Origin of the sequence: Pedobacter yonginensis (assembly GCF_003173595.1) — a bacterium.
Taxonomy (GTDB): Bacteria; Bacteroidota; Bacteroidia; order Sphingobacteriales; family Sphingobacteriaceae; genus Pedobacter; species Pedobacter yonginense.
Genome location: NZ_QGNZ01000003.1, coordinates 173,015 through 288,357, shown reverse-complemented (window position 1 = coordinate 288,357; position 115,343 = coordinate 173,015). Strand labels below are relative to the sequence as shown.

The following is a 115,343-nucleotide window of genomic DNA, read 5'->3' as shown; positions in this document are numbered from 1 at the left end:
CACAAAATTGTGTATGCACCAAATGGTGATATCCTATTTCTTTCCAAAGAAAATTTCAGTAATGGCTCTATCAATACCGTTGATGTAACCTATCCATCGGCTCCACAATATTTGGTGTACAACCCAGAACTGCTAAAAGGTATGCTGAATGGAATTTTCTACTACTCAGAAAGTGGGAAATGGAAAAAACCTTTTGCTGCGCATGACTTGGGAACCTATCCTTTGGCAAATGGTCAAACTTATGGAGAAGATATGCCGGTAGAAGAAGCTGGGAACATGATTATTTTAACTGCGGCCATAACCAAGGCAGAAGGCAACGCAAAATATGCAGAAAAGCACTGGGAGGTGATGTCGGTTTGGGCCGATTACCTGTTAAGAGAAGGTTTCGATCCAGCCAATCAATTGTGTACGGATGATTTTGCTGGTCATTTAGCACGTAACTCAAATTTATCAGTAAAAGCAATCGTGGCTTTGGGTGGCTATGCCCAAATGGCCGAAAAATTAGGCAAAACCGAAATTGCAAAGAAATACAGAGCCGCAGCGCTAGAAATGGCCAAAAACTGGATGAAACTTGCCGATGATGGCGACCACTATGCGCTAACCTTCAATGATAAAAACACCTGGAGCCAGAAATATAATTTGGTTTGGGATAAACTTTTAAAACTTGATCTTTTCCCGGCTGAAGTGTATAAAAAGGAAATTAACTTCTATTTAACGAAACAGAAAGATTTCGGTTTGCCATTGGATAGCCGTAGAACCTATACAAAATCTGATTGGATTATGTGGACAGCCACCTTGGCCGATAACGAAGCAGACTTTCAGAAATTCATTAAGCCCATTTACAAGTTTGCAAATGAAACGACCAGTCGAGTTCCGCTAAGCGATTGGCATGAAACTACTGATGGAAAAATGACGGGCTTCCAAGCGAGGAGTGTTGTAGGCGGTTATTTTATCAAACTCTTAGCAGATCAATGGAATATTAAATAAAAATAAAACCTTTTTTGGCGCTGCTTCTTGGTTAAATCCTGTAAGCATCGCCAAAAATTACAAGTACCCAACCAAACAAAAACGTTTTCCTGCTCTAATATCTCAGCACACGATCCTATGAGAAACCAAGCATTTTACGCATTAATATTAACTGCAATTGTGGTTTGTTTTACGCAAGGCAATGTTTTGGCACAGGTAAAATCTAAAGAAAAAACTTCATTCCAGGTAGCTGCACCTTGGAGTGCAGATTATGATGTTCGCTCAGACATTGCCATGGTTTACGGCATAAACGATGCCAACGGCAACTTTGAAGAACGCGTAAAAGGCTATCGAGACAAAGGGTATGAAGTGCAGTTTATGACAGGTATTGCCTGGGGACAGTACAAAGATTATTTTTTGGGCGAGTGGGACGGAAAAAATCATTTGGATGAAGGCCAGATGACGCAAAACGGAGAAACCATTTGGCATGGTAAAAACGTGCCCTATACATTACCCACCCCAAGCTACATTGCTTACATGAAAACCCATGTTAAGCGAGCGATTGATGCAGGCGTAACGGCTATTTATTTGGAAGAACCAGAGTTTTGGGCAAGAGCCGGATACGGAGATGCTTTTAAAAAGGCCTGGCAAAATTATTATGGTTTCCCCTGGATGGCGCAGCACGAATCGCCGGAGGCTACCTATTTATCCTCAAAACTTAAATACCAATTATACTTTAACGCTTTGAAAGAGGTTTTTAGCTATGTTAAAAATTATAGCCAAAGCCTAGGCAAAAGGGTAAAGTGTTTTGTGCCTACACATTCTTTACTCAATTATTCATCGTGGCATATTGTTAGTCCAGAAGCCAGTTTGGCCAATTTAGATGGTATGGACGGCTACATTGCTCAGGTATGGACAGGCACCGCTCGAGAACCTGTTTTTTACAATGGGAAAAGCAAAGAGCGTGTTTTCGAAAATGCTTTTTTGGAGTATGGTTCAATGGTATCCATGACCGCCCCAACGGGAAGAAAAATATTCTTTCTAACCGATCCAATAGAGGATAGACCCAGATCATGGGAAGATTATAAAGTTAATTATCAAGCCACTTTCACAGCAGAATTATTATACCCGATGGTAGATAATTATGAGGTGATGCCTTGGCCCAATCGCATTTATCAGGGTAAGTTTAGTGTAGAAGGGATGAAAGAGAAACAATCCATTTCTCCCGCTTATGCCACACAAATGCAGGTAATGGTGAACTCCTTAAACCAAATGCCCTTATCAAAAAATAAATTAAACGGCACCCAGGGGATTGGTGTTTTGTTGTCTAACTCCTTAATGTTTCAAAATTACCCAAGCCATGCCGGTTACAGCGATCCGTATTTATCTAATTTTTATGGAATGGCCATTCCGCTTTTAAAACATGGCATCCCTGTAGAAACAGTGCATATGGAAAATTTAGCCAACAAAAATACGCTGAAAGATTTGAAAGTGCTGATTATGACCTATTCTAACATGAAACCTTCTAGTGCAGAAAATCATCAAGAGTTGGTAAAATGGGTAAAGAGTGGTGGGGTTTTGGTTTATTATGGTAGAGATACAGATCCATTTCAGAATGTTAAAGAATGGTGGAACACTGGTGGCAATAGTTTTAATGCACCATCAGAACATTTGTTCGGCTTAATGGGAATTGGCGAAAATGCCAATAAGTCCACCTACCCAGTAGGAAAGGGTAAAGTATATATTGTTAGGCAAGATCCGAAAGAGTTGGTTATGAAAGCCAATGGCGATGCTGATTTTATCACCACCATTCAAGAGGCTTACGAAACATCAGCAAAAGCCGGATTATTTGTTACCAAAAATAACTTCTTATTAAAGCGAGGTCCTTTTGTAATTGCAGCGGTTTTAGAGGAGAGTAAAAACAAAGATCCCCTGGTGTTAGAAGGAATATTTATCGATTTGTTCGATCCAGAATTACCTGTCATTCAGCAAAAAAGCATTCAGCCTGGTAACCAAGCCTATTTGTTTGATATGGCTAAAGTAGAAGATCAAAACAAGCCACAAACTTTGGCCGCTGCGGCTCGGGTAACTGACGAGGTTTTAACCAAAAACAGTTACCAATTTATGGCCAAAAGTCCATCCAATACCAAAAACATCATGCGGATTTTACTGCCCGCAAAACCAAAAAATTGTACGGCAAGCAGAGGCGGCACAGCTATAGCGCTCACCAAAAACGAATGGGACGAGCAGTCGAAAACACTATTGTTAGGCTTTGAAAATTTTAGCGAAGGGGTAGAGGTTAACCTCCGCTGGTAAAATACACACACACAAACACACAAATGAAACTGAAATTAATTGCATCCATTTTATTCTGCCTATCCATAAAAGGATTATGGGCACAACAAAAAGATTGGGTTCACTACGTAAATACTTTACAGGGAACCAATTCTAAACACGAACTCACCAGAGGCAATACCTACCCAACCACCGCTTTGCCCTTTGGTATGCATACATGGACACCCCAAACAGGAAGAAATGGCGATGGCTGGAAATATCAATACTTTAAAGATAAAATCAGAGGTTTTCAACAAGCCCATCAATGCAGTTCATGGACCAGAGATTACGCGGTTTTCTCATTTATGCCCATGGTTGATGAATTGGTTGTAGATGAAAACAAACGCGAGGCCAAGTTTAGCCATGCAGATGAAATTGCCAAGCCAAACTATTACAAAGTACAGTTCAGTAATCAAATCACCACAGAGATTGCACCATCAGAGCGAGGCGCACATCTCCGCTTTACTTATCCAAAAGGCAAAAAAAGCTTTTTAATTTTAGATGGCTACACCCGCTTAAGCGGTGTGAAAATCTATCCGAAAGCAAATAAAATAACAGGATATGTAAATAATGGAGAGGGCTTTAAAAGAGGTTGGAAAAGCTACTTTGTGGTCGAATTTGATCAACCCATTAAAGCCTATGGAACTTGGGAAAATAAAGGGAACACCATTGCTCCAGATTCCATTTCGGCAGAAGGTTTGGGTAAAGGCGCATATATCCAATTTGAAGCAGGCGCCAAAGTTCAGGTAAAAACAGCATCATCATACATCAGTTTAGCACAAGCAGAGCTGAATTTAAAGCGAGAGCTGGGAGCCGATAAAACTTTAGAAAATACCAAAGAACATGCAGCAGCCGTTTGGAATAAATCGCTAGGAAAAGTAGAAATAGAAGGCGGATCACAGGCCGATATAGAAACCTTTTATTCGTGCTACTTTAGAGCAAGTTTATTTTCTCGTAAGTTTTACGAATTAGATCCAAACGGAAAACCTTATTATTTTAGCCCATACGATGGAAAAGTACACGAAGGTTATATGTTTACCGACACAGGCTTTTGGGACACATTCAGGGCACAGTTCCCGCTAAATGCATTGGTACAGCCAGAAATGCACGGAAGATACATGCAGGCCATGTTGGAGGCATACAATCAATGCGGATGGTTGCCATCATGGTCATTCCCGAGCGAAGCAGGCAGCATGATTGGCAACCACGCCATTTCCCTACTGGCCGATGCATGGGCCAAAGGAATCAGAACCTTCGATCCGAAAAAAGCACTTGATGCCTATTACCATGAAGCCATGAACAAGGGCCCTTGGGGGCCAGCAAATGGGCGAGATGGAGTTACAGAATACAATAAAATAGGCTATGTACCTTATCCAAAATACAGAGAAGCCACAGCTAAAACATTAGAATACGCTTATGATGATTATTGTGCCTACGAATTGGCAAAAATGATCGGCGATAAACATTATATGGAAGTTTTTGAAAAACCCATGTACAATTATAGAAACGTGTACGATCCCTCAACCCGATTTATGAGAGGCAAAAACGAAAACGGCCAATGGTCGCAAAATTTCGACCCAACTGAATGGGGTGGCCCCTTCACCGAAGGCAATGCATGGCACTGGCAATGGTCGGTTTTTCAAGATACAAAAGGCTTAATCAACCTAATGGGAGGCAATGAAAATTTCACTGCAAAACTCGATTCTGTTTTTAGTCAGCCCAACAAAGTGAACGTAGGTACCTATGGGGGGATGATACACGAGATGACCGAAATGGTGGTGGCAAACATGGGGCAATATGCACATGGAAACCAACCCATTCAGCACATGGTTTACCTATACAACTATGCAAACCAACCTTGGAAAGCACAATTTCATGCCCGTGAGGTGATGCACAAATTATACGATGCAACAGAAAACGGTTACCCTGGCGATGAAGATCAAGGTCAAACCTCATCGTGGTATGTGTTAAGTGCCCTAGGTTTTTACAGTGTAACCCCTGGCACCGGCGAATACGTGTTGGGTAGCCCCGCATTTAAGAAAATTACCATCAATTTAGAAAACGGCAAAAAATTTATAATAGATGCACCAGCAAACAGCCCAACAAACGTTTATATAAAAAGTGCCAAGCTAAACGGTAAAGTTTACACCAAAAATTTTATTACGCACAGCGATATCATGAAGGGCGGTACATTAAAGTTAGAAATGGATAGCCAACCCGCCTTAAAAAGAGGTTTAAATGAAAATGATAAACCATTTTCGTTAAGTAAATAGGATGAAGGCATTCATTACAAATGCCAATAGAAAAAGAATAAGTTAATACAAGATAGATATAGAATGGAAAAGTCCGTGGCATTAGGTGTAGATATAGGCGGTTCGCATATTACTGCTGCTTTGGTAGATTTAGAAACAAGAACATTAATCCATAATTCGATCAGGAGGAGTGCAATTAATGCTCAAGAAAGTAAGGAAGTTATTTTTGCCGCTTGGTGCAAAATTATAAATGATGCATTTGATGGAATCCCCAATTTAGCAAGGCATTTGGGTATTGCCATGCCAGGGCCATTCGATTACGAAAAAGGAATTTCTTTAATAAAAGATCAAGATAAATTTAAAGCCCTATACCAAGTAAATGTAAAGGCAGAGTTATCAGAAAGACTCAAAATACCAGCAGAAAACATTCATTTTATAAATGATGCCGCGGGTTTTTTGCAGGGCGAAGTTTTTGCGGGCGCCGCCAAAGGTAATGCGCACGTTTTGGGTTTAACTTTAGGCACAGGCCTAGGTTCATCCATTTGTATGGATGATAAGGCTGTTGATGCCGATTTGTGGAACTCGCCATTTATCGATGGCATTGCCGAAGATTACCTATCCACCCGATGGTTTGTGAAACGATATCATCAATTAAGCGGTCAAACTTTAGATGGCGTAAAAGAGTTGGTGAGCATTGTTCATGCTGATCATTTAGCCACCAGAGTTTTCATGGAGTTTGGCTATAACCTCGCACAGTTTTTAATCCCAATTATCAAAAAATCAAAAATTGATATGGTGATTATTGGGGGTAACATTGCGCAAGCCTTTGATGCCTTTGCACCAGAATTAATTGCCACCTTGAAAGGGAATGGCATAGATACGGCCATAAAAATTTCAGAATTGAAAGAACATGCCGCTTTAATTGGCGCAGCAAGCTGCAGCGAGGTTGTAATTAAGTCTATCGCTTCCTAAAAGTTGCCAATTTCCCTGTTTTGTATATTATTATAAAAATTTTAATAATATGTCGGTAAAAGCTTAACTATTTGAATAAAAGCCAATAAAATATTCAAATAGTTAAGCTTTTATTAATCTAAATCTCTGTTTTCTTGGAATATACCTGCTAGAATTTGCCATAAATCGAATGAATTTCATCTGTAACAGATATGTTGCATTTGCATTTCCAGAAAAATCTCTATAATTGGAAACTAAAACGTTTTAGTCTGACCGAATACTTCTAATCCATAAATTCTGCTCCTAACCCAGCAGTTTTTTTTTAGATTTTAATACTAAAACGTTTTAGCTGTGCAAATAACAAACTATCTTCCGTTTACCAAATTTTGAAAAACCAAATACGCTAACAAGAGCGCAACAACGAACTAACTGAAAGAAACCTAAACCAAACTGTATGAAGAAACTCAACTAAAACTACACCAAGCCAGCTCATTGAGCAGAAGTGAAGATTAACTCCTTCACACCAAAAAAATGAATACAATGTTGTCAATCTCCAGCCTTTTACAAAACCAAAACACCAAGGTGTAAAAGCGCTGATTTGATTTTGTGAACTGAACACGATGAACAAGTGGCTCAGATGGGAAAACGGAAAACTTGCAAGTTACTTTAAGAAACGCTGATTCTGAATTAATAGGAATGGAGTCGCGCGATCAATCAAGCAAGTTTGCAACCCATTAAATACAAATTATTTCAACCGATTGCATTGGGGTATCATCTATTGGTCTGCCATTATCCAAAACACAATTCACAACTATCAAACTTTATTTAACTAATTATGAATTTTTTAAAAATGACCAAGAACACGATCGGGCTCTGTGCAGTCTTGATTTTATTGCTTGGATGTGGTAAAGAAGAATACCCAGCAGTAGATCTTTTTACCTGGAAAGCAAAAGTAGATGTAACGGCGAAGGCCGCGCTATCGGTAAACATTGAAAGCTCTGGAGGCGCTACAAGTTCTGAAGGATCAGCGAAGGTGGTTGACAACGATTTCAACTCGAAATTCCTAATCAACCCATTTCAATCTAACTTTTACATGCAATTGGCTTTTCCGGCTCCACAGCAAGTAGCATCATACACCTTAACCTCTGGAAATGATGCACCAGGTAGAGATCCAAAGGATTGGAAATTTAGCGGATCGTTAGATGGCACCACTTGGGTAGATTTAGATACCAGAACAGGTGAAACATTCTCTGGACGCAACCTAACAAAAACCTACAGTTTCAAAAATAAGGTGCTATACAAGTTTTACAGAATCAGCATTTCAGCCATTGGTAGTGGATCTTTATTTCAGTTATCAGAATGGCGTTTAATTGAAGTGCCAGAAGAGCAACAATAACATTCGATACATATTTCTCTTCAGTAAAAACGATTGTGCTCAGATTTAACCCTGAACCAAACACACAATCAAGCTGACGAATACACCTAATAATAAATCTGTTAAGAACAAAACATTATGATGAAAAGAATTACAAAAATAACTACCGGCCGGCTCAAGCTTAAAGATCGTGCGGTTAAGGCTATCGCTTTAACATTAGCTTTAAGCAGCGGTATTTTTGCAACGGCCAGTGCTTCTGCTGTTAACATTAGCAGTACGGTAGAGGTTACAAAAACCAAAGCCGATATTGTTGTGCGTGGTATTATTAAAGATGAAAAAGGATTGCCTTTGCCGGGTGCTGGTGTAAAGGTAAAAGGAAGCTCTATCAGCGCTGCGGCAGACGTTAATGGGGCTTTTACCATTACCGTTCCAGATCAAAATTCCGTATTAATTGTAACTTATGTAGGTTATGATACACAAGAAATAACCGTTGGTACGCAAACAGCCATCAACGTTAGCTTAAAAGAAACTGTTGGTGCAAACTTGCAAGAAGTTGCAATTGTAGGTTTCGGTACACAGAAAAAAGAGAGTTTGGTTGGAGCGCAATCATCTGTTAAAGCCGAAGAATTGAAACAACCCGTTTCAAGTATGAGTCAGTTATTGGCTGGCCGTATTCCGGGCGTTGTAAACGTAAGCAGAAATGGTGAACCAGGCGCAACTGGCTCTGATATCTTTATCCGTGGAATTTCATCACTTACCGCTGGCGATAGAGGGCCATTGGTGATTATTGATGGTGTGCCTAACCGTAACCTAAATGATATTAGTGTATATGATGTAGAAAACTTTACTGTACTTAAAGATGCTGCCGCTACAGCGGTTTACGGTATTCGTGGTGCAAATGGAGTAATCTTAATCAACACCAAACAGGGTAAAACAGGTTCGCCAAAAATTAATGTAGAATATTTTGAAGGCATAAGCCGTTTCACTAAAAAACCACAGCTTATTGATGGGGTAGATTATATGAACTTAGCTAATGAAGCTAAATATTCTGATTATTTGAGAGGTGGAGCAGCAGGTGCATTTACGCCAGCATACTCGATAGATGCCGTTCAAAGGACAGCTGCTGGTACTGATCCAATACTTTATCCAAATGTAAACTGGTTTGATGCCATTTATAACGATTTTGGTAGAAACAGATCAGCAACAGCCAACCTTTCTGGTGGGGTGAGTAATGCAAAATACTATGTTTCATTGGGTTATTATGGCGAAGATGGTTTATTTAAAACTGATGAAGCCGTAAACTCATCAACAAAACAGAGTTACAGCCGCTATAACGTAAGTGCCAATTTAAATTGGGACATTACCGGAACCACGAAAATGGATTTGGGCATTAAAGGTATTTTAGGGCAAAGTAAATTTCCAAGTAACCTAAATGCACAAGATATTTTCAGTCAGGCATTTTTAATTAACCCTACATCTTTCCCTGTTTTATATCCAAACGGAAGCTTGCCGGGCATCAGTCCGCAGGCAGATCAGCGTAACCCTTATGGTGATGTAACCAGAAACGGATACAGCTCAGGATATACCAACCAACTCTATTCAAATCTTCGCTTAACTCAAGATTTAAAAGAAGTTACGCCGGGTTTGTCGGTTACCACCATGTTTTCTTTCGATATTAACAACAGCAATACCATTGCGAGAACGAAAAGAGAAACATTATACAGAATCAATCCTAACGATCCTTACATCGTACCGGGTAATCCAAGTTCAGGTTATAAATATGGCCTTATCCTTCAGGGACAGGATTTCTTAAACTATGGCGTAGGTAACGGTGGAGATAAAAAGTTATATTTTGAAGCTGCCGTAAACTACAACCGTACTTTTGGTAAGCATGCGGTAAGTGGTTTATTGTTGTACAATCAAAATGATAATACCACCCCATTTGCAGGTAACCTAACGCTTTCATTACCATACCGTTTACAAGGTGTAGCCAGTCGTGCAACTTATGCCTTTGATAACCGCTATTTCTTCGAATTTAACGTAGGTTATAACGGATCAGAAAACTTTGCTCCAGATAAACGCTATGGTTTCTTCCCAGCATTAGGTGTGGGATGGTTGCTATCAAATGAGAAATTCTTTGAACCATTAAAAAATGCCATTCAAATGGTTAAGTTCCGTTATTCTGACGGTATAGTAGGTAGTGGTGGTAGCGGTTCTGGTTATGCAGGTAGCGAAGGCGATCGTTTCTATTACTTAACTAAAGTAGGTAGTGCAAGTGGTTATACATTTGGCCAGAACGGTAACATTTCGCCAGGTGGCTTAGGTGTAACCGCTTATGGTGTAGATGTAACTTGGGCTGAAACGCGTAAACAAGATTTAGGTTTCGAATTGAAAACCTTGAATAACAACCTATCCTTAATTGTCGATTTCTTTAAAGAAAGAAGAGAGAATCAATTCATTAGCAGAGGTACGGTACCAAACTACATCGGCTTAGCCAACACCCCAATTGGTAACTTGGGGATTGTAGAAAACAAAGGTATTGATGGAACCCTACAATACGATGCGAAATTAGGCCAAGATTGGTCGCTAAACTTAAGAGCAAATTTAACCTTCAATAAAGATAAGGTAATCGAGAACGATCAGGCACCAAAAGCTTATCCTTGGTTAGAGCAAAGAGGACTTAATATTTTGGCTTCGACCCGTTTCGGTTACATCGCAGAAAAATTGTTTGATTCGCAGGCCGAAATTAATGCTAGCCCAACACAATTCGGAACCTTAATGCCGGGCGATATTAAGTACAAAGATTTAAATGGCGATGGCAAAATCGATTCATTTGACCAAACCGCAATTGGTAGGGGCGATGTACCGAGTACAACCTATGGTTTCGGTTTCTCTTTAACCTTCAAGAACTTCGATTTTGGATTGTTTTTCCAAGGACAGGATAATGCAGACATCATCTTAAACATTCCATCTTTTGCAAATTCAGGCGGTTTGGGTAATATGTTAGCTGTAGCGGCCGATCGTTGGACACCAACAAACCCTCGTCAAGATGCAGTTTATCCACGCCTATCATACGGTGGTACAAACAACAACAATTATCAGGCAAGTACTTGGTGGCTTCGCGACATCAGTTTCTTGAGGTTAAAAAATGCAGATTTAGGTTATACACTTAAAGAAGGCATAAAATCGATCGGTATTAAACGCCTCAGAATTTATGCAACGGGTTATAACGTATTCACCATCAGTAAATTTAAACTTTGGGATCCAGAATTGTTAACCAATAACGGAACAAGATATCCGCTAACATCTAATTATTCTTTAGGTCTTACTGCTAACTTCTAAAATAAAAAGAATGAAAAAAATATTAATATATACAGTTGGCGCATTGTTGTTGGTAAGCAACTCTGGCTGTAAGAAATTTTTAAATCAAGTACCTGATGATCGACTTACCTTTGATCAGTTGTATCAAAGAAAATCTACTGTAGATCAGGCATTGGCAAACGTGTATTCTACCTTGCCAGATCAAAATCAAGATCGTTCGGCAAGCGCTTCAGGAAACATTGGCCCATGGACAGCCGCTTCTGACGAAGCTGATTATACCTTACCTAATTTTACCGAAAGTGTAAACTCAGGTGCTTGGGATGCTACCAGCGCTAACGTAAACTATCACTGGCAAACTTACTATCGTGGTATTCAAGCCGCCAGTTCTTTCATGGCAAATGTAACCAGATGTACAGATTGTAACATTGGGGGTATAGATTTGGTTAATCGTTACTACAATGAAGCCAGAGCTTTACGTGCCATTTATTACTATTACTTAATCAGACAATATGGTCCGGTAATTTTATTAGGAAACGATCCAATTGCATCTGATGCACCACTTGAGGTAATCAGTAAGCCACGTAACTCGATGGATGAGTGTGTAGATTACATCGTGAGCGAATTAGATGCAACCATCTCTCGTTTACCAGCTGTGCCACAAGCAAATGAAGATTATGGGCACATCACAGCATCTGTTGCCGAGGCCTATAAAATTAAAACATTGCTAACAGCTGCTCGTCCATTATTCAATGGAAATACAGATTATGCTAACTTGAGAAACCAAGACGGTAAACAATTAATTTCTCAAACCTACAATGTTGCAAAATGGACCAGATTAGCTACTGCTGCAAAGGCGTTCTTAAACAACCCGAATTATTCTAGCTATGCACTTTACACTGTTGCATCTACGCCATCGGGCTTGCCAAATACAGCTTTTAACCGGGCATTTATTGCAACCAGAGATGTATTTTTAACCGGATGGAATTCTGAAATTATTTTCGGAAGAGGCGGCGATGTTACCTTCTATCAGTATTCTTTAGCGCCAAATCATAACGGTGCTTCCGGTGGCGATAAAGGAGGTTCATTCTTATCACCATCGCAACAACTGGTAGATGCATTTTTTACTGCAAATGGCTTACCAATTGAAAACGACCCAACTTATACGGCTAATGGAACATCTAATTTTCAAGCGCCAGATCCAAACGATCAAAGTGCGCCAAGGATGGTAAGCAACATGTATGTAAACCGCGAACCACGTTTTTATGCAGATATTACCTATACCGGCCGTAAGTGGATTAACCCGCAATCAAACATCATTACCGATTTTACCAATAGCGGTAACGCAGGTAAAGGTGCAATTGCGAATAACGATTACACCAAAACAGGTTACACTTCAAGAAAACATTTAACTGTTGCCGGTTGGACAAGCGGTAGAGCATTGTTTACCTCTATCAGATTGGCAGAAATTTATTTAGATTATATCGAAGCCTTGCAAGAGTCGAATCCGTCAGACCCAGATATTCTAATCTATTTAAACAGAATTCGTACCAGAGCAGGCATTCCAGTGTATGGAAGCGGTGGTCTCCCAATCCCAACGGATATGAGAGATGCCATCCGTAGAGAAAGACGCGTTGAACTTGCCTTTGAGTTAGATCGTTATTTCTACACCAGAGAATGGAAGATTGCGGAAACCACTGATACGCAAATTAGAGGTTTAAACATTTCACAAAATGCACCTGCATTTTATACTCCGGTGGTAACTGAAAATAGAGTTTTCCAAAAGAAACACTATTTATGGCCAATACCAAACGGTGAAATTCAAAAAGTACCTGTTATTGTACAAAATACAGGCTGGTAAAAATAATGAAGCATCGGGTAAGCGCCCGGTGCTTTTTTTAACTCATAATACGCTTACTATGAAAAACATTTTCCCTTTATATACCATGGTGATTTTTGCTTTACTTGCATGCAATGGCAAAAAGGAAATCGAAACCATAAAGCCTGCACCGCCAATTGTAGAAGCAGTTGATCCGCCCGATGCACCGCCCAGAACATGGAAAGAACATTGGTTTGAACACATTCAGCTGCTCAATCGAGTGTATTACGATACAAGCGTAGTGGTGTATTACGATGGTGATGTTAAGCCAACCATTGCCTGGCCAAAAACCTATATGGCAGAAGCTTGGAACTACACTAAAAAAACCTATGGCAAATTTGGTGATGACAGCCGTTTATTTGTAATTTATCATTCGGGTAAATACAGTGGTGGACATCCGGGCACCTATTTAGATGCCGGCCACGATTATAGAAACGTAACAGATTGCGGTGCCAATAGCTTAGATGCCTGGACAACTGGCGTTGATAATGACATCGATTTATCTACCCACGAAATTGGGCACATTGTAGAAGGAGCATCAAAGGGGGTTAAAGAATCGCCCGCCTTCGACATTTGGCACGACAGTAAGTGGATGGAAATTTATCAATATGATGTGTATTTGGGTTTGGGAAGAACTGCCGATGCACAACGCTGGTATAATAAAATGATGACCACAACCGATAGCTATCCGAAGGCAGGTACGCAATGGTTTAAAAATTGGTTTCTACCCATTTACGAAAACTATGGAAAAGCAAAAGCTTTAAACGGCTTCTTCACCTTGCTATCTCAAAATTTCCCTAAACAACAATTAACCGTTCAGAGTAAAAGCTATCAACAATACACCAGAAAGATGAACCTGGGTGAGTTTATTCACTTTTGGAGTGGTGCAGCTAAAGCCGATTTAGCCCCATTAGCGTTAACCGCTTTTGGAGCGAAAGACGAAAAAGGTGCAGATTGGGCACCCATGCTTGCTCAAGCAAAAAGAGATTTTCCAAACATTATTTATTAATTAATGCTCAATTTAGAGATTCCGTTATTTGGAATCTCTTTTTTCCGTTTATAAACACACAAAGAACAAAACCATGATTAAGAAATTTTTAGTATTCATTTTGTTGGCCTGCTCTTTTACCGCATTTGCGCAAAGAAACAGAGATTTTCAAATTGCGATTAACGACCCGGCGAATGTATTGGATGCCGAAACCAAAAGCAATTTAACCGCCGCATTTAACCTGCAATACCCAATATTTGCGAATGCAGATGGCTACAGAACAAAAAGAAGTGTAGTGTTGGAAGTGGCCAATCCAGAAACCGAAACCATCAAAGCAAAAGCAGGCGAAATTAAAGTAAACAGCGATTGGGTTAAAGGAAAATCTTTAAAAAAAATAAATAAGGAACTTTGGGCTGCGCTTGCAAAAAATTGGTCGTCATACAGTACCAATCAGCATAAAGGTTACAAACTTACCTTCATTAGCAAAGATCCAAATTTAGACCCCACGGTGAGACAAAACCTAATTGATACCTATTTCGAGATTTATCCAACTTTGGTGAAAACCTTCAACGAAAAATCTACACACGACGTGCTATTTGTGGTTGATACTGCCTATAAAGCGGTTGCAGAAGCCAGTGGAAACCGAATACTTTTTAGCGCAGGTTACATGAAAGCACATCCAACTGATATTGATGTAGTAACCCACGAAACCATGCACATTGTACAAGGTTACGGATATTCTGCCGGCCCCGTTTGGTTAACAGAGGGTATTGCCGATTATGTACGCTATAAATATGGTGTAGATAACGTAGGCTCTAAATGGAGCTTGCCAGCCTATAACGAGAAACAGAGTTACAAAAATAGCTACCGCATTACTGCTCGTTTTTTTGCTTGGTTGGAACAAAATGTAAAACCAGGCCTAATTGCGAAGCTCGATGAGCAATTGAGAGCACATCAATACACAGAGCAATCGTGGGTAACATTTACAGGCAAAACGGTCGATCAGCTTTGGGATGATTATGGGAAAAACCCATCCGTAGAATTAAAATACAGCGATAAGAAATCAAAATAACAATCATGAAAAAATATAAATTAATGCTCTCCCTATTTTGCCTCCTATTATTTTGTAAGGTACAAGCACAAAAAGAGCAGGTTATTACAAGAGGCGATTACACTTTGGTTTTTTTAGATAATTCCAATCTCATTGCTGAAGAATTGGGGCAAAAACTCATCAATACATTTTTTGAGGTTTACCCGAAAATGGTTGCTGATTATAATCCTTCTGCAAAAAAAAGGGTTACCCTTTCTATTGATATTAATTATCCAAGGGTGGCAATATCTGGCAATGGAAAGATTTTAATTGGTGCTGTTTGGATGCAGAAACATCCTGAGGATACAGATTTGGTAACGCATGAATTGGTGCACATTGTGCAGGATTTTAAAGCGCTCGGGCCAGAGTGGTTAATTGAAGGCCTAGCAGATTGTGGACGGTTTGAGTATGGACTTAACAATGCAGCGGCGGCATGGAGTTTGCCCTCGGTTCATCCTTTGCAAAGTTATAAAATAGGGTATAGGGTTGCAGCTAGATTTTTACTGTGGTTGAATAAGTATCAAGAATCAACAACTATTTTTCAGCTCAACACCGCTTTAAAGTACGATACATATTCTGAACAGACTTGGAAAGAAATTACAGGCAAAAGCCTCGACGAACTTTGGGCGCTTTACCTAAAAAATAACGATATAGATTAGCAATCATGTTACCTGAAATAAGGGGGTAAAGCATTATTTTTGGCATTTTAAAACAACAGCTACGCATGTTGCACCCCCAACAGCGCTAGTAAAAAAACGTTTATGAACGAAAAAGCATAAACATTGAGCGGGAAAGAGATAAATTTGATAACTGAGTAGATTGAGCAGATACCGTATTTTAATGAAAGAAGATAGTTTGATAAAAGAAGAAAATGAGCCAGTAGCACTCGGCGTAGATATTGGAGGCTCACACATCACAACAGGAATTGTAAACCTAAACGAAGGAACTTTAATATCAGAATCGATAAAAAGGAGTTTTATTGATTCTAACGGATCAGCAGAAAGCATTTTAACAGGTTGGGCAACCATCATTCAAGAATCTTTTAACAGCTATGATGGCACAGAGAAACGAATCGGGATTGCAATGCCCGGGCCTTTCGATTATGAGAAAGGCATTTCGTTAATAAAAGATCAAGATAAGTTTAAGGCGTTATATCAGGTTAATATAAAACAAGAATTGGCCATCCGATTAAATATCCAGACAGAGTGCATTCGTTTTATAAACGATGCGGCAGGTTTTTTACAGGGTGAGGTTTTTGCAGGTGCAGCAAAAGGAAATGCCAATGTAATGGGCTTAACTTTGGGTACAGGATTGGGATCGGCCTTTTGTATAGATTATGAAGCCACCGACGCAGGGCTCTGGGATTCGAGTTTTCTAAATGGCATTGCCGAAGATTATCTTTCTACCCAATGGTTTGTTAAACGCTATAAGCAACTTACCAATACAACCTTGCCTGGCGTAAAAGAACTGGTTGCTTTAGGGCCATCAAATCAAAATGCCATTCGGGTTTTTATGGAGTTTGGTAACCATTTGGCAAAATTTCTAATCCCGATAATTAAACAACATAAAATTGACATCGTAATTATAGGTGGAAATATTGCACAAGCGTTTGATGAGTTCTCACCAGAGTTGGTTGCAACCCTAAGAGGGAACAAAATCGAGGCCGCAATAAAAATTTCAGAACTCAAAGAAAATGCCGCTTTAATTGGTGCTGCGGGCTGTTGGGATGATACATACCAATCAATTAACGCCTAAAACAAAAATGTTATAAAAAAAAATTTCGATGTTTAGTAAAACGTTTTACATATTATATTTATTTTGCGGAACAATAAACTAACCAAAATCGAAAAATCACAGATTTAAATGAAAAAAATAATTTTCTCATGCGTTTTGGCAACGTTTGCTTGGTTGCCCTTCAAATCAGTAAAAGCTCAGGAAACCATTAAGAAAAATGGCTATACCCTTTCTTTTGAGAGCAACTTTGCAGGATTAGATCCTCAATTGAAAAAGCGATTGATCAAAACCTTTTTCGAAGTGTATCCTAAATTGGCTAAAGAATATAACCCATCTACCATGAAACAGGTTAAATTTTTTGTGGATACAAACTATAAAGGCGTAGCCGCAACCAGCGATGGTAAAGTAACCTTTAGCTCCATTTGGATGATTAATCACCCAGAAGATATTGACGTGGTAACCCATGAGGTAATGCACATTGTACAAGATTATGGCAGAAGTGTAGGTCCAGGTTGGTTAACCGAAGGCATTGCCGATTATGCTCGCTATAAATTCGGTGTAGATAATGCAGGTGCCGATTGGACTTTACCCGAATTAAAACCAGAGCATTCCTACAAAAACAGCTACAGAATTACAGCCAGATTTTTTGCTTGGATAGAGAAATACATTAAACCCGGCACCATTAAAGCCGTTGATGATTCCTTAAGAGACCATACCTATACCGCGGCCATTTGGACAAAACTAACAGGCAAAAACCTAGATGAACTTTGGAGCGATTACGTAAGCAACCCTTCACTAGAAAAATCAAAATAGAAACACATAAACTGAAATATACAAAATGAAAAAACTGTTCATCGCCTTATTAAGTTTTGCAGCTTCAACCAGCTTTGCACAAACTGTGGGCAAAATTACCGATCCGGTAGATTGGATAAACCCACTTATGGGTACGCAATCCAAACCAGATTTATCAAATGGCAATACATATCCGGCAATAGGCCTACCTTGGGGTATGAATATGTGGAGCCCGCAAACCGGAAAAAACGGCGATGGCTGGGCCTACGTTTACAACGCCGATAAAATTCGTGGGTTTAAACAAACCCATCAACCCTCACCATGGATGAACGATTACGGCGCTTTTTCAATTATGCCAGTAACAGGCAAATTAAAATTTACCGATGATGACCGAGCCAGCTGGTTTAGCCACAAGGCAGAAGTATCAAAACCATATTACTACAGCGTTTATTTGGCTGATGCCGATGTAACAACAGAAATTACCCCAACAGAAAGAGCCGCCCAATTTAGGTTTACCTTCCCAAAAACAGATAGCGCATTTGTGGTTGTAGATGCTCAAGATAGAGGCTCATACATTAAAATTATCCCAACAGAACGCAAAATTATCGGTTATACAACCAAATATGCACGCGGCCCATTGCCTAAAAACTTTAAAAACTACTTTGTAATCTATTTCAATAAAGATTTCAAACTGGCAAAAACTTGGGAAGACAAAAAACTTAACGATAAGGATTTAGAATTAACCGTAAACCACGCTGGTGCCGTAATTGGTTTTCAAACCGCAAAAGGCGAACAAGTAACCGCCAAGGTAGCATCTTCATTTATCAGTTTCGAGCAAGCAGAAATCAACCTCAAAAGAGAATTGGAAAATGATGGTTTCGATGCTACAAAAGCAAAAGGAAGAGCCGTTTGGAACAAAACTTTAAGTAAAATTGCTGTAGAAGGCGGCACAATCGATCAAACCCGTACCTTCTATTCTTGCATGTACCGTACCTTATTTTTCCCAAATAAATTGTACGAGGTAGATGCTCAAAACCAAATCGTGCACTGGAGCCCGTACACAGGCGAAGTAAAGCCTGGTTACATGTTTGCAGGAACCGGTTTTTGGGATACATTTAGAGCGTTATATCCTTTCTTAAACTTGGTTTATCCATCCATCAATAAGGAGATGCAGCAAGGCTTAATTAACGACTATAAAGAAGGCGGTTGGTTACCAGAGTGGAGCAGTCCGGGTTACGCCAACATTATGGTGGGTAACAACTCCGCTTCTGTAGTGGCCGATGCTTACATCAAAGGAATGCGTGGTTACGACATTAACACGCTATGGGATGCTGTTAAACATGGCGCCAATAATGAAGGACCAATGGACGCTGTAGGTCGCGATGGTGTTAAATATTATAATGAGTTGGGTTACGTTCCATTTGATGTTAAAAAGAATGAAAACGCGGCCAAAACCCTGGAATATGCTTACGATGACTTTACCATTTATCAATTGGGAAGAGCATTGGGTAAACCCGCATCAGAAATCGATATTTACAAAAAAAGAGCTATGAATTACAAAAACCTTTTTGATCCTGCATCTGGCTTAATGCGTGGCAAAAATCAAAATGGTACATTCCAAACGCCTTTTAGTCCTTTTAAATGGGGAGGCGCCTTTACCGAAGGAAACAGCTGGCACTACACCTGGTCTGTTTTTCAAGATGTGGATGGTTTAGCCAAACTAATGGGTGGACACGAAAAGTTCGTAACCAAACTGGATTCAGTGTTTTCAATGCCTCCTGTATTTGATGAAAGTGCTTATGGCGGTGTAATTCACGAAATTCGCGAAATGCAAATTGCAAATATGGGTCAGTATGCACACGGAAATCAACCCATCCAACACATGATTTATCTGTACAACTATGGTGGCGCACCCTATAAAACTCAATATTGGGTTAGAGAAACCATGAACAGAATGTATAAATCAACCCCAGATGGTTACTGTGGCGATGAAGATAACGGTCAAACCTCTGCATGGTATGTATTCTCAGCCATGGGCTTTTATCCAGTTACCCCTGCGACAGATCAGTATGTATTGGGTGCACCATTGTTTAAAAAGATAACCCTTACTTTAGAAAACGGTAAAACAGTAGTGATTAACGCAGGCGCAAATAGCGATAGCAATCGTTATGTACAATCGTTGCAGTTAAATGGAAAGCCGTATTCTAAAAACTGGATTAGCCATAGCGGTTTGCAAAATGGAGCGGTGTTAAACTTTAACATGACGGCAGCGCCAAACAAAACCCGAGGTTCAAATCCTGTTGATTTCCCATATTCGTTATCAACTGAAAAATAAAATCTATTTTCGGGTGGAGGAATGCTTCACCCGAAAATTTTAAGCTAAATATAATTAGTCATAACAGGCTAATAACAAACAAACCAAATATGAAATTGAACGTCTTAAAGGCGGGTTGCGTAACCATACTCTGGCTCAGCGGAACCTTACTGGCCTACAGCCAGCGCGTAGATCTTAAAGATCTTTCTGCATTTAAAAATCCCGCAAAATCATGGTCATTAGCAGGAAATGTTTTTGCCGAATTAAACAAAGAAAACACATTAAAAACCACAAAAGGCACAGGTATTCTGATCAATGAGTCGTCTGCAAAAAGCGCAGGGTCTGATTTATATACCAACACCGAATTTGGCGATGCTTTAATCGAACTTGATTATTTAACCGCAAAGGGAACCAATTCCGGAATTTATCTGCAAGGCAATTATGAAATTCAAATTGATGATGCTTGGGGTTTAAGAAATTCCACATCAGCAAATAATGGGGGCATTTACGAACGTTGGAACGACTCAAAACCTGATGGAGAAAAAGGATTTGGTGGTATTGCACCACGTCAAAATGCTAGCAAAGCACCAGGTTTATGGCAACACATTAAAATTGTATTTCAAGCACCAAAATTTAACGGAGCCGAAAAAGTTCAGAATGCAAAAATAATCAGTGTAGAGTTAAATGGAATTACCATACACGAAAATGTAGAATTGTTTGGCGCAACGAGAGGAGCAGCAGGCGCAGAAAAAGCCACCGGCCCATTGCGCCTCCAAGGCGATCATGGATCGGTAGCCTTTAAAAATATCGAGATTACACCGCTTACTCAAATGCCAAGAAACAATCAAGGTAATGATGATGATCCCATTTATGTAGATGCAACGAGCAACAACATGATCCGCAGCTTTATTGATGTTGTGCCAGGCGTGCGTTCGGTGCATGCAATTTCTGTAGGTGGCCCAGAAAAAGTAGCTTACAGTTACGATTTAGATAACGGCACCCTTTTACAAGGATGGCACGGCGGTTTTATCGATGCAACACCAATGTGGCACGATCGCGGTAACGGAACATCTCGTCCGCTAGGCAGCATTACCCGCCTAACCAAAAAACCAGTTTTAGCCATTGCACGCTTAGCCAGCGATAAAGATAAATGGATTCCGGATACAGCAGGAACAGGTTTTCGCACAAAAGGTTATGTGCTGGATAATCAAGAACGACCAGAATTTAAGTACATCATCTACGGCACAAATGTTACCGATGCCGTTAAGGTTATGGATAATGGCCAAGGTTTAAGCCGAGAAATTTCTGTAGATAAACCATCAAAAGATTTATATTTTCTTTTGGCTACGGCATCAAATGTAGAAGAAGTATCAAAAGGTTTATACCTAATTGACGATAAATCTTACTATCTACAATTCCCTGAAGGCGCCTCAAAACCGATAATTAGAGATGTGGATGGAAAGAAAGAAATTATTGTAGCCATTGGCACTAAGTTAACTTATGCCATTTTGTTTTAATCTGAATAATGATGAGATACACATTTAAAACACTAACGATACTTGCATTAAGTTTAAGTTTTTCTACACTTTTTGCACAAGAAACACCGAAAGAAGAAGATTTTTTCAGGATAAATAAAGTAAAAGTGCCCGAAGGGCCAATTTTAGAAGTGGGTGGCTTAGTTACCCTTCCAAATGGCGATTTAGGAATTTCTACCCGTAGAGGCGAAGTTTACATTGTACAAAACCCAACAAGCACTAAACCCTATTGGAAAAGATTTGCTTATGGCTTGCACGAAATTTTGGGTTTAGCTTATAAAGATGGTGCGCTTTACGTTGCACAACGAGGCGAATTAACCAAACTTATCGATAAAGATATGGATGGCAAAGCCGATGTGTATGAAACCGTTTATGCATGGCCTTTAAGTGGTCATTACCACGAATATAGTTTCGGGCCTAAAATAGCTGCCGATGGTACCTTTTTAGTAACTGCAAACGTTGCCTTTGGCGATGAAGAATGGTGGAGAGCCGAAAGCCGCGTACCCATGCGTGGTTGGGCAATGAACATTACAGAGGATGGGAAAATGACTCCTTATGCAGCAGGTTTCCGTTCGCCAGCAGGAATTGGTATGTTAGATAATCAATTTTATTATACCGAAAATCAGGGCGATTGGGTAGGTTCTGGTGGTTTATGGAAAGTAAACAAAGGCGATTTTATGGGGCACCCTGCAAGTTTACGTTGGACCAGCAGGTCAGATTCTCCAGTTAAGTTGCAATCCGATTTCTTCTATTCTAAAATGGATGAACGTCGAATCAAAAACGAACAAGGCCGTTACATCAAACCAGAAAATAGAGTTAACGAAACCTTCAAAACCCTTTTCGAAATGAAAAAGGAATTTCCAGAATTGCGTTTGCCAGCCGTTTGGTTGCCATACGGTATTTTAGGAATTTCTTCCTCTGAGCCTGTTAAAATTCCTGCCAATAGTTTTGGGCCATTTGCCGGACAAATCTTAGTGGGCGACCAAGGGATGAGTATCATTTCCCGAATTTTTATGGAAACCGTAAAAGGCGAGGAGCAAGGCGCATCATTCTTATTCCGCAAAGGTTTCCGATCAGGCGTTTTAAGGTTGGCATGGGGAACAGATGGTTCTTTATTCGTAGGCGAAACCAACCGGGGTTGGGGATCTGCAGGCGATGCCAATGAAGGTTTAGAAAGGTTGGTGTACAACAATAAAATTCCTTTCGAAATGAAAGCCGTAAGAGCAATGCCTGATGGCTTCGAAATCGAATTTACAAAACCTGTTGATCGTAAATCTGCCGAAGATTTGGCATCCTATTCAGCAGAAAGTTTCATTTACAAATATCACCCAGTATATGGTTCCCCACCTGTAAACACAGAAAAATTAAAAATATCTGGTGTTAAGGTTTCAGCCGATGGTTTAAAAGCCAGAATCATTGTTCAAAATCTTCGTCAATATTACATCCATACCCTAACCTTGGATGGCTTAAGATCGCAAGATGGTTTCTACTCATTAATTCATCCGGTTGCTTTTTACACGCTAAACCAAATTCCTGATGGAAATAAATTGTCGTTAAAGGAAGTGAGCACACGCAACTCTGAATCAGTACCAACAACATCTGCGGCAGCAAAAAAAGCCGCAACCCCAAAAGTGCCAGCGAAAGCACCAGAATCAAAAGTAGTAGCCGCAAAACCTGTTCTTGCCGCAGCAAAAGCCCCTACTTTTAAAGAAGTAGAAGGCCTGTTAACCAAAAACACATGTTTGGCCTGTCATAACGCAACAAAAAGGCAAATCGGCCCTCCATTTGTAGAAATCGCAAAAAGGAAGTATTCTGGAGATAAAATTTACCAATTGATTCACAACCCACAACCGCAAAACTGGCCGGGTTATTCAACAGAAATGCCACCAATGCCACAAGTAACCAAAGCAGAAGCTTTAAAAATTGCAGCTTGGATTAATTCTTTAAAATAAATATTAGTTAATTGTTAGTTTAGTGCGGTTGGTGGAAACACCGACCGTTTCTATTTAAAAAAATTGAAATGAAAAAAATCATATCTCTGATATGCCTTAGTATAATCTTCAGCTTTGCAGCGAATGCACAGCAAAAATTATCAGGAACAGTTAAAGACAGTAAAAATGTTGCCTTACCCGCAATAAGCATACAAATTTTAAATACCAACTTAAATACTACAACCAATGCCGATGGCAATTTCGAGTTTAATACGGTTCCAGCCGGCAAGCTCAGCATTCGGTTCTCTGCCATAGGTTATGCCACCACCATTAAAACCATTACCAACAATCAAAATTTAGATGTGGTATTGGCAGATGCCAACTTAAAGCTCGATGAAGTAACAGTTTTTGCACAAAAAACAGAGGAAAACATTCAGAACGTTCCTATGAGCGTTACTGCCTTATCAGCAACGAAAGTAAACGATTACCGCATTCAAAATACTCGTGATTTGGCCACCATCGTTCCCAATTTGTACAGCAGTAATCCGGGAGATGGTAGAAATGTAACTTCAATTAGGGGTATTGGCACAACTTCATACGACCCTGCTGTGGCAACCTATATTGATGGCGTAAATCAGTTTGGTTTAGATACTTACATTGCTTCCTTATTTGATATAGAAAGAATTGAGGTACTTCGTGGCCCGCAAGGAACGCTTTACGGAAGAAATGCAATGGGTGGCGTAATCAACATCGTAACTAAACAACCCACCAATAATACAAATGGCTTTGCTGGGATAGATATCGGAAATTTTGGCCAACAGCGTTACAGCGCAGGTATTCGTACCGCTTTAATTAAAGATAAATTATTTTTCGGCGCTGCCGGATTGTATAACAAACAAAACGGTTTTTACACCAACACGTTTAACAACTCTAAATTCGACAAACTGCATGGCTACCTGGGTAATTATTATTTAAAGTTTCAAGCCAGTTCTAAATTTGCCTTAACGTTAAATGTAAAACACAACGAAAACAGAAATAATGGCACATTTCCGCTCGCAGGTTCAGTAGAAGAGGCGCTTACAAATCCCTTTCAGTTAAATCAAAATGCCACCACACAAATGGTTGATAATTTGTTTAACACTTCTTTATCGGCAAATTATTCTGGAGATGCCTTCAATTTCTCATCGCAAACCGCCTATCAATCCAACTACAGATATTACACCCAACCCATCGATGGAGATTTTTCTCCCATTGATGGCGTTTCCATCATCAATAATTATGGTAAAGATTGGAACAAGGTACAGGTATATACACAAGAAATTAAATTCAGTTCGCCAGCTTCAAGTACATCCAGTTTCAAATGGCTTGCGGGATTGTACGGTTTCCACCAATACAATCCAGTAAAGCAGGGTACTTTTTTTGGAGCCGACGGCCCGTTACTTGGCGCACCATTCCCTAATGTAACCAGCTTAAATACCAATACAGGTAAGAGCTATGGTTTAGCCGCTTTCGGGCAAGTTTCTTACGCCTTAACGGAAAAGTTAGAGGCCACTTTAGGTTTGCGTTATGATTACGAACATAAGAAGCAAAGTGCTTTAGGCCAATTTTTAATGGATGGTATGGAGCCAATCACCACCCAGAACGATACCAGCTCGACAGCCAATTTTAAAGCTTTCTCACCGAAATTTACATTGGCCTATGCTATTACCGAAAACAACAACCTTTATGGTAATTACAGCAGAGGCTATCGGGCAGGTGGCATTACTCAATTGGGTTCAGATCCATCTGTTTTACCATTGGTTTCATACAAACCAGAATACAGCAATAATTTCGAAATCGGATCAAAAAATACCTTCCTCAATAATCTTTTAACCCTCAATGTTTCTGCATTTTATATTCGCTTAACGGATGCCCAAGTGCCAGTGTTAATTCTGCCAGATGCAGTCACCGTAACCAGAAACGCAGGTAAGTTAACCAGTAAGGGTCTTGAAGCAGAACTATCTGCCAAACCTTTTAAAGGATTTAATGTGGACTATAATTTCGGTTACACAGATGCAAAATATACCTCACTTCAGTTGCCACAAAACGGCGCAATTGCAAATTTAGATGGAAACAGACAATTATATACGCCAAACTTAACATCCATGTTGGCTTTACAATATAGTTATGAGGTAGATAAAACCTCTAAACTAAATTTGGTAGCACGCGGCGAGTGGGCATTTACAGGAAATCAGTTTTACGATTTAGGCAACAACATCCAACAAAAAGGATATAACCTCTATAACGCCAAGATTGGAGTTACACAAAAGCATTTCGATTTGTTTTTGTGGGGTAGAAATTTAGGCAATAGAACCTACATTGATTACGCCTACGATTTTGGAGCTGCGCATTTGGGTAACCCTAAAACATATGGTGTTAGCCTTATGGTAAGATTTTAAAAAAGAAATGGGGATTCCACTATTGCAGAATCCCCATCATCTAAATTAACGCTCTCATATACATAAACGTTCTAAAACCAAATTATTGCCCTGCACAATATTTTTTTAAAATATTTCTTCTTTGCAGCCCAATCTATTTCAACGTGATTTTCTATTGTGGCTGTTTGCTTCCCATAGCGCAAATTTGTTTATTTTTACTCCATGAGCACCATAGATAAAACCCAGCAAGATGCAGAAAAGCGAGTAGCAGCACTCGAAGCCGTAAAGTTGATTAAAAATGGAGACGTTGTTGGTTTGGGTACAGGAACTACAGCTACATTTGCCATAGAAGAAATCGGGAAGCAAGTAGCTAAAGGTTTAAAAATTACCGCCGCGGCAAGTTCTAAAAGAACAGAAGATTTAGCCAAATCTTATGGAATTCAAATGCTTGATCTTCAAACACTCGGTTCAATAGATATCAGTATAGATGGAGCCGATGAATTTACAGAATCGCTAAACCTAATTAAAGGAGGTGGTGGCGCATTGTTTAGAGAAAAAATCATTGCATCTCTAAGTAAAAACAGAATCATTGTTACCGATGCATCTAAAAAAGTAGCGCAGTTAGGCGCATTTAAAGTACCTATAGAAGTTATTCCATTGGCGCTGCAATATGTGATGGATCAGGTAGCCAAGCTTAATGGCACAAGCACCTTAAGGCTGTTAAATCAAAAACCATTTATTACGGATAACGGCAATTTCATTATCGATGCCGATTTTGGCTTAATTGCCCAAGCAGAACACCTTGCTGAAGCCTTAAACCAAATAGATGGTTTGTTGGCACACGGCCTTTTTATCGGACTAACCAATAAAGTAATTATGGCTGGCGGTAATGGAGTGGTGGTTTTCGAGTAGCAAAACCATTTAAGCCATGTTCGGTAACACACAGAACATAATTTTTTTTTGATTTCAGCGCCCTAATTACTACATTTAACAACACCAAATCATCCTATTTTTTTACGTCCCGGTTATCCCAACTTTAATTCCAATGGTCAGTCTCTTAACGACTTAGGACAAATTAAAAAAATAGAAAAAATGAAAAAATTATTGATTTTGGTAGCCCTGCTACTCACATTTGGATTTGTAAATGCACAAAGAATGTATAATGGGTCAGGAAAGCAAATTGGAAGAGTAGATGGCGACAGATACTATGATGGATCTGGAAGGCAAATTGGGCGAGTAGATGGCCAAAGAATATACGACGGTTCTGGAAGGCAGATAGGACGGGTAGATGCGGATAAGTTGTATGATGGATCGGGGAGACAGATGGGAAGGGTTGATGGGGATAGACTCTACAATAGTTCTGGCCGGCAAGTGGGTCGAATTGATGGCGATAGAGTGTATGATGGCTCTGGCAGACAAATAGGAAGAGCCGATGGATTAAAAAAAATGCAAATCATCCTATTCTTCTATTTTTATAGCTAAATCTTCGGCAATAAAGATTCGGTTTTTACGCCACGATAACCATCCGATGGAAGTACGGGCAAACTGGTTAGCACCAACGCAAAAGCATACGCATGCGTTAGAAGGGGCATATTTTCTCGTTTCTAAATTTTTAATGTGCAACCAAGCGAGTATAAGAAATCTTTTTCACCGACATTTTCCACCTTCAAAATTCTTTAAAATATTTTAACCGATAGTTTTATCTTACTCACCGATAAATCAATCATATTGAAGGAAAATCCATTCTCAAGCGTTGCTATTCATGCTACATTTGAATATAAAAACAAAACGTCATGGAAACCTTCATCAAAAAAAATCAAGCAGACAAACAATTAGGATTAGGCATTTTAGTCCTTGTTATCGGATCCGTTTTCTTACTCAGAACCATCGGACTTGATCTACCACATTGGATTTTAAGCTGGCACACGGTAATGCTTGGCGCAGGCTTATGGATGGGTTATCGCCGCAACTTTACGGGCGGAGGATGGCTAGCCTTAACCATCATAGGCGGCATATTCACACTTAAAGACATCACCATTTTCGATTTTGCCTTATCAAAAATTACAACAGCCGTATTTTTAATCGGTTTCGGATTATACCTAATCTTAAAACCTAAAACCCATCAAGTTTTCAATTCATCCTTCGAAAAGAAACCGGTTGATTTCACTACAACAAAAAACTAAAATTCTCAACTCCATCATATATTTAAAAGGAACAGTTTCAACGCTGTTCCTTTTTTTTGGTCTTTGTTGAGCTAAACCATAACGGTTAACCATACAGCTGAAAAAATAAAATAAAGTGTTAAAAATAGTTAAAACTAAAAATATAGTTGTTTTTTAAAAATTTCGATGGTAAATATTATTAACTTTGATGTGTTATAAATAAATCAACCCAACCAAACACCTCATAAATACATGAAAAAGAGTATTTTATTTCTTGTTGCATTGCTATTTTCTACAGTAGCATTTTCACAGAACGTAATCAGTCTATTTAAAGGAGCAAACGATTTTTTTGCATTAATGCAAGAAGAAAAATTTGCCGATGCACGCGGATACTTTGATGAAAATATGAAATCGAAAGTAACCGAAGAAAATTTAAAGCAACTCTGGGTAGATATCAGTGCAAAGTTAGGGAAAGCTGAATATCTAGATGCTATTCAAAGTAAAACCCAAGGAGAATACTTTTCCGTAACGGTAGAAGGAAAATTTGCGAACGGAAGCCAAAACTTCTTAGTAGGTTTTAATAAAGAACAAAAAATTGTTGGTCTATTCTTGGTACCCGCACAAACCGTAAAAGACTATTTAAAACCCGCATATGCCGATACCAATTTATACACCGAAAAATCAGTATATCTCACCTCAGGGAAGCATCAGCTTGCAGCAATCATTACCACACCAAAAAACATTAAAAATTTCCCTGTAGTGGTTATGGTACACGGTTCTGGTCCTGCCGATATGGATGAAAGCGTTGGCGCAAACAAACCTTTTAAAGATTTAGCTTTAGGGCTTGCTAGTAAAGGAATTGCATCATTACGTTACGTTAAAAGAACTTTAATTTATGCCAATGAGTTTAGCGGAGCATTTACCGTTAAAGAAGAAGTTATGGATGATGCCGTTGCGGCAGTAGAATTGGCAAAAACCATTGCGAACGCCGATTTAAAAAATATTTATGTGTTTGGACATAGCTTGGGCGGGATGTTGGCTCCAAGAATTGCCACGCTCTCACCAGATTTAAGCGGCATTATTTTAGCCGCAGCACCAGCCAGAGCTTTTACAGATATGGTGATTGACCAGAACAAATATATGTTTGCCTTATCCAAAGATACGACTGAGCTGAATAGAAAAAGACTCGATACTGCAATTATGGACATCGAAAAAAGCAGAATAAAACAATTGGGTAAAACCATTAAACCCGACTCTGCAATTTTAGGATTACCAGCAAGTTACTGGATCGATTTAAACAATTTCGACCAAGTTGGTACCGCCAAAAAACTAAGCAAGCAAAGAATTTTCGTCATCCAAGGGGGCAACGATTTTCAAGTAACTAAAACGGATTTCGATATTTGGAACAACGCTTTAGGCAAAAAGAAAAACGCTAAGCTTAAATACTATCCAGAATTAAACCACTTGCTAAGCCCACAAACCGAAAAAGCAAGCGCAGCACAATACCAAATTCCGGTAAGTGTTTCGGAAACTTTAGTTAACGATTTAGTCGCCTTTATCAAAGAGAAATAGAATACATCGTTTTATAATTTAGGCCTAAATATTTAAGTACGCAGCGGCTTGGCAAGATGCCATCAAGAAGCAATCTTCCACTCAATTCGTTGTATAGAAAAGGTTAGGTAAAGCAGGTTCCTGTGCTTTAATGTTAGTACAGTCCCGCTTTACCTCCAAGCACAATGAAAAATTGTGGCTTTCCGTTCAATCGGGTTTGGAGCAGTTACATTAGTGCTACAATTTTGGCTTCCATGTTTGGTGAATCATCAACATCACGTCTATCAAATCCCACCTTTCAAACAACTGTGACTTCGTAAAATCCTATTGCAAATCTCGAAAAGCTTTTGGCAAGTTTGTTATGGGGCAGGAGTCAATAACCAATCATTTCCCAAACAAATCATAAATTATAAGGTTTAAACTGTAAGAAACTATTAACGTTAATACAAAATCTTATCAATTTTATGGCCAAGGAAAAAATAACTTTCAAAGGAATTTGGGGCATTTTAAAAGCATCATTCACTGGTTTCGGAGACCACAAAGTTACTAAGCTAAGTGGTTCACTAGCCTATTACACCGTATTTTCGATGGCACCTTTGTTAGTTGTAATCATCTCACTTTGTGCAATATTTTTAGGTAGGGAAGCCGCAGAAGGACAAATTTATAGTCAATTGGATGGCTTTTTAGGCAAGGAGAGTGCATTACAACTTCAGCAAATTATAAAAAATGCTTCTTTAAACGGTAAAGGTACAGTCGCATTTACCATTGGCCTAATTACGCTTCTGGTTGGTGCAACAACTATTTTTGGCGACATCCAAGATTCTATAAATACCATCTGGGGATTGAAACCTAAGCCGAAAAGAGGCTGGTTAAAAATGCTACAGAATCGGTTCCTTTCTTTTTCGGTCATTATCAGTTTAGGCTTTGTACTATTGGTTTCTTTAGGGGTAACAACCATTTTAGATACCTTTAGTAAAAGCTTACAAATGCGATATGCAGATGTTTCAGTAATTGTATTTTATGTACTTAACCAAGTGGTTACGCTGGCTGTAATCTCATTAATTTTTGGAGTAATCTTTAAAGTTTTACCAGATGCCATTATTAAGTGGAGAGACGTTATCGCCGGATCAGTGGTCACCGCACTACTGTTTATGGCAGGCAAGTTTGCCATATCGCTTTATATTGGCCAAAGTAATGTGGGCAGTACCTATGGCGCAGCTGGTTCATTAGTTGTGGTACTTCTCTGGACCTATTATTCCTCGATCATTTTATATTTTGGAGCAGAGTTTACGAAGGCCTATGCAGTAGCGTATGGATCAGAAATTTTCCCATCGCACTATGCCGTAACCACAAAAGAAGTAGAAATTGAAACCGGAAATAATTCAATTCAAGATAACCACCCTGGAATTGAGAAATAGCATTATTCACCCCAAGCGGTAATAACTAGTTTTCTTTGGCCACCATAATTACGATGTTCGCAGAGGTAAATGCCTTGCCAAGTGCCCAAAGCCAATCTTCCATTTCTGATCGGGATGCTTACTGAACTGCCAAGCATAGCCGCTTTTAAATGAGCAGGCATATCGTCTGATCCCTCATAATCATGTTCATAATCAGGATCATTTTCTGGAACAGCTTTGTTAAAGAACATTTCGAAGTCAACCCTAACCGTTGGGTCGGCATTTTCATTAATTGTGAGGGATGCCGAAGTATGCTGTATAAAAACTTGGCACATGCCAATTTGAATGTCTCTAATTTGTGGTAAAGCATTTAAGATTTCTTCCGTAATTAAATGGAAGCCACGCCTTCTTTCCATTAAGGAAATTGCTTGTTGGTACATCTTCATAATTTGTGGTGCTATTTAGTAATCCAGCCAATTTCCATATTCTCATTGTTTATCAGCTGGTAATTGCCAAAGGTACCTAAAACGCTAACCGTTTCGCCTTCCCTCAAATTTAATTTTTTTGGTGCTAAAGAATCTGGACGATTGTATAATGTAGTTTGATTAGCCTTAATTTTTAATTGCTTTAAAGGTTTGGTGGTTTGAGATAGATCAGCGTTTTTGATAAAGCCTACCCGGCCATCTGGTAACTCACTTTTATAAAAGTTGCTGCTTGCCGCATTTATGTTTACAATTGTACCTGTGGGTAGTGAAGATATAACATTCGCTTGAGCGGATGCATTAGCATATAACTTTACAACAGAAACGGTCCTTAATGTTTTATTTAAGTTAGTCAGTGATGCTGATATGGCAGCAGGTGTTTTCGATACAGGGTTGATGAATGGAAGTGGATTTACCGCACCGCTAAATTCATAAATGCCAAAGTGTAAATGAGTAGGCGTTGTTTTAGCATTACCGGTATTGCCCATTAAACCTAAAGTATCGCCAATTTTAACTTCTTGCCCTTCAATTGCAATTTGTTCATCTAGGTGGGCGTAATAAAGGGTGTAGTTTTTGCCCTTCGGGCGAAGCCAAACCACTTTGCCACCCAAATTATTTTCATTTACACGTGTCACCGTACCCTCCGCAATGGCCAATACAAGGCTTCGAAAGCGACCAAAAATATCTACACCTTCATGCTTTCTGGCATTATCGTCTCTTCCATCGCCCCAATAGCTCTTAATACTACTACTGCTTTTCGATGAGGTCGGGAAAGCCAAAGATGGTCCTGTTGTTATTTCCAGCGTATATTCAACACTCTGTAAAAGCTCAGGCTGTAGCCTCACCAAATAATCTCCACTCTCATCAATGTCAAACTGAATATTGTTTCCAAGCGTATCTCTTGAAGCCAATAATTTTGGGGTGTTTGTATTGGCTAAAAGCCAAAAATCTACATAAACCATTGTACCCTTGCTTGGTTTTTGGCTCAAGGAAATGTTAATCTTTTGCCCTTTTACAGCATTAAAACGGTAGGTAGCAACTGGTACTTTTTCTGCGGCAAAGTATCCTGTCTCTTTAAAGGGTATGGTTATCGATACAGGTTTCTGCAATCCAATTTCTGCCGATTGAATCCAGGCACTACCCATGGCTGTTTTATCTAAGCCAGCACTAATGAGTTTTCTCTGATAGGCTTCATGAGGAGAAGCCGCTTTAAATAGATTTACTGTGCCTGCCTTACATGCAAAGAGCGATAAAATACAAAGCAAGCTACAAAGTTTAAAAAGATGATCTCGTTTTTGCATACTTAACGTTAATCTTTATTCAATCTGTTTAGTACAGCAGCGGTAACCAATCCACCAATTAAATACCAAGAAACTGTTAATATTTTGGTTTTATCCGTTCTGGTAACGGGCGCATCATCTAAGCCCAGTTTACTAGGTAAACTTATCGCACCGAAACCAGCAGTAAGTCCGGCTAAAGCACCCTTTAAATAAACATTCTTATCCTTTCCATAACCAATCGCGCTGAAATAGAGGCTATTGCTTACCAAATCGCTAGCCAAGGTTGCTAGATATAGATGATCGCCGGTGGGTGCGCTTAAATTCATTTTGTGTAATGATTTAGATAGCGCTTCCTCACCAATTCGATGCACTTTTGGAGCGTCTTTATCAAACCTTCTAACGGTTTCGTGCAAAATGTTTAGTGCAGCAGCGCCCGCAAAATCTGCTAATAGTGCTTTTAATATCCTCATGCTATTAAAAGCTACTTAAAGCTTAAATTGTTTTAGAGAAAGTTAAAAACCAAATGGTTATACATTTAAGCGCCCTACAAAAAGATATTCAAAAAGCAGTATAAAATTCAAGATTCATTCCCTAATTAAGGATGGTATAAATATATTTGCAAAGGTTTGATTTGAAATCATAATCTATCCAAATATTTTACATCTCTAATCCAATATAATGAATAATCATTTCGAAAGTCGGTATGCTCAAAGTCCAAAGGAAGTTAAACACATGGATACGGCCAGCTTGCGCGAAAACTTCTTAATTGAAAATGTGTTTGAACCGAACCAAGTAAACCTAACCTTATCTCACTTTGATCGCTATATTGTTGGAGGGGCAATGCCAGTAAACCAAAAGCTTGAGCTTCCAAATCCGGATGATTTAAAAGCAAATTATTTTTTAGAAAGAAGAGAGCTCGGTATCATCAATGTAGGCGGTACAGCCATCGTTACGGCTGATGGCGTAGCATATGAACTCGCTTACAAAGAAGCATTGTATATTGGCAAAGGTACGCAGTCCGTTTCATTTGAATCTGCCGACCAAAACGAACCCACTAAATTGTACATCAACTCGGCCCCAGCCCACCATAGCTACCCAACCAAAAAAGTAAGCAAAGCTGATGCGGAAATTGTAGAACTAGGAAGTCCAGAAACTGCAAATCATCGGATAATTAATAAACTCTTGGTAAATAGTGTTTTACCAACCTGCCAATTGCAAATGGGCATGACCGAATTAAAATCGGGCAGTATCTGGAATACCATGCCTGCACACACGCACGATAGAAGGATGGAAGCTTACTTTTATTTCGAAGTTCCGCAAGGACAAAGTGTGTGTCATTTTATGGGACAACCGCAAGAAACGCGTCACATTTGGATGCAGAACGACCAAGCCGTAATTTCGCCAAACTGGTCTATCCATTCAGGCGCAGGTACCAGCAATTACACCTTTATTTGGGGTATGGCAGGAGAAAATCTCGATTACGGCGATATGGATCATTGTGCGATTACCGAATTGAAATAATTTATACGAGATTACTCCAGGTTTTAGCTTTGATCATTCCGAGCTTGTCGAAGAATATTCAAAAGTTTCGATACCATCATCATTCAACTTAAAAAAAATGTCAAAAATATTTGATTTAGCAGGTAAAACTGCCTTAGTTACAGGTTGCAAAAGGGGGATTGGCAAGGCAATGGCTTTGGCATTAGCCGAAGCAGGAGCTGATATTATCGGCGTTTCTGCCAGTTTAGAACTTCAAAATAGCCGTGTAGAGCAAGAAATTTTGGCCTTAGGCAGAAAGTTTTATGCTTATCAATGTGATTTTAGCAACCGAAATGCCACATTATCCTTTGCGAAACAAGTCAAAGCCGAGCATCCCGTAATCGATATTTTGGTAAACAATGCAGGAACCATTTTGCGCAAGCCCATTGCCGAACATCCAGACGAATATTGGGATGAAGTAATTGAGGTAAATCAAACCGCACCCTTTATTTTAACGCGAGAAATTGGCAGAGATATGGTTGGAAGGGGGGCAGGAAAAATAATTTTTACGGCATCACTTCTCTCTTTTCAGGGTGGAATAACTGTACCAGGTTACGCAGCAAGTAAAGGTGCAATTGCTTCTCTAACAAAAGCTTTTGCTAATGAATGGGCATCAAAAGGTGTTAATGTAAACGCCATTGCGCCAGGCTACATCGCTACGGATAATACTTCGGCCTTAAGAGAAGATCAAGAAAGAAGTGCTTCTATTTTGGCCCGCATCCCAGCAGGAAGATGGGGAACTCCGGAAGATTTTAAAGGACCAACACTTTTCCTGGCCTCATCGGCAAGTGATTACGTTCATGGAACGATATTGACTGTGGATGGCGGTTGGATGGGAAGATAATTAATCTTTTATTTTGAAATCAAAAAAGACCGATGTCGGAGGTTGGAAAAGATAAATTCCCTTGCTTCAAACATCGGTCTTTTTGTACGAATATGGTCCTCAGACTACCAACCTCGGACTAATAAAGATTATAAATCTCTTTAATGTCCTTCAATATCCCATCAAAATCAATTTTTAGGTCGATTAATTTCCCTGTTCTAATATCAAATACCCAACCATGCACCGTTAGGCCACGTAGCGTAATCGCTTCTTGAACGGCAGCTGTTTTAAGCAAGTTCACACATTGTTCTTGAACATTTAATTCCACCAATCTGTCGTAACGCGCAGCCTCGTCTTCTATTTGGCTAAGTTCATTTTTGTGGATGCGATACACATCGCGAATGTTTCTGAGCCAAGGATTTAAAATGCCCATATCGGCTGGTTGCATCGCTGCCTTAACCCCCCCACAATTATAGTGGCCGCATACAACAATATGATTAACTTTCAAATGACGCACGGCATAGTTTAAAACCGTCATTACATTTAAATCTACATTGTTAACCAAGTTAGCAATGTTGCGGTGAATAAAAGCCTCACCAGGCTTAATGCCCATCAAATCTTCGGCGGTCACTCGGCTATCAGAGCAACCGATATATAAAAATTCTGGACTTTGCCCCTTGGCTAAATTTGTAAAATAATCCGGATCTATCGCCAACTTATCAGCGATCCATTGATCGTTATTCTTAAATACTTCTGCTACATTCATTTTAATTAAGCTGTTGTTTTTGTGTTTAACATAATATGATGAGGTGTAATTTGAGCGGTTATTCTGCCATAAAACTAAAGAAAGTTTTCCTGATTTCTACCAATTCTTCCTCCCTTATCGTTTCATTAACATTAAAGTAAATATGGCCTTTAAAGTTCATTTCTAAGTAATTTGCAGTCATGTAAAAGGGAGTTGTAAAGCCATCTGGTAAACTTGCATCGGTGCCAACAGCAATCAATTTCATAGTTTTGCCTTTTAGGTTTCTTCCAACTTCCTGATTGAGGGTAACCCAATCGGTAAGGCGATCGAACAAAGTTTTCATCCGTCCACTCATCGAGTACCAATAAACGGGTGTTGCAAAAATGATGTGCTTGTGGTAGAGAATTTCTTTGCCAAATGTTTCGAACTGATCTTCGTTCGGATAACTATTATTGTAATTGTAAGGAAGGAAATAATGTTCAACTAAATTGATTTGTGTGTGGTCAATACCTTCTAAAAGTTTGCTTAAAAATTTTTGTGTATCGCCGTTCAATCTAGCACTCCCATTAATAATTAAGATTTCTGACATATCACATCAAATTATATATCTTTAACAAAAGGATTCACCAAAAGTTGATTTTAAATGAAAATAGCCGATAGGTGATGAAATAATTATCATTCTTTGGTGTTTTTGTATTTTTTATCTTGTTGTAAATCAATGTTTTAGTAATTATCTCAACTTATTTTAACTTTTTTTAACGCTCCATGCAACCATTGTTTGTAAACGCTCATCTTCTATATACAAACGCACAATGAAATTGACCCTACGCTATACCATAAACGATTTGATGCAAGGCTGCAAAGCCGGCGACCGAAAGATGCAAGAGCTGCTTTACAAGCAAACCGCATCAAAAATGTTGGCCGTTTGTATGCGATACGCAAAAGATAGGATGGAAGCTGAAGATATTTTGCAAATGGGTTACATTAAGGTCTTTCAGAAAATCGACATGTACAAAGGGGATGGTTCTTTCGAAGGTTGGATTAGAAGAGTAATGGTGAACACGGCGATAGAAAGTTACCGCAAAAATTTACGCAGTTTAAATGTGGTAGAAATTGATGAAGCCTACGAGCAACCCTCTACCGGCTTTGATTTCGGAACTCTGGGTATGCAGGATTTAATGAAGGTAATCCAAAAGCTAGCAGATGGATACAGAATGGTTTTCAATATGTATGTTATAGAAGGTTATTCGCACAAAGAAATTGGAGAAACACTTGGTATTTCAGAAGGCGCAAGTAAATCTCAACTATCTAGAGCAAGGGCGATTTTAAAAGAAGAAATTATAAAAATGGAGGGATTTGGTTATGCAACCTATACAGGATAAGGATTTTGATCAATTGTTTAAAGATGCTTTTGCGGATGCAGAAGTGGCACCATCGAGAGATTTATGGAGCAGTATTGAAAGCGAGATTGAGCCGAAGAAAAAAAGGATGTTGCCAATTTTTTGGTTATCAGCCGCTGCGGTTTTGTTAATGGCTACCGTGGGCTTTTTAGTTTATCAACAGCAAGAAAGCCAACCAAAACAACTTGCAAATAACATAGAACCAAAAAAGAATCAACCGATTACCGACAATAAAGCATCTATTGATGCACCAAAAACGGTTGTTGTACCCGCAGAAGAAGTAGCTACAGTTATTAAGGCGTCTGCAAAACCAGCTGGAGCAGTAGTAAAAACAAAAATGGGCAACGATGTTCAGCCTTTTGAAAAGAAAAAAATGTTTACTGCGCCTGAAATGCAAAAACAGGAAAGCACAATTGCAAAAGTAGAACAACCTAAACAAGAACTTATTAAGAAAAAAATTGAAGAAGCCATTCAACAGCCTAGCGCAACGGTAATTGCGATGGTAGAAACACCGGCAGAAGATGTAATTAGTGATGACGACCAAAGTAATAAAGCCATTCGTAATGTTGGCGATGTGGTAAACCTAATTGTAAATAAAGTAGATAAAAGAAAGGATAAGTTCATTCAATTTCGTACCGATGATGATGACTCTTCACTTTCATCTATAAATATTGGGCCTTTTAAATTTGGTAAAAAGAATAAAAAATAAATAGAATTTTAGGATTTGAAAAGCTAAGACAAAAACCATTCAATCCATCAAAATTCAAACCATTCACTCATTCAATAATTCCATCATTCAAACATTCACTCATTCAAAACCACACACAAATATGAAACATCTAATTTTTACAACACTTTTGGTAAGCGGGCTTGCCGGTGTTATGGCTCCAAGTGCTTTTGCGCAACAAGATACTACAGCAAAAGATACAGTAATTAAAAAGAAAAAAAACATCAAATTTTCGGTAACTCTTAACGGTGGCGAAAGCAAAAAAACTGATTCAGCGGTTAATGCAGCAAAAAAGGGTCGTTTTGTTGGAGGAATTACTTTTACCAGAGTAGATTTGGGTTTCTCTAGATTAGTGGATAATGGCGATTTTAACCTCTCCCCAAATAATGAATTTTTAGATTATAAAGGTGGTAAAACCAGCACATTCTCCTTTGATGTTTTACAATTTGGATACCGTTTCAACTCTAACTTTAAAATTTATGTTGCAGGCGGTTTCGATTGGACACTGATTCGTTTGAGGGACAACATTACCATTCAGAAAAATCAACCAACGTTAACCTACGTTAATGAAAACGTAGCCTTTTCTAAAAACCGTTTCTCAAGCAGTTATGTACATATCCCATTAAACTTTGAGTTCCGTACGAGCGAAATTAAAAAAGGCAACAGATTTTACTTCATTTTAGGCCCTGAAGTTAGCTTTTTGCTAAATGGAAAGGTAAAACAGATTAGTGAAGAGCGTGGAAAAGAAAAACAATACGATAGCTATCATTTCCAATCGGTTCGTTACGGAGGAACATTGAGGTTTGGTTACGGCGGTTTAGGTTTGTTTACCAAATACTATTTCAACGATATGTTTACTACGCCAGCACAAGCCGGATTAAAAAACATGAGTTTCGGTGTAACCTTTGGCTTAAATTAATAAACAGCAACACACATAAAATGAAATCCTGTTTCGGTTAGGCGGAACAGGATTTTTTTTTAAAAGTTTCTAAAAAGATGCTCTGTGTTAAATCACTTAAATTAGTTTTAAATTTTAGGTATTTCCCTTCCCTCATTTTGGCTAATTCTTTTTTATAATCGTAATCTTCTGTAAGTTCTACTCTGATAAATCGTATAAAATAGATTTTACAATAGATGATCTCTCTCCTTTAGTCTTTTTGCTTTAGCCTTTCACCTTTGGTCTTTCCCCTTTAGTCTTTTTGCTTTAGCCTTTCACCTTTGGTCTTTTTGCTTTAGTCTTTTCGCTTTGGTCTTTCTCCTTTGGTCATTTACCTTTATATTTACAAAGTGAGCGATACCATAATCAGTGTAAAAAAATTAACTAAGCAGTACCAGTCAGAACAGGCTGGAGGCGTTAAAAATATCAGTTTTGAAATCAATAGGGGAGATGTTGTTGCCATTATTGGCGAGAGTGGAAGTGGAAAATCTACCTTATTGAAATCGATTTATGGATTATTAAAAACAGATGATGGCGAAATCTATTTCGAGAACGAAAAGGTAAAAGGGCCAGACGAACAACTCATACCAGGGCATAAGCAAATGAAAATGGTTACCCAAGATTTTTCATTAAACATCTATGCCAAGGTTTATGATAACATCGCATCGCAACATTCCAATACCGACCTAAAAACCAAAGCCGAAAAAACTTTGGCCATTATGGAGCATTTGAGGATCCTTCCACTTCAGAACAAGAAGATTATCGAGCTAAGCGGAGGTGAGCAACAACGTGTCGCGATTGCCAAAGCCATGGTTGCTGATACCAAAGTTTTGCTTTTAGATGAACCATTTAGTCAGGTAGATGCCTTGTTAAAAAACCAGCTACGAGCAGATATTAAACGTGTAGCTTCAGAAACAGGTGTTACCGTAATCTTGGTTTCTCACGATCCGGCAGATGGTTTATTCTTGGCAGATCAACTATTGATTATCAGGAACGGGATTCTTCTTCAAACGGGTAAGCCCGCAGATATTTATCAAAACCCAAAGCATGTGTACACCGCACAGATTTTAGGCAATGCCGTTGTGCTGCCTAGATTAGAAGCAGAAAAACTCGGACTTAAAACCTACAAGGAGTTTGTGGTTTTTTATCCCGAATGGGCAGAAATGAGCAATAGCTGGAACAGCAGGCGCTATGAGGTTAAGGATGTTTATTACAAAGGGTTTTACGATGAATTGTTGCTCGAAAGAAATGGCGTGAGTGTAAGGGCCCTGCAACTCAATAGGGGGGTACATAAAAAGAATGACTCCGTTCAGTTGAACATCAATCGCTTCTTAGAGTTTTAATTGTAATTATATAAAATCAAATTTGTTATAAAGGTTATAAGTATAGTTATAACTTTTTCATAACTGTATCGAGTAGCCTTAAAGCTTGAAGGGGAAACAACAATTAAACGCGAATTCGGGAACCTGCTACAGGCTGCTGATAATTACCCCAAATATGTAACTACAAATAGCGAATTTAATGGAAATAGCTACCGAGGAATCAAACCTATTTATGTTCGAGATTTTCTAATGTGGGAGCAATAAAAAAACGACTCCGTTCGGTGAACATCAGTCGTTTTTTAGAATTTTTTAGAGGTGGGACGATTTAATCTGTAGCAATAAGTACAACTTTAATTCTTACAGAAGATGTAGGTCTGATTGGCGCTCTATTTTGCAAGTCAGAACTCTGAATGTCGATAGATAATCCACCAGGGTAAACCTCATAGCTGTAAGCATCTACGTTGTAAACAAATGGCAATTGAATGTAACTGGCGCCATTGTTATAAGAAATGTAAACCAATGTACCTTCGTTATCAACATGGTAAGCATCAATAGCAGAAATCGCTAAATCAGCAGAGTAGGTTTGTCCGTTGGTACTTAAAACCCATTGGTTGGGGGTTACATCTCTAACAACAACAATGTTCTGTGCACTTTGAACGATAGTATCTTTTTTGCACGATGCCAAACCTAGTGTGGCAATGCAAAGCATTAAAATAGTTAACTTTTTCATGTTATTTGGTGTTTATTTGTGTGTATAGTTTGCATATACAAAACAACTGCCAAAAATTCTGATAAACACAAGATGGATTGATATTTGTTTAAATTAGAATACACAATATTGAAATTTGAATTAATTCCCTCAATATGAGAATCATTTTTAGAATCTTACCCTGGATTATTTTAGTTGTTGCAGGCTATTTATTTATCTCGAAAAAGTTTAGCATTAATACTTCTGTAGAAAGTAAACATCAGCTTTTGGTTGAAAAGATTGAGGCTATAGGTAAATTAGAGCTTGTTCGGTACCAAATTAGCGATGTTTTAGAGCACAAAAGTAAAACTGATTTTTTGCCTGAGGCAAGTGTTTTGCTAATTGTTAAAGCAGAAGCAGTGGGTTGTATCGATCTTACAAAAATTAGTCGTGAGGATATAAACATTGATGCGGATACAGCTGTAGTAAATTTGCCACAACCAGAAATTTGTTACGTTAAAATTGACCATAAAAATTCCCGGGTTTACGATACGAAGATGGCATTCTTCCGCGAAGCGGGATTAGTTGATGAGGCGTACAAAGCCGCCGAAAGGCAAGTAAGCGCCGAAGTAAAGAAATCGAGCATTTTAACCCAAACCAAAACCAATGCAACTACGGTTTTAAAACCGATTATTGAGGGATTGGGATATAAGAATGTGAGGTTTACGTTTGATTAAATATGGATGGGTTTTGCCGCTAAGTAGATTCTGTATTTCCGTGGCAATTCAAAAGTTAAAAATATAAGCCACCTAAGATACCTAAGAGCACCTAAGAACAGTAAGCGTAGTCGTCAGTCGTTAATATTCTTCTGTGTATTCCGTGCTTCCGTGGCAATTCAAAAGTTAAAATTAAACCATCTAAGATACCTAAGAGCACCTAAGAGCACCTAAGAACAGCAAGCGTAGTCGTAAATCAATAATATTCCTCTGTGTATTCCGTGCTTCCGTGGCAATTCAAAAGTTACAAATATAAACCACCTAAGATACCTAAGAGCACCTAAGAACAACAAGCGTAATCGTAAATCAATAATATTCTTCTGTGTATTCCGTGCTTCCGTGGCAATTCAAAAGTTAAAAATATAAACCACCTAAGATACCTAAGAGCACCTAAGAACAGCAAGCGTAGTCGTTAATCAATAATATTCTTCTGTGTATTCCGAGCTTCCGTGGCAACTCAAAAGTTAAAATTAAACCATCTAAGACACCTAAGAGCACCTAAGAACGGCAAGCGTAGTCGTAAATCAATAATATTCTTATGTGTATTCCGTGCCTCCGGGGCAATTCAAGAGTTAAAAATATAAACCACCTAAGATACCTACGAGCACCTAAGAACAGTAAGCGTAGTCGTAAATCAATAATATTCTTCTGTGTATTCCGAGCTTCCGTGGCAATTCAAAAGTTACAAATATAAACCACCTAAGATACCTAAGAGCACCTAAGAACAGCACGCGTAGTCGTAAATCAATAATATTCTTCTGTGTATTCCGAGCTTCCGTGGCAATGCAAAAGTTAAAATATAAACCACCTAAGATACCTAAGAGCACCTAGGAACAGCAAGCGTAGTCGTAAATCAATAATATTCTTCTGTGTATTCCGTGCTTCCGTGGCAATGCAAAAGTTAAAATTAAACCACCTAAGATACCTAAGAGCACCTAAGAACAGCACGCGTAGTCGTCAGTCGTTAATATTCTTCTGTGTATTCCGTGCTTCCGTGGCAACTCAAAAGTTAAAATATAAACCACCTAAGATACCGATAAACCACCTAAGATACCTAAGAGCACCTAAGAACAGCACGCGTAGTCGTCAGTCGTTAATATTCTTCTGTGTATTCCGTGCTTCCGTGGCAACTCAAAAGTTAAAATATAAACCACCTAAGATACCTAAGAGCACCTAAGAACAGCACGCGTAGTCGTCAGTCGTTAATATTCTTCTGTGTATTCCGTGCTTCCGTGGCAACTCAAAAGTTAAAATATAAACCACCTAAGATACCTAAGAGCACCTAAGAACAGCACGTGTAGTCGTAAATCAATAATATTCTTCTGTGTATTCCGTGCTTCCGTGGCAACTCAAAAGTTAAAATATAAACCACCTAAGATACCTAAGAGCACCTAAGAACAGCACGTGTAGTCGTAAATCAATAATATTCTTCTGTGTATTCCGTGCTTCCGTGGCAATGCAAAAGTGAAAATTAAACCATCTAAGACACCTAAGAGCACCTAATAACAACAAGCGTAGTCGTAAATTATTAATATTCTTCTGTGTATTCCGTGTTTTCCTTGTCAAATTTAAAAAAGTACATTATTTTGAAGCCAGCTGGAAAATACACTGAGGTGTACTATATTCGGTGTTTACATATCTGAGAATCGAATCTAACACAATTACAAAATGAACTTTAAAGACTTAAGCAACAAAACCCTAATTAATGATCAGGAAATAGATTGGGAGTACATATCCGATGGCGTTAAACGCAAAATTATCGCCTACGATGATCACTTAATGTTAGTTAAGGTAGCGTTTGAGAAAGATGCTATTGGCGCTGTACATAACCACCCGCATTTACAAATGAGCTACGTTGCTGAAGGCAGTTTTGAAGTTACCATGGGCGAGGATAAGAAAATACTAAATAAAGGTGATGTTTTCTTCGCGCCTACCATGGTATTTCATGGCGTGGTATGTTTAGAAGATGGTTTGCTGATTGATATTTTTAATCCTCATCGGGAAGACTTTTTGCGCTAATAGCCAAGCAATTAACCAAGTAATTCAGTTATTCCTCTTGGGTATTAAACTCCCATCAACTTCTCAATGTAAATCCCATTAAACCAAATATTCAAATAAAGTTTGATCTTGATTCAGTTCTATAATTTCGAATTTGAAATCTTTCATTCTTTGTAATAAACTCGAGTAATCCTCTCTGTTGCTCAGCTCGATCCCCACCAAGGCAGGGCCATTCTCTTTATTGGTTTTTTTAATAAATTCAAAACGTGTAATATCATCCTGCGGCCCTAAAACCTCATTTACAAAAAGTTTTAAAGCCCCTGGTCTTTGCGGAAAGCGCACTATAAAGTAATGTTTTAAACCTTCAAACAACAAAGATTTTTCCTTTATTTCCTGCATGCGCTCAATGTCGTTATTTCCGCCACTAACCACACACACCACATTTTGGCCAACAATTTGATCTTTCACCTGCTCTAATGCGGCAACCGATAGCGCGCCAGCGGGTTCTACAACAATTGCATCTTCGTTATAAAGCTTTAAAATGGTTGTGCAAATTTGCCCTTCAGGAATTAAGTAGGTAGAACTTAAAAGCTCCTTGCAATATTTGTAGGTAATCCAGCCCATTCTTTTTACAGCTGCACCATCAACAAACCTTTCTATGTTTTCAACGGTTACTGGGCCACCATTTTTTAGGGCTTCGCTTAACGAAGGTGCACCCATTGGCTCAACCCCGAAAATTTTTACTGATGGTTTTACCGTTTGCAAATAAGAACTTACGCCAGCGGCTAAACCGCCACCACCAACAGGTACAATAATGGCATCTAACTCAGGTAAATCTTCAAAAATTTCCATCGCAACGGTTGCTTGCCCCTCAATAATTTTATCATCATCAAAGGGCGGAATAAATGTTGATGATTTTTCCTCGCAATAAATCAAAGCTTCTTTTAAACAATCATCAAAGGTGTCGCCAACCAACACGATTTCAATGTTGTTCCCACCAAACATATTTACCTGTTTAATTTTTTGCTTGGGGGTAATTTCGGGCATAAATATTACGCCTTTGATGTTTAATTTTTTGCAAGAATAGGCAACCCCTTGGGCATGATTGCCCGCACTGGCACATACAATGCCATTTTTTAAGGCATCAGGGTTTAATGTGCTAATTTTATTATAGGCTCCACGCAATTTATAAGAACGTACAATTTGCAAATCTTCTCTTTTAAGATAAATATTCGCATTGTATTTTAATGATAAACCCTCATTAAATTCGAGCGGTGTACGTTTTACAACACCTTCCAAGGTTTTCAATGCGCCTTCAAAATCAAAAGTATTCTTTATTGTATTATTCATTATTTCGTGTCAATTTTTTTGTTTGAAAAGCAATACCAGTGCTTTTCGGTTCCGGTCGTCCCGCTTTTCATTTTATTCCGCTGCGCTTCATGCCCATTTCAATCGGGTTTAAAAAACGTACAACAGTGTTTCAAAATTACAAAAAGCCAACCTTTCCTTAAAGCTGGCGATTTGTTTTCTTATTGCTTTAAAACCTTGAGCTTGGTGTTCAGCTATGTTTACAAAAATTTATTAATGGCATCTAAATATGCGTTTGCCGATGCTTTAACAATATCCGTGCTGAAGCCAAAACCTACAAACGATTTTCCTTCGTAATCTACTTTCATGTTCACTTTGCTCACATCATCACTTCCGCCGTGCATGGCTTGTATGGTAAATTCTTTAAGTGTAATGTCTTTATCAATGATACTTACAATAGCATTTATGGTTGCGTCAACCGGGCCATTTCCTCCCGCTTTGGCTTCTTTTACCACCCCTTCGTATTGCAATTTAATGGTGGCAGTAGGTTTTTCCTGATCGCCACACACCACCTGAAGCAAGTTTAATTTGTAGCCATTTTTATAAGATTCAACCTCGCCATCGCTCATTAAAAAAAGCAAATCGTCATCAGTAATGTCTTTTTTCTCATCGGCCAAAACCAAGAAACGTTCGTAAACATCATCGATGTTAATTTTTTCGATATCGTAATCTAAACGCTCTAAATGGTGTTTTAAGGCATGGCGGCCACTTCTTGCGGTAAGAATAATATCGGCACTGTTTAGTCCAACATCTTCAGGATTTATAATTTCGTAGTTTTCACGGTGTTTTAAAAATCCATCTTGGTGAATACCAGAGCTATGCGCAAAAGCATTTTTACCCACAATGGCTTTGTTTGGTTGTACTGGCATGTGCATCATTCGGCTTACCATTCCACTAATTTCTGTAAAATGCTTACTGTTAATACCAGTGTGTAAACCTAAACTGTGTGTTTTTAAAATCATGGAAACTTCCTCTAAAGCGGTATTTCCAGCTCTCTCGCCAATTCCGTTAATGGTACACTCAATTTGGCGGGCACCATTTAACACCCCTGAAATGCTGTTCGCAGTGGCTACACCTAAATCGTTGTGGCAATGCACAGAAATAATTGCCTGATGGATATTTTTAACGTTTTCTTTTAAATAGAGAATTTTTGCACCATACTGGTCTGGCAAGCAGTAACCATTTGTATCTGGAATATTAACGACAGTAGCCCCTGCTGCAATTACCGCTTCAATCATCTGTGCTAAAAATGCGTTGTCTGCCCTTCCGGCATCTTCTGCATAAAATTCAACATCCTCAACAAATTTCTTGGCATATTTAACTGCTTCAACTGCTCTTTCTAAAATCTTTTCTCTGGTACTGTTAAATTTGTATTGAATGTGCATATCAGATGCTCCAATTCCGGTATGGATGCGTGGATATTTTGCGTACTGCAAAGATTCTGCGGCTACATCAATATCTCCTTTAATTGCACGTGTTAAGGCGCAAATGGTTGGGTTTTTTATGGCTTTCGATAATTCTACCACGCTTTGGAAATCCCCAGGACTAGAGATTGGGAAACCCGCTTCAATTACATCTACACCAAGTAATTCAAGTGCTTTTGCAATTTCAATTTTTTGGTTTGTATCTAACTGGCAGCCCGGAACCTGCTCACCATCGCGTAAGGTGGTATCGAAAATATATACTTTATTCGGATCGTGTATCATTATGCTTGGGTTGTTGTGTTTATTTTTTGAGATAAAAATTTAAGTACCAATTTGCCCATTTCGGCTGTGCCTAAAACTTTGAATCGGTTGGTGGTTTGATCGGCAATATCATTTGTTCTAAAACCTTCTTTCAAAACATCATCAATGGTATCAACCAATAATTTAGCTTCGTCTTTCAGTCCGAACCCAATTTCGAGCATTAGCGCTGCGGATAGGATGGAAGCGAGGGGATTGGCTAGATCCTTACCGGTGATGTCGTGCGCAGAACCATGAATGGGCTCAAAGAAACCTGTGCTTTCCCCAACCGATGCTGATGCCAACATACCCATTGAACCAGCAATTTGAGAAGCCTCATCTGTTAGGATATCTCCAAATAAATTGGCGGTTAACACCACATCAAATTTCTTCGGATTTTTAATGAGTTGCATTGCTGCATTATCAATAAACATGTGTTCTGTTTCTACATCAGGGTATTGTTTCGCAATTTCCTGGACGGTTTCGCGCCATAAGCGAGAGCTTTCCAAAACATTTGCCTTATCAACAGAGCATAATCTTTTGCTGCGTTGTTGAGCCGCTTGGAACGCTTTATGCGCAATACGTTCTACTTCGTATCGATGGTAAATCATCAAATCGGAAGCGGTATTTCTATCATCTGATCGTATTTTTTCGCCAAAATAAACATCTCCAGTTAGTTCACGGAAGAATAAAATGTCGGTTCCCCTTAAAATTTCTGGCTTAATGCTCGAGGCTTGAAGAAGTTCATCAAACAGTAATATCGGACGGAGATTTGCAAACAAACCGAGTTCTTTACGGATTTTTAACAAGCCCTGTTCTGGTCTTACTTTTAAACTTGGGTCGTTATCATATTTTGCGTGTCCGATGGCTCCGAAGAGGATGGCGTCACTTTTTCTGGCTTTTTCCAAAGTTTCGTCAGGTAGCGGATTGCCAGTAACTTCTATAGCTGCGTGTCCCATCAAAGCTTCATCAAAAACAAATTCATGGCCGAAGATTTCGGCGATTTTTTCTAATGCTGCTTTACCCCATGTGGTTACTTCAGGTCCGATACCGTCTCCAGGTATTACTAAAATGTTCTTCTTCATTGTTGACTTCTTATGCTATCACTATTTTTTTTGCCACGGAAGCTCGGAATTCACAGAAGCTTAGAATGCTGTGTGTTCTGTATTTCGGTGGCTATTTTACGTCAGTTTAGTATTTCTAAATTTATATTTTCGACTGATTTTACTTCGCCCTTTTCTAATAATAATCTTTTCTCTAAGCAAGTTGGCAGCTGCGATTCAAAGTGACCAACATAAATTAAGGTCATGCCATTACTACACAGTTCATCAACTAGTTGATTAAAATATTGTGTTTGCTGTCCATCTAAACCTTGGCATGGTTCATCTAGAATTAACAATTCTGGATTTTTAATAATCGTTCGTGCCAATAAAACCAATCTTTGTTTACCGAGTGGAAGCGTGCTTAATAACTCATTTTTGCTTTCGGTTAATCCAAAATATTCTACCAATTCATCAACCTGTGTACTTTTGGTGTATGGCAATTGCTGAAACAATCCAACGGTATTATAAAAACCCGATGCAATGCTTTGCCAAACGGTTGAATTAGCATCGAAGTACCAATGAAACTCTGGCGAGATTAAACCGATGTGTTGCTTAATGTCCCAAATGCTTTCACCACTTCCTCTTTTGCTGCCAAAGAGATAAAGTTCGTTGGCATAAGATTGTGGGTGATCTCCGTTCACTAGGCTTAATAATGTTGATTTTCCTGAGCCGTTATGGCCTTGCAGCAACCACTTTTCGCCAGCCTTAACATCCCAATTGATGTTCTTTAAAACCTGTTTATCGCCATAGCTGATGTTTACATTAACCATTTTTACTAGGCTATTGGATGCATAAACCGGCGAATCTTTCAAGAAATCCGGAATTTGCCTTTGACTGTTGTATGTAGATTCAACAGTAGCGATGGAATCAACTTCAATTAGTTTACCGTCCCTGATTTCTGCAAATCGGTTTAGGCATGATGGCAATTCAGCATCGTTACAAATCAATATCAATTGAACGCCTTCGGCGGATTTCTCTTCTAATAGCGTATTTAAGTTTTTTCGAGATCCGGCATCTAAGCCAGTATAGGGTTGATCAATAATTAATAATTGAGGTTTTAACCATAAGGCTTTAACCAATTGTAGCTTTTTATGCTCTCCGCTTGATAGCTCAATTAATTGCGAACTTGCAAAGGTTGCAAAGTTTAAAGCTTCTAAAATGGGCTCAACATCATCAAAATGAAGGCTATTCTCTTTGCCATAGCCTACCAATTCTGCATGCACCGTTAAGGTATCTTTTGCTTGTTGACTGGTATAGCGTTGTTGATAGTAAAAGTTTGCTACGCCTTCTAAATTTTTAAATTGATACCAACTTTCTACAAATAATGCCTGTTTTGGTAATGTGCTATTGGGATTGAAGTTTATGTTTACTTCGCCAATTGCGTTTTGTAATCTAACCATCACTTTGGCTAATGATGTTTTTCCACTTCCGCTTTTACCACCCAATACCCAATTTTCGCCACGATTTATTGTCCAATTCAAATCTGTTAACACCGGCTTTTGCTGGTATTTCAAATTTAAGTTTGTAATATGGACGACCGGTTGCGACATTATTTACTTTGTTCGAATTCTTCTATTAATTCTTTTTGGGCTAAAATAAAATCGATATCATCATAGCCATTTATTAAACAGGATTTTTTATAAGGATTAATCTCAAATGTTTCCTTAGTGGCTGTTTCTGAAATGGTTACGGCTTGGTTTTCCAAGTCAACCTCTAGGGTAGCTTTAGGGTTGTTTTCTACTGCTTTGAAAATTTGGGCCAAAAATTCTTCACTCACTTGGATAGGGAGTAAACCATTATTCAATGCATTTCCTTTAAATATATCGGCGAAAAAACTACTGATTACCACATCAAAGCCTGCATCTTGAATGGCCCAGGCTGCATGTTCGCGGCTACTACCGCAACCAAAGTTTTTTCCGGCCACTAAAATCTGCCCGCTGTAAGTTGGGTCGTTTAAAACGAAATCAGCTTTTGGTTGCTGATCATTTTCGTAACGCCAATCGCGGAACAAATTTTCGCCAAATCCTTCACGAGTAGTCGCCTTCAAAAACCTTGCAGGGATAATCTGGTCGGTATCTATATTCTCTATATTTAAAGGCACTACAGCCGAGGTTAGTTTTGTGAATTTTTTCATTTTAATAGTATCAAGTATTCAGTATCAAGAAATCAGTATCAAGCAGTAGGTATCAAGTATTCAGTATCAAGAAATCAGTATCAGGTAAGTATCAAGTCATCAGTATCAAATATATCATCTCGATATTAACTGTGGTATCAATTTGAGGCTAATAGGACTTGTATCTTCGCATATTTTTATATTGTTTTAGGCTCTTTTCCAAGCTTTCACTCGTAATCTTCTGTAATCTGCCACCCATTCTCCGTTGATGTAGTAATTGGGTTTCAGAATTTCTACGGCTAAATTTTTAATCGATTCAGCTTCTTCGTGGTTCAAATTTTTGAATGCATGTTGGGCAAATTGGTTAATCCATACATACATGCCCTCTTCACCCAATAACGTTGTGGGCCTATCGAACAACCAAACTTGTTCAACTTCGAAACCTTGCTCCTCCAATAGTGTACTGTAAACGCTTATCGATGGGAAAAACCAAAAATTCGTCACTACCTTATCGGTAAGTTCCAACTGGTGGGCAGCCGTTTGAATGGCATCTGTTATACTTTTAACGTTTCCTTTTCCGCCAAATTCGGCAACCAATCTTCCGCCTGGTTTTAAGCTTTTAAACAAGCTCTTAGCTAATGCATCTTGGTTTTCAATCCAATGAAAGGTTGCATTACTAAAAATGGCATCGAAGTTTTCCTGATAGGGGAGCTGTGTCCCATCAACCACTTCAAAGTTTAAATCAGGGTAAGCTGCTTTTGCATGATTAACCATATCTGTTGATGCATCGGTACCTAAAACAATCGCCCCACTTTTTGCAATTTGTGCAGCCAGTTGACCGGTTCCGCAACCTACATCTAAAATATATTCATCTGCCTTTGGTGCTAACCATTGCAAAATATCAGCTCCGTAATCAGATACAAAACGATGTTGCTTATCGTATAATGTTGCATCCCAAACTATTTCCGGCATAACCTTTTATTTAACTTTTACCATCTAAGACTTGAAAAGGGATCTTAGTTTTTATTTCTTTAGTTTAATTCGGCATAATGTTCAACAATTGGAAAGGGCTCATAAAAGTGGTGGAGTAATTTTTTCCACCCTTCATATTCTACCGAACCTCTAAATCCGATTGTGTGCGCCTCTAGTGTCTCCCAGTTTACCAGTAAAATATATTTATCATCTTCTTCTATGCATCTCTTTAGCTGGTGCGATACGTAACCTTCCATATTGGAAATAATTTTTTCAGCTTGACTAAAAGCCGCTTCAAAATCAGCAGATAAACCAGCTTTTACATTTAATGTGGCCACTTCTAAAATCATTTTAAATGCTTTATTTTTTTACCGGCTAGGGCACTTAATTAGCCCATTGGTTATTTTCAAGGCATTATGCTCTTTTACTCTTAGTTTTCGACTAAAAACTCCCTCACATCGGTAATTTTGCCTGTTACCGCAGCTGCTGCTGCTGTTAACGGACTTGCCAACAAGGTTCGAGCATTTTGCCCTTGCCTACCTTCAAAATTTCTATTTGAGGTAGATACACAATATTTTCCAGCGGGTATTTTATCTTCATTCATTCCTAAACAAGCACTGCAACCTGGTTCGCGCAGTTGAAAACCTGCCGCTTCAAAAATTTTGTCTAGCCCTTCGTTTTTAGCTTGTTGTTCAACTTGCTTCGAACCGGGAACAATCCAAACTGTAACGTTATCCGCTTTGCGTTTATCTTTCACAAACTCGGCTACCTCACGCAAGTCCTCGATACGAGAGTTGGTACAACTTCCAATGAAAACATAATCAACCGTTTTACCAATTAAAGATGCATCATCGTCAAAACCCATGTAGTCCAAGGCCTTTTGATAGGAAAGTTTTTCTTTCTCTGGCTGTGCCTGTGTTGATGGAATATGCTCTTGTATGCCCATTCCCATGCCTGGATTGGTTCCGTAGGTAATCATTGGCGCAATATCTGCCGCATCAAAAGTTAAAACACTATCGAATTTTGCATCCAAATCGCTATATAAAGTTTGCCAATACGCCAAAGCTTTATCCCATGCTTCGCCTGTTGGGGCAAATTCTCTACCTTTAATGTAATCGAATGTAGTTTGATCTGGAGCAATTAACCCCCCTCTTGCGCCCATTTCGATGCTCATATTACAAATGGTCATCCGAGCCTCCATACTAAGGGCCTCTATGGCTGTACCTGCATATTCGATAAAATAACCAGTTCCACCAGCTGCAGAAATTTGAGATATGATGTATAAAATGATGTCTTTAGCACCTACACCTTTTCCAAGTTTGCCATTTACCTCGATTTTCATGGTTTTAGGCTTCGATTGCAATAAACATTGCGTTGCAAAAACCTGCTCTACTTGCGAGGTCCCGATACCAAAGGCAATTGCGCCGAAGGCACCATGGGTAGAGGTATGGCTATCGCCACAAACCATTGTTTTGCCCGGTAAAGTAATGCCCAATTCTGGCCCAATTACATGCACAATGCCTTGAAAAGGATGTCCTAGCCCGTAAAGCTCAATTCCAAATTCAGCACAGTTTTTAGTCAACATATCCACCTGGTAACGGGACAGCTCCTCTTTAATTGGCAACAATTGGTTTAAGGTGGGCACATTATGATCGGCAGTAGCTACCGTTTGCTTGGGGCGTAAAACGGGTAAGCCTCTTTTACGCAAACCATCAAAAGCCTGCGGAGAAGTTACTTCGTGAATGAGGTGTGTATCAATGTATAAAATATCAGGAAAACCTTCTTCACTTTTTACAACATGTGCATCCCAAATTTTTTCTACTAACGTTTTCGGCATTTTGTTAATTTATTTTTAAACCTCTTAGATTTAAGAAAAACCTAAGAGGTTTGGTTCTTTATTTTTAAAAGCCCCTGTAGGGCATTAACATTAGGCAGTTTTGATGGCTTTCATGGCAGTCATTGCTTTACGTAATGTAGCACCAATTTGTTCTACTTGGTGACTGCGAATGGCCTCATTAACTTCAATTAATTTGCGGTTGTCAACAGCACCGTCTTTACCCTCGTTAAAGTTTTTACCCACTAAATCGGTATCTACTTTTTTCATAAAATCTGCCAATAGCGGTTTACATGCTTGGTCAAACAAATAACAACCGTATTCAGCAGTATCAGAAATTACGCGGTTCATTTCGAAAAGTTTTTTACGCGCAATGGTATTTGCAATTAGCGGGGTTTCATGTAACGATTCGTAATAAGCCGATTCTGGTTTAATACCAGCTTGTACCATCGTTTCGAAAGCCAACTCCACCCCAGCACGAACAAAGGCAACCATTAATAAGTAATTATCAAAATACTCTTGCTCACCAATTTTAACATCACCAGCAGGTGTTTTTTCGAAAGCCGTTTCGCCTGTTTCAGCTCTCCATTTTAATAAGTTTTTATCACCATTGGCCCAATCTTCCATCATCGTGCGGCTAAATTCGCCGCTCATAATATCATCCTGATGTTTTTGGAACAAAGGGCGCATAATGTCTTTCAATTCTTCTGAGATCTCGAAAGCTTTAATTTTTGCTGGGTTGCTTAGTCTATCCAACATTGCAGTAATACCGCCTTGCTTCAAAGCTTCAGTAATTACCTCAACACCATATTGTACCAGTTTCGAAGCATAACCTGCGTCAATCCCTTTCTCTACCATTTTATCAAACGATAGGATGGAACCAGTTTGCAACAATCCACATAGAATGGTTTGCTCGCCCATTAAATCCGATTTAACCTCTGCCACGAACGATGATTTTAAAACACCTGCTCTATGACCGCCTGTACCCACACAATATGCTTTTGCCTGCGCCAAGCCTTTGCCTTGAGGGTCGTTTTCTGGGTGAACAGCAATTAAAGTTGGTACACCAAACCCACGCACATATTCGGCTCTAACCTCACTACCTGGGCATTTTGGTGCAACCATGATCACAGTTAAGTCTTTGCGAATTTGCATTCCTTCTTCCACAATATTAAAACCATGCGAGTACAATAAAGTAGCTCCTTCTTTCATCAAAGGCATAATCGCATTTACTACCGAAGTATGTTGTTTATCAGGCGTAAGGTTAATCACCACATCAGCACTTGGTATTAATTCTTCATACGTACCAACTTTGAAATTATTTTCAGTGGCATTTTTCCACGAATCGCGTTTGCTATCAATAGCTTCTTTACGCAAAGTGTAGCTTACATCTAAACCACTATCTCTTAAATTTAAACCTTGGTTTAAGCCTTGTGCGCCACAACCTACAACTACTAATTTTTTACCTTTCAAAGCGCTAACACCGTCTAAAAATTCAGAACTGTCCATGAAATCGCAAACACCCAATTGGTTTAATTTTTCTCTAAGAGGTAATGTGTTAAAATAATTTGACATCGTTTTATTGGTTAATTTCTAATATCGGGATTTAAGGATTACAGGATTTTCCCGCCTTAAATCAATTTATTTAATTATTATTATTTACTTGTTTTATCCTTGTTACGTACCATCGCAAAACATATTTTCTGGCTTATATCACCAATCTATTTTGTTTGAAAAGCATGGTTCTGCGCTTTTCGGTTATGACAGTCCCGCTTTTCACTTCAATCTTTTTGTTTGCCGTTGTGCAGCCCATTCCCGCCATTTCAAAGGGGCGGGAAGCGTGCTAAGCTTTATCGCCCTGGCTTCAAAAAGTATTTCACTTCAATCGGGTTTAGGGCTGTAAATGAGGTGTTTCAAAAAACAATTCCACGCCCATAACACCGCTTACCATCTTATTTAACCACTTTTTTCAAAGCCCAAGCATATCCGTAATGCAAATTATCATGCCCTATGGTGGTAATGAGTATTTCCTCAATGCTTTTCATTTCTACCCCATAAGTAGAAGTTGCAAAAGGAACAATGTCCGAAAACACACCATTGGCATAATCATCCTTAATTTTTGCAATACTTTCCAAGGCCAGTGTTTTTAATTCTGCCACTTCTTGCTCGGTAACCGTGTAAGTAGGGCGAGTATCTTTTCTGTAAAAATCATTAAATTTTACAGTGCTGGTATCGGCTAAAATAGCAGTACGCACATAACAAAGTGTTTGGGTGCTCACTACAATGTGTCCAAAGTTCCAAATGATGTTATTGTTATAGCCATCTGGAATTTCATTCAACTGTCGGAGGGTTAATCCGTCAATTAATTGAATAAATGCTTTGCGTGAGTTAATTATAAACTCAAATACTTCGTTCATCTTGCTTATGCTTTTATGAGCTTCAAACCCTTACATGGTGAATATTTTGCCGCCCTTTTCTAAAAATTCGTTTTCCACCAATTCCTCTCCTGGCTCAATCGCTTCAAATTCCTTTAGCTTTTCATGGAAACCTGCACTGTCTTTAATAATTGCCACCCTTGCAGAACGTACAAATTCAATCAATTCGTAAGGCTCGAGGGCTTTCACTAGGGCATCTGTTTCCTCTCTGTGGCCTGTTACCGCGAAAACAGTATAATCTTTACGAATCACAACGGCACTTGCACCATATTGCCTTAACAATCTCTCTACGGTTACTTTTTCAGCAATTTCATCAGTAGATACTTTGTATAATGCCAATTCCTGCCAAATAATTTCGTCATTGGTATTAAAGTAAACTTTCAATACTTCAATTTGCTTTTCAATTTGGCGGGCGAGTTTCCTAACCACTTCATAACCCTCGTGAATCACAATGTTAAAGCGGTGAATTCCGTCAATTTCTGAGGCAGAACTGTTTAAACTTTCGATGTTGATTTTTCGTTTTGAAAAAATAATCGCAATCCTGTTCAACAACCCAATACGATTTTCGGCATATACAGTAATGGTATATTCCTGCTTTCCATCCAAGTCAAGCGTATCTTCTGTATATTTTATTTTGTCTTCGGTACTCATGATAATTTTTTATCTCTTATCGTTATTTGCGGTGGGTAAGCCTGCATTTTGTTAAGTCACTGCGTTCTGCTCACTCCCTTTAATTAACGATTGCGCTAAATTTATTCCTCTTATTTTAGTCTAATCTCACTTACGCTCATTCCCTGCGGAACCATAGGGAACACATTGTTTTCCCTACCCACCATTACTTCCAAAAGGTAAGAGCCTTTATGGTTAATCATGGTTTCTAAAGCTGTTCTCAATTTCTCGCGTTCTTTAACCATTTGCGCCTCAATGTAGTAGGCTTTAGCTAGGGCTACAAAATCAGGACTGGTGATGTTTACAAAAGAGTAGCGTTTATCGTTAAACAGTTGTTGCCACTGGCGCACCATGCCTAAAAACCGGTTATTCAAGATCAATATTTTAACTTCAGCACCGTATTGCATAATCGTGCCCAATTCTTGGGGAGTCATTTGAAAACCACCATCGCCAATAATGGCAATAACAGTTTTATCTGGTGCACCGTATTTAGCGCCAATGGCTGCAGGTAATCCAAATCCCATGGTGCCCAGTCCGCCAGAGGTAATGTTGCTTCTGGTATTGTTAAATTTTGCATAACGGCAAGCCACCATTTGGTGTTGACCAACATCTGTAACAATTACCGCTTCTCCACCACAAATGTCATTAAGGTTGCGCAACACTTCGCCCATGGTAATTTCATCACCCTCTGGATAAAGCTCTTTATTAATAACCTGATCTATTTCTTGTTGGTTATAATCTCTAAAAACGGCTAACCATTCATTATGTTTGTTTTCGTTAACCAAATTGGTTAGCAATGGAAGGGTCTCTTTGCAGTCGCCCCAAACACCAACATCTGCTTTAACGTTTTTATCAATTTCTGCTGGGTCTATGTCCAAGTGTACAATTTTAGCTTGCTTAGCATATTTATCTAAGCGACCTGTTACACGGTCATCGAAACGCATTCCAATGGCTATAATTACATCGGCCTCGTTGGTTAAAACATTAGGGCCGTAATTGCCATGCATGCCTAACATACCTACATTTAGTGGGTGTGATGTTGGGATGGCGCCTTCGCCCATAATTGTCCAGGCAGAAGGGATTCCACTTTTATCGATAAATGCCTTAAATTCTTCTTCTGCCTTTCCTAAAATAACCCCTTGGCCAAACAATACAAATGGTTTTTTGGCAGCGTTAATAAGCTGTGCTGCTTGTTCGATGTATTCTACTCTAATTTTTGGTTTAGGGCGGTAACTGCGAATATGATTACACTTTACATATTCAGGGAATTCTTCAATTTGTATTTGAGCGTTTTTAGTAATGTCAATCAAAACTGGCCCTGGTCGTCCGCTTTTAGCGATGTAAAATGCCTTTGCTAAAACCTCTTGAATTTCGTTGGCATCTGTAACTTGATAATTCCATTTGGTAACAGGTGTTGTAATGTTAATTACATCCGTTTCTTGGAAGGCATCGGTACCTAACAAATGAGCGAAAACCTGTCCAGTAATACAAACTAGAGGTGTGCTATCTATCTGAGCATCAGCTAAGCCTGTAACTAAGTTTGTTGCGCCTGGGCCACTGGTTGCAAAGCAAACACCAACTTTACCGCTTGCTCTGGCAAAACCCTGAGCCGCATGAATGCCGCCTTGCTCATGGCGAACCAAAATATGCTCAAGTTTATCTGCGTAATCGTAAAGTGCATCATAAATGGGCATGATTGCACCCCCCGGATAGCCAAAAATTGTGGTTACGCCTTCTTCAATTAATCCATTCAACAAAACCTGCGAGCCTGTTCCTTTAAATAATTTTTTCGAGGTTTCTGCCTGTGCCCCGGTTTGTTGTACTGTATCTTGTGCAGCTTCCATAATTATATTTTTACGGTTCTATTATTTCTTAAATTTTAAACCCAATTTTTTCTCTGTCTTTCCACTTCAATTGTGCAATTTTCTCGTCTAAGAGATTGTCCATTGCATCATATAATTCATTTAGTTGAACATCGTGTTCTCCAAGTCGCTCTTTAATTTCTAAAAGCTGCTCGTTCATATTGTTTTGTCTCAGCAATATTTTCCTCACATCAACAAAAGCCCTCATAATGGCAATATTCATATTAATTGCCTTTTCGCTTCTTAAAACCCCGCTTAGCATAGCAACACCTTGCTCTGTAAAAGCAAAGGGCAAAGCAGAAGTCGGTCTTCTGGATGAATATGTCATCACAAATTGTGACGACATATCTCGCTTGTTAATTTCTATCCTTGCACTTTGAAGTTCCTCGTTGGTGAGTTGAAACATAAAATCATCAGGGAAGCGCTGTATATTGCGTTTTACTGCCTGATTCAAAATTCTTGTCTCCACTTCATAAAGTGAAGCCAAATCAAAATCCAACATCACTCGCTCACCCCGAATTTCATAAATTCTACTTTGAATACTTTTGATGATCTGCATCGTCATTCATTTTAATATTTAATTGATCGTCGGGATGACTATTTTTTCAATGATTTGTATCCACAAACCACATTTGCTTATTAACGTTTAATACTCATCAGTTACACAGCCACTTGCTGCGTCTGATACGGTTTTGGCATATTTATATAAAACCCCTTTTGTTACTTTTAAAGCTGGTTGAACGTAGTTATTTCTTCGCTCGGCAATTATTTCTTCGCTCACCATTAAGTTAATGGTATTATTTACAGCATCAATCTCAATTAAGTCGTCATCTTGCACCAAACCAATTAAACCACCTTTATATGCTTCTGGCGTAATGTGCCCCACAACAAATCCATGGGTTCCTCCAGAAAACCGACCGTCGGTAATGAGTGCTATTGATTTGCCTAAGCCTGCACCAATGATAAGTGAAGTTGGCTTAAGCATTTCGGGCATGCCTGGCGCCCCAACTGGGCCTTCATTTTTAATTACCACCACATCTCCTGGTTTAATTCTTCCAGATGAGATGCCTGCTACTAGATCACGTTCGCCATCAAATACACGTGCAGGGCCTTGAAACTTTTCGCCTTCTTTACCAGATATTTTTGCAACAGAGCCTTTTTCAGCTAAGTTTCCATAAAGAATCTGTAAATGACCAGTTGCTTTAATTGGTTCACTTAATTTCTTTACGATTTGTTGGTCGTAATCCATAATTGATTTTACGTCAGCTAAATTTTCAGCTACTGTTTTACCAGTTACGGTTAAGCAGTCACCGTGTAGTAAGCCCTCGTCTAATAAGTATTTCAATACTGCAGGGATACCTCCATATTGGTGCAAATCTTGCATCAAATATTTTCCACTCGGTTTAAAATCAGCAAGTACAGGTGTGACATCACTCATTCTTTGGAAATCATCTTGTGTTATTTCCACACCAATGGCTTTGCCCATTGCAATGAAATGCAACACCGCATTTGTACTTCCACCTAAAATGATAATAGATCGAATTGCATTTTCAAATGCTTTTCTGGTCATGATATCAGATGGCTTAATATCTTTTTCTAATAAAATTTTAATGTATTTACCAGCATCTAAACACTCTTGCTTTTTCTCTTCGCTGATGGCTGGGTTTGATGAAGAATATGGTAAACTCATGCCTAAGGCTTCAATTGCTGATGCCATTGTATTTGCGGTGTACATTCCACCACAAGCGCCGGCACCTGGACAAGTATGTTTGATAATTCCTTGGTAATCTTCTTCTGATAAATTGCCACAGATTTTTTGTCCTAAAGCCTCAAATGCCGAAACAATGTTTAATTCTTCGCCCTTGTAATGACCCGGTGCGATCGTTCCTCCATAAACCATAATAGATGGGCGATTTAAGCGAGCCATTGCCATAATTGCACCTGGCATGTTTTTGTCGCATCCCGGGATAGAAATAATTCCATCATAATATTGACCGCCACAAATAGTTTCTATACTATCGGCAATCACATCGCGACTAACTAATGAATAACGCATACCATCGGTACCATTACTCATACCATCACTTACCCCAATCGTATTAAACACTAAACCCACTAAATCATTTTTCCAAACTCCAGCCTTAACATCTTTTGCAAGGTCGTTAAGGTGCATATTGCAGGTGTTACCATCGTAACCCATGCTTGCTATACCCACCTGTGCTTTGGCCATATCGGCATCCGTTAAGCCAATTCCATAAAGCATGGCTTGTGCTGCGGGTTGTGTTGGGTCTTGTGTAAATGTTTTACTGTATTTATTTAATTCGCTCATTGTTTAATAGTTGGGGGTAATGTTGTGATTCTTAATTTTGTACGTATTTTTAGTTATTGGCTGTTGAGACTAAATAATTACCTCATAATTCACTTTTTCAAGCACTAAATTTTTGTAGGCGCGTTGTATGGTATAACCAATTGTTTCTCTCCACAATGGCCTGTAAACCACATCATCAATAGAGGCAATACCGGCAATTTCGGTTGCTGTTCCACATAGAAAAGCACCATCTGCCGACTTAAGATCTTCAACCGTTAATTTTTGCTCTATGCACTCTATATCTAAAACTGTACAAAGCTCTTTTACGGTATCCCTTGTAATCCCGGGTAAGATATTGCCTAATGATGGTGTGTAGAGTTTTCCGTCTTTTTCGATGAAAATATTTGCGCCTGAGGCTTCTGCCACATACCCGTGCATATCTAAAAGTAAGGCCTCATCATAACCTTTAACATTTGCTGCTGTGGTTGCTAAAATCGAGTTTACATAATTCCCGCTCAATTTTGCTTCCATTGGAGTTGATTTTGGATTTGGTCTTTCGTACTCCGAAATAGTAAGCTTCAACAATTTATTGCCCGAATAAGCATCCCAATCCCATGCACAAATTAAAATTGACACGCCAGATGGTTCATTCAATTTCATATTTGGATGGCAAAAAACCAAAGGGCGGATGTAGGCATCCTTTAACTTGTTTAGTGTTAGAAGTTTATACGTTTGTTTAATTAACTCTTCTTTATCCCATGGGAAAGGGATATTCGCTAGTTTGCACGATTGCTCCAAACGATCGAAGTGGGCTGCCGCTTTAAAGATTCGATTGCCATTATGTGTTTTATAAGCTCTTATGCCTTCAAAAGCAGCATAGCCGTAATGTAGCGATTGGCCGTAAAGATCTGTACTGCTTTCTACAGCCTTTTCAAATCGTCCATCGAGGTATATTATTGTATTTGAATTATAGTATTTCATCTGTTATTTTATTATATACTCATCTGTCAGATGGAGCTTTTCATGATTAGACAAGTCATCTAACTTGCTTGCTTATTTAATCATGGAGGTTCTTAATACTGTGTTTTGTTATTTAAAAAAAGCGTCCCGTTTTTATCGGGACGCTTTAGGTATATTTAATTTTTTAAATCTATTTAAAAGCTGCCCGTTTTCTTTCCTAGTAAAATATTTAGGAGTAGTAGGTTAAAAATAATGACAGGTAGCAGCACAATATTCACAGTTGCAAATGCAATTGTGTTATTTAAAGATGTGTTGTTAGGTGTGGTCATCATTCTCTTATTCTTTATAAAAACCAATTTAGTTTTTGGTTCATAAATATCCAAGAGAAATCAGAAAAAAGTTTAATCAGAATATAATTCTTTGTATTTAAATTATTTCAAAACTAAATTCTTTATGTAGGTGGGATTAGTGATTTAATACCGAACACCTTGAACTAAATATCAAATCGGTATATGGTATGATTATTATGCTTGCATTACAAATTTTGGGATATTCGGCGTAAATTGGAATTTTCATCAAACAAAGTTGAAAATTTGATCAAATTGAACGGCTACTGATCTGATTGGAATCTCATCTGAATTGGTCGTTCATATTTTTATTTCCGGTGGGTAATATTTATTGCGATGTTAAGTTCAGTAAAATAAAAAAGCCTTTCCGAAATGAATCGAAAAGGCTTTTACTGAGATGCCGAAACAAATTCGGCATAACGAATTTCAATTAAGCAATACCTTCTGCTAAAACAACAATTTTATTGTGGATGGCTTCTACTACACCACCTTTAATAAAGAATCGTTGCTCGTCAGCTTTATTTGCTTTTATAATAACTTCTCCATCTTCTAAAGTTGAGATGATTGGGGCGTGGTCTTTTAAAATCTGAAAAGAACCTAAAGTACCAGGAACCGTAACCGCAGTTACTTCACCTTCGAACACTTTTTTATCTGGAGTTAATATTTCTAAATTCATTCTTTTTAGATTGGAGATATAAGATATGAGATTTAAGACCAAGTCTTTCTCACATCTCTTATCTAGTGTCTCACGTCTCTTAGTTCGCTTCTGCTAATAATTTTTTGCCTTTTTCGATTGCATCTTCAATGCTACCAACTAAGTTAAACGCAGCTTCTGGATACTCATCAACTTCACCATCCATAATCATATTGAAACCTTTGATGGTATCTTTAATATCAACTAACACACCTTTTAAGCCTGTAAATTGCTCTGCTACGTGGAAAGGTTGAGACAAGAAACGTTGAACACGACGGGCTCTTGATACAACCAGTTTATCTTCTTCAGATAATTCGTCCATACCTAAGATTGCGATAATATCTTGTAATTCTTTATAACGTTGCAAAGTTTCTTTAACACGTTGTGCAGTATTGTAGTGTTCATCACCCAAAACAGCTGGAGAAAGGATACGAGAGGTTGAATCTAATGGATCCACCGCAGGATAAATACCTAACTCGGCAATTTTACGAGAAAGTACCGTAGTAGCATCTAAGTGGGCAAATGTTGTTGCCGGTGCAGGGTCAGTTAAATCATCTGCAGGTACATATACAGCTTGTACTGATGTAATTGAACCGCGTTTTGTTGAAGTAATACGCTCTTGCATTAATCCCATTTCGGTTGCCAATGTTGGTTGGTAACCTACCGCAGATGGCATACGACCTAATAAAGCCGAAACCTCTGAACCTGCTTGGGTAAAACGGAAGATATTATCAACGAAGAAAAGGATATCTTTTCCAGCGCCTTCGCCATCACCATCACGGAAATATTCTGCAACTGTTAGTCCTGATAATGCTACACGAGCACGTGCACCAGGAGGCTCGTTCATTTGACCGAACACCAATGTTGCTTTAGATTCTTTTAATTTTTCAGTATCAACTGATTTCAAATCCCAACCACCTTTTTCCATTGAGTGTAAGAATTCGTCGCCGTAGTTGATTACACCTGATTCGATAAACTCACGAAGTAAATCGTTACCCTCACGAGTACGCTCACCAACACCTGCGAATACCGATAAACCAGCATAAGCTTTAGCAATGTTGTTAACCAACTCCATGATTAGTACAGTTTTACCTACACCAGCACCACCGAACAAACCAATTTTACCACCTTTTGCGTAAGGCTCTAACAAATCGATTACTTTAATACCTGTAAAAAGTACTTCTGTTTCAGTAGATAAATCTTCAAACTTAGGAGGTGTAGCGTGGATAGGGCGACCATCTGTTTTATCAACAGCAGTAATACCGTCAATCGCTTCTCCAACCACATTAAATAAACGACCTTTAATTTGGTCGCCTACTGGCATTTTAATCGCTGAACCCGTATCAAGAACCTTCATTCCACGAACCAAACCGTCTGTAGAGTCCATTGAGATTGCACGAACGCGATCTTCACCTAAGTGTTGTTGAACCTCTAAAACAATTTTTTGTCCGTTTTCTTTCGTTATTTCTAACGCATCAAAAATTTTAGGTAGATGGGCATCATCAGCAAAGCTAACGTCAACCACTGGGCCGATAATTTGTGCTATTTTTCCTAAGTTAGGCATATCTGTTGTGAGTAAATTTATTACAATCAATGAATTAAAGCTGTTTATAGGGGCTCCAATTCGGTTGGCAAAGTTAAGTTATTCTTAGTTAATTTTAAATATATATTATAAATTTTTTCAACAAGGTTTTTATAGATAATTTAGAGGCATAAAATCATCAGATGAAAACTGTTTTAACCACTGGTAGCAACGGCCTTTTAGGTCAGAAATTAACTGAAAAAATTTTAGCGGAAGGCAGGGTAAAGCTTGTTGCAACTTCAAAAGGAGCTAACAGGTATCCGATAAAAAGTGGATATGATTATGCTGAGATGGATATTTTAAATCCTGAACAAATAACGGCGGTTATTGAAAAGTACAAGCCAGATGCCATCATCCATACAGCCGCAATGACGAATGTTGATACTGCTGAAGCGGATAAAGAACGCTGCCATAAACTCAACGTAGATGCGGTGCAATCTTTGATCTCGCTCTGCAAAGAAAAGGATATTCAACTCATCCACTTAAGTACTGATTTTGTTTTTGATGGTGCGGACGGGCCATATAAAGAGGAAGACGCGGTAAATCCCTTAAGCTATTATGGAGAATCGAAGGTTTTGGCAGAGGATCTTTTGAAAAACTCGAAAGCGAATTGGGTAATTTTACGCACAATTTTAGTTTATGGCATCACCAACGACATGAGCAGAAGCAATATAGTGCTTTGGGCAAAAGGTGCTCTAGAAAAGGCTTTGCCAATAAACGTAGTGAACGACCAATGGCGGATGCCTACTTTGGCGGAGGATTTAGCGGAGGCTTGCATCTTGGCTGTTGAGAAAAGCGCACATGGAATTTATCACATATCTGGCAAAGATTACATGAGTATTGCAGATTTAGTGCGAAAAGTTGCCGATTATTGGGGCCTCGATCAATCTATTATTGCTGAGGTGAGTTCGGAAGGCTTAAACCAAACGGCTAAGCGGCCTATAAGAACCGGCTTTGTGTTAGATAAGGCCGTGAAAGATTTGAATTACAATCCCCATAGTTTTGAAGAAGGACTAAAGATTGTTGATGAGCAGATGAAGGCGAGTTTGAAGTAGGGTTTTGGTAGTAGGTATGGGGTAGCAAGTATTGAGTATTTAGTAGCAGGTATTGAGTATCAAGTACGAGGTATCGAGTATCAAGTACGAGGTATCAAGCATCAAGCAGCAAGTATCGAGTATAAGGTAGCAAGTATTGAGTTGAAAGTATCAGGCTTGATGGTTTTATCTGATAAATATCGATTGGGAATAAATATTAAACACAATTAAACATAAAATATGTCAGTACAAGTTGGCGATCAAGCCCCAGATTTTAAATTGTATAGTTCTGATTTGACAGAAGTTTCTTTAGCTGCTTTTAAAGGTAAAAAAGTGATTATTCACTTCTTTCCTATGGCCTTTACAGGTGTTTGTACCGAGCAGTTATGTACCATGAGAGATAATTTTAGCTATTACGAAGGGATAGATGCACAGGTTTTGGGCGTTTCGGTAGATTCTCCATTTTCTTTGGCGAAATTCAAAGAGGAGCAAAAATACCAATTCCCATTATTATCTGATTTCAACAAAGAAGTTTCTAAAGCTTATGGTGCGTTTTATGATGAATTCTTGTTTGGTTTGAAAGGCGTTTCTAAAAGGGGAGCATTTGTGGTTGATGAAGAAGGAAAAATTATTTACGCCGAAGTTTTAGAGGATGCCCGTGACTTGCCTGATTTTAAAGCAATTAACGAGGCGTTGAAATCCTAAAGTGGATCATGCAGAAGTAAGAGAGCGATTTTTTTTCAAATTTAATTGCTAATTCAAATCTCAAATCTTACTTTTGCAGTCCGTTAACAAACGGAATTGCATTTGTAGCTCAATTGGATAGAGCATCTCACTACGGATGAGAAGGTTTGGGGTTCGAATCCCTACAAGTGCACTATTTGGATGAAGCCTTGTCGCCCCATGGCGGTGAGGCTTTTTTTTTATTTTGTTAAAAGATAACCTAAACCACGTTAATGCTTAATTTAGTTCTCTTTGGCCCTCCAGGGGCGGGTAAAGGCACCCAATCTGAAAAGCTGATTGCAAAATATCAGTTGGTACATGTTTCAACAGGCGATCTTTTTAGAGCACACGTAAAGGGCGAAACAGAATTAGGAAAAAAAGTTAGTCAATTATTAGCAGAAGGTGAATTGGTACCAGATGCCATTACCATTGCAATGCTTGAAGAGGAGGTGGATAAAAACCCTGATGCAAAAGGATTTGTGTTTGATGGCTTTCCACGTACAGTTCCGCAAGCTGAAGAACTTGATTTATTTTTAGAGCGTAAAGGCAGTAAAATTGCTGGCGTTATCGCTTTAGATGTTGATCAAGAAGAATTAACAAAACGCATTGCTGAGCGTCATAAAATTAGCGGCAGACCAGATGATGATGCTGAAAAACTAAAAAAGCGTATTTCTGAATATTTTGATAAAACCATCCATGTGTTACCTTATTATGAGGCACAAGGAAAATTGAACAAAGTAAATGGGATTGGTGAAATTAGTACAGTTTATAATGATCTTTGCGCCGTTATCGATCAGTATTAGTATGGTATAAATAGTTTATGGAGTATCAGAATTGCTGATTACTTTCGAAATATTAAAAATATAAAAGGAGTTATAATGTTAAAGCGTTATAACTCTTTAATTTTACAGGAACTATCATTTTTAATGTTCCAAACACAAACATTTCAATATTAAAATATGTCACAAGGTTCGAATTTCGTAGATTATGTAAAAATTTGTTGCCGTTCTGGTAAGGGCGGGGCAGGTTCAGCGCATTTACACCGCGATATTTTAACATCGATGGGTGGGCCTGATGGTGGTGATGGCGGTCGTGGAGGCCACATTATTGTTAAGGGAAATACTCAAATCTGGACATTATTGCATTTGAAATATCGTAAGCACATTATTGCTGAAGATGGTTTGGCGGGTGGTAGCTCACATAAGTTTGGTAAGCAAGGTAAAGATGAAATTTTAGAAGTTCCGTTGGGCACCATTGCCAAGGATGCTGAAACTGGAGAGGTTCTTTTCGAAATTACGAAAGATGGTGAAACCAAAATTCTAACACCTGGCGGTCGGGGGGGATTGGGTAATGCACATTTTAAAAACTCGGTTCAACAAACACCTCGATTTGCACAACCGGGAGAGCAGGGTCAAGAAGTTTGGAACATTCTGGAATTGAAGGTTTTGGCTGATGTTGGCTTGGTTGGTTTTCCAAATGCTGGAAAATCTACATTGCTTTCGGTTGTATCTGCGGCTAAGCCAGAAATTGCCGATTATCCCTTTACAACCATTGTACCTAATCTGGGTATTGTGAGCTATCGAAACAACAAATCTTTTGTGATGGCTGATATTCCAGGAATTATAGAAGGTGCATCAAAGGGAAAAGGTTTGGGTTACCGTTTCTTGCGTCACATTGAACGGAATTCTGTATTGCTTTTCATGGTTCCGGCGGATACAAGCAGAACGATTAAAGAGGAATATGAAATTTTAAAAAGAGAATTGGAATCTTACAATCCAGAACTTATGCAGAAACCTCATGTGTTGGCGATTACAAAATCTGATATGCTGGATGAAGAATTAATGGAAGAAATGAAGCAAGATTTGCCTAATATTCCTTCGATATTTATTTCTTCGGTTGCTGAAAAGGGTTTGGTAGAGCTAAAAGACATGCTTTGGAAAGCAATTGACAGTTAGCGGCACACGTTTATTCTGAAATTTGCCTTTAGGCGGATTTGATTGCCAAATTAACTTCTAATTCGGTCAACAGCCAATCCGATCCATTCTTTGATAAGAAGCTCCCAAGTACCAAATGCACCCAAATCTGGGATGATAAAATCGCCAATGCTAAAGGAGTTTCTGCCGATAAAGTTTGTTGGGTAATAATCTATTTTATTTTTGCTTTGCTTTTCGAAAATGGTTTTGGCTCTTGGTATGTGCCAGGCACTTGTAATCACTAAAATTTTCGCATCTGCTTTATACTTCTTAATGAGTGCAATACTATTTTTTGCATTTTCAATAGTGTTTCTACTTTGATTTTCAAAAAGGATTGCAGAATCTGGGATTCCGATTAACTTAAGATAATCTACCACCAAATCGGCTTCCTTAATTTTATTATTGAGTAAACTTGCATTTCCGCCGCTGAGTAAAATTTTATTGATTTCTCCTTTTTTATAAAGCGCAAGTGCTTGAAATAGGCGATCGCTTGCCCAATTGAATGAAATTTGATGCGTACGCTCGTTGATACCCGAAAAACCGCCCAGCACAATGCCTACATCATGTTTTTGTTCTAAGGGATAATCGGCCTCATACCAATTAGCTATCTTTCCAGCGATGAAAGCGTTTGAAAAAAATAGGAATACCAAAAGAGTTGCAATAAACAGCTTTCTTCTGCGTGGTTGTTTTTTAGTAAGCATTGCAGCTACCAAAAGTATGGTAATCCAAAATAATGGTTTTATTAAAAAAAGTAGAACCTTGGAAAGAATGAAGAACATGAATTTGGATTCGCTTTATTTTGGTATCGGTTAATTAAATAACGTGAGTTCGTGATTATAAAAATACCTTGTAAAAAAGCCAATACCCTGAAATAAATTCGGGCTTACGACGCCTTATCGCTATATTTTATAATCTTTCCGACATCGAGTTTGTCTCAGCAGCTAATGGTATTGATTAGATTTGGCATTTATACCTTAAGGCTTAAACCGAACTCACGTTAAATACGACCCAAAAATAGAACAATTAATGAACCCATCATAAAACTGGGCGTAGTTAATTGATAAAGTTAATCTTCAAACTGAATTTAACCTTGTCCTTCTTGTACCTGTGCATTCTGATGTGCATCTTCCAAGATGTTTTTCAAATCAGATTTAGGTTTTTTTGTTGGTGTATGCTTAAAGTGTGGTACTTCATGCTCCACAATATCTTCTTCAATGGCTTCTACGCCGAAAACTTTTTCTTTTAGAAGATTGTATTTGTCTTGAAATCCGTAACGGAGATTTTTTGCGCCGTCGGCAATTTTACCACGAGTTCCTTCGCCGCTATCTGGTGCAAATAATACACTTATAACTGCTCCTGCTGCTAAACCTGCAACTAAGGCAATGGCTATTTTAGCACTGCTGTTTGAATCTTCCGCTAGATATTTTTTGATTAACTTTCTGTATTTCATAACTATGAATTTTAAAAAACAACAATAGCTATTTTAGAAAGTTTGAATTTTTATTCTTTAAGTTGAGACAATGTTGAGAAATAGTAGCACGAACATTTTTTTTTAAACCCGACAGCAGCGATAGCCCCGAATTTTTTATGAGGGCTTTAGCGAATGGGGGGACTATACCGGGCTATGAAATGCCGACGCTAATTTTCTTAAAAATAATAATTCGTACCGTTTGAGCGGATTATTTGCTATGTTTAATATTTTAGAACGAAGATGGTAAAAGCAACGATAAACAAAGAACACTATGCGTGTTCGGTAACCAATGGCACACATGAGATTGTGGTTGATGAGCCTTTTAATTTAGGCGGAACAGATAAGGGTTTTGCACCCACGGGCTTGCTAATGGCCTCTTTAGCCTCTTGTGTAGCCATTACCTTAAGAATGTACATTGATAGAAAGGGATGGGCGGTTGACAAAATTGAGGTTGGGATAAATATGCTTATTGAAAACGCGGAGACACTATTTGTGGAAGAAATTACCTGTACGGGCAATTTAAGCGTTGAACAAAAGGCGAGATTGGAAGACATTGCGTCTAAATGCCCTGTAAGTAAAATTTTAACTGCTGGCCACGAAATACGATCGAAAGTGCTGTAAATTAAATGGTGCAAAACTCGTTTATATATTCATAAAAAGCTTTAATATCTTTGTATGATTTCGGTTTCTTCCGAAGTAAAAAAATATTTATGCCTACCGAAATAAAATGCCCAAGCTGCGCCCATGTTTTTCCGATGGAAGAGGCTATGGCTGAAGATTATAAAAAAGAGTTACGTGAGAAGATGGTTGCCTTTACCAAGCAGAAGGATGAGGATTTTCAACGTAAACTGTTGGCTTTAGAGCACGAAAAGGAGTTGCAGCAAAAAGCTTATGATGCCAAACTTGCAGAGGAAAAAAATAAGGTAAAAGTGGATTTGGAGGAAAACTTGCGTAAAAGTATTGCCTCTGATTACGAAAACAAATTGCAGATGCTGGAAGGCAATGCCAAAGAAAATGCGGAGAAACTTCGGTTAGCGCGTGAAAAGGAATTGGATTTTTTACGACGTGAAGAAAGCCTTAAAGTTAAGGAAGAGGAGATGGAACTGGCTTTTCAGCGTAAACTGCAAGAACAGCGTAACGACTTGGTGGAGCAAATTAGAAAACAAGAGGCAGAAAAAAATAGCATTAAAGATACTGAGCATCAATTGCGTTTAAAGGAGCTTGAAAAACAGCTTGATGACCAAAAAAAGCTGGCGGAAGAAATGAAGCGAAAAGCTGAGCAGGGGAGTATGCAGCTGCAAGGTGAGGTACAGGAATTAATCTTGGAGGAATTGCTTAGGAGCAATTTTCCATTCGATTTGATTGAAGAAGTGGGAAAGGGTGTGCGTGGTGCCGATTGTGTGCAAGTAGTTAGAAACCAATTTGGACAAGAGTGCGGCAAAATTATTTATGAAAGTAAACGAACCAAAGATTTTGGTGGCGACTGGATTGAAAAATTGAAAAAGGATATGCGGAGCATGGGCGTTGATGTTGCTGTAATTGTGAGTCAATGTTACCCTAAAGGCATGGATAGCTTCGGACAACGTGATGGGGTTTGGATTTGCTCTTTTGAGGAAGTTAGTGCCGTTGCTTACGTTTTGCGTGATGGAATTTTGCGTTTGGCTAGTGCGGTAAAATCGCAGGAAAATCGTGGTGATAAAATGCACATGTTGTACGACTACTTAACTGGATCGGAATTTTCGGAGCAGTGGAAAGCGATTAGAGAGGGCTTTATGAGCATGAAATTATCCATTCAAAGAGAAAGAGATGCTATGGAACGCCTGTGGAAGGCCCGTGAGAAGCAGTTGGAAAAAGTGCTTCTGAATGCCACTCATATTCGTGGTTCAATTGAAGGCATAGCCGGTAGTGATAGCATTCAACTTAGCTTAACAGATGAGGATGATGACCCGCTGCTTTTAGAATAATCAATTGCGGGTTTTCCGCCTTATCATATCAATAATAGAACAATTAAAACCAATAATATACTGTGAATAAAAACCAAATTAAACAATCCCTCAACCTCTCAAAATTAATAATTGTAGTTTGCTTTTTGCTTTTGGGTACTACTGCATTCGGTCAGGAATTAAAATCGCCTGATGCTAACCTGATTGCCAATTTCTCGTTGGCTTCTGGTGGTGTGCCAACGTACACCCTAAAATACAAGGGCAAAGATGTAATTAAAACGAGTAAACTTGGCTTAGAATTAAAAGATGCTAAGTCGCTATTGGATGGATTTACCATTACCGATACCAAAACGAGTAGCTTCAACGAAACTTGGAAGCCTGTTTGGGGTGAGGTAAAGGAAATTGTAAATCACTACAATGAATTGGCTGTAACGTTAACTCAAACGGCAACAAATAGGTACATCATTGTACGTTTGCGTTTGTTCAATGATGGTTTGGGTTTCAGATATGAATTTCCGGAGCAAAAAAACTTAGATTATTTCGTAATCAAAGAAGAAAAAACTCAGTTTGCGTTGGCTGGCGATCATAAAGCGTTTTGGCTTCCTGGAGATTACGACACACAGGAATATGAAACGGTGACTTCAAATTTATCGGAAGTTCGTGCGAAGATGAAAGATGCGGTAACATCAAATGCTTCTCAAACCACTTTTTCTCCAACAGGTGTACAAACGCCTTTAATGATGAAAAGCAAAGATGGTTTATACATCAACATACATGAGGCTGCTTTGGTAAACTATTCTTGCATGTCGTTAAACCTTGATGATAAAAACATGGTTTTAGAATCTTGGTTAACTCCTGATGCAGTGGGCGATAAGGGTTATTTACAAGCGCCTTGTTTGTCTCCGTGGAGAACCATTATTGTAAGTGATAAAGCTGGAGATATTTTAACGTCTAAATTGACGTATAACTTAAATGAGCCTACAAAGTTTAAAGATGTTTCTTGGATTAAACCAACCAAATATGTTGGCGTTTGGTGGGAAATGATTACCGGAAAAAGCACTTGGGCTTACAACGATTTAACGAGTGTGCAATTAGGGGTAACCGATTATTCTAAAACAAAACCAAATGGAAAGCATGGTGCCAATACTGCGCATGTAAAAGAATATATCGATTTTGCTGCTAAAAATGGTTTAGACGCCGTTTTGGTTGAAGGATGGAACGAGGGCTGGGAAGATTGGTTTGGTAAAACAAAAGATTATGTGTTTGATTTTGTAACGCCATATCCTGATTTCGATGTGAAAGAATTGCATCGTTATGCGGCAAGCAAAGGGATTAAAATGATTATGCACCATGAAACTTCTTCTTCGGTTCGTAATTACGAAAGACATATTGATACGGCCTACAAGTTTATGAAAGCCAATGGTTATGATGCAGTTAAAAGCGGTTACGTTGGCAATATTATTCCTCGTGGCGAACATCACTATAGCCAAGATATGATTAACCACTACTTGTATGCCATTACCAAAGCTGCTGATTACAAGATTATGGTGAATGCGCACGAAGCTGTCAGACCAACAGGTTTGGCTCGTACCTATCCGAATTTGATTGGTAACGAAGCTGCCAGGGGCACTGAATATGAAGCTTTTGGTGGAAGCAATGCAGATCACACTACAATTTTACCTTTTACGCGCTTAATCGGCGGTCCTATGGATTATACACCTGGTATCTTTGAAACAAGAGTAAGTGCTTATAATCCTGATAATAAATCTTTTGTGCACACCACATTAGCCCGTCAGCTGGCTTTGTATGTTACGATGTACAGTCCGTTGCAAATGGCAGCTGATTTTCCAGAGACATATAATAAGTATATGGATGCTTTCCAGTTCATTAAGGATGTGGCTGTGGATTGGGATGATACAAAGGTTTTGGAAGCCGAACCGGGTGATTATATTACTTATGCTCGTAAAGCTAAAGGAAAAGACAACTGGTTTGTTGGCCGTACAAATGACGAGGTTGGGCGTACCTCTAAAATCGACTTCAGTTTCTTAGATGCTGGTAAAAAATATACCGCAACCATTTATGCTGACGCGAAAGATGCGCATTATGAGAGTAATCCGAAAGCCTACACGATACGCAAAATGGAGGTTACAAATAAAACGAAGTTAACGCAATATTGTGCGCCGGGTGGTGGATATGCGATTAGTATCATGGCAAAATAGGCTAGATGCTAAATTTAAATTTTAGAAAGTCGTGGCGTTTTGCTGCGACTTTTTTTTTAAAGGGGGGGTAAGAAATATAAGCTGTTTTAATTTTTCCCGCAGATTTACGCAGATTTGATTTTCAGGGTGCAGAGTTATTAATGTGATTATCACGGGCAGGAAGTTGTTATAATTTTTCCCGCAGATTTACGCAGATTTGATTTTCAGGGTGCAGAGTTATTAGTGTGCTTATCGCGAGCAGGAAGTTGTTTTAATTTTCCCCGCAGATTTACGCAGATTTGATTTTCAGGGTGCAGAATTATGGTGGCTGTGTGGATTATCGCGAGCAGGAAGTTGTTATAATTTTCCCCGCAGATTTACGCAGATTTGATGTTCAGGGTGTAAGGTTATGGTGGATGTGTGGATTGTCGCGAGCAGGAAGTTGTTATAATTTTTCCCGCAGATTTGATTTTTAGGGTGCAGAAGGATTGGCGTGGATATGTGGGTTAGGGGGAGAAGAATTATAGGTTTTGGATGATAATCTAATAAGTGTTTGAAGTAGATTTATTTAAATTGAGAAAGGGTATTCTCCATACACATAATTTTTGCATATTGGTATCAGTTTTATTTTATACACCAGTTTATTCTTTACAATCAATATCATGGCTAGAACTAAAAACCATATCGAACTTCAATTTTTGAGCGAGCCGTCCGATGTTAACTATGGTGGAAAGGTGCACGGCGGGATGATGATGAAATGGATTGATCAAGCTGCATTTGCATGCGCCTTACAATGGAGCCAATCGTATTGTGTTACCGTATATGTTGGAGGTATTCGGTTTTTTCATCCGGTACATATTGGTCATTTGGTTAAAATGGAAGCCCGAATTATTTACACTGGCAAAACCAGTATGCACATAGCCGTAGATGCTTTTTCCAAGCCGGTGGGGCAGGCAGATTTTGTGAAAAATACACACTGCATTATTGTTTTTGTTGCAGTAGATGATGATGGACAACCAAAGCCAATCCCAACCTTTAAGCCAAAAAGCGATCGAGAAATTGCGATGCATGGTTATGCGATTAAGTTAATGGAATTGCGCAAAAGCATTGATAAGGAAATGGAACCCTACATCGTTTAAAGCAGACTAAAATTACCCCTATTTTAAGTTACAATGGGTAAGGTGAAACAAAATTTGCTCCCTTCGCCAATTGCACTCACTACCCAAATTTTTCCATGTTCGGCTTCAATAAAATCTTTGGAAATGGCTAATCCTAAGCCTGATCCAGATTTATTCTGGCCATCGGTAGGTACTTGGAAATATCGCTCAAACAATCGTTTTTGATACTTTTCATCAATGCCTTTGCCATAATCTTGCACTGAAAATTGAATGAACTTGTCTTTTTGGAAAACATCGATCACAACCTTTGACTTCTCTGAACTATAACGTAATGCATTTGATAAAAAATTGACCAGAACCCAAGCTGTTTTTTGGATATCGGCATTAACGTTCGGTAAACGGTCATCACAATTAACCTCTAAGTTTATTGATTTTTGTTCTGCCTGAAATTTAACCGCATCTAGCGCATACTCTACAATGGCTAAAGGTTGTGTAATGGCAAAGGTGAGCTTTAAGTTTCCGGTTTCTGCTTGTGATAAGTCTAGAAGTTCGCTGGTTATTTTTAAAAGTCGGTCGCTATCTTCTTTGATGTGATTTACCAACTGGCTCTGTTCTTCGTTCATGGCGCCAACACGTTCATCGTTAAGCAATTTTAAGCTCATTTTTATGGAGGAAAGTGGGGTTTTCAATTCATGGGAAACTGTTGCTATAAAATTGGTTTTGGCTTCATCTAATTCTTTAAACTGCGTAATGTTTTTCAGAACATACACGCTACCAGCTGATTTTGAGGATTCTACTAAGGTCTTTTCTTCTTGTTCTTCATAATTTGGGATAACAATTTCTCTACTTTCTAAAAGGAAATAAGATTCTTTGTCATCAGCGTAAATTTTGAGGGTTTTATCGTCCGTTTCAGGCTTTATGATGCGTTTTAATAACTCATTCTTTTTTACCAACTCGCTTACATTCTGGCCGATAATTTTGTCTTCATCTAAATTCATTAGCTTGGCTGCCAAATGGTTTAAAAATAGCACTTCTCCTTTTTCGTTTAAACCAATAATTGCATCTTGCATTTGTGCGATAATGGCCTCGATACGCGATTTTTCGGATTTAATTTTGGAGAGATTGCTGTTTTCCCATTCGTTAAGTTTAACAACCATGCCATTAAATGCGTCGGCGAGTTCGGTAAATTCATCATCATTTTCAAACCGGAGTCGTTGCTTATAATTTTTGCGACTGATTTGCTTAATTGCTGAGCTAAATTCTGCCAAGGGATTTGCCACGAAACCTGGGAAATTAACGATAAAGGTGAATAAAATTAGAAAACTCAGCGTTGCGGCAATCATAATGTATAGGTTCGCTCTTCCAGATGCTTCTGTTGCCAATTCGTTTTTATGATAAATGGCCGTCATGTTCAGGCTATCAATATTTTGCAACTCTGCTCTTAACGCCTTTATGATGTTTTCATTTTCTTGAGCAGATTTAGAATTCAAGAATGTGGTGTATAGCTGGCTTAATTTCAGAAATGCGGCTTTCTCACCGGGTTCGGTAATATTTTCACCTTCGTTTTTTAGGTTAATCTCGAATATTTTTTTGCTTTCATTATTGAGCGGAAACCGATTGTCATCGAGAACGGTACGCATAGAAGAAACGTATTTGAGGGATTTGTAGTTGTCTTTTAAAATCACTTTAGATTTGTCTGAAAGCTCATTCAAATAAAATAGGGCAATCAATCCGAAGGACAGAACGATTATAAAGAGAAACCCGAATCCGAGGCGGAGTTTGGTTTTAATTTTCATGATGATTTTTTAGGCCAATTTGACAACTGAGATTAAGTTGGCTAGTTGGGTTTTTAAAGTTTAACTAATTTTTTACCACATTAGGCACCTGAGTTAACCTGAGAGTAATTTGGGTTATGGTTTTTGAGTTTATTTAAGAGAGTATCACTAAATCAATTTCCTTTTCGGCTAAATTACGCAACAGTTGATTAAAAATAGCCGTTCGCATAATTACCTGAAAAATATTTAAGTGTGGTTTTCCAATGCAGATGGTTGTTACTTCTTTTTCTGTCGCTATATTAATAATGCTTTGAGTAATTTGATTACTTTTTACTTTAATCACTTCAGCACCCAACTCGGTTGCAAGCTTAAAATGATTAATTAAATGTCTTTGTTTATCAAGTTTTATACGCTCTAAACTTTCGCTATCACTTTGGATGTAAAGCACAATCCATGGCGAATGATAATAAGAGGCTAATCGGGCGGTTTTTCTAATTACAACTCCGGCCGTTTCTGCGTTGGAGGAGATGCATGCTAGAAATCGTTCGAATCTTAGCTTTATCGATTTGGGAATTTCCGTCTGGATCTTCCGCTCTACCTGATGCACCACTTCTTTAAGGGCGAGTTCTCTGAGCTGTAATATCTTGTCTGACTGGAAAAAATTTTCTAATGCCCTTGCAATTTTAGATTGATCATAGATTTTCCCTTCTTTTAAGCGGGTAACCAATTCATCAGCTGTTAAATCGATATTTACTATTTCGTCTGCAATTTCTAGAATTTTATCGGGAATGCGTTCGGTTACGCTAATGCCTGTAATTTGTTCTATCTCCTCATTTATGCTTTCCAGATGTTGAATGTTGACGGCAGATATTACACTTATGCCAGCCTCAAGAAGATCAAACACATCTTGCCAACGCTTCCCATTCTTGCAGCCCTCTGCATTGGTATGGGCTAACTCATCAACAATTACAATTTCTGGGTGACGATTGAGTATGCCTTGCAAGTCCATTTCCTCAATCTCTTTACCACGATAGAAGATCTTTTTTCTCGCAATAATTGGCAACCCACCAACTAAAGCTTCTGTTTCTGCTCTTTTATGGGTTTCTACATAGCCAATGCAAACATCAATTCCATTGCGTAATAGTGCATGCGATTCTTGTAGCATTCGAAAAGTTTTGCCTACACCGGCGCTCATCCCAATATAGATTTTGAGTTTACCCCTCCTGGATTTCTGAACCAAATCGAGGAAGTGCTTTACCGAATCGTCTTTCTCCTGCATTTGTGTTTAATTGAATCACGGAGGCACACATGGGTTTGTACCTCCGTGATCGTTATTTCTAAAATGATATCGCTATGCTCGCCGTTAAGGATGTATTTGCATTCACAAAATTTCCTTCACGGTTAAAAATTTTATCCTTGCTGTCGTAAGTTTTTCCTTCTAAACGGATAACGGCATTTGCAATTGGACTATAATCTACATTTAAAGAGTAGCCTTTTGTTTTAAAGCCATTTGCTGTGCCTGTAGAAATAAAAATACCGTTTTTATCTTCGTAGTATTCAAACCTTCCCGCTAAAGCCCATTTATCAGCAAATTTATACTGGGCTATTGCCACTGGAGAAATTACTTCGTTTTTGGTGGTGCTACTTTTTTGTTTTTGTTGCGTTCCATAATCAAACCCTAGGGTTAAGCCAAATTGATCTGTAACTTGGTAAATGGCATAAAGGTTATGATAGAATCGGTTTACACGAACAGAATCTGCACCTTCAGTTCCCAAATAGTTAGAATAATTCAGTGTAAATTTAGCACTTGGTTTCCAGGTTAATTGAAGGCCACCTGCTGGCTTATCGTTTCCGTTTTGACGGGTGATTCTTTGCCAGCCGTTAAGATAGAGTAGGGTTGCAGATAATTTTCCATCGGATGTTGCGTATGAGAGTTTAGCTCCTGATTCGTAATACGGTGTATTTTCTGAAGAAATGTTTCTGGTTAAAACCCAACAATCTTTAGATATCGCACTCTCGAAACCTATATGCGATGAAAATATTCCCGCATCAATCCATAGATTTGCTGATTTTGACAATTTAACGCCAGCATTGGCTTCAAATATATTTTTTAAAACGCCTGGCTCGGCCGCCAAATTTGCATTTGCATATGTTCCTGCCATAACCGCTAAGTTTGCCCGAATGGCACCGCTATCGTATGCCGCTTTTAGAAATCCAAGGTTTAAATTAACTTCATTTGCTCGGTTGTGAGAATAGATGAAGCCAGGACGATTATGATCTTCTGGATTATTGAAGTCGTAGCCGTAGTAGGTTTCCAAATAACCTGAAAATTTTACTTTAGGTTCATTTTGTGCAAAGGCGTTTATTGTTGCTGTTAATATGGTGATGAGGATGATGATCTTTTTCATTTTTAGATTTTTTATTTTTCATCAGTCATTTGGCTTCGCAAGGCCATAACTGGATATATCATTTATTTTACTACGCAGATTTGATTTCAATTTTTGTCTGTGTTAATCATTTGCATCTGCTGTAGCTTCACTAAAGCACTACAAGTTATCTAAAGCTAAATTCAACTTTAAAACATTTACTGATGATGGGCCAAACAGACCTAGAAATGGTTTCAGAGTGTTCATAGCTACCAGTTCCTTTACTTTATTTTGATCTAATTTTCTTGCTTTGGCTACTCGATTAATTTGGATAGCTGCACCTTGTTCTGAAATATTTGGGTCTAAGCCACTTCCAGAGGCGGTAACCATATCTGCTGGAATTTCCGATTTTTTTAACCCAGGGTTATATTTAAGTAGGGTATCAATTCGATTGGAAACTTCCTTTAAATAATCTGGATTAGAAGGACCTTTGTTAGAACCAGCAGAGCCTGCGGCATTATAGGCCACTGCCGATGGTCTGCCCCAAAAATATTCTGGTTTAGTAAATGATTGGCCTATCAATGCATAGCCAACTACTTTTCCGTTTTTGGTAAGCTTTTCGCCACTACCATTTCCTTTTGAAATTTTGCCAGCCAAAGCAATGCCTAAAGGGTAAAGGATGCATAACAATACGATTAAAACCAATGTTAAGCGTATAGATTGTATGATGTAATTTTTCATTTTATTTTGTTTTTTAAATTAGGCTGAGCAGATGGAAAGATTTGTCAATCTCGCTAACGGCTCAACCCCGAATGTTTTATTTTACACAAATAAGCCAACTAATAAATCGATTATTTTGATACCGATGAATGGTGCTACAACTCCACCAATTCCATAGATAAATAGATTTCTGCGCAGTAAAGCGGTTGCGCCGATTGGTTTATAAGCCACACCCTTAAGTGCTAAGGGGATTAAAATTGGAATAATAATCGCATTGAATATAACAGCCGACATAATTGCACTTTCTGGAGAATGCAGGCCCATAATATTTAAACTCTGTAAAGCTGGGATCGATGCAATAAATAGTGCAGGAACAATTGCAAAATACTTAGCCACATCATTTGCGATAGAAAAGGTTGTTAAGGTACCGCGTGTAATTAACAATTGCTTTCCAATCTCAACAATCTCAATTAATTTGGTGGGGTCATTGTCTAAATCGACCATGTTTCCCGCTTCTTTGGCCGCTTGCGTTCCACTGTTCATAGCAACACCAACATCCGCTTGAGCAAGGGCAGGCGCATCATTTGTACCATCACCCATCATGGCAACCAATTTGCCTAGGGCTTGTTCATCTTTAATGTAGTTCATTTTATCCTCAGGTTTCGCTTCTGCAATAAAATCATCTACGCCTGCTTTTTCTGCAATGTACTTGGCTGTTAAGGGGTTATCGCCCGTAACCATTACTGTTTTCACGCCCATTTTACGCAAACGCTCAAAGCGCTCGCTAATGCCCGGCTTAATAATGTCTTGTAGTTCAATAACGCCTAAAGCTTTTTCATTTTCAGAAACCACCAACGGTGTACCGCCATTTGAAGCAATGCTTTTTACGTGGTCTTCAATATCCGATGGGAAGATGTTTCCTGCTTTTTCAACGATATTCCTGATCGAATCGAAGGCACCTTTTCTAATTCTTCTTCCATCAGCAGTATCTAAGCCACTAGAGCGAGTTTCTGCGGTGAATTTTATGAAAGTAGAATCTTTCGGAGTAGCCAAAGTTTTGAATCCTTGCTCATTTGCCAATTCTATAATCGATTTACCCTCAGGGGTATCGTCGGCTAAAGAACTTAAAACACAAGCATCTGTAAAATCTTTAATTACGACGCCAGCAGTTGGATAGAAATTGGTTGCTTTTCGGTTTCCTATGGTTATGGTACCCGTTTTATCGAGCAATAGTACATCAATATCGCCTGCGGTTTCTACGGCTTTACCCGATTTGGTAATTACGTTTGCCCTTAAAGCCCTGTCCATTCCCGCTATGCCTATTGCAGATAATAAACCTCCAATGGTTGTTGGGATTAAACAAACAAAGAGCGAAATTAATGCTGCAATTGTAATTGGGGTATTGGCGTAATCTGCAAATGGTTTTAAGGTTACGCAAACGATGATAAAAACCAAGGTGAAGCTGGCGAGCAAGATGGTTAAGGCAATCTCATTCGGTGTTTTCTGGCGAGACGCCCCTTCCACCAAGGCAATCATTTTATCTAAAAAGCTTTCGCCTGGGGCAGTGCTTACACTTACTTTAATCTCATCAGATAGCACTTTCGTTCCGCCGGTAACAGAAGATTTATCCCCTCCAGATTCCCGAATCACTGGTGCAGATTCTCCTGTAATGGCCGATTCATCAATAGTTGCAATACCTTCTATAATTTCTCCATCGGTGGGGATGGTATCACCAGTTTCGCAAATGAAAACATCACCTTTTTTCAATTGATTTGAAGAACGGATTTCGATTGTTCCATTTTCGAGCAACACTTTAGCAGGGGTTTCCTCTCTCGTTTTACGCAAGCTATCGGCTTGTGCTTTTCCTCGTGCTTCGGCAATGGCTTCGGCAAAATTGGCAAACAAAACCGTGAGCAGCAGCACCAAAAAGATAAAGAAATTATACAATGCCGATCCTTGTCCGCTGTGGCTAAATGAGTAAACCGTTACATAAGCCATTACCAATGTGCCAATTTCTACGGTAAACATAACTGGGTTGCGAACCATAACCCGTGGATCGAGTTTGATGAAGGATTGTTTCAATGCAGTTTGCACTAAAGCAGGTTCGAACAATTTATTATTGGGTTTCATGTTTTTTATATTTATATCATTTGTGTGTTGAGCATTGGAAAATTTCTTTAGCTTTTCCAATGCTCAATCCACCATGGAGATTTATTTAAGCATTGTAAAGTATTCTGCCAATGGACCTAGGGCTAAGGCAGGGAAATATGAAAGTGCATTTAACACTAATATTACCGCAAAGGTCATTAAGGCGAAGGTTTTGGTGTCTGTTTTTAAGGTGCCTGCAGATTCGGGAATGAATTTTTTAGCGCCCAGTAAACCTGCAATGGCTACTGGTCCAATAATGGGTAAAAAGCGACCTAAGAAAATGATTATCCCGGTTAAAAGGTTCCAGAATACATTGTTATCTCCCAATCCCTCAAAGCCTGAACCATTGTTTGCATTGGATGAGGTAACTTCATACAGCATTTCAGAAAAGCCATGGAAACCAGGGTTATTAAGCCAGTTTTTAGGTTGAACGGCCCAATCGGCACCACCATGATTCACAAAAACAAAGCTCGCTATAGCTGTACCCGCCAAAATTAAAAAGGGACTGAGCAAGGTAATGATAGCCGCTATTTTAATTTCTCTGGCTTCAACTTTATGTCCTAAAAATTCGGGGGTTCTGCCCACCATTAATCCAGAAATGAATACTGCAATAATTAAGTAGATGAAGTAATTTAATAAACCAACTCCACAACCACCATAAAATGCATTGATCATCATTGCCAATAATTGCCATAAGCCAGTTAGGGGCATGGTACTATCATGCATTCCGTTTACTGATCCAGTAGAAATTACGGTTGTTAACGTACTCCAGTAGGCTGTAGCAGCGGGACCGAAGCGAACTTCTTTACCTTCCATTGCGCCGGTGGTTTGGCTAATGCCCAATTTCGCTAGAGCTGGGTTGCCGCCGAGCTCTGAACTGAGGGTGGGAAGCATTAACATAAATAAGCCAATCGTCATCACCCCGAAAATTGTCCAAGCGAGTTTTTTTCTTCGGATGAAATATCCAAAGGCAATAATCATCGCAAGAGGAATGATGGTTTGTGCAATAACCTCAACCATATTGGTAAAATAACTCGGGTTTTCGAATGGATGGGCAGAATTTGCACCAAAATACCCACCACCATTCGTTCCCAAGTGTTTAATGGCAATCATTTGTGCAGCCGGCCCACGAGATACATGAACGGTATCACCTTGAACTGAGATAAACTGATCTTTACCTTCATAGCTTGCGGGTGTGCCGTTAAATGTTAATAACAAAGCAATTACAATTGATAAAGGCAATAATAAACGGGTAATCGCTCTTACAAAAAATTCCCAAAAATTTCCAAGCTGTGTAGTGGTTTTGTCTCTAAAAGCCTTAAATAGTACAACTGCTGCTGCAATACCCGTAGCGGCACTTACAAATTGAAGAAACATTAATACAAACTGCTGGGTTAGATAACTTACGCCAGTTTCTCCAGAGTAGTGTTGAAGGTTACAGTTGGCAACAAAGCTGATGATGGTATTGAATGCCAAATCAGCCGTCATGCCAGCGTTTCCATCTGGGTTAAATGGAAGCTTATCCTGAAAAATCAACATGAAAAAGCCATACACCAACCACAAAATATTGATGGTTAGTAATGCCTTTAACTGCTGTTTCCAGTTCATTTGTTCTTTAACGTTAATGCCAGAAAGCTTATAGATTCCAGTTTCGAGCGGTTTTAAAAAGTCTGTCCAAACTTTTTCTCCTGCAAATACCTTTGCTAAATATTTACCCAAAGGGATAGCAATAATTAAGGTGAGCAGGAACGTGGCGATGATGCCAATTAATTCAGTGTTCATTTTTTTGTTTTTTGAATTTCCCTAGATGATGGAGGGGTTAAAATTTTTCGGGTTTAATCAGCACGTAAATCATATAAATGAATACGGCGATAGAAATGATGAATAGTGCTACCATGTTTTTAAATTTTTTCGAACCAATCGATTGATTTGTAAGTTGCCCAGCAGAGCAAAATGAGGAGGAGAAATAGGATAATTGTCATAACTGTAATGATTTATGAAATGCCTATTGCCAACTGTTGTACCAGTAAAGTAATTATTTTTTTAAAATATTGATAATCAACAAATTGTGTTAAAATCTTATTTTTTCTGATGTTTTAGGCATAAAAAAACCCTTCCATTTTGGAAGGGTTTTTGCCATTTTGGTAAGCTTAATAATGTGGTTAATTTAACTTGTTTTTATAGCAGGTTAAAATGTATAGCCCCTCAATCGAAATTGCCATGCGATGGATTTGAGGGACAGACATGCGTTTGTTGAAATCACTTTGTTTTGTAAACCTGGGGTGTAGCAGATACCGGCTTGTGGTTAAGGCCTGCCTGCGATAGGCAGGTATGAGCGAAAAAAAGGGCTAACGTTAAAGTTGAGTACAACTATTGCTTTACTAAAAATTGAAGGATTTTAAACTTCTTTAATCCCGTATTCCTCAATTTTTCTGTAGAGGGTGGTTAAACCGATGCCCAATAACCTGGAAGTCTCGGTTTTATTGCCTTTGGTATGGGCCAAGACTTTTTGAATATGCATTTTTTCCATTTGCTGCAGGTTGTAGTCGTGCTCAAGCGGGGTAAACTCGAAAAACTCTGGTGGCAGCGCCGATGTGTTCAACGTGTCTCCATCGGATAAGATTACCAAGCGTTCGATTACATTTTTGAGTTCACGGATGTTACCTTTCCAGCTGTGTTCGGCAAAAATCGATAGAATTTTATCGTCCAAACTTAATTCTTTACGGTTTACCTTGTTGGAAAAATCGGATAGATAATGTTTTGCCAGGGCCTGGATATCGCCTTTACGTTCTCTTAGCGGTGGAAGAACGATGGTAAATACCGAGAGGCGATAATATAAATCGGAGCGAAATTTTCCTGAGGCGGCATCTCCTTTTAAATCTTTATTGGTTGCCGCAAGGATGCGTACATTTACCTGTTGCGTTAGGGTATCCCCAACTTTGATAAAACTCTGATTTTCCAACACCCGCAACAATTTCGCCTGAAGATCGAGGTTCATTTCACCAATTTCATCTAAGAAAAGGGTACCTCCGTTGGCTTCCTCTAAAAGTCCTTTTTTATCTTTATTTGCGCCTGTAAAGGCACCAGCTTTATAGCCAAACAGCTCACTTTCTAGCAATTCAGGGCTAAAGCCGCTACAGTTGAGGGCCACAAAGGGTTTTAGTGCCCTCGGACTTTCGTAATGAATGGATTGTGCAAAAACTTCCTTTCCGGTGCCAGTTTCACCCAATAGTAACACCGTTGTATCGGTTTGACTTACTTTTTTTGCTAAATCTATAGCTTCCTTTAAGGCTTTTGATTGACCAATGATGGTGCTAAAACTGTGTTTCTTGGTGATTTTATTTTCGAGTTCGAAAATCCTCCTTTGAAGGTTCGATTTCTCCATTGCTTTATACAGCAGTGGAATAATTTTGTCGTTATCATCGCCTTTAACCAAATAATCGAATGCACCATTTTTAATGGCTAAAACACCGTCGGCAATGGTTCCGTAGGCCGTTAAATTGATAATTTCAATATAGGGTTTAATCGCTTTAAGATCTTTTACCAGCGCTACACCATTAACATCGGGTAATTTAACATCGCTGATCACCAAGCTCACATCATTGGTTTTCAGTAGTTTGACACCTTCCTTACCCGTGTTTGCTTGTAAGGTTTTAAAACCTTCCAGCTCTATAATTCTTGAAAGTAAACTGCAAATTTTCTTTTCATCGTCAATGATGAGGACAATCCCGTTCATAGGTTTAATTTATGGGACAATATTAAGAATAAATAAATGATTCTATTTTTCGTGATTGTAAAAAACCCATTTCGGAATTATCTACATCAGTTATTGTAAGCGTTTGATTTGCAGAAAATTGCTTACGGTTTTCAAAATCTACTAAATTTTTCGTTTAGAAAGCATCAAAATTATTACAAATTGAGCATATTTGAATAAACAAAACAAATTATATGTTCAAAAGGCTTACCACAATACTTTTCTTATTGTTTTCTGTAATATTTTGTTCGGCCCAACAGGTAAGGCCAGCCAAATCAGCAGAAATTTTTAGGGAAATTAAAACCCTGCAACACATCCCCAAAGTTTTATATCTCGCTGCCCATCCAGATGATGAAAATACAGGTTTATTATCGTGGTTGGTTAACGAGCAAAATGTAGAAACTGCTTACCTTTCTTTAACCAGAGGTGATGGTGGGCAAAATCTTTTAGGTACAGAGCAAGGCGCGGCGTTGGGATTAATTAGAACGCATGAACTTTTAGAAGCCAGAAAATTAGATGGTGCGCAACAGTTTTTTACACGAGCAATTGATTTTGGTTTTTCGAAAAATACGAATGATACTTTTAAGCAATGGGATGCAGATAGCATAACCGCTGATGTGGTTTGGGCCATTCGGAAATTTAAACCTGACGTGATTATTTGTCGTTTCCCACCAACTTCTGCGGCTGGACACGGGCAACATGCTGCATCCGCCGTGGTTGCAGAAATGGCTTTTAAAGCGGCTGGTGATAAAAGTCGCTTTCCAAATCAATTGAAATATGTAAGTGTTTGGCAGCCCAAAAGACTTTTATGGAACACATTTAATTTCGGTTCGGTAAACACTACAGCCGAAGATCAGCTTAAAGTTACCGTAGGCCAATATGATGCCCAGCTTGGAATGGGTTATGGCGAACTTGCAGGTTTAAGCAGGAGCTTGCATAAAAGCCAAGGCGCAGGAACACAGTCGATTGCTGGAGTTAGAAGCGAGTATTTTACACACGTTGCCGGCGAAGCAGCTAAAACTTCCCTTTTTGATGGACTAACTAAAAATTGGGCAGCTAAGGGTGTTCCAGAAATGGATTTGGATTTGAGCAAGATTGTAAAGGCATTTAACTTTAATAAACCCGATTTAAGTTTGCCTGCATTAATTGCAATTAGAAAGAAGTTTGCTCTGCTAAAGGATGAAGACTTGAAGAAAGATAAGCTCAAATCATTAGATCAAATTATTTTGAGCTGTGCTGGGTTTATGGGAGAAGTGGTAACCAACCAGCCCGAAGCCATTGCCGGGAATAGTTATCGTTTTAGATTAAACCTAATTTCACGATCAACAAGTGATGTTGTTGTAGAAAAAATAAGTTGGCTAAACACCATCGAATCTGCCAACAGAAAATTAGCCAACGATTCTTTAATCACCCTTGAGCATCAAATTCAAATACCAGAAAATGCCCTTTTAACTGAGCCGTATTGGTTAGAAAAACCGGCCAAAAATGCCGCTACCTTTAGTGTTGGCAACGATACTTTAATTGGTTTGCCAGAGCAAGAATCACCTTTAATGGTTAAACTTGAACTTAAAATAGGAACAGAACGCTTTGCCGTTAAACTACCTTTATCCTATAAAAAACTGGATCCGGTTAAGGGCGATGTGGTTGAGGCTTTAAGAATAGTGCCCGCTGTAGAAATCAAATTTGCGGAATCTATTTATTTTGCCAATGATAAGGAAGATTTGAGTACCACACTTAGAATGAGGGCAAATAAAGATGTTACCAATGGAAAAATTGTACTAAAATTTGGCAATGAACTTGGTTTATCTACTGCTCTAGATCACATCAATTTAAAGGCGAATGAGATTCGTAATATCGACATTACGATAAACAAAGAACTTCTGTCTAAAATCAATTTAAATAGATCAAATATCAAGGCGGTTTTAATTACCGAAACGGGTGATTATAATAAAAGCCAGCAGGTGATTCAGTATCCCCATTTGCCTGTTTTACAATATTTTGTGCCAGCCAACGCTTGGTTGCTTAAAGGAGACATCAAGGTTACGGCTAAAAAGGTTGGCTACATACCTGGGGCGGGCGATTTAATTCCAGATTTTTTACGGCAAGCAGGCGTGCAGGTTGATGTTTTAAGTGAAACAGATATATTAAACACTTCTAAATTAAATACTTACGATGCTTTGGTAACTGGCGTTCGCGTAATTAATACAGAGAAAAGAATAAAAAACTGGCAGGTGGCATTACGCGCTTATGTAGAAAATGGAGGCACGTTGGTTATGCAATACAATACTACCCAAGATATGGCTCTACAAGATTTTGGAGTGTATCCACTAAGTATCGGTTGGAATCGGGTAACCGAGCAGAATGCAGCGGTTAAAATTTTAAATCCGAATCAGCGCCTATTAAATTATCCAAATAAAATTACCGATGAAGATTTTAAGGGCTGGGTACAAGAGCGGGGTGCCTATTTTGTAGATACCTGGGATAAAAATTATGAGCCACTTTTCGAAATGAACGATACTGGCGAAGCACCTTCGCAAGGATCAACACTTTATGCCAAATATGGTAAGGGCAATTTTATTTATAGCCCTCTAGCATTTTTTAGGCAATTACCTGCGGGGAATGTAGGTGCGGCCAGATTGTTTTTCAACTTTATATCAGCCAGTAAATAATGAGAAAAGTACTTAAAAATTGGAATACTTGGTACCTCCTTGTTGGACTGGCATTGGTTATCCAAATCATTTTATATTATGTATTTACCAAACACTGGGCATGAGTAATATCGATTGGTTTGTATTGGTTTTTACGCTTTTTGCCGTGGTGGCATACGGTGTTTTTATTGGCAGAGGACAAAAAAGTAACGAATCGTACTTAAAGGCCGATAATAAAATGCCTTGGTACATCGTGCTATTGGGTATTATGGCTACTCAAGCCAGTGCCATTACCTTTTTATCGGCACCAGGACAAGCTTATACGGATGGAATGCGTTTCGTTCAGTATTATTTTGGTTTGCCATTGGCCATGATTGTAATTTGTATTACGTTTATTCCAATTTTCCAGCGCTTAAATGTTTACACGGCCTACGAATATCTGGAGCAAAGGTTTGATAAGAAAACCAGAGTGTTAACATCATTACTCTTCCTATTTTCAAGAGGATTATCAACCGGAATAAGCATTTATGCACCCAGTATCATTCTATCAAGCGTACTGAATTGGAACATTTACCTCACCAATATTTTAACAGGCGGAATCCTATTAATTTACACCTATGTTGGTGGTGCAAAGGCAATTGCACATACTCAAAAGCTTCAATTTCTAATTATTTTAGGAACAATGGCTTTTGCAGGTTACCTCTTGGTGCAAAATATGCCTAACGGAATTGGATTTAAGGATGCCTTATACCTAGCCGGAAAATCAGGAAAACTCAATGTTATTACAACCGATTTTAACTGGAAAGATAAATACAACATTTGGAGCGGCCTAATTGGAGGTTTTTTCTTGGCCTTATCATACTTTGGAACAGATCAGAGTCAAGTTGGGCGATATATTACGGCGAAAGACAATACCAATGCTAAAATGGGTTTGTTGCTAAATGGGATGGTTAAAATACCGATGCAATTTGCCATTTTGCTTATTGGCGCCCTACTTTTTGCCTTTTTCTCGTTAAAACCAGCGCCAATTTATTTCAACGAACGTTCTTATGAATATTTAAAAGAAACCCAACCAAACCGCGCTGCGATATTTGAGAAGGAGCATGAAGCTTTGCAGCAAAAATTTAATCAGCAATCTAAACAGTTATTGGCAGAGAAAGATCATCCTTCCTCCACGTCGGAAACATCAATAGCGGAATTTAAAACAACCCAAAAGCAGGTTGCCTTATTGCACACACGGGTAGAACAGGCAATTAATAAATCCAACTACAACGCCGAAAAAACCGATACCAATTACATTTTCTTATACTTTGTTAAAAATACCTTACCTATCGGGATGATTGGTTTGCTCTTTGCCATCATATTTTTGGCCAGCTGGGGATCTATTTCTGCTGCGTTAAACTCATTGGCTGCCTGCTCGTTAAAAGATGTTCACCTTATTTTCAGCAAGGAGAAGCCCGATGATAGGCAAGAATTGAAATACAGCCGATTACATACGCTAGCTTGGGGTATCTTTTCCATCGCGGTAGCAATGTTTGCCACCCAAATGGGATCTTTGATAGAGGCGGTAAACGTGTTGGGCTCTTTATTTTATGGTCCAATTCTAGGTATTTTTTTAGTAGCCTTCTATTTTAAGAAGATTGATGGGCCATTGGTATTTATTTCGGCGGTGTTATCAGAAATTGTAGTTATTGCCGTTTATAATTTCGATATAGTGTCATTTCTTTGGCTTAATGTGATTGGAGCATTTGCCGTGATCTTATTTTCGGGTTTTGGTTTGTTGTTTTATCGACCCAAAGCCTTAAATTCGTAAAATTAAAAAACACAAAACAGATAAAAATATAAATTATGAAAACGATGATCAAATCTATCGCTCTGCTTTTTACTGCCATTACCATTTCAGCAGGCGCTTTTGCACAAGATGCTGCACAACCTAAACCAAGTCCAGCAGCCGTTGCTACCGGAAAAGTGAAAGGTGCAACAATTACCATTAATTACAGTAGTCCTGCCGTTAAAGGACGTAAAATTTGGGGTAATTTAGAGGCTTGGGATAAAGTTTGGCGTGCTGGTGCAAACGAGGCGACTACTATCGAAACAGATAAAGACATAAATGTAGAAGGTAAAACACTTCCAGCGGGAAAATACAGCTTCTTTTTAATTCCAAAAGAGAGCGGTACGTGGACAGCAATTTTTAACAAAGAACCTAAACAGTGGGGTGCTTATAAGTATGAAGAATCAAAAGATCAATTGAGAGTAGATGTGAAAACAAAAGCTTTAAAAGCTACTCAAGAAAGATTGGTTTATAAAATTACAAAAGCTGGATTTGCACTAGAATGGGATAAAATTTCAGTGCCAGTTATGATTAAATAATTCAAAATTTTGCAAATAAGAAGCCTTCTAATGCAAATTAGAGGGCTTTTTTGTTTTTTTGTGGATGGGAAAATCCACAGTTTAATGGCGCCGTATCAACAATTCATTTTGGCTTTACAATTGCCACCTTAATTTTTGTAAAAATGACTACTATGCTTTTAAAACATCAATTCTTGCACATTAATTTTCTTTGTAGTTTGTGTTTAATTCTGTAAAACACTTAAAGCCAAATATTTACGTCACGATGATACAGAATACACGGAAAATAAATTTAATCGACCGATTTTAATTAGCGTTTGCATTACACGTTTTTAGCTTGCTTATATCGTCCGAAATTTAATTCTGCTTGCTGAAACTATTTCTGATTCATGAAACGTCTGAGACCAGCATTGGGCCTAATGTTGAATTACACACCAAATTAACCTGCCTAAGGCGTGTAAACTTAACAACTTCTTAATCTGAAAATATCTAATTTAGGCCGATTTATCAATCCCAAATCACCTATATTAAATGAATCCCGTTACAATCAAGAAAGTTGTTATCGCTTTAATTTCGCTCAGTGGCTTAGGCTGCTACGCGCAAAACCAAACCAATAACTTTTCAATAAAAAAAAGCAAACCAGTTAATTTAGTTAATGTTTTTCTGGGCTCATCTGGAGATCATGGACAAATGTCTCCTGCTGCATCTTATCCGTTTAGCATGCTGAGCATTGGGCCGCAAACATACCCTAAAACACATACCGGTTACGAGTTTTTGGCCAAAAAATTTATAGGCTTTACCCACAACCGTTTCGAGGGTGTAGGTTGCCAAGGTTCAGGTGGAAATATCTTAATAAAACCTTTTTTAGGCGATGATCCCGAAAAATCCATCTTAATTAAAACATCAGAAAAGGCCGGTCCAGGATTTTACGAGGTTGGTTTTGAAAATAAAATTAAGGCCAGCTTTGCCGTTTTGGGTAATGCCGGTAAACATGTGTATCAATTTCCAAAAGGTAAAAAAGGTTTCTATTTAGATTTGGGCTATGCCTTTAATGGAGCATTTGTTTCTGAAGAACATCAAATGAATAAAAATGCAATTGGCGGTCGGGTAGATTCTAAAACGACTTGTGGAGCAGGCAAATACCGAATCTATTTTTATTTGGAACTCGCGGGAAACGCTGAATGGACCAAACAACAAGATCATACCCTCATTTCAACTTTGGCTAATGATGCCACCTCGGCAGAAATTAACATTGCTTTTTCTTCTGTAAGCGTAGAGGCAGCCAAAGCTTCATTGAATAAATCTACTTATGAAAAATTAAAAGCACAAAGTAGCATCGATTGGAATACCAATTTGAGCAAAATTGCCGTTGAAGGGAATTTAGAGGATGCAAAATTATTCTACTCCTTGTTGTACCGAACCATGCAATCGCCATACGTTATTTCAGAGCCAAATGGCAATTACCGAAACACAAAAGGGGAGATACATCAAAGTAAAGATCTTCGTTACAATGGGTGGGCCATATGGGATAATTACCGAACGCAGTTGCCGCTTCTTTCTATCATTGCGCAAGATCGTTATTCGGGTATGGTCAACTCGATTGCCGATTTATACAATTCGGGTAAAAAAGATTATGCTACGCAAAATGAACCCTCCAATACCGTTCGCTCGGAACATGCCATTGTCGTTTTGCTTGATGCCTATCGCAAAGGCTATCCAGTAGATTTTTCAAAAATAGCCGATTCTTTGGTTAAAGAGGTGGATGGCTTAGATTACAAATCGCCAGATAAAGCATTAGAATCCAGTTACGATAACTGGGCGCTTTCTGAAATTTTTGGCATTCTTAAAATTAAAGAAAAGGCAGATTATTATCGGAATAAGGCACTAGACTATAAAAAATACTGGAACAAAGATTTCAAAGATTTAAAGAGACGAGATGTAGATCAAATGCAGGCTAGAGGATTATACCAAGGTACCATTTGGCAATACAGATGGTTTGTTCCTTATGATTTTAAAGGATTAGTTGAGTTGGACGGCGGAGAGAAAGCATATTTAGCCAATCTCGATGAATTTTTTGAACGCGACTTATATAACCACGCCAATGAGCCCGATTTGCAAGTTCCGTTGATGTACAACATTACGAAAGAAGGTTATAAGTCGCAATATTGGATGCATCAACTCGCTGCCGATACCGTAATTCAAAATTACTTTAATGACAATAGTCGAGGAATAGGAAGCTATATTGGAAAAATCTATAAAAATCAGCCACAAGCCTATTTACGCACTATGGATGATGATGCTGGTGCCATGAGTGCTTGGTATATTTTTACCGCAAGCGGTTTTTCTCCTGCATGTGTGGGTTGGCCAATTTATTATTTAAACGTTCCTCTCTTTCCATCCCTTACTTATCAATTGCCTAAGGGTAAGGTTTTTACAATTGAAGTGGAAAACTTCAGTCCGAAAAATAAATACATAAAAGACGTTTTCTTAAACGGGAAGGCGTACATTAAAAATTACATCACTCAAGAAGACATCAATAAGGGTGGTGTTTTAAAGATTGTCTCCTCAGCAGTACCCGTAAAATCTTCGGCAACTGAAAACTGGATTTCAAGCATTACACCTTAATTATGAAAAGAATCAGCTTAATATTTATCGCAATTGCATCTTTCGCATTTGATGCTGCCGCTCAAACCCCACAGCAAAAACTGACCTCACTTTTTGATAAAAATAGCAGGGAAATCTTGGTTGCAGCTCATCGTGGTGACTGGCGAAATGAGCCCGAAAACTCTTTGAAAGGATTGCAAAATTGCATTCAAAAGGGGATTGATATTGTAGAACTCGATCTCAAAATGACAAAAGACAGTGTATTGGTAGTAATGCACGACAATACCATCGATAGGACTACAAATGCGAAGGGCAAAGTTTCTGACTATACGTTTGAGCAAATCAAAACCTTCAGATTGAAAAATGGCTTAGGCAGGGTAACCAATAACCCAATCCCAACTTTTGTAGAAATGATGGAGGCCGCTAAAGACAAAGTAATCATCAACGTAGATAAAGGAAATCCCTATTTACCACAGGTTTTCAAAGTTTTAAGCCAAACGAATACCACAAATCAAGCCATTGTAAATGTATATGATAACATGCCTTATGATCAGCTTGTAGTCAAAAATAACCTGCCGAAAGATGCCTATTTGATGGTTGTTGTTGGGATGAAAAATGATGATGCCTTAGCCATTATTTCCAGTTATAAAGCCAATAAAAGAGCCATTATACAGCCCATTTTCGATCAAGATACCTATCCTGCAATTGGTGAAATCTATAAAATTTCACAAAGTCAAGTGATTTGGCTTAACAGTTTATGGCCGTCGTTAAACGGCGGACATGATGACGATACGGCAGTAGAAGACAACAAGAAAGAGGAGAGTTGGGGTTGGTTAATCAAACATAATCCGAAAATTTTGCAAACCGACAGGCCTACGGAGTTAATGGAATATCTAAAAGCTCAAAAACGGCACAAATAGAGTCGAAAATATTTTCAGTTTGACGATTATTTAACAAACTAAATGCGAGCAATCCTGTTTATAGTATATAAAATATTAGAACATGGCCCCATTAAATTTGAATTTAGAAGAAAACGCGACGCTAACGAACAAAAACAATCAAGACGCTCAAAACGAACAAACTTTAGATTTACATCCAGAGGCATATAAGGTAAAGGGACCTTCACCAGATAAAATGAAGTCTGTTTCCTCATCACTTCGCTCTTATGCTCACGGACTTTACGGTTTATTGTAAATCGTTTCCTTTTTGTAAATAAAGAGGAATAAATTACCACTCGAAAATGCGATTTGAAAAGGTCGCGGCAATATATTACAAAGATAATGAAAAAGGGCAGTCCTGTTAGAAGGTTGCCCTTTTTCCGTTAAATGGCCGCAGTCAATTTTATAACGATATAGGCATGTTCATAGAATACCAAATCAGTTTTTCATTGGGCTTGGAGGTAAGGCAGTACCGAAAATGCTAACAACCACTGAATGTTGATTTCCAAGTAATTCAATTCTAAAGCCTAGAAAATATATTTTTCTGATCATTTGGGCGTTTTAACACGCTGTCCGCTATATCTTTTTGGCAGAAAAAGCCAAAAAGGATGCCGCTTCCATCGTTAACGCGGGCTAACCTTTGTACCTAAACCTGATTGAACGGAAAGCCCCAATTCTTCATTGGGCTTGGAGGTAAAGCAGGACTGAAATTGCCAAGAACTACTGAACGTTGATTTCCAAATAATTTAGTTCTAACACATAGAAAATATATTTTTCTGATCATTTGGGCGTTTTAACACGCTGTCCGCTATATCTTTTTGGCAGAAAAAGCCAAAAAGGATGCCGCTACCATCGTTAACGCGGGCTAACCTCTGTACCCAAACCTGATTGAACGGAAAGCCCCAATTTTTCTTTGGCTTGGAGGTAAGGCAGTACTGAAATTACCAAGAACTACCGAATGTTGATTTCCAAATAATTTAGTTCTAACACATAGAAAATATATTTTTCTGATCACTTGGGCGTTTTAACACGCTGTCCGCTATATCTTTTTGGCAGAAAAAAGCCAAAAAGGATGCCGCTTCCATCGTTAACGCGGGCTAACCTTTGTACCCAAACCTGATTGAACGGAAAGCCCCAATTTTTTATTGGGCTTGGAGGTAAAGCAGGACTGAAATTGCCAAGAACTACTGCACGTTGATTTCCAAATAATTTGGTTCTAACACATAGAAAATAGATTTTTCTGATCATTTGGGCGTTTTAACACGCTGTCCGCTATATCTTTTTGGCAGAAAAACCCAAAAAGGATACCGCTTCCATCGTTAACGCGGGCTAACCTTTATAGCTGAAACAATTTCTTCAAAACCCAGTAACTTTTTAATTCTTTTTAATGCGCTTTAAAATCATTAAGCTTAATGGATTGAAAGCATAGCCAGAAATGTTGTTTTGTAACATAACCACAGACTGATCGTAAAATAGAGGCACAACGGGCGAATAATCCATCACCATTTGGTCCATTTGACGATAGAGCTGGTATCTCTTTTCGTTATCTGTTTCATAATAACTTTGCTCAAAAAGCTTATCGAAATTGTTATTATAAAAGGCCGTGTAATTTGGCCCATAGGGCACCTTATTTTTGGAATAAAACATAGAAAGGAAATTTTCCCCATCGGCATAATCTGCCAACCAAGAGCCCCGGAAAAAGTTTACATTGTTTTTAGACATTAAATCTCGCAGACTGGAACTCGGACTCACATCTATTTTGGTTTTTATTCCAACTGCGGTAAGCTCGCCTTGAATAAACTCAATCAAATCTTTATAGGTTGTTGTGGTATTTAGCGTAATTTCACTTAAACCCCTGCCCTGTGGGTACCCAGCCTCTGCCAGCAGCTTTTCGGCTAATTTTGGGTTGTAAGGATAACCTTTAACCGCTAAGCTATCAAAGCCAGGCATTCCTTTTGGGATGAAACCCGAGGTGGCGGCAATGCCAATACCGTTTCGAAGGTATTTTATCAACTTGTCTCGATCGATGGAATAGTTTATGGCCTGACGCACTTTTTTAATCCGCAGAGGGGAGTTTTTCACGATACTTAAAGAAGAATCGACTAAAATACCCACATATTCGGTACACAAATACGGACTTTTGGTGAGGGTGAATTTTCCTTTGTACTTGGAAGCCATTTTACCACTTTTGGTTAAAATGTCATCGCGATAGCTGCCATCTACATTGTAGTAAAAATCGAGGTCTTTTTTAAGAAAGCTCATAAAACCGCTTTGTTTGTCGGTTATGAAAGAAGCTTTTAAAGCATCAAGATATGGTAGTTGCAGCCCTTTAGCGTCTTTTTCGAAATAATGTTCATTTTTAAGGAGCACCAATATTTCGCCTTCTTTCCAGTATTTAAATTTGAATGGTCCGGTACCAATGGGATGGCTTCTAAAATCTTTACCATAATGTTCTACCACCTCTTTTGGTACCACAGAGCAATATTGCGTGGTGAGCAAGCTCATAAACGGTGGAAACGGTCTTACCAGCTTAATTTGAAAGGTGGAGTCGTTTAGGGCGATGAAGTTTGTCTGATCTTTTACTTTATCACTAAAAATCCAGCCACCAGAAGAAGCCACTTTTGGGTCGATTAATCGGTAAAAACTATAGGCAAAATCGCTTGCAATCACTTTGCGTCCTTTACCATTTTTGAAAATTGGATCATCGTGGAAGTAAACGTCGTTTCTTAAATTAAAAGTGTAGGTTAAAGCGTCATCAGATACTTGCCAGGTTTTTGCAATGCAAGGAACGGTTTGTAAGGAAGAATCGATTTGAACCAATCCATTAAAAATTTGGTTGGTCATCCAAATTGCATTTTGGTTTCTTGCAAATGCGGGATCTAGGGAGGTGAGGCCTTGATCGAGATTAATGTTGAATGTTTTTTTATCTTGATGATCGGATTTCTCTTTGCAAGAAAGGAGGGTAACAGCACAGAAAAACCAAAAAATATATCGAAATGAGCCTTGCATGAGTTAAGGAATGTTATTTTTGCACAAATTAATAAATTTAATGCAGATGTCTTTTTTAAACGATTTATTTATTGGCCTTGATGCCACCGAACAAGAGGCGTTACAGGAACGTTTAGATTTAGTTGAGCATAAGATTAAATTTATGGATAAAATGCCCGTGACTTGTTTGGATGTAAATAACTTTCCGAACTACCTACTCGCTGAACAGATTGCCCAAGCTGGTGGAATGTTTGAAACCGACGTTTTAAATGCAGTATTTGTTATTTATTACCAACAAGGAAAAACCTTAACGGATTTAATGAGGGAAGTACCAACGGTTTTAGACCCAGATTGGCAGGCCGTTAAAAATAATAGAATTATTTTGTTAAATGATGACGAGCATGGCAGTACAACTGCGGAAAATGCTGTTTCTTTAATTGAAGACATTGCAGAAATGTTACACCCCGGTTCTTTTATTTTTGGTCATGAGGGTGATAAGTGGATTAGATTTGGGGCTTAAGCAAAGGTTGAGCAACTATTATTCAACTTCTAACCACCTAAGAGAAAATAAATAGCCATTGCCCTGTTTCGTATCTTCACGAAGCACTCCATTTTAACAAAACAACAATTGAAATCGATTTTTTTGAGGTTCGTGAAGACACGAACCTTGGCGGAGGGGGGCAAAACGCAGTTTGTTGCAATGTTCTGCGTAACCTAAACCTAATTGGAGCGGGCACGAACGCAGTGAGTAAAGCGGAAAGTAGGGCTTCCTTTCAAATGGAATGCAGGTTTTGCTTTCCTAATCCTTAAAAAGCAATGGACCAATTTAAAGTTTTGTGAAGACAAGACATTTTGCGAAGCATCTCAACTGTTTTCAGTCATTTTGCATTGATTTTTTTGAGCTTTATGAAGACACGAACCTTGGCGGAGGGGGTCAAAACGCAGTTTTTTGCAATGTTCTGCGTAACCTAAACCTAATTGGAGCGGGCACGAACGCAGTGAGTAAAGCGGAAAGTAGGGCTTCCTTTCAAATGGAATGCAGGTTTTGCTTTCCTAATTCTTAAAAAGCAATGGCTCAATTTAAAGTTTTGTGAACACAAAAAATTTTGCAAAGCATCTCAACTGTTTTCAGTCATTATGTATTGATTTTTTGAGGTTCGTGAAGACACAAACCTTGGCGGAGGATGGGAACAGGAAGTTTATTGCAATGTTCTGCGTAACCTAAACCTAATTGGAGCGGGCACGAACGCAGTGAGTAAAGCGGAAAGTAGGGCTTCCTGTCAAATGGAATGCAGGTTTTGCTTTCCTAATCCTTAAAAAATCAATGGTCCAGTTTAAAGTTTTGTGAAGACAAGAAATTTTGCGAAGCATCTCAACTGTTTTCAGTCATTTTGTATTGATTTTTTGAGGTTCGTGAAGACACGAACCTTGGCGGAGGGGGGCAAAACGCAGTTTTTTGCAATGTTCTGCGTAACCTAAACCTAATTGGAGCGTGCACGAACGCAGTGAGTAAAGCGGAAAGTAGGGCTTCCTTTCAAATGGAATGCAGGTTTTGCTTTCCTAATCCTTAAAAACCAATAGTCCGATTTAAAGTTTTGTGAAGACAAGAAATTTCACGCATCATCTCAACTGTTTTCAGTCATTTTGTATTGATTTCTTGAGCTTAGTGAAGCCACGAACTTTGGCGGAGGAGGGGAAACACGCAGTTTATTGCAATGTTTAAAAAGCCCATCTTTAAAACTTTATAAATTTATCCATCTGTTCGTTGGTAAATTTGATGGTATCGGGCTGAATTAAATTTCCCTCTGCATCGAGTTCGGTTTTAATATTTGGAATGTGCAAACGAAGTGGTAAAACATTGAGGTGCACATAATGACAAACGCCAGTAAAATGATCGACCCCTCTAATGTTGCCGTATTTACCAGAGGAAATGCCTACCAAAGCCGCTTTCTTATCATAAAAACTATCGGGAAAATTACAGGCATCAACCAGCACTTTTAAAACACCTGGATAGCTTCCATTGTATTCGGGCATGATGAACAAGAACTTGGTGGTCTCGTTTATCAAATCTTGAATTTTTTGAAATTCTGCGGATCTTTTGCCGTACATATCGGTATTTAAAACATCAGCAGGTAAGTGCTCCAAATTCAATAAGCCAGCTTCTATGCCCTTTAATTTAAGCTGTTGCTGGTAATATTTACCAACTTTTAGCGTATTGCTATTGGGCCTATTGGTACCGGCTATAATTGTAACCATGCGTAATTGTTAATAAGATGTTTAAAACCCGAATACCCTTTTTGCTAAAATTGCCATATAGTTTGTATCTTAGCTGATTGAGAAAAAGGGCTTAGAGTACGCAAAAATAGAACTTTTTGCCGATTAAAAGGCATAAATAACACAGCCCAAATAAACGTTAAGTAAATTTCTGAGATATAGATGAGCAAAATAATTGCATTAGCAAATCAAAAAGGTGGTGTTGGTAAAACAACTTCATCTATAAACTTGGCTGCCAGTTTAGCCGTGTTAGAATATAAAACTTTATTGGTAGATGCTGATCCTCAGGCAAATTCGACGTCGGGTATTGGTTTTGACCCGAGAAATATAAAAGATAGTATTTACGAATGCATCATTAATGATATTGACCCATTACAGGCCATTCAGAAAACGGATACCCCTAATTTAGATTTACTGCCCGCACATATTGATTTGGTTGGTGCTGAAATCGAAATGATTAACCTAAACAATCGCGAATATAAAATGAAGGCGGTTTTGGAGAAGATTAAAGATCAGTATGATTTTATCATCATTGATTGCTCTCCATCATTAGGATTAATTACCATAAATGCTTTAACAGCAGCAGATTCTGTAATTATTCCAGTTCAATGTGAGTATTTTGCATTAGAAGGCTTAGGAAAATTGTTAAATACAATTAAAATTGTGCAGAACCGTTTAAACCCTGAACTGGAAATTGAAGGCATTTTGCTCACCATGTACGATGTTCGTTTGCGATTATCTAATCAAGTGGTGGAAGAAGTTAGAACCCATTTCCATGAGTTGGTTTTTGATACCATTATTCAGCGTAATACGCGTTTAAGTGAGGCACCAAGCTATGGCGTTTCGGTTATTATGCACGATGCAAACTGCAAAGGTGCCATCAATTACCTAAATCTTGCACGTGAGATTGTGAAGAAAAACGGCCTTTTGAAAGAGGAAGAAAACATAGATACAGCAACATTATAAATTTATAGATGACATCTTTTCAGCGAAAAACAGGTTTAGGTAGAGGGTTAAGTGCGCTTTTAGATGATAGCGAATCTGCTCATCCCCCAAAACAGCAGGTAAATGCTGTGAGCGAAACCGAGCAGATTGGCAATATCAGTCACTTAAGTTTAACTGAAGTTGAAACAAATCCATACCAGCCACGTACCGAATTCGATCAGGTTGCTTTAAATGAGCTGGCCGATTCGATTAAGGTGCAGGGCCTAATACAACCCATCACGGTTAGAAAAGTAGGTGCAAATAAATATCAACTCATTTCTGGTGAGCGGAGGTTTAGAGCATCTAAACTTGCTGGCTTAACTCAAATTCCGGCTTACATTCGCAGTGCCAACGACCAGCAGATGTTGGAGATGGCATTGATTGAAAACATTCAACGCGAAAATTTAAACGCCATTGAGGTGGCTTTGAGTTTTCAACGGATGATTGATGAGGTGGGTTTAAAACAAGAGCAACTTGGAGAAAGGGTGGGTAAAAACCGAACCACTGTAACCAACTATTTGCGTTTGTTAAAACTGCCACCAGCAATACAGGCCTCTATTCGCGATACGAAAATTTCGATGGGTCATGCCCGGGCTTTAATTAATGTTGATGGCGTTGATAAACAATTGTTTATACACCAAGAAATTTTAGATAAAGGCTTATCTGTACGTAAAGTTGAAGAACTTGTTCGCAATTTACAGCATACGCCATTGAAGGCCGAAGATAAACCCAAAGTTAAAGGCGTTTCTTTTCAATACCAAAAATTGCAAGATGATTTGGCTTCTAAATTTGCAACTCGGGTAAAGCTAAAGGTAAGTCAGAATGGTAAAGGGGCAATTGAGATTCCTTTCATGAGTGATGATGACTTAAACAGAATTTTAGAATTATTAGATTGGTAATGTATAAAGGCAAAATTTTAATACTCCTTTCTTTTTTTACGATTCTTCTTTTAAGCCAGGCATCAGCTCAGGTAAAGGATTCTGTATTAAAGCCAATTGATACCGCTAAAACGAAAGTAAAACAGCCTTTAAGCCGGCAAGATTCAATGAAAGCCAAATACGTTAATCCTGGAAAGGTAGCCGGACGTAAAGCGGTTTTCAGATCAATGATTTTTCCGGGTTTAGGGCAGATTTATAACATTCAATTGCTAAATGATGGCTACGGAACCCGAGCAGGAAAAAGCCAGGCTTTCCAAAAGGTTTATACCATTAGTAAAATTGTTGCCATTTATGGTGGTTTTACAGCCTTAACCATTTCTTATATCGATAGCAGGAAAAATTATAATATTTTTTTACGTGAAGCACAGTACAGGGCTGGGGATAAATCGATAGCCCCAAATCCAGCGCTTGCTCGATATTCTGATGCGGGTATCGTTGGTAATAAAAGCACTTTTAGTCGTAACGGCCAAATTGTACTGTTTTCTTACGGATTATTGTATGCCGCAAATATTATTGATGCATACGTTGCTGCACGTTTGCATTTCTTTAACATTGACGATAAACTTTCTTTTAAAGTGCTCCCATCAATGCTTAACACCAACAATATGTATGGCTTTAGTGCAACACCTGCCTTGAAGCTTTCCCTAACATTTTAATTATAAACCATGAAAATTGCGCTTTTAGGTTATGGTAAAATGGGTCAAATTATCGAAAAATTTGCCCTTGAGCGTGGACACGAAATCGTTTTAAAAATATCAATCGATAATCAAGAAGATTTAACGCGACAAAATTTAAAAAATGCCGATGTAGCGATTGATTTTAGCACCCCAGATTCCGTTCTGCATAATATTGATATTTGTTTCGATGCGGGCGTTCCAGTGGTGGTGGGTACCACAGGCTGGTACGGTAAGCTTCAGGAAGTCAAAAATGAATGTAACGCTAGTAACAATACCCTGCTTTATGGCTCTAACTTTAGTATTGGGGTAAATTTATTCTTCAAAGTAAACCAAACTTTGGCAAAATTGATGAATAACTATCCAGCATACGAAGTACAGGTAGAAGAAATACACCATACACAAAAATTGGATTCGCCAAGCGGAACGGCCATTACCCTTGCAGAAGGAATTGTGGAAAATTTAGACCGTAAAAATGAATGGTTAAATGAGGTTGTGGGCACAGATGTGGAATTATTTCCAAAGGCAGATCAATTGTTAATTGAATCGCACAGAATTGAAAACATCCCAGGAACCCATACGGTAATTTACAGTAGCGAGGTTGATGAGATTGAAATAAAGCACACCGCACACAGTAGAGCAGGTTTTGCATTAGGGGCTGTGGTTGCTGCCGAGTGGCTTCAAAATAAAAAGGGTTTTTTCAGTATTACTGATATATTTGAATAAACGAGTTGGAAAAATAACTATAAACTAAGATGGACGGGAACTCATGATGATCTATCCATCCAGAATAAAAATCAGAGAACAGTTAACCGGTTTAATCTACATTAAATCATTAACACACTAAATAAGAAATATGAATTACAAATTCTGGCAGAAAAAAAATGATGCCGAAAGAAAGAAAAAAACTAAATCTCGCGAATGGGTAGATGCAATTGTGTTTGCCGTAGTTGCAGCAACCATTATCCGTGTTTTCTTTATTGAAGCCTATACCATTCCATCTGGATCGATGGAAAGATCTTTATTGGTGGGCGATTTTCTTTTTGTAAGCAAGGTAAACTATGGTGCTCGGATACCAATGACACCGGTTGCTTTTCCTTTTGCACACCATACCATGCCGATTACCGGTACAAAAGCCTATTGGGATGGCGTTCAATGGAAATACCACCGTTTACCAGGTTTATCTGAAATTAAAAGAAACGATGTAGTGGTTTTCAACTTTCCGGAAGGAGATACGGTAGCTTTAGAAAACCAAAACCCAAGTTATTACGATTTGGTTAGACAAAGTGGACGAGAAGTCATCAACACACAATACCACGTAACCAGCAGGCCGGTTGATAAGCGAGAGAACTATATTAAACGTTGCATAGGCATTGCAGGCGATGTCATCAGCATGAAAAATGGTATAGCCAACGTGAATGGTAAAGATGAGCCTATTAAAAGTACTGGGATGATGCCTTATAAAGTTGAATTAAAAACCCCTAATTTTAATTTCAGCGTGCTTGAAGACTTAGGTTTGAAAACTGCTGATATGCAGCAGGTTAGTTCTACTGTTTATATTGTAAACTCATCACCAGAAATAGCAGAAGAAGTTAAAAAATTAGATTTTGTAAAGTCAATTGCTATGGCTCCTGAAGCACCAGGTTCGGATGGAAGTTTGTTTCCGCATGATCCAAAACGGGTTTGGAATGTAGATAATTTTGGCCCAATCAAAATTCCTGCAAAGGGTTGGACGGTTCAAATCGACAGCAATACCATGCCATTATATTATCGAGCCATAAGAACCTATGAAGGCAATAAGGTAGAGCAAAAAGGAAAAGATTGGTACATCAACGATAAAATAGCCACATCTTATACCTTCAAGATGAATTATTATTGGATGATGGGAGATAACAGACACCAATCGGCAGATTCTCGTTACTGGGGATTTGTACCAGAAGACCATGTTGTGGGTAAGGCGTTATTTATTTGGATGAGTTGGGATTCTGAAGGTTCTTTCTTCAACAAAATTCGCTGGAGCAGAATTTTCAAGGGCATCCATTAATCCCGTGCTTTAGTTTGCGTTTTCACGAACCAATAGAATCTATTTGGGTAATGTTACGCGGCTACATGTGCCATAGCGGATTCCTATTTCGCCTTGGTTCGTGTCTTTAATAGCAGCCAAAAAATCTTTTGAGGGGTAGTGCTTCGTACATTTACCATAACGCTTGAATACTAGCGATTGAATCAAATTTAACTTAATACCAAAAAGGCAATTTTCTTTTGTGAAAATTGCCTTTTTTATTTTATCTACAACGCTCTCAAGCTAATCCATCAATTCCCAGCTTCTTGGCCAAGTCGTTTAAATCTTGAACAACAACATCGATTATCGGGATACCGCTAACCTTTCTTTCCTGTTCAAACGCATGCTCAGGCTCTCCTGGGATAATCACTTTCTTATCTGGATCTATTGTATTTGCATTTTTGAATCGCTCTACCCAATTATCTAAATGGTTTTTAAAATCTTCTTTCGGGCGGAAACCATCTACCCTCATGGCTCCTAAAAAGTGGCCAAGTCCCTCGCCAACAGGATTTGCCGAAGGTTCTAAGAAAGCAACAAAAGGTGGCACCCAAGGGCCATAGTTTGCTCCAGAAAGCACGGCCGATAAAATATCAACCGTTGCACTTAATCCATAACCTTTGTGGCTACCGTGGTCTTTATCGCTTCCTAATGGTAATAATGAACCACCGCTTTTTAACTCGTTCGGATTGGTAGAAGAATCTCCACTTTTATCTTGAACCCATCCATCGGGAATGGCTTTGTTTGCCCGTTGAGCAATTTCTAGTTTGCCATTTGCCGCGGCTGCGGTTGCCATATCAACAATTACGGGCGGATATTTCCCAGCCGGGAAAGCATAACACATAGGGTTTGTGCCCAGTAGTCGCTCGCTTGAATAGGTGGGTGCAACAAGCGGACTTGCATTCGTCATGCTGATGCCAATCATGTCCTGCTCTACAGCCAATAAAGCATGATAGCCTGCAATGCCAAAATGATTTGAATTTTTAACTGATACCCAGCCACTTCCATATTTTTCGGCCTTTTCAATTGCAATTTTCATTGCGAACGGTGCAACCACTAAGCCCAAGCCAGCATCGCCATCAACCGTTGCAGTGGTTGGGGTTTCATGTACAATTTTGATGTTGGGCGTGGCATTAATTCTTTTCTTTTCCCATAGGCGAACGTAACCGCTTAAACGGGCAACACCATGAGAATCAATTCCTCTTAAATCTGAACGGATTAATACATCTGTAGCTAATGTTGCATGCTCATCAGAGCAGCCCATTTTTTTAAAAACGTTAAAGGTAAAGTCCCGAAGATTGCTTTCGGTAAAGGTTATGAAATTCATGTTTTAATACGAAGGAATTGGTGGTTAGTCGAAAAAAAAATAAGGTAGAAATTTTCAGTTAGGAAGGCAATAACAAGGTAAAATCGCCGCCCAAGGGCTCAAAATTTTCTATACAAGAGGAAAGAAAATCTTCGCCATAATTTACATACATGGGCGCTAAATTTAAAATCCTTTCTTGCAAAGTTCCATTAGGGAAAAGGCGTTTCTTTACGTTTTCAATTTGAATTAGTGCCACTTCGTGCTTACGTTTTTCGGCCCTAAACAATTTCTTTTCCAGATTGGCCAATAGATGGTTGGTTTTTTGTTTCGCCGTATCGGTAGAAACGGAAAGCGTTTTATCTATTTTATAAGCATTAAGTTTTATTTGGTCGAAAATGCTATTAATCGCCCTAGTCTCATCGGCTAAAATGAGTTGTGCGGTAGAATTCTTTCTTACCCAAATATTTTTTAATTCTTCAGCAGGAAGGAAAAAATCTTCCAATTCAAAGCCCAAACTGTAAATGTTTTGCGCACTTCTCTTGTCGATTAACAAGGCTGAGTTGCGCAAAAGCAATACCGGAAAATCTACCTTATAAAAATCGAAATTTGCTTTCAATTGCATCCAATAGGCTACTTCAGCGCCGCCGCCAATGTAAGCGATGTTTGGCAAAATAACCTCTTGATACATGGGACGCATCACCACATTTGGGCTAAAACGCTCTGGATGTGTTTCAATTTCTGCCTTAAGTTCCGTTTCTGTAAAACTGATGTCGGTATGGTTTACGGTATATTTTTCATTTTGGAGAATGATTCTTTCTCGGAGTTCATCCTTTAGGTAGAAAAAATTAATATCACGACCATTTACCTGTGATTTATAGCCGTTTGCTTCTAACTTATCAGAAGTTTCTTCAATGATCTTGGCGCTATTTTGCTCGATAACATCTTGCGTAATAATGCTTGCAAACTGTTTTTTTAATCTTGGTTCGTCTGCATTAACAATCACTAAACCATACCTTTCAAACAGATTATTCACTAAAAATCGAGTGGCATCGGCTAAATTATCGTGTTCTAAATAAGCCTGTTCTACCAATTTGGCTATTCTTTTTCCATTTTTAGAAATTCCTAAATACCCTTTATAGGCAAGTACAGCCGCGGCTACGGTTTTGGTACTTAATCTGCCAGTAGCCCCATTTGTTTGCTGAATCCAGCTGATGTTTTTTTCATCAACACTTACATGATTGATTTCATCAAAATCATGGTCTTCTGTAGCCATCCAATACACCGGAACAAAATTTTTATCCGGGTGCGCCATTTTTAATTCTATGGCCAGATTTATGGTCGTTACAATTTTGTAAATGAAATATAATGGCCCAGTAAATAAGTTGAGTTGATGGCCTGTAGTAACCGTGAATGTATTGTTAAGTGCTAATAACTCAATGTTTTTGCTTACCGATTTGTTGGGCTTGAGGTTTTGGTATTGTTCTTTCAAAACCTCAGCCAAGACGTTTCTGTCACCCAAAAAGTGCCTGTGTTCAATCGCTTTGGCCAATCCATCCATATCAGGCCGAAAACTATAAAAAGCCGAAAGCTCTTTTTCGTTATTAATATAATCCAAAACCAGTTTAGAAAAAGACCCGGTTTCCTGATAAGAGATATATTTTGCCTGCATAATTTGCTAAAGTAATGCAATTTAAGAACAATTATTTTTTGATGTGCACATTTTACATTTAAAAAAGAATAGCCATGTCTCCTGCAGGTCTGTCACTAAAAAGTTAAATACTACTAAATTTGTAGTCTTTATTATTTTTCATTAGTTTTGGACTTTTTATAACTCAATCAAACAAATTTATTGCTTATGCTTAAAAAACTTTACCCTATTCTTACATCCCTCATTCTCTTTTCTTATGGTTTAAAGGCACAAATTATCAAAGGCGTGGTAAGTGATTCATCACAAACCATTATTGGTGCAACGGTTACTGTAAACGGACAAGGTTTAATTGCTGCCACCAATGCGCAAGGCAGTTATCAAATTAAACTTAAATCAGCAGGAACCTACACCGTTACCGCAAGTTATTTGGGTTACCAAACACAACAAAAACAAGTTAAAGTTGTAGGTGCCGAAACCAAAGAGGTGAATTTTACTTTATCGGAGAACAAAAATGATTTAGATGGAATTGTGGTAATTGGTTCGAGAAGTGCACCCAGAGCGCAGTTGGAAACAGCCGTTCCGGTTGATTTGGTGGACGTAAAAAAGGTCGCACAAAATGCCCCTCAGGTTTCCTTAAGTCAAATTTTAAATTATGTAGCCCCCTCTTTTACATCGAACGTGGCCAATTTAACCGATGGAACCGATCACATTGATCCTGCATCTTTAAGAGGCTTAGGACCCGATCAGGTTTTGGTTTTGATAAATGGTAAACGACGCCATACATCTTCTTTAATTAACATCAACGGAAGTTTAGGAAAAGGATCGGTGGGTACAGATTTGAATGCAATACCAACGGCTGCCATTAAAAGAATCGAAGTTTTGCGTGATGGCGCAGCCGCTCAATATGGGTCAGATGCTATTGCGGGAGTAATCAATATTATTTTAAACGAAGATGTTAACAAGCTATCAACCAGTTTTACCGGAGGTGGTTTTGCGGGTAAGCATTCGGATGGTTTGGATGGGCAAACTGCTCAGGCCAATGTAAATTATGGTTTAAAATTAAATGATAAGGGTGGCTTTTTAAATTTGACAGGCTCATTTGATTATCGTGATTTTGCCTCTCGTACAAAACCGTACAGTGGTGTAATATTTACACAGTATAACAATACAACTTTATACCCAACGCCAACTGGTGCAGACATTACCGACGCCGAATTGGCGAGAAGAGGTTTAACCCGTGCCGATTTTGTTCCAAATATTGGTCAAAGTAAAAATCGCGGTGGGGCTTTATTTTTAAATGCTGTAGTGCCTGTAGCGAATAATGCAGAGGTTTATGCTTTTGGAGGATTAAATTCAAGAAATGGAACCTCTACTGCTTTTTATAGAACACCGAGGCAATTAACGCAGACCAATGCAACAATTTATCCTAATGGATTTCTGCCTCAAATCGTTACTGATAATAGCGATCAATCTTTAGCCATTGGTATTCGTGGCGATTTGGGCGCATGGAAGGCCGATTTTAGCAATACATACGGTCGTAATCAAATTAATTTCACCACTGCTAATACGCTAAATGCTTCAATGCTTAATGCATCACCAACCTCTTTCGATGCAGGAGGCTACGATTTTGTGCAAAATACAACCAATTTGGATTTTGCACGCTTGTTTAAAAATGTGTTCAGTGGCTTAAACGTGGCTTTTGGAGCAGAACACCGCCGCGAAAATTATAAAATCATAGCGGGGGAAGAAGCTTCTTATGCAAACTATGGCAATGCAATTAACGTTGGGACGACTGCAAGCCCTATTTTAATACCAAATCTAAAAGGAAATATTTCTACCCGATTCGCTGCCAATGGAAGCGCATATACCGGCGGCGCACAAGGTTTTCCTGGCTTTAGCCCAGACAATGCTATTAATGTTAACCGTTCCTCAGTAGCGCTGTATGGAGACGTTGAGGTTAATTTTACCGATAAATTTTTATTAGATGGTGCCATTCGTTTCGAAAACTACTCAGATTTTGGTTCAACACTTAACTTCAAAGTAGCTGGCCGTTATAAGTTTTCGGGGAAATTTTTGCTTCGTGGAGCCGTTAGCACCGGTTTTAGAGCACCATCATTACAGCAGCGTTATTTTAATGCCACATCTACCATTTTTGTTGATGGAGCATTTGTTGAGTCTGGCACATTTGCAAACGATAGCCGAGTTGCTCAATTGTTAGGAATACCAAAATTAAAAGAAGAAACATCCAACAGTTATAGCGCAGGTTTCACCTCAAACTTGGGTAAATTAAAAATTACTGTCGATGGTTATTTAATCCGTATCGATAATCGTGTAATTTACACAGGAGGTTTTACAGGAAGCAATGCTCCAACGGCATCAGCACAAGATCAAGAAATTTATGCCTTATTGCGCCAAGCAAATGCCAGTACAGCCCGTTTCTTCGCCAATGCGGTAAATACGGAAACAAAGGGTATTGATGCCGTATTTAGTTATGCATTAAGTTTAGGTAGAGGGAATTTAAGAACAGATTTAGCCGGAACAATTTCTAAAACTTCATTGGTAGGGGGTATCAATACTTCGCCGCTTTTGGCCGGTAAAGAAAGTACTTATTTGGATAATGCCAGCGTTATTTTACTAACCAAGGTTGTTCCACGCTTAAAGGGAAATTTAACCTTCGATTATAGTATCGATAAATTCAACGTGTTTTTGCGTAATGTTTATTTTGGTAAGGTATCTCAGCCGACTAACGTTATTGCCAATCAGCAAGAACTTACTGGGCGTGTAATTACCGATTTAGGTTTGGGTTATCAGTTAACCAAAAACTTTAAATTAACCGTAGGTGCAAACAATATCTTTGATGTTTATCCTGAAGAACTGTTGCCAGCTAGTCAGGGCGTGTCGGGCATTTTGTATCCTAATCAAGCCCCTCAATTTGGTTTCTTAGGACGGTATGTATTTACCAGATTGAATTTCAATTTTTAATTAAAGCTTTTTATGCAATAATGCTTTCGTGTTTACTTTAAACCTGAAATTACATTATTTTAGAATCCGATAGAATTGATTTTCTATCGGATTTTTTTCTTAGATAATTTTGAAGTGTAATGCTAAGAGGTTGTTTCATAGATAAATACGACCCAGAGCGAACGAATTATTTTAAACCGACTTTGAAACATTTAGTAGGGTTGCAAAGTGATCTTTCCGTGTGTTCCGTGTATTCGGTGTTTCCGTGTCAAATTTTTAAGAAGATTCGGCGGAAGGAATCTTTACGGTTGCAGCCGTATAAAAAAAGCCGCTCTGAATTAACAGAACGGCTTGTAAAATATTTGGTTTAGTGATTTACCATTTTTTCTTGCGATCGCCACCTTCTCTGCTTCCGCCTTCTCTGCGTCCGCTACCACCAGTGTTTCCACCTTTATCATCACGGCTACGACCAGAGAAATCTCTAAATCCGCCACCGCTTCCGCCTTCTCTACGTCCGCTACCGCCAGAGCTTCTTCTTTCGCCTCCGCCACGGTAACCACCGCCGCCTCCGCCGCTTCTTCTCTCGCCACCGAAACCACCGCTACGTCTCTCACCGCCACCGCGTCTTTCGCCACCGCCTTCACGACCACCATCTCCGCTCTTTTCGATACGAACACTACGGCCATTGAATTCTACAGATTTAAAGCCTTCGAATACTTTATCAGCAACATCATCTTCTACTTCAAAGAAAGAGAAAACACCTTTAAGATCGATTTTACCAACGCTTTTGCCAGCAATCTTTCCGTTGTTACAGATAAATGATAACATATCGCCACGTGTAAATTCATCTACAGAACCTAAGTTGATGAACAAACGGGTGTAACCTTCGCTACCACGTCCACGTCTTTCTCCACGATCGCCTCTTTCTCCACGATCATCGCCAATTGCAGCGTTTAAATCAGGAGCTTTAGAGTAATAATCTAAGAAACGATTGAATTCTAATGAAGCAAAGCGTTTAATTACATCTTCTTTTGTTAAATCAGCAAATTCATCCATAATACGAGGAATATACTGATCAATCTGTTCGTTGTTAACTTCTACATTGTGTACTTTATGTACCAAAGAGAATAATTGTTTTTCACAAACATCAAATCCTGTAGGCAGTTCGGCTTTGGTAAATTGCTTACCAATAATGCGTTCTAACTGACGGATTTTTCCAACTTCTTTAGAGTTGATGATACAGATTGAAATACCTGTTTTACCTGCACGACCAGTACGGCCAGAACGGTGGGTATAACTTTCAATTTCATCTGGTAAAGAATAGTTGATTACGTGAGTTACATTGTTTACATCGATACCACGTGCAGCAACATCAGTAGCAATTAACAATTGCATGTTGCGCTCGCGGAAACGCTGCATTACTTTATCACGTTGTTGTTGAGATAAATCTCCGTGTAAAGCATCGGCATTGTAACCATCTTTAATTAAGTGCTCAGCAACATCTTGTGTATCCAATTTGGTTTTACAAAATACTACTGCAAAAATTTCTGGGTTAAAATCTACAATACGTTTTAAGGCAGCGTATTTATCACGCGCACGAACGATATAATATTCGTGTTCGATGTTTACGTTACCCGTATTTTTTGTGCCCATGGTTAACTCAACAGGGTTATCCATATAGTTCTTAGCTATACGGCGAACTTCTGCAGGCATTGTAGCCGAGAATAACCAGGTTTTTTTGTCATCAGGAGTGGTTGATAAAATGTCGTTAATGTCATCTTGGAAACCCATGTTTAACATTTCGTCAGCTTCATCAAGCACAACATATTTAACTGAAGAGAAATCAATTGCCTTACGGCCAATGATATCTAACATACGGCCGGGCGTGGCCACTACAATTTGTACGCCTTGGCGTATTTCGCGTAGTTGTTGCATAATGTTCGCGCCACCGTAAACGGCAACAACGTGGGCATTAGCAACGTTTTTAGAAAAGTTTTTAAGGTCGTTAGCGATTTGCAAACATAACTCACGCGTAGGGCATAAAATTAATGCCTGTGGTTTGTTAATTTTAAAATCGATTAGTTCTAACAGCGGCAAACCAAATGCGGCTGTTTTTCCTGTTCCTGTTTGGGCCAAACCAACAAAATCATTAGTGCCTTCTAACAGTACAGGAATACTTTGCTCCTGAATAGGCGTTGGAGTTTCAAATCCAAGGTCCTTTACGGCATTAACGACGTCATCACTTATCCCCAATAATTGAAATGGGTTTGTCATTCGTCTTTTATTTTTAATTGAGCCGCAAAGGTAAGGTTAATTTTTCGTATTTTACGGATAGTTATTAAATAGTTTGAACTTGTAATGGATTGAAAATTAGGCGATAAGGTTTTCAGATTCTTAGTTTGTTTGGCGAGCGTATTCAATTCGCCTTTTTCTCAGGCAATTCCAGCCAACATATGTTTAAAAATTGGTTCACATTTTTCTTTACAGCAAGGGTAAAAGTGTCCATGTTTCCAAAAATTAGATTTTGGCGATTGCCCCCACCAGAATTCTGCCATTGCGATCGGCTTCATGTTATGTTGAAAAGCATATTGTAAAAGCTTCGGTGCAGCGCATTCTCCTGCTCCAGCCGGAGGATTTTTATAACCGATGTTTTGGAATATTTCAATCAGATTTTTTTCTTCTCCAGCTTGGTTTAAAAAATGGTAGTGCTCAAAAATTCTGTTTTGAAGAGCTACCGAGTAAGCTTTTCTGGCCTTTTTTAATTGAAGAATTTGGGGGTCAGTTTGTGGAGTTTCTTGTTCTTCTAAATCCTTTATTTCCTCATTCATTTTCGTCAATGCCTCCATACCCACATTTAGAAAACTGTTTTCAGTCAAGAGGTCAAAAACTGGGGGCACGAAATGTGTGTGCTGATTGCGTCCTGCAAGCTTGCCAGAAAAGGCAGCTAAAAACCCAACTTCCTGATTTTGATTTCGAACCACCAATACGCCGAACATTTTGCCGATAATGGTGCCAGCGGATTGTCGATCGAGCCCGAAGTTATGTACCCAATCGCTTTGGTTGTTTAAATAATCTTGCAGTTGATTGGCTGCTAATAGACACAATGGATGTGGTTTTTCGATCATCAAATCAAAATGATCGGGAATAGAAATACCGCTGATGCCTGCTTTGATGATGGTGAAAAATGGATCACTTATTAATTTTGGCATATTGGGCAGGCTGAATTATCTCAATCGTTCAGCCGATCGGATTAAGCGCTCATCTTTATTGATTCCAAAAATGGCCAGCACACAAAACAAAATCGCTAAAGCAGGTAAATATGCACCCACTCCGAAACTCGCTCCGTCTAATCCACCCGGCATTTTTTGTGCATTTATGCTACACCAGAAGGCAAAACCTGCTATGGCAGCGATGGTAAAAACGATGATTTTCTTCTGCAAACTTCTTCTTTTAAAATTAAATATATTTACAAAACACATTACAGCAACCGCAATGTTGGTAACGGCTAGAGGAATTAAGGGTGTTACTGCCAATTGAGAAACATCATTTGTGGTGATTTTGTGATATATGCCATAGGTGAATATTGTTGATTCTGAGCCACCCGCTTGTTTTGTTGCAATAGGTAAAACCAACATTAAAGCCAAGGTAAGGGTTGCTAAAAAAAGCCAGATCGATTGTATTCTTTGTATCATGTTAATTTAATAATTAAGGCAAATATATTTAAAAGCAATATATCAACTCATCAAATACAAAGAAAAAAGTATTTTTGCATCGCTTTGACTAAAAAAAGATATTTCATACAACTTTCTTATGATGGCAGCTTATACCATGGCTGGCAAATTCAGCCGAATGCGATAACTGTGCAAGCTTTGTTGGATAAGGCCATGTCTGTTTATTTTAGGCAAAATATAGAAACCTTAGGCTGTGGCAGAACGGATGCGGGGGTGCACGCCACAGATTTCTACGCTCATTTTGATGTAGAAAATATAGAGGAAGCAAAAGTACTGAAAGCGGTAACGGGCATAAATGCCTTGTTGCCCTATCAAATTGCAGTAAAAAGGGTAATTCCCGTAAAGGATGATGCCCATGCACGATTTGATGCCATTTCTAGAGCTTACAAATACTACGTTCACTTTGAGAAAGACCCTTTTAAGGTTAACCGATCTTGGCTTTTGAAAGATCAACTGAATGTTGATTTAATGAATAAGGCAGCCAAAGAATTGTTAAATTACACCGATTTTTCTTGCTTTAGCAAGTCTAATACTCAAACCTTTACCAACAACTGTAAAATTAGTAACGCCGTTTTTGATGTGCTTGATAACGGCTTGGTTTTTACCATTCAAGCCGATCGTTTCTTAAGAAACATGGTGAGGGCAATTATGGGTACTTTGGTCCGGGTGGGAAAGGGTGAGATTAATTTGGAAGATTTTAAAACCATTATAGAAAGCAAAAGCCGAAGCAAAGCTGGTCAGTCGGTGCCTGCATGTGGCTTGTATTTGGTTGAGGTAAAGTACAATTGTATAAAATGAGGGGATGATTGAATTTTGGATGGACATGTTTAAGGTCGTTTTCGACTAACTCAATCCCTCTAAATTTAATCTTTTAAGAAATAAAATGGCAGTAACGGGCGACGTATATAACACAGGATTACTTAAGCGTATTTTTCAATATGTAAAGCCTTATCGTTCGGTTTTTATTTGGTCGGTAATTTTAACCATTTTACTGGCCGCAATTTCACCAGTGCGCCCATTTTTAATTAAATACACGCTTGACCATTACATCCTGACTGGCAATTATTCGGGTTTGGTGAACATGACCATGTTGATGGTTTTTATGCTCCTTTTACAAACCTTAATTCAGTATAATCATACCCTTTTAACCAATATCTTAGGGCAATCGGTCATCAGAGATTTGCGAATTCGTGTTTTTAACCACATTACCAATCTTCGCCTCAAATATTTCGACAAAACACCTATCGGACAGCTCATTACCCGTACAGTATCGGATTTAGAAACCATTGCAGATATTTTTTCAGAAGGATTAATCTCGATGATTGGCGATACCCTCCAAGTTATTGTAATTGTTGGGGTAATGCTTTATACCGATTGGGAATTGAGTTTGGTGGTGCTTCTACCCATTCCGCTCCTCATTTTGGCAACAAGAAAATTTCAGAAAGCGATAAAAGTCTCTTTTCAAGAGATTAGAAATGAGGTTTCCAACTTGAATACTTTTTTACAAGAACACATAACAGGCGTTTCCATTGTACAGTATTTTGCAAGAGAGCAACAAGAATATCGAAAATTTAATGCCATTAACAAACGCTATCGCGATGCAAACATCCGATCGAACTGGTATTATTCTATCTTCTTTCCGGTAGTCGAATTGATTTCGGCCATGTCTTTAGGCTTGTTGGTTTGGTATGGTTCTAAAAGCATTTTGTCAAAGCCACTTGATGTAACACCAGGCACCATTACTCAATTTATTATGTACTTAGGCATGGTTTTTACGCCCATTCGCCAACTGGCTGATAAATTTAACACCCTACAAATGGGTATGGTGGGTGCCGAAAGGGTGTTTAAAGTTTTAGATACCGATGAAGTTACACCAAATAGAGGCACACAACAACCAGAAAAACTAGAAGGCAATATCGAGTTCAAAAACGTTTGGTTTGCTTATAACGACGATAATTATGTTTTGAAAGATTTGTCTTTCGAGGTTAAGGCAGGACAAACCATTGCGTTAGTGGGCGCTACAGGTGCCGGAAAATCATCAACCATAAATATTTTAAACCGCTTTTATGAGGTTAAAAAAGGGACGATTACCGTTGATGGAATTCACATTGAAGATTTGGAGCTTAATTATTTGCGCAGTCATATCGCAACGGTGCTTCAGGATGTATTTTTGTTTTCGGATACGATTTTAAATAACATCACCTTAAATAATCCTAAAATTACAATAGAAGAAGTGGTTAACGCAGCAAAAAAAGTCGGTGCTCACGAATTTATTGAGCGCTTACCAGGCGCATATCAATATAATGTAATGGAAAGAGGGGCAACACTTTCGGCGGGTCAGGCGCAA

At 38.6% G+C, this 115,343-nt stretch carries 93 protein-coding genes and 1 tRNA gene (2 of these 94 running past the window's edge); 53 read left to right on the top strand and 41 right to left on the bottom strand.

Going from position 1 to position 115,343, the window contains the following annotated elements; all coding sequences use genetic code 11:
* The 21 genes from DHW03_RS12870 to DHW03_RS12770 form a co-directional block, all read left to right on the top strand.
* Positions 1-987 carry the 3' end of a glutaminase family protein gene (locus DHW03_RS12870; RefSeq protein ID WP_109926257.1) on the top strand. Its footprint begins 1,458 nt before the window's first position, so only the last 987 of its 2,445 coding nucleotides appear in the window; the start codon falls outside the window, past its left edge; the stop codon is at positions 985-987.
* A 117-nt stretch (positions 988-1,104) separates the two neighbouring features.
* Positions 1,105-3,282, top strand: a complete 2,178-nt coding sequence (locus DHW03_RS12865; protein ID WP_109926256.1) for a hypothetical protein — start codon at positions 1,105-1,107, stop codon at positions 3,280-3,282.
* 23 nt (positions 3,283-3,305) lie between these two features.
* Positions 3,306-5,573: a GH92 family glycosyl hydrolase gene (locus DHW03_RS12860; protein ID WP_109926255.1), complete on the top strand. Its 2,268-nt coding sequence runs from the start codon at positions 3,306-3,308 to the stop codon at positions 5,571-5,573.
* A gap of 63 nt (positions 5,574-5,636) precedes the next feature.
* Positions 5,637-6,524, top strand: a complete 888-nt coding sequence (locus tag DHW03_RS12855; RefSeq protein ID WP_109926254.1) for an ROK family protein — start codon at positions 5,637-5,639, stop codon at positions 6,522-6,524.
* An 829-nt stretch (positions 6,525-7,353) separates the two neighbouring features.
* Positions 7,354-7,899 carry a discoidin domain-containing protein gene (locus DHW03_RS12850; protein ID WP_165825418.1) on the top strand — a complete coding sequence of 182 codons (546 nt, stop codon included), beginning with the start codon at positions 7,354-7,356 and terminating at the stop codon, positions 7,897-7,899.
* A gap of 117 nt (positions 7,900-8,016) precedes the next feature.
* Complete coding sequence (locus DHW03_RS12845; protein WP_240618531.1) at positions 8,017-11,220, top strand: SusC/RagA family TonB-linked outer membrane protein; 3,204 nt, start codon at positions 8,017-8,019, stop codon at positions 11,218-11,220.
* Between the two features lie 10 nt (positions 11,221-11,230).
* The gene (locus DHW03_RS12840; protein ID WP_109926251.1) at positions 11,231-13,057 is read left to right on the top strand and encodes a RagB/SusD family nutrient uptake outer membrane protein; all 1,827 of its coding nucleotides are present in this window, start codon (positions 11,231-11,233) and stop codon (positions 13,055-13,057) included.
* A 58-nt stretch (positions 13,058-13,115) separates the two neighbouring features.
* Positions 13,116-14,084: a hypothetical protein gene (locus DHW03_RS12835; RefSeq protein ID WP_109926623.1), complete on the top strand. Its 969-nt coding sequence runs from the start codon at positions 13,116-13,118 to the stop codon at positions 14,082-14,084.
* 73 nt (positions 14,085-14,157) lie between these two features.
* Positions 14,158-15,135 (top strand): basic secretory protein-like protein, encoded by a 978-nt coding sequence (locus DHW03_RS12830; RefSeq protein ID WP_109926250.1) that lies wholly within the window; start codon positions 14,158-14,160, stop codon positions 15,133-15,135.
* Between the two features lie 5 nt (positions 15,136-15,140).
* Positions 15,141-15,812, top strand: coding sequence for a basic secretory protein-like protein (locus tag DHW03_RS12825; RefSeq protein WP_109926249.1), 672 nt, complete (start codon positions 15,141-15,143; stop codon positions 15,810-15,812).
* A gap of 181 nt (positions 15,813-15,993) precedes the next feature.
* A complete protein-coding gene (locus tag DHW03_RS12820; protein WP_109926248.1) occupies positions 15,994-16,908 on the top strand; it encodes an ROK family protein in 915 nt (304 codons plus the stop codon).
* Positions 16,909-17,016: 108 nt separating this feature from the next.
* Positions 17,017-17,700: a basic secretory protein-like protein gene (locus DHW03_RS12815; RefSeq protein WP_109926247.1), complete on the top strand. Its 684-nt coding sequence runs from the start codon at positions 17,017-17,019 to the stop codon at positions 17,698-17,700.
* Between the two features lie 25 nt (positions 17,701-17,725).
* A complete protein-coding gene (locus DHW03_RS12810; RefSeq protein WP_109926246.1) occupies positions 17,726-20,014 on the top strand; it encodes a GH92 family glycosyl hydrolase in 2,289 nt (762 codons plus the stop codon).
* Positions 20,015-20,103: 89 nt separating this feature from the next.
* Complete coding sequence (locus DHW03_RS12805) at positions 20,104-21,510, top strand: 3-keto-disaccharide hydrolase (RefSeq protein WP_109926245.1); 1,407 nt, start codon at positions 20,104-20,106, stop codon at positions 21,508-21,510.
* Positions 21,511-21,518: 8 nt separating this feature from the next.
* Positions 21,519-23,480 carry a c-type cytochrome gene (locus tag DHW03_RS12800; protein WP_240618530.1) on the top strand — a complete coding sequence of 654 codons (1,962 nt, stop codon included), beginning with the start codon at positions 21,519-21,521 and terminating at the stop codon, positions 23,478-23,480.
* Between the two features lie 68 nt (positions 23,481-23,548).
* The gene (locus tag DHW03_RS12795) at positions 23,549-25,897 is read left to right on the top strand and encodes a TonB-dependent receptor (RefSeq protein WP_109926243.1); all 2,349 of its coding nucleotides are present in this window, start codon (positions 23,549-23,551) and stop codon (positions 25,895-25,897) included.
* 201 nt (positions 25,898-26,098) lie between these two features.
* Positions 26,099-26,788, top strand: a complete 690-nt coding sequence (gene rpiA, locus DHW03_RS12790; protein WP_109926242.1) for a ribose-5-phosphate isomerase RpiA — start codon at positions 26,099-26,101, stop codon at positions 26,786-26,788.
* Between the two features lie 180 nt (positions 26,789-26,968).
* Entirely contained in the window at positions 26,969-27,358 is a 390-nt protein-coding gene (locus DHW03_RS12785) for a 5-fold beta-flower protein (RefSeq protein WP_109926241.1), read from the top strand.
* Positions 27,359-27,669: 311 nt separating this feature from the next.
* A complete protein-coding gene (locus tag DHW03_RS12780) occupies positions 27,670-28,059 on the top strand; it encodes a LiaF transmembrane domain-containing protein (protein ID WP_109926240.1) in 390 nt (129 codons plus the stop codon).
* Between the two features lie 231 nt (positions 28,060-28,290).
* Positions 28,291-29,610, top strand: coding sequence for an alpha/beta hydrolase (locus DHW03_RS12775; protein WP_109926239.1), 1,320 nt, complete (start codon positions 28,291-28,293; stop codon positions 29,608-29,610).
* 443 nt (positions 29,611-30,053) lie between these two features.
* The gene (locus tag DHW03_RS12770; protein WP_109926238.1) at positions 30,054-31,007 is read left to right on the top strand and encodes a YihY/virulence factor BrkB family protein; all 954 of its coding nucleotides are present in this window, start codon (positions 30,054-30,056) and stop codon (positions 31,005-31,007) included.
* 2 nt (positions 31,008-31,009) lie between these two features.
* On the opposite strand, the gene DHW03_RS12765 is transcribed toward DHW03_RS12770, so the two are convergent.
* The 3 genes from DHW03_RS12765 to DHW03_RS12755 are packed head-to-tail and all read right to left on the bottom strand — an operon-like array spanning position 31,010 to position 33,218.
* The gene (locus DHW03_RS12765) at positions 31,010-31,432 is read right to left on the bottom strand and encodes a secondary thiamine-phosphate synthase enzyme YjbQ (RefSeq protein ID WP_109926237.1); all 423 of its coding nucleotides are present in this window, start codon (positions 31,430-31,432) and stop codon (positions 31,010-31,012) included.
* A gap of 11 nt (positions 31,433-31,443) precedes the next feature.
* Positions 31,444-32,769, bottom strand: coding sequence for a M23 family metallopeptidase (locus DHW03_RS12760; protein ID WP_109926236.1), 1,326 nt, complete (start codon positions 32,767-32,769; stop codon positions 31,444-31,446).
* Between the two features lie 8 nt (positions 32,770-32,777).
* A complete protein-coding gene (locus tag DHW03_RS12755) occupies positions 32,778-33,218 on the bottom strand; it encodes a hypothetical protein (RefSeq protein WP_109926235.1) in 441 nt (146 codons plus the stop codon).
* A gap of 208 nt (positions 33,219-33,426) precedes the next feature.
* Between DHW03_RS12755 and kduI the strand changes: the two genes are divergently transcribed.
* Both kduI and DHW03_RS12745 read left to right on the top strand, forming a co-directional pair.
* Positions 33,427-34,269, top strand: coding sequence for a 5-dehydro-4-deoxy-D-glucuronate isomerase (gene kduI, locus DHW03_RS12750; RefSeq protein WP_109926234.1), 843 nt, complete (start codon positions 33,427-33,429; stop codon positions 34,267-34,269).
* Positions 34,270-34,366: 97 nt separating this feature from the next.
* Positions 34,367-35,131 carry an SDR family NAD(P)-dependent oxidoreductase gene (locus DHW03_RS12745; RefSeq protein WP_109926233.1) on the top strand — a complete coding sequence of 255 codons (765 nt, stop codon included), beginning with the start codon at positions 34,367-34,369 and terminating at the stop codon, positions 35,129-35,131.
* A gap of 118 nt (positions 35,132-35,249) precedes the next feature.
* On the opposite strand, the gene DHW03_RS12740 is transcribed toward DHW03_RS12745, so the two are convergent.
* Both DHW03_RS12740 and DHW03_RS12735 read right to left on the bottom strand, forming a co-directional pair.
* The gene (locus DHW03_RS12740) at positions 35,250-35,876 is read right to left on the bottom strand and encodes a carbonic anhydrase (protein ID WP_109926232.1); all 627 of its coding nucleotides are present in this window, start codon (positions 35,874-35,876) and stop codon (positions 35,250-35,252) included.
* 58 nt (positions 35,877-35,934) lie between these two features.
* The gene (locus DHW03_RS12735) at positions 35,935-36,444 is read right to left on the bottom strand and encodes a flavodoxin family protein (protein ID WP_109926231.1); all 510 of its coding nucleotides are present in this window, start codon (positions 36,442-36,444) and stop codon (positions 35,935-35,937) included.
* Positions 36,445-36,667: 223 nt separating this feature from the next.
* On the opposite strand from DHW03_RS12735, the gene DHW03_RS12730 reads away from it, so the two are divergent.
* The 4 genes from DHW03_RS12730 to DHW03_RS12715 all read left to right on the top strand — a co-directional run bounded on the left by DHW03_RS12730 (position 36,668) and on the right by DHW03_RS12715 (position 40,262).
* Positions 36,668-37,237, top strand: a complete 570-nt coding sequence (locus DHW03_RS12730) for an RNA polymerase sigma factor (protein ID WP_109926230.1) — start codon at positions 36,668-36,670, stop codon at positions 37,235-37,237.
* Positions 37,218-37,964, top strand: coding sequence for a hypothetical protein (locus DHW03_RS12725; RefSeq protein WP_109926229.1), 747 nt, complete (start codon positions 37,218-37,220; stop codon positions 37,962-37,964). Before DHW03_RS12730 ends, DHW03_RS12725 begins: the two co-directional genes overlap by 20 nt.
* Positions 37,965-38,085: 121 nt before the next feature.
* Positions 38,086-38,901, top strand: coding sequence for an outer membrane beta-barrel protein (locus DHW03_RS12720; RefSeq protein ID WP_109926228.1), 816 nt, complete (start codon positions 38,086-38,088; stop codon positions 38,899-38,901).
* Between the two features lie 368 nt (positions 38,902-39,269).
* Positions 39,270-40,262 (top strand): ABC transporter ATP-binding protein, encoded by a 993-nt coding sequence (locus DHW03_RS12715; RefSeq protein ID WP_109926622.1) that lies wholly within the window; start codon positions 39,270-39,272, stop codon positions 40,260-40,262.
* A gap of 304 nt (positions 40,263-40,566) precedes the next feature.
* On the opposite strand, the gene DHW03_RS12705 is transcribed toward DHW03_RS12715, so the two are convergent.
* A complete protein-coding gene (locus DHW03_RS12705; protein WP_109926227.1) occupies positions 40,567-40,971 on the bottom strand; it encodes a hypothetical protein in 405 nt (134 codons plus the stop codon).
* A gap of 134 nt (positions 40,972-41,105) precedes the next feature.
* On the opposite strand from DHW03_RS12705, the gene DHW03_RS12700 reads away from it, so the two are divergent.
* Positions 41,106-41,666: a DUF4230 domain-containing protein gene (locus tag DHW03_RS12700; protein ID WP_205941005.1), complete on the top strand. Its 561-nt coding sequence runs from the start codon at positions 41,106-41,108 to the stop codon at positions 41,664-41,666.
* A 1,707-nt stretch (positions 41,667-43,373) separates the two neighbouring features.
* Positions 43,374-43,724, top strand: a complete 351-nt coding sequence (locus tag DHW03_RS12695) for a cupin domain-containing protein (RefSeq protein ID WP_109926226.1) — start codon at positions 43,374-43,376, stop codon at positions 43,722-43,724.
* 78 nt (positions 43,725-43,802) lie between these two features.
* Here DHW03_RS12695 and ilvA read toward each other — a convergent pair whose 3' ends face one another.
* From ilvA to atpD, 17 genes are all read right to left on the bottom strand, one after another.
* Positions 43,803-45,053 (bottom strand): threonine ammonia-lyase IlvA, encoded by a 1,251-nt coding sequence (ilvA, locus tag DHW03_RS12690; protein WP_109926225.1) that lies wholly within the window; start codon positions 45,051-45,053, stop codon positions 43,803-43,805.
* Between the two features lie 218 nt (positions 45,054-45,271).
* Positions 45,272-46,777 carry a 2-isopropylmalate synthase gene (locus DHW03_RS12685; protein ID WP_109926224.1) on the bottom strand — a complete coding sequence of 502 codons (1,506 nt, stop codon included), beginning with the start codon at positions 46,775-46,777 and terminating at the stop codon, positions 45,272-45,274.
* Positions 46,777-47,877: a 3-isopropylmalate dehydrogenase gene (gene leuB, locus DHW03_RS12680; protein ID WP_109926223.1), complete on the bottom strand. Its 1,101-nt coding sequence runs from the start codon at positions 47,875-47,877 to the stop codon at positions 46,777-46,779. The genes DHW03_RS12685 and leuB overlap by 1 nt, the downstream gene beginning before the upstream one ends.
* Before the next feature lie 101 nt (positions 47,878-47,978).
* Positions 47,979-49,409: an ATP-binding cassette domain-containing protein gene (locus DHW03_RS12675; protein WP_317046814.1), complete on the bottom strand. Its 1,431-nt coding sequence runs from the start codon at positions 49,407-49,409 to the stop codon at positions 47,979-47,981.
* 35 nt (positions 49,410-49,444) lie between these two features.
* Positions 49,445-50,029 (bottom strand): 3-isopropylmalate dehydratase small subunit, encoded by a 585-nt coding sequence (gene leuD / locus DHW03_RS12670; protein ID WP_109926221.1) that lies wholly within the window; start codon positions 50,027-50,029, stop codon positions 49,445-49,447.
* Positions 50,030-50,215: 186 nt separating this feature from the next.
* Positions 50,216-50,980, bottom strand: a complete 765-nt coding sequence (locus DHW03_RS12665; protein WP_109926220.1) for a class I SAM-dependent methyltransferase — start codon at positions 50,978-50,980, stop codon at positions 50,216-50,218.
* A gap of 59 nt (positions 50,981-51,039) precedes the next feature.
* Positions 51,040-51,330, bottom strand: a complete 291-nt coding sequence (locus tag DHW03_RS12660) for an antibiotic biosynthesis monooxygenase family protein (protein ID WP_109926219.1) — start codon at positions 51,328-51,330, stop codon at positions 51,040-51,042.
* An 80-nt stretch (positions 51,331-51,410) separates the two neighbouring features.
* On the bottom strand, positions 51,411-52,817 hold the full coding sequence (gene leuC, locus DHW03_RS12655) for a 3-isopropylmalate dehydratase large subunit (protein ID WP_109926218.1): 1,407 nt from the start codon (positions 52,815-52,817) through the stop codon (positions 51,411-51,413).
* 90 nt (positions 52,818-52,907) lie between these two features.
* Positions 52,908-54,389: a ketol-acid reductoisomerase gene (gene ilvC, locus DHW03_RS12650; protein WP_109926217.1), complete on the bottom strand. Its 1,482-nt coding sequence runs from the start codon at positions 54,387-54,389 to the stop codon at positions 52,908-52,910.
* A 377-nt stretch (positions 54,390-54,766) separates the two neighbouring features.
* Positions 54,767-55,231 carry a DinB family protein gene (locus DHW03_RS12645; RefSeq protein WP_109926216.1) on the bottom strand — a complete coding sequence of 155 codons (465 nt, stop codon included), beginning with the start codon at positions 55,229-55,231 and terminating at the stop codon, positions 54,767-54,769.
* A gap of 30 nt (positions 55,232-55,261) precedes the next feature.
* The gene (ilvN, locus tag DHW03_RS12640; protein ID WP_109926215.1) at positions 55,262-55,900 is read right to left on the bottom strand and encodes an acetolactate synthase small subunit; all 639 of its coding nucleotides are present in this window, start codon (positions 55,898-55,900) and stop codon (positions 55,262-55,264) included.
* 110 nt (positions 55,901-56,010) lie between these two features.
* Entirely contained in the window at positions 56,011-57,762 is a 1,752-nt protein-coding gene (gene ilvB, locus DHW03_RS12635) for a biosynthetic-type acetolactate synthase large subunit (RefSeq protein ID WP_109926214.1), read from the bottom strand.
* Positions 57,763-57,790: 28 nt separating this feature from the next.
* Positions 57,791-58,339 carry an ORF6N domain-containing protein gene (locus tag DHW03_RS12630; RefSeq protein WP_109926213.1) on the bottom strand — a complete coding sequence of 183 codons (549 nt, stop codon included), beginning with the start codon at positions 58,337-58,339 and terminating at the stop codon, positions 57,791-57,793.
* 87 nt (positions 58,340-58,426) lie between these two features.
* On the bottom strand, positions 58,427-60,109 hold the full coding sequence (gene ilvD, locus DHW03_RS12625; RefSeq protein ID WP_109926212.1) for a dihydroxy-acid dehydratase: 1,683 nt from the start codon (positions 60,107-60,109) through the stop codon (positions 58,427-58,429).
* Positions 60,110-60,178: 69 nt separating this feature from the next.
* Positions 60,179-61,069, bottom strand: coding sequence for a branched-chain-amino-acid transaminase (ilvE, locus tag DHW03_RS12620; RefSeq protein WP_109926211.1), 891 nt, complete (start codon positions 61,067-61,069; stop codon positions 60,179-60,181).
* A 756-nt stretch (positions 61,070-61,825) separates the two neighbouring features.
* Entirely contained in the window at positions 61,826-62,071 is a 246-nt protein-coding gene (gene atpC / locus DHW03_RS12615; RefSeq protein ID WP_055912620.1) for an ATP synthase F1 subunit epsilon, read from the bottom strand.
* Positions 62,072-62,150: 79 nt separating this feature from the next.
* The gene (atpD, locus tag DHW03_RS12610; protein WP_109926210.1) at positions 62,151-63,653 is read right to left on the bottom strand and encodes a F0F1 ATP synthase subunit beta; all 1,503 of its coding nucleotides are present in this window, start codon (positions 63,651-63,653) and stop codon (positions 62,151-62,153) included.
* A gap of 161 nt (positions 63,654-63,814) precedes the next feature.
* Between atpD and DHW03_RS12605 the strand changes: the two genes are divergently transcribed.
* From DHW03_RS12605 to obgE, 5 genes are all read left to right on the top strand, one after another.
* Entirely contained in the window at positions 63,815-64,726 is a 912-nt protein-coding gene (locus DHW03_RS12605) for an SDR family oxidoreductase (protein WP_109926209.1), read from the top strand.
* 219 nt (positions 64,727-64,945) lie between these two features.
* Positions 64,946-65,410: a redoxin domain-containing protein gene (locus tag DHW03_RS12600; RefSeq protein WP_109926208.1), complete on the top strand. Its 465-nt coding sequence runs from the start codon at positions 64,946-64,948 to the stop codon at positions 65,408-65,410.
* Between the two features lie 98 nt (positions 65,411-65,508).
* Positions 65,509-65,582, top strand: a tRNA-Arg gene (locus DHW03_RS12595).
* A gap of 79 nt (positions 65,583-65,661) precedes the next feature.
* Positions 65,662-66,231 (top strand): adenylate kinase, encoded by a 570-nt coding sequence (locus DHW03_RS12590; protein WP_109926207.1) that lies wholly within the window; start codon positions 65,662-65,664, stop codon positions 66,229-66,231.
* A 156-nt stretch (positions 66,232-66,387) separates the two neighbouring features.
* Positions 66,388-67,383: a GTPase ObgE gene (gene obgE / locus DHW03_RS12585; protein WP_109926206.1), complete on the top strand. Its 996-nt coding sequence runs from the start codon at positions 66,388-66,390 to the stop codon at positions 67,381-67,383.
* Between the two features lie 50 nt (positions 67,384-67,433).
* Here the strand turns inward: obgE and DHW03_RS12580 are convergent, their stop codons facing one another.
* Complete coding sequence (locus DHW03_RS12580) at positions 67,434-68,102, bottom strand: YdcF family protein (RefSeq protein ID WP_165825417.1); 669 nt, start codon at positions 68,100-68,102, stop codon at positions 67,434-67,436.
* A 383-nt stretch (positions 68,103-68,485) separates the two neighbouring features.
* Positions 68,486-68,851, bottom strand: coding sequence for a YtxH domain-containing protein (locus DHW03_RS12575; protein WP_109926204.1), 366 nt, complete (start codon positions 68,849-68,851; stop codon positions 68,486-68,488).
* Between the two features lie 261 nt (positions 68,852-69,112).
* Here DHW03_RS12575 and DHW03_RS12570 point away from each other — a divergent pair, with 261 nt between their 5' ends.
* The 4 genes from DHW03_RS12570 (at position 69,113) to DHW03_RS12555 (ending at position 74,152) form a co-directional block, all read left to right on the top strand.
* Entirely contained in the window at positions 69,113-69,493 is a 381-nt protein-coding gene (locus tag DHW03_RS12570) for an OsmC family protein (protein WP_109926203.1), read from the top strand.
* Between the two features lie 89 nt (positions 69,494-69,582).
* Entirely contained in the window at positions 69,583-70,836 is a 1,254-nt protein-coding gene (locus tag DHW03_RS12565; protein WP_109926202.1) for a DUF2130 domain-containing protein, read from the top strand.
* Positions 70,837-70,898: 62 nt separating this feature from the next.
* Positions 70,899-73,034, top strand: coding sequence for a glycoside hydrolase family 97 protein (locus DHW03_RS12560; protein ID WP_205941003.1), 2,136 nt, complete (start codon positions 70,899-70,901; stop codon positions 73,032-73,034).
* Between the two features lie 641 nt (positions 73,035-73,675).
* A complete protein-coding gene (locus DHW03_RS12555) occupies positions 73,676-74,152 on the top strand; it encodes an acyl-CoA thioesterase (RefSeq protein ID WP_109926201.1) in 477 nt (158 codons plus the stop codon).
* A 23-nt stretch (positions 74,153-74,175) separates the two neighbouring features.
* Here DHW03_RS12555 and DHW03_RS12550 read toward each other — a convergent pair whose 3' ends face one another.
* The 8 genes from DHW03_RS12550 to DHW03_RS12515 form a co-directional block, all read right to left on the bottom strand.
* Positions 74,176-75,927 carry an ATP-binding protein gene (locus DHW03_RS12550; RefSeq protein ID WP_109926200.1) on the bottom strand — a complete coding sequence of 584 codons (1,752 nt, stop codon included), beginning with the start codon at positions 75,925-75,927 and terminating at the stop codon, positions 74,176-74,178.
* A gap of 133 nt (positions 75,928-76,060) precedes the next feature.
* Positions 76,061-77,185, bottom strand: coding sequence for a sensor protein KdpD (locus tag DHW03_RS12545; protein WP_109926199.1), 1,125 nt, complete (start codon positions 77,183-77,185; stop codon positions 76,061-76,063).
* Between the two features lie 58 nt (positions 77,186-77,243).
* Positions 77,244-78,314, bottom strand: a complete 1,071-nt coding sequence (locus tag DHW03_RS12540) for a porin (RefSeq protein WP_109926198.1) — start codon at positions 78,312-78,314, stop codon at positions 77,244-77,246.
* Positions 78,315-78,452: 138 nt separating this feature from the next.
* Positions 78,453-79,013, bottom strand: coding sequence for a K(+)-transporting ATPase subunit C (locus tag DHW03_RS12535; protein WP_109926197.1), 561 nt, complete (start codon positions 79,011-79,013; stop codon positions 78,453-78,455).
* An 81-nt stretch (positions 79,014-79,094) separates the two neighbouring features.
* Positions 79,095-81,122, bottom strand: coding sequence for a potassium-transporting ATPase subunit KdpB (gene kdpB / locus DHW03_RS12530; protein ID WP_109926618.1), 2,028 nt, complete (start codon positions 81,120-81,122; stop codon positions 79,095-79,097).
* Positions 81,123-81,203: 81 nt separating this feature from the next.
* On the bottom strand, positions 81,204-82,922 hold the full coding sequence (gene kdpA / locus DHW03_RS12525; RefSeq protein WP_109926196.1) for a potassium-transporting ATPase subunit KdpA: 1,719 nt from the start codon (positions 82,920-82,922) through the stop codon (positions 81,204-81,206).
* Between the two features lie 37 nt (positions 82,923-82,959).
* Complete coding sequence (locus tag DHW03_RS19685) at positions 82,960-83,037, bottom strand: potassium-transporting ATPase subunit F (RefSeq protein ID WP_109926617.1); 78 nt, start codon at positions 83,035-83,037, stop codon at positions 82,960-82,962.
* Between the two features lie 501 nt (positions 83,038-83,538).
* Complete coding sequence (locus tag DHW03_RS12515) at positions 83,539-84,876, bottom strand: sigma-54-dependent transcriptional regulator (protein WP_109926195.1); 1,338 nt, start codon at positions 84,874-84,876, stop codon at positions 83,539-83,541.
* A 212-nt stretch (positions 84,877-85,088) separates the two neighbouring features.
* Here DHW03_RS12515 and DHW03_RS12510 point away from each other — a divergent pair, with 212 nt between their 5' ends.
* The 6 genes from DHW03_RS12510 to DHW03_RS12485 all read left to right on the top strand — a co-directional run bounded on the left by DHW03_RS12510 (position 85,089) and on the right by DHW03_RS12485 (position 93,689).
* Complete coding sequence (locus DHW03_RS12510; RefSeq protein ID WP_109926194.1) at positions 85,089-87,563, top strand: PIG-L family deacetylase; 2,475 nt, start codon at positions 85,089-85,091, stop codon at positions 87,561-87,563.
* Between the two features lie 100 nt (positions 87,564-87,663).
* Entirely contained in the window at positions 87,664-89,355 is a 1,692-nt protein-coding gene (locus DHW03_RS12505; protein WP_109926193.1) for a sodium:solute symporter, read from the top strand.
* A gap of 35 nt (positions 89,356-89,390) precedes the next feature.
* Complete coding sequence (locus tag DHW03_RS12500) at positions 89,391-89,912, top strand: DUF2911 domain-containing protein (protein WP_109926192.1); 522 nt, start codon at positions 89,391-89,393, stop codon at positions 89,910-89,912.
* A 510-nt stretch (positions 89,913-90,422) separates the two neighbouring features.
* Positions 90,423-92,516, top strand: a complete 2,094-nt coding sequence (locus tag DHW03_RS12495; protein WP_109926191.1) for a glycoside hydrolase domain-containing protein — start codon at positions 90,423-90,425, stop codon at positions 92,514-92,516.
* 2 nt (positions 92,517-92,518) lie between these two features.
* A complete protein-coding gene (locus DHW03_RS12490; RefSeq protein ID WP_109926190.1) occupies positions 92,519-93,415 on the top strand; it encodes a glycerophosphodiester phosphodiesterase family protein in 897 nt (298 codons plus the stop codon).
* Between the two features lie 82 nt (positions 93,416-93,497).
* On the top strand, positions 93,498-93,689 hold the full coding sequence (locus tag DHW03_RS12485) for a hypothetical protein (RefSeq protein WP_109926189.1): 192 nt from the start codon (positions 93,498-93,500) through the stop codon (positions 93,687-93,689).
* A gap of 755 nt (positions 93,690-94,444) precedes the next feature.
* Here DHW03_RS12485 and DHW03_RS12480 read toward each other — a convergent pair.
* Both DHW03_RS12480 and DHW03_RS12475 read right to left on the bottom strand, forming a co-directional pair.
* Positions 94,445-94,681, bottom strand: coding sequence for a hypothetical protein (locus tag DHW03_RS12480; protein ID WP_109926188.1), 237 nt, complete (start codon positions 94,679-94,681; stop codon positions 94,445-94,447).
* A gap of 126 nt (positions 94,682-94,807) precedes the next feature.
* Positions 94,808-96,442, bottom strand: a complete 1,635-nt coding sequence (locus DHW03_RS12475; protein WP_109926187.1) for an ABC transporter substrate-binding protein — start codon at positions 96,440-96,442, stop codon at positions 94,808-94,810.
* A 46-nt stretch (positions 96,443-96,488) separates the two neighbouring features.
* On the opposite strand from DHW03_RS12475, the gene DHW03_RS12470 reads away from it, so the two are divergent.
* Positions 96,489-96,941, top strand: a complete 453-nt coding sequence (locus DHW03_RS12470) for a substrate-binding domain-containing protein (protein WP_109926186.1) — start codon at positions 96,489-96,491, stop codon at positions 96,939-96,941.
* Positions 96,942-98,155: 1,214 nt separating this feature from the next.
* Here the strand turns inward: DHW03_RS12470 and DHW03_RS12465 are convergent.
* Complete coding sequence (locus DHW03_RS12465) at positions 98,156-98,677, bottom strand: NADPH-dependent FMN reductase (protein ID WP_109926185.1); 522 nt, start codon at positions 98,675-98,677, stop codon at positions 98,156-98,158.
* A gap of 180 nt (positions 98,678-98,857) precedes the next feature.
* Here DHW03_RS12465 and DHW03_RS12460 point away from each other — a divergent pair, with 180 nt between their 5' ends.
* The 5 genes from DHW03_RS12460 (at position 98,858) to lepB (ending at position 103,335) form a co-directional block, all read left to right on the top strand.
* A complete protein-coding gene (locus DHW03_RS12460; protein WP_056870038.1) occupies positions 98,858-99,661 on the top strand; it encodes a ParA family protein in 804 nt (267 codons plus the stop codon).
* 8 nt (positions 99,662-99,669) lie between these two features.
* Complete coding sequence (locus DHW03_RS12455) at positions 99,670-100,578, top strand: ParB/RepB/Spo0J family partition protein (RefSeq protein WP_109926184.1); 909 nt, start codon at positions 99,670-99,672, stop codon at positions 100,576-100,578.
* Entirely contained in the window at positions 100,578-101,273 is a 696-nt protein-coding gene (locus DHW03_RS12450) for a DUF5683 domain-containing protein (RefSeq protein ID WP_109926183.1), read from the top strand. Before DHW03_RS12455 ends, DHW03_RS12450 begins: the two co-directional genes overlap by 1 nt.
* A gap of 9 nt (positions 101,274-101,282) precedes the next feature.
* Positions 101,283-102,017 carry a 4-hydroxy-tetrahydrodipicolinate reductase gene (dapB, locus tag DHW03_RS12445; protein ID WP_109926182.1) on the top strand — a complete coding sequence of 245 codons (735 nt, stop codon included), beginning with the start codon at positions 101,283-101,285 and terminating at the stop codon, positions 102,015-102,017.
* A 130-nt stretch (positions 102,018-102,147) separates the two neighbouring features.
* The gene (gene lepB / locus DHW03_RS12440) at positions 102,148-103,335 is read left to right on the top strand and encodes a signal peptidase I (RefSeq protein ID WP_109926181.1); all 1,188 of its coding nucleotides are present in this window, start codon (positions 102,148-102,150) and stop codon (positions 103,333-103,335) included.
* 256 nt (positions 103,336-103,591) lie between these two features.
* Here the strand turns inward: lepB and DHW03_RS12435 are convergent, their stop codons facing one another.
* Together DHW03_RS12435 and bshC are read right to left on the bottom strand one after the other, a co-directional pair.
* Positions 103,592-104,677: an Ldh family oxidoreductase gene (locus DHW03_RS12435; RefSeq protein WP_109926180.1), complete on the bottom strand. Its 1,086-nt coding sequence runs from the start codon at positions 104,675-104,677 to the stop codon at positions 103,592-103,594.
* A gap of 58 nt (positions 104,678-104,735) precedes the next feature.
* Positions 104,736-106,325, bottom strand: coding sequence for a bacillithiol biosynthesis cysteine-adding enzyme BshC (bshC, locus tag DHW03_RS12430; RefSeq protein WP_109926179.1), 1,590 nt, complete (start codon positions 106,323-106,325; stop codon positions 104,736-104,738).
* Positions 106,326-106,511: 186 nt separating this feature from the next.
* On the opposite strand from bshC, the gene DHW03_RS12425 reads away from it, so the two are divergent.
* Entirely contained in the window at positions 106,512-109,286 is a 2,775-nt protein-coding gene (locus DHW03_RS12425; protein ID WP_109926178.1) for a TonB-dependent receptor, read from the top strand.
* Positions 109,287-109,640: 354 nt separating this feature from the next.
* Here the strand turns inward: DHW03_RS12425 and DHW03_RS12420 are convergent, their stop codons facing one another.
* The 3 genes from DHW03_RS12420 to DHW03_RS12410 all read right to left on the bottom strand — a co-directional run bounded on the left by DHW03_RS12420 (position 109,641) and on the right by DHW03_RS12410 (position 112,957).
* Positions 109,641-111,539: a DEAD/DEAH box helicase gene (locus tag DHW03_RS12420; protein ID WP_109926177.1), complete on the bottom strand. Its 1,899-nt coding sequence runs from the start codon at positions 111,537-111,539 to the stop codon at positions 109,641-109,643.
* A 158-nt stretch (positions 111,540-111,697) separates the two neighbouring features.
* Positions 111,698-112,474: a pseudouridylate synthase gene (locus tag DHW03_RS12415; RefSeq protein ID WP_109926176.1), complete on the bottom strand. Its 777-nt coding sequence runs from the start codon at positions 112,472-112,474 to the stop codon at positions 111,698-111,700.
* A gap of 15 nt (positions 112,475-112,489) precedes the next feature.
* The gene (locus DHW03_RS12410) at positions 112,490-112,957 is read right to left on the bottom strand and encodes a DUF4293 domain-containing protein (protein WP_109926175.1); all 468 of its coding nucleotides are present in this window, start codon (positions 112,955-112,957) and stop codon (positions 112,490-112,492) included.
* An 84-nt stretch (positions 112,958-113,041) separates the two neighbouring features.
* Between DHW03_RS12410 and truA the strand changes: the two genes are divergently transcribed.
* Both truA and DHW03_RS12400 read left to right on the top strand, forming a co-directional pair.
* A complete protein-coding gene (truA, locus tag DHW03_RS12405) occupies positions 113,042-113,794 on the top strand; it encodes a tRNA pseudouridine(38-40) synthase TruA (RefSeq protein WP_109926174.1) in 753 nt (250 codons plus the stop codon).
* Between the two features lie 85 nt (positions 113,795-113,879).
* Positions 113,880-115,343, top strand: partial view of an ABC transporter ATP-binding protein gene (locus DHW03_RS12400; RefSeq protein ID WP_109926173.1) — the 5' portion only. 309 nt of this gene lie beyond the right edge of the window; only the first 1,464 of its 1,773 coding nucleotides appear in the window; the start codon lies at positions 113,880-113,882; its stop codon lies beyond the right edge, outside the window.

What these genes read in the sequence shown, in the direction of transcription:
- DHW03_RS19685 (WP_109926617.1), bottom strand. Translation starts at nt 83,037, where the DNA reads ATGGTAGCACTATTCATCATTTCTATCGCCGTATTCATTTATATGATT.
- lepB (WP_109926181.1), top strand. Translation starts at nt 102,148, where the DNA reads ATGAATTACAAATTCTGGCAGAAAAAAAATGATGCCGAAAGAAAGAAA.
- DHW03_RS12470 (WP_109926186.1), top strand. Translation starts at nt 96,489, where the DNA reads ATGTCTTTTTTAAACGATTTATTTATTGGCCTTGATGCCACCGAACAA.
- DHW03_RS12740 (WP_109926232.1), bottom strand. Translation starts at nt 35,876, where the DNA reads ATGAATGTAGCAGAAGTATTTAAGAATAACGATCAATGGATCGCTGAT.
- DHW03_RS12500 (WP_109926192.1), top strand. Translation starts at nt 89,391, where the DNA reads ATGAAAACGATGATCAAATCTATCGCTCTGCTTTTTACTGCCATTACC.
- DHW03_RS12660 (WP_109926219.1), bottom strand. Translation starts at nt 51,330, where the DNA reads ATGATTTTAGAAGTGGCCACATTAAATGTAAAAGCTGGTTTATCTGCT.
- atpC (WP_055912620.1), bottom strand. Translation starts at nt 62,071, where the DNA reads ATGAATTTAGAAATATTAACTCCAGATAAAAAAGTGTTCGAAGGTGAA.
- DHW03_RS12745 (WP_109926233.1), top strand. Translation starts at nt 34,367, where the DNA reads ATGTCAAAAATATTTGATTTAGCAGGTAAAACTGCCTTAGTTACAGGT.
- DHW03_RS12830 (WP_109926250.1), top strand. Translation starts at nt 14,158, where the DNA reads ATGATTAAGAAATTTTTAGTATTCATTTTGTTGGCCTGCTCTTTTACC.
- ilvB (WP_109926214.1), bottom strand. Translation starts at nt 57,762, where the DNA reads ATGGAAGCTGCACAAGATACAGTACAACAAACCGGGGCACAGGCAGAA.
- DHW03_RS12785 (WP_109926241.1), top strand. Translation starts at nt 26,969, where the DNA reads ATGAAAAAATTATTGATTTTGGTAGCCCTGCTACTCACATTTGGATTT.
- DHW03_RS12760 (WP_109926236.1), bottom strand. Translation starts at nt 32,769, where the DNA reads ATGCAAAAACGAGATCATCTTTTTAAACTTTGTAGCTTGCTTTGTATT.
- DHW03_RS12645 (WP_109926216.1), bottom strand. Translation starts at nt 55,231, where the DNA reads ATGAACGAAGTATTTGAGTTTATAATTAACTCACGCAAAGCATTTATT.
- DHW03_RS12695 (WP_109926226.1), top strand. Translation starts at nt 43,374, where the DNA reads ATGAACTTTAAAGACTTAAGCAACAAAACCCTAATTAATGATCAGGAA.
- DHW03_RS12755 (WP_109926235.1), bottom strand. Translation starts at nt 33,218, where the DNA reads ATGAGGATATTAAAAGCACTATTAGCAGATTTTGCGGGCGCTGCTGCA.
- DHW03_RS12480 (WP_109926188.1), bottom strand. Translation starts at nt 94,681, where the DNA reads ATGATCAGAAAAATCTATTTTCTATGTGTTAGAACCAAATTATTTGGA.
- DHW03_RS12665 (WP_109926220.1), bottom strand. Translation starts at nt 50,980, where the DNA reads ATGCCGGAAATAGTTTGGGATGCAACATTATACGATAAGCAACATCGT.
- dapB (WP_109926182.1), top strand. Translation starts at nt 101,283, where the DNA reads ATGAAAATTGCGCTTTTAGGTTATGGTAAAATGGGTCAAATTATCGAA.
- ilvN (WP_109926215.1), bottom strand. Translation starts at nt 55,900, where the DNA reads ATGAGTACCGAAGACAAAATAAAATATACAGAAGATACGCTTGACTTG.
- DHW03_RS12485 (WP_109926189.1), top strand. Translation starts at nt 93,498, where the DNA reads ATGGCCCCATTAAATTTGAATTTAGAAGAAAACGCGACGCTAACGAAC.
- ilvA (WP_109926225.1), bottom strand. Translation starts at nt 45,053, where the DNA reads ATGAATAATACAATAAAGAATACTTTTGATTTTGAAGGCGCATTGAAA.
- DHW03_RS12860 (WP_109926255.1), top strand. Translation starts at nt 3,306, where the DNA reads ATGAAACTGAAATTAATTGCATCCATTTTATTCTGCCTATCCATAAAA.
- DHW03_RS12415 (WP_109926176.1), bottom strand. Translation starts at nt 112,474, where the DNA reads ATGCCAAAATTAATAAGTGATCCATTTTTCACCATCATCAAAGCAGGC.
- DHW03_RS12810 (WP_109926246.1), top strand. Translation starts at nt 17,726, where the DNA reads ATGAAAAAACTGTTCATCGCCTTATTAAGTTTTGCAGCTTCAACCAGC.
- DHW03_RS12720 (WP_109926228.1), top strand. Translation starts at nt 38,086, where the DNA reads ATGAAACATCTAATTTTTACAACACTTTTGGTAAGCGGGCTTGCCGGT.
- DHW03_RS12685 (WP_109926224.1), bottom strand. Translation starts at nt 46,777, where the DNA reads ATGATACACGATCCGAATAAAGTATATATTTTCGATACCACCTTACGC.
- DHW03_RS12700 (WP_205941005.1), top strand. Translation starts at nt 41,106, where the DNA reads ATGAGAATCATTTTTAGAATCTTACCCTGGATTATTTTAGTTGTTGCA.
- DHW03_RS12825 (WP_109926249.1), top strand. Translation starts at nt 15,141, where the DNA reads ATGAAAAAATATAAATTAATGCTCTCCCTATTTTGCCTCCTATTATTT.
- DHW03_RS12570 (WP_109926203.1), top strand. Translation starts at nt 69,113, where the DNA reads ATGGTAAAAGCAACGATAAACAAAGAACACTATGCGTGTTCGGTAACC.
- DHW03_RS12850 (WP_165825418.1), top strand. Translation starts at nt 7,354, where the DNA reads ATGACCAAGAACACGATCGGGCTCTGTGCAGTCTTGATTTTATTGCTT.
- DHW03_RS12435 (WP_109926180.1), bottom strand. Translation starts at nt 104,677, where the DNA reads ATGAATTTCATAACCTTTACCGAAAGCAATCTTCGGGACTTTACCTTT.
- DHW03_RS12775 (WP_109926239.1), top strand. Translation starts at nt 28,291, where the DNA reads ATGAAAAAGAGTATTTTATTTCTTGTTGCATTGCTATTTTCTACAGTA.
- DHW03_RS12855 (WP_109926254.1), top strand. Translation starts at nt 5,637, where the DNA reads ATGGAAAAGTCCGTGGCATTAGGTGTAGATATAGGCGGTTCGCATATT.
- DHW03_RS12515 (WP_109926195.1), bottom strand. Translation starts at nt 84,876, where the DNA reads ATGAACGGGATTGTCCTCATCATTGACGATGAAAAGAAAATTTGCAGT.
- kduI (WP_109926234.1), top strand. Translation starts at nt 33,427, where the DNA reads ATGAATAATCATTTCGAAAGTCGGTATGCTCAAAGTCCAAAGGAAGTT.
- DHW03_RS12540 (WP_109926198.1), bottom strand. Translation starts at nt 78,314, where the DNA reads ATGAAAAAGATCATCATCCTCATCACCATATTAACAGCAACAATAAAC.
- ilvD (WP_109926212.1), bottom strand. Translation starts at nt 60,109, where the DNA reads ATGAGCGAATTAAATAAATACAGTAAAACATTTACACAAGACCCAACA.
- DHW03_RS12505 (WP_109926193.1), top strand. Translation starts at nt 87,664, where the DNA reads ATGAGTAATATCGATTGGTTTGTATTGGTTTTTACGCTTTTTGCCGTG.
- obgE (WP_109926206.1), top strand. Translation starts at nt 66,388, where the DNA reads ATGTCACAAGGTTCGAATTTCGTAGATTATGTAAAAATTTGTTGCCGT.
- DHW03_RS12460 (WP_056870038.1), top strand. Translation starts at nt 98,858, where the DNA reads ATGAGCAAAATAATTGCATTAGCAAATCAAAAAGGTGGTGTTGGTAAA.
- kdpB (WP_109926618.1), bottom strand. Translation starts at nt 81,122, where the DNA reads ATGAAACCCAATAATAAATTGTTCGAACCTGCTTTAGTGCAAACTGCA.
- DHW03_RS12550 (WP_109926200.1), bottom strand. Translation starts at nt 75,927, where the DNA reads ATGAAAATTAAAACCAAACTCCGCCTCGGATTCGGGTTTCTCTTTATA.
- DHW03_RS12835 (WP_109926623.1), top strand. Translation starts at nt 13,116, where the DNA reads ATGAAAAACATTTTCCCTTTATATACCATGGTGATTTTTGCTTTACTT.
- DHW03_RS12780 (WP_109926240.1), top strand. Translation starts at nt 27,670, where the DNA reads ATGGAAACCTTCATCAAAAAAAATCAAGCAGACAAACAATTAGGATTA.
- DHW03_RS12735 (WP_109926231.1), bottom strand. Translation starts at nt 36,444, where the DNA reads ATGTCAGAAATCTTAATTATTAATGGGAGTGCTAGATTGAACGGCGAT.
- kdpA (WP_109926196.1), bottom strand. Translation starts at nt 82,922, where the DNA reads ATGAACACTGAATTAATTGGCATCATCGCCACGTTCCTGCTCACCTTA.
- DHW03_RS12555 (WP_109926201.1), top strand. Translation starts at nt 73,676, where the DNA reads ATGGCTAGAACTAAAAACCATATCGAACTTCAATTTTTGAGCGAGCCG.
- DHW03_RS12820 (WP_109926248.1), top strand. Translation starts at nt 15,994, where the DNA reads ATGAAAGAAGATAGTTTGATAAAAGAAGAAAATGAGCCAGTAGCACTC.
- DHW03_RS12475 (WP_109926187.1), bottom strand. Translation starts at nt 96,442, where the DNA reads ATGCAAGGCTCATTTCGATATATTTTTTGGTTTTTCTGTGCTGTTACC.
- DHW03_RS12490 (WP_109926190.1), top strand. Translation starts at nt 92,519, where the DNA reads ATGAAAAGAATCAGCTTAATATTTATCGCAATTGCATCTTTCGCATTT.
- DHW03_RS12840 (WP_109926251.1), top strand. Translation starts at nt 11,231, where the DNA reads ATGAAAAAAATATTAATATATACAGTTGGCGCATTGTTGTTGGTAAGC.
- DHW03_RS12465 (WP_109926185.1), bottom strand. Translation starts at nt 98,677, where the DNA reads ATGGTTACAATTATAGCCGGTACCAATAGGCCCAATAGCAATACGCTA.
- leuD (WP_109926221.1), bottom strand. Translation starts at nt 50,029, where the DNA reads ATGAAAAAATTCACAAAACTAACCTCGGCTGTAGTGCCTTTAAATATA.
- DHW03_RS12805 (WP_109926245.1), top strand. Translation starts at nt 20,104, where the DNA reads ATGAAATTGAACGTCTTAAAGGCGGGTTGCGTAACCATACTCTGGCTC.
- DHW03_RS12795 (WP_109926243.1), top strand. Translation starts at nt 23,549, where the DNA reads ATGAAAAAAATCATATCTCTGATATGCCTTAGTATAATCTTCAGCTTT.
- DHW03_RS12420 (WP_109926177.1), bottom strand. Translation starts at nt 111,539, where the DNA reads ATGACAAACCCATTTCAATTATTGGGGATAAGTGATGACGTCGTTAAT.
- DHW03_RS12580 (WP_165825417.1), bottom strand. Translation starts at nt 68,102, where the DNA reads ATGCTTACTAAAAAACAACCACGCAGAAGAAAGCTGTTTATTGCAACT.
- atpD (WP_109926210.1), bottom strand. Translation starts at nt 63,653, where the DNA reads ATGCCTAACTTAGGAAAAATAGCACAAATTATCGGCCCAGTGGTTGAC.
- DHW03_RS12800 (WP_240618530.1), top strand. Translation starts at nt 21,519, where the DNA reads ATGATGAGATACACATTTAAAACACTAACGATACTTGCATTAAGTTTA.
- DHW03_RS12770 (WP_109926238.1), top strand. Translation starts at nt 30,054, where the DNA reads ATGGCCAAGGAAAAAATAACTTTCAAAGGAATTTGGGGCATTTTAAAA.
- DHW03_RS12725 (WP_109926229.1), top strand. Translation starts at nt 37,218, where the DNA reads ATGCAACCTATACAGGATAAGGATTTTGATCAATTGTTTAAAGATGCT.
- DHW03_RS12545 (WP_109926199.1), bottom strand. Translation starts at nt 77,185, where the DNA reads ATGCAGGAGAAAGACGATTCGGTAAAGCACTTCCTCGATTTGGTTCAG.
- DHW03_RS12730 (WP_109926230.1), top strand. Translation starts at nt 36,668, where the DNA reads ATGAAATTGACCCTACGCTATACCATAAACGATTTGATGCAAGGCTGC.
- DHW03_RS12845 (WP_240618531.1), top strand. Translation starts at nt 8,017, where the DNA reads ATGATGAAAAGAATTACAAAAATAACTACCGGCCGGCTCAAGCTTAAA.
- bshC (WP_109926179.1), bottom strand. Translation starts at nt 106,325, where the DNA reads ATGCAGGCAAAATATATCTCTTATCAGGAAACCGGGTCTTTTTCTAAA.
- DHW03_RS12705 (WP_109926227.1), bottom strand. Translation starts at nt 40,971, where the DNA reads ATGAAAAAGTTAACTATTTTAATGCTTTGCATTGCCACACTAGGTTTG.
- DHW03_RS12565 (WP_109926202.1), top strand. Translation starts at nt 69,583, where the DNA reads ATGCCTACCGAAATAAAATGCCCAAGCTGCGCCCATGTTTTTCCGATG.
- leuC (WP_109926218.1), bottom strand. Translation starts at nt 52,817, where the DNA reads ATGCCGAAAACGTTAGTAGAAAAAATTTGGGATGCACATGTTGTAAAA.
- DHW03_RS12765 (WP_109926237.1), bottom strand. Translation starts at nt 31,432, where the DNA reads ATGAAGATGTACCAACAAGCAATTTCCTTAATGGAAAGAAGGCGTGGC.
- DHW03_RS12815 (WP_109926247.1), top strand. Translation starts at nt 17,017, where the DNA reads ATGAAAAAAATAATTTTCTCATGCGTTTTGGCAACGTTTGCTTGGTTG.
- ilvE (WP_109926211.1), bottom strand. Translation starts at nt 61,069, where the DNA reads ATGAAATACTATAATTCAAATACAATAATATACCTCGATGGACGATTT.
- DHW03_RS12425 (WP_109926178.1), top strand. Translation starts at nt 106,512, where the DNA reads ATGCTTAAAAAACTTTACCCTATTCTTACATCCCTCATTCTCTTTTCT.
- DHW03_RS12510 (WP_109926194.1), top strand. Translation starts at nt 85,089, where the DNA reads ATGTTCAAAAGGCTTACCACAATACTTTTCTTATTGTTTTCTGTAATA.
- DHW03_RS12410 (WP_109926175.1), bottom strand. Translation starts at nt 112,957, where the DNA reads ATGATACAAAGAATACAATCGATCTGGCTTTTTTTAGCAACCCTTACC.
- leuB (WP_109926223.1), bottom strand. Translation starts at nt 47,877, where the DNA reads ATGAAGAAGAACATTTTAGTAATACCTGGAGACGGTATCGGACCTGAA.
- DHW03_RS12865 (WP_109926256.1), top strand. Translation starts at nt 1,105, where the DNA reads ATGAGAAACCAAGCATTTTACGCATTAATATTAACTGCAATTGTGGTT.
- DHW03_RS12495 (WP_109926191.1), top strand. Translation starts at nt 90,423, where the DNA reads ATGAATCCCGTTACAATCAAGAAAGTTGTTATCGCTTTAATTTCGCTC.
- DHW03_RS12535 (WP_109926197.1), bottom strand. Translation starts at nt 79,013, where the DNA reads ATGAAAAATTACATCATACAATCTATACGCTTAACATTGGTTTTAATC.
- DHW03_RS12455 (WP_109926184.1), top strand. Translation starts at nt 99,670, where the DNA reads ATGACATCTTTTCAGCGAAAAACAGGTTTAGGTAGAGGGTTAAGTGCG.
- DHW03_RS12590 (WP_109926207.1), top strand. Translation starts at nt 65,662, where the DNA reads ATGCTTAATTTAGTTCTCTTTGGCCCTCCAGGGGCGGGTAAAGGCACC.
- DHW03_RS12600 (WP_109926208.1), top strand. Translation starts at nt 64,946, where the DNA reads ATGTCAGTACAAGTTGGCGATCAAGCCCCAGATTTTAAATTGTATAGT.
- DHW03_RS12630 (WP_109926213.1), bottom strand. Translation starts at nt 58,339, where the DNA reads ATGCAGATCATCAAAAGTATTCAAAGTAGAATTTATGAAATTCGGGGT.
- DHW03_RS12575 (WP_109926204.1), bottom strand. Translation starts at nt 68,851, where the DNA reads ATGAAATACAGAAAGTTAATCAAAAAATATCTAGCGGAAGATTCAAAC.
- DHW03_RS12605 (WP_109926209.1), top strand. Translation starts at nt 63,815, where the DNA reads ATGAAAACTGTTTTAACCACTGGTAGCAACGGCCTTTTAGGTCAGAAA.
- DHW03_RS12450 (WP_109926183.1), top strand. Translation starts at nt 100,578, where the DNA reads ATGTATAAAGGCAAAATTTTAATACTCCTTTCTTTTTTTACGATTCTT.
- ilvC (WP_109926217.1), bottom strand. Translation starts at nt 54,389, where the DNA reads ATGTCAAATTATTTTAACACATTACCTCTTAGAGAAAAATTAAACCAA.
- rpiA (WP_109926242.1), top strand. Translation starts at nt 26,099, where the DNA reads ATGAGCACCATAGATAAAACCCAGCAAGATGCAGAAAAGCGAGTAGCA.